Below are 112,599 nucleotides of genomic sequence, written 5' to 3' on the forward strand. Positions count from 1 at the left end.
GGCGGCGGGGCGGGGGGGGGTCCGCGGGCGCCGGGGCGCCGGGGGGGGGGGGCCCCGGCGGGGGGGCGGGGCCCCCGCGGGGGCGGGGCGCCCCGCACCGGCGTACGCCCCTCCCCTCGGCCCGCGGTTCGCCTCTCCCGGCCCGCGGTTGAACTTCCCCGGGCCGCGGCCGAGTTCCCCCGCCCCCGTGGTTCAGCCCGCCTGTCTCCAGGGGCCCTCGTCCGCTTCCCCGGCGCCGTACAGCGCGCGGTTCACCGTCTCGTACGTCGCGCCGTGCGCGGCGAGCACGTCGGCGGTCACGCCGGGGCAGGCGGTCAGGGCCAGCAGGAGGTGCTCGTCGCCGATCGAGCGGTCCTTGCGTCCCGTCGCGATCCGCAGCGACCTCGCCAGGACGCCCTTCGCGCCGCGGGTGAACGGGCGGCGCCCGGTGCCGCGTCTCCTGCCCCGGTCCAGCGCCCCCTCCCCGTGGACCTCCTCGACGCGGGCCACGATCTCGGTCACGTCGATGCCGAGACCGGCGAGCGCTTCCGTGTCGGCCCGGGTCAGCCCGCCGCGACGGCGCGCCTCGGCCAGATCGGCCTCGACGGACGCGCGGCGGTCGGCCAGGCCGAGCGCGGCGAGGGCGAAGCCGGCCCGGCCCTCCTGCCGGTCCAGCAGGGCGAGCAGCAGGTGTTCCTCGGTGATCGATTCGGCGCGGGTCCGTTCGGCATGGGTCACGGCGCCGGTCACGGTCTCCCGGGCGCCCCGGGTGAAGCGTTCGAACATCAATGCCTCCCGTACTTCTTGTGCACGGCCTGTCGACTGACGCCCAGTTCGGCCGCGATCTCCTGCCACGACCAGCCCTGCGCGCGGGCGCTCCTGACCTGTACGGCTTCCAGTTGTTCCAGCAGTCGGCGCAGCGCGGCGACCGCCCGCAGCCCCACCCGGGGGTCGCGGTCGCCTGCGCGCGCGGCGAGATCCGTCGCTTCGGTCATGCTGTCAATTTAGGTTGACGCCTCCCGCTTGTCAACCAAAGTTGACAAGCGGGAGGCGTGCCGGACGGGGTGTGCTCAGCGCTCCGCCCGGCCGTGGGTCGTCCCGGTGGCCGTGATCGTGACCGTGACGCGCTCCCCCGCGCGGGCCCGGACCCGCACCTCGTCGCCGTGCCTGCGGACCTCGGCGCGACCGCGCACGGAGACCCGCCACTGCCCCGCCGTCGGCGGCAGGGAGATCTCGGTGACGCCCCGGCGGCCCGCCGTGTAGTCGAGCCGGTAGACGCGGGCGGTGTCGTCGTACGTGTCGGAGTGGACGGTTCCGGCGACGGCGGGCGCGTACGGGGTGGCGGTCCGCTCCTTGTTGGCCGCGAAGGCGCCGTCCTTGTCCAGGGCGCAGTAGCCCCCGCCGTAGCACCACACGTAGCCCGCCCAGCCCGAGGTGTAGCGGCTCAGGGAGGTCATCGCGTCCCGGTAGAAGCGGCCCATCATCGGCAGTGTGTTGTTCAGCGGGCCCCACTCCCCGACGACGACCGGGACGTGCCGCTGTTCCGGGTACGCGGTGACGGCCGCCTCGTACGACTCGATCCAGCCGGCCGAGGGGTCGTAGTCGGCGCCCGCCTCCATCGCGGCGTTGTAGAAGTGCGGGGCGTAGACGGTCCGGTGGTCCCTGATCGCGCCCAGGCCGGTGGGCACGCCCTCGCCGACGATGGGGGTGGGTTCGACGAACAGCCAGTTGGTGCGGTCGACCGAACGGACCGCGCGGGCGAGCCTGTTGTACATCGGGGTGAGCTGCCGGGCCTCGATGCGGCGGGCGGCCGTCGCCAGGTCCTCGCCCTCGGCGAGCTCCCCCATCGGCTCGTTGATCAGGTCGTAGCCGAGCACGGCGGGGTGGTTCCGGAAGCGCGCGGCGACGACCTGCCACATCCGGGCCTGGGCGCGCTGGAGGTCGGGGTCCTCGTAGAGGTGGGTGAAGGCGCGCTGGACGGCGGGCTCGAAGTACTCCGAGAACCAGTCGTCGGGGTGCGGCGTGAAGGGCAGCCCGTCGGTGCGGGTCGCCCAGGCGGGGATGCCGCGGTGGCCGAACGCCGGACCGAACACATCCTGGTGGGCGTCGAGCAGCACCTGGATGTCGTACTTCCGCGCCCAGTCGAGTATCCGGTCGATCCGGCGCAGGTACTCGCCGCTGTAGTGGCCCCGGCGCGGCTCCAGGTCGTCCCAGAAGATGAGCAGCCGGGCGAAGTTGAAGCCCTTGGCCCGCAGGTCGCGGAAGTGCTTCTCGGTGATGGCGGTGAGCGCCTTGTCACCGCTGTTCGCCTTGTCCTCGACGTTCCAGCCGCGCAGGGTGAGCGTGCGCCCGGCGTCGTCGGTGAGGCGGGGGATGCCGGTCCGTTCCGGTGCCGGTTTCGATGCCGGTGGTGCGGGACGTGCGTCGGCGGCGGGGGCGAGCGCCCCCGCCGCGAGCACGAACGATGTGACGATCGAGGTGAGTACGCTGCCCATTCGTATCCGCGTCCGCATTCGCATGGCGCAGATCAGAGCAGCTCACCCCGGACACCTCAAGGGCAGGTGAGCACAATCTTTCCGAACTGGTCGCCCGATTCCAGCCGTTCGAAGCCCTCGCGGGCCCGGTCCAGCGGCAGCACCTCGTCGATGACGGGCCGCACCCCGGTCGTCGCGCAGAACGCCAGCAGGTCCTCCAGCTCGTCCTTGGAGCCCATGGTCGAGCCGACGACCTTCAGCTCCAGGAAGAAGATCCGGGTCAGCTCGGCGTGCGAGGGCCGGTCGCCGCTGGTCGCGCCGGAGATGACGATCGTGCCGCCGGGGCGCAGCGACTTCACCGAGTGGGACCAGGTGGCGGCCCCGACCGTCTCGATGACCGCGTCCACGCGCTGTGGCAGCCGCGCGCCCGGTTCGAACGCCTCGGTCGCGCCGAGTTCGACGGCGCGCCTGCGCCTGGCCTCGTCGCGGCTGGTGGCGTAGATCCGCAGCCCGGCCGCCCGGCCGAGCACGATCGCCGCCGTGGCGACACCGCCGCCGGCCCCCTGGACGAGGACCGAGTCGCCGGGGCGCACCCCCGCGTTGGTGAAGAGCATCCGGTACGCGGTGAGCCAGGCGGTCGGCAGACAGGCGGCCTGCTCGAAGGTGAGCTCCTTCGGCTTGGGCAGTACGTTCCAGCTGGGTACGGCGACCTGCTCCGCGAAGGTGCCCTGGTAGCGCTCGGTGAGGATGGAGCGGGGCTCCCCCGGCCCGACGCCGTGGCCGCTCTGGCCGATGACGGAGTGCAGGACGACCTCGTTGCCGTTCTCGTCGATCCCGGCCGCGTCGCAGCCGAGGATCATCGGCAGCTTGTCCTCCGCGAGGCCGACGCCGCGCAGGGACCAGAGGTCGTGGTGGTTGAGGGAGGCGGCCCTCACGTTGACGGTGGTCCAGCCGGGTCGCGCCTCGGGGGCGGGGCGTTCCCCCAGCTCAAGGCCGTTGAGGGGCTGGTCGCGGTCGATGCGGGATGCGTAGGCGGCGAACATGGCCCCGACGATAGGCCGGGGCACGGACCTGCGTAACCGGCCACGGGTGTGACGCGCACCGCGTCCCCTCCCGCTCGCACCGCTCCCCTTTCGCCCTCGCACCGCTCCCCTTCCCCACTCGCACCGCGTACCCTTCCCGCTCGCGCCTCCCCCTTGTCCCCCGCCTGGTCCTCCCGCAGACTGGCGGCATTTGTGGAAGAGGCCCCGGGGGGAGAGGCATTCATGTCCAGGGAGGCTGAGCGCGCGCTGGGCGCCTTCATCCGTAACCATCCGACGGACAACACGCGTCGTGGGCGCATCGCGATCGGCGCGCTGCTGGTCGGCCTGGCCTTCCTGGCCGTCGCCGTGCCGGTGACCATCGCCGTCTTCTCCTCGAACGGTGACGGCGCGCAATTCGCCGGCCTGCTGTGGGGCGGCGCGCTCTTAGGGGTCTACGGCGGCATCTCCAACGGCCTGCGGACCTTGCAGCGGCACGGCGAGGTCTTCGTGCTGCGCGAGGAGGGACTGGTCTACCGACGCACCGGGGAGACCCGGGTACTGCCCTGGACGGCGATCCGCAGCCTGACCGAGCGCGGACAGAACCACGCCCTGGGCCGGCTCATGGGCTGGGACGTCCACCTGATCATCCGGCTCCGGGAAGGCGGACGGCTGGTACTGACCGGCTACACCGAGGACGCGCCCCGGCTCTCCGCACAGATCAGGGCCGCCGTGGCAATCACGGCGGCCCACACGCAGTAGGGCGGACAGCGCTCGCCCCTCGACCTTCGGCATACCCCTGGCCACGGGCACGGGCACCGAAAAGGGCGAGGTGCGGAACGGGTCCGCCGCGGGCGGGCTCGTCCGCCCGCGGCCACACTCCTCGACCGGGCACCCACACCCGCGTCCGCACCCCGCCCAGGGGTCTCCGTCCGGGTCCCACCGGGCTCGCACACCCAGCGGCCGGTGGTGGTCCGGACGGAGGACCGGGGTTCAGCGCCGGGCCACGCCCTCCGCGCGTGCCGCCGCGGCCACCGCGGCCGTCACCGCCGGGGCCACCCGCTCGTCGAACGGCGAGGGGATCACGTAGTCCGCCGCCAGCTCGTCGCCCACGACGTCGGCCAGCGCGTTCGCCGCGGCGATCTTCATGCCCTCGGTGATCCGGGAGGCCCGGACCTGGAGGGCGCCCGCGAAGATGCCGGGGAAGGCCAGCACGTTGTTGATCTGGTTGGGGTAGTCGGACCGCCCGGTCGCCACGACGGACGCGTACTTGTGCGCGACGTCGGGGTGGACCTCGGGGTTCGGGTTGGCCATGGCGAAGACGAACGCGCCGGGGGCCATCGAGGCGACGGCCGTCTCGGGGACCGTACCGCCGGAGACGCCGATGAAGACGTCCGCACCGGCCAGCGCGCTCTCCAGCGTGCCGGAGATCCCGGCCCGGTTGGTGATCCCGGCCAGCTCCCGCTTGACCTCCGTCAGGTCCTCGCGGTCCCGGCTGACGATGCCCTTGCGGTCGGCCACGGCCACGTCGCCGAGCCCCGCCTCCAGCAGGAACTTGGCGATGGCCACCCCGGCCGCGCCCGCGCCGGAGATCACCGCGCGCAGGTCGCCGAGGCTGCGGCCGGACAGCTTCGCGGCGTTGCGCAGGGCCGCGAGCGTCACGACCGCGGTGCCGTGCTGGTCGTCGTGGAAGACCGGGATGTCGAGCCGCTCCTGGAGCTTGCGCTCGATCTCGAAGCAGCGCGGCGCCGAGATGTCCTCCAGGTTGACCCCGCCGAAGGACGGCGCGAGCCGGACGACCGTCTCCACGATCTCGTCCGCGTCGGTGGTCGCGAGCGCGATCGGGACCGCGTCCACGCCGCCGAACTGCTTGAAGAGGATCGCCTTGCCCTCCATCACCGGGAGGGATGCCTCGGGCCCGATGTCACCGAGGCCGAGGACCGCGGTGCCGTCCGTCACGACGGCGACGACCTGCGACTTCCAGGTGTAGTCGTGGACCAGCTCGGGACTCTCGGCGATGGCGCTGCACACCTTGGCGACGCCGGGGGTGTACGCGAGGGACAGGTCGTCCTTGTCGCGGATCGGGACGGTGGCCTGCACGGCCATCTTCCCGCCGCGGTGGAGCGCGAAGGCCGGATCGAACGGCTCATCGGTGGTGCTGTCGGTGGTGCTGTCGCTGCGAGGATTGACGATCTCCGCTGCCATGGTGTTGACCCCTTAAGTCTTCATCGTTTGAGGGTGGCCACTCCTGGTTGAGGAGGGGTGGGCGGGCACCGCGTACGTGCCCTGCACCGGCGGTTGGCCCGCCCCGGCAGGGGGAAATACATACGCGCGGGCGCGCCGCACACGCGCCCTGAGCCCCGGATGAGGGGTGTAAAGGTCTTTCTTACCGGACGGACCTCATTACGGACGAGTTCATATCGGTGCGGTGACGTGGCTCATAGTCGAATATCAGGACAACTAGAACAAGCGACGAAAAAGCGTCCACCTGTCGAGCCGCGCCACAGATCCTCCGGCGTGGACAGGAAAACCCCAGAGATAGTCCGGCGCACACGCCCCGGACCTCGATGTTCAGGGTTCACCCGTTATCCGATTTTGACATGACAGGCCCCCTGAACGGGCTAGTCCGAATGGCAAGATGCCCTATCACGCAGGGCGGCGACATCCGACGTCTTGTGTCTGCACTGCCTGGCAACACCACGCACAACTGCCGGAGGAACCTGATCATGGCCGCATGCACCACTCGTCGTACGCCTGCGAGACACCGAATTGCAGCGGTCGGCGCCATCGCGGTCGCCGGCACCATGCTGCTGACCGCCTGTGGCGATCAGACCAACAGCGGGTCGACGAAGACCGGCGGAGAGACCACTTCCAGGAACAGCGCCCCGCTCTTCGACAAGCTGCCCGAGAAGTACCGGAAGTCCGGCGTCATCAAGGTCGGCACGAATGCCGAGTACGCCCCGATGGAGTCGGTGGAGAACGGAAAGATCGTCGGCGTCGACCCCGACATCGCCGAGGCCCTCGGCAAGCAGCTGGGGGTGCGGTTCACGTTCACCTCGGGCTCCTTCGACGGTCTGATCACCGCGCTGAACACCGGCCGCCACGACATCGCCATGTCGTCCATCACGGACAACAAGCAGCGCCAGGAGGGCCTGGACGACAAGGGCAAGAAGCTCGGCAAGGGCGTCGACTTCGTCGACTACTTCCTGGCCGGTACCGCCGTCTACACCAAGAAGGGCAACCCCGACGGCATCAACTCCATCGAGGACCTGTGCGGCCGGACCACGGCGGTCCAGCGGGGCACCACGTACGAGGCGACCCTGCAGAAGCAGTCCAAGGCGTGCGAGGCGAGCGGCAAGAAGGCCATCGACATCGAGTCCTTCGAGAACGACACCGAGGCCCAGACCCGGGTGAAGTCCGGCGGCGCGGTCGCCGGGGTCAACGACTACCCGGTCGCGCTCGACCTGACCCGCAAGTCCGGCGGCGGCAAGGACTTCGAGGTCGTCGGCGAGCAGGTGGACGCCGGCCCGTTCGGCATCGCCGTGAGCAAGGACAACACCGCACTGCGTGACGTGCTCAAGGAAGCCGTGGACGCGATCATCGCGGACGGCTCCTACAAGAAGGTGCTCGACAAGTGGGGCGCGGGCACGGGAGCGATCGACAAGGCCGCCGTCAACGGCGGCAAGTGACCGGCTTCCCAGCGAAGGGCAGTCACCATGACTGACAAGTTCGACAAGGTGTCCGGCGGTTCGTCGCCCGTCGCCTCACCCGTTTCCAAGTTTTCCTCCGTTTCCCCGGTCTCCCCGGGTGCACCGGCGGCCATTCGGGCCATTCCCGTACGGCACTACGGCCGCTGGGTCAGCGGCCTCGTTGTCGTCGCGGTCCTCGCCGCCATCGTGTACGCCTTCTCCCAGGGCAACATCCAGTGGCAGGCCGTCCAGGACAAGGTCTTCGACAAGACCGTCCTGGCCGGGGCGAGCCGCACCCTGCTGATCAGTGTGCTGGCGATGGTCCTCGGCGTGGCGCTGGGCGTGCTCCTCGCGGTGATGCGGCTCTCGAAGAACCCCGTGACGAGCTGGGTCGCCTGGCTCTACATCTGGTTCTTCCGCGGCACACCGGTCTACGTGCAGCTGCTGCTCTGGTTCAACCTGGCCCTGGTCTTCCCGATCATCAACATCCCGTTCATCTACAAGGACGAGATGACCGATGCGATGACGCCGTTCATGTGCGCCCTGCTGGGCCTCGGTCTCAACGAGGCCGCGTACATGGCGGAGATCTGCCGGGCCGGCATCCAGTCGGTGGACGAGGGCCAGACCGAGGCGTCGCACGCGCTGGGCATGACCCAGGCGAAGACCATGCGCCGGGTGGTGCTCCCGCAGGCGCTGCGGGTGATCATCCCGCCGACCGGCAACGAGTTCATCAACATGCTGAAGACCTCGTCGCTGGTGTACGCGGTCACGTACAACGAGCTGCTGCGCTCCACCTCGCAGATCGGCTCGACCAGCTACGCGGTGATGGAGATGCTCTTCGTCGCCTCGATCTGGTACATCGTGATGACCAGTGTGTTCAGTGTGGGCCAGTACTACCTGGAACGTCGTTACGCCCGGGGCAGCCTGCGGACTCTGCCGCCCACCCCGTGGCAGCGGGTCAGGGCCAACCTCGCGTCGTTCAGCAACCGTCGCACGGGAGGTGCCTCCGCATGAACGCCATGGTGAAGGCCGAGGGCGTCCACAAGTCCTTCGGCGCCGCGCACATCCTCAAGGGCATCGACCTGGAGGTCGCCCCGCGGGAGGTCTTCTGTCTGATCGGCCCGTCCGGTTCCGGCAAGTCGACCTTCCTGCGGTGCATCAACCACCTGGAGAAGATCAACGCCGGCCGGCTGTACGTGGACGGCGACCTGGTGGGCTACCGCCAGAAGGGCGACAAGCTGTACGAGCTCAAGGACAGCGAGGTCGCCCTGAAGCGCCGGGACATCGGCATGGTCTTCCAGCGCTTCAACCTCTTCCCGCACATGACGGCGCTGGAGAACGTCATGGAGGCCCCGGTCCAGGTCAAGGGCGAGTCCAAGGCCGTCGCCAGGGCCCGCGCCGAACGGCTGCTGGACCGGGTCGGCCTGGCCGGCAAGGCGAAGAACTTCCCCTCCCAGCTGTCCGGCGGCCAGCAGCAGCGGGTGGCGATCGCCCGTGCCCTGGCCATGGAGCCGAAGCTGATGCTCTTCGACGAGCCGACGTCGGCGCTCGACCCGGAGCTGGTGGGCGACGTCCTGGACGTCATGCGCGGTCTCGCGGAGGACGGCATGACGATGGTCGTCGTCACCCACGAGATGGGCTTCGCCCGTGAGGTCGGCGACGCGCTGGTCTTCATGGACGACGGCGTGGTGGTCGAGGCGGGCCACCCGCGCGACGTGCTGACCAACCCGCAGCACGACCGGACGAAGTCCTTCCTGTCGAAGGTGCTGTAGCGGTACGGGCAGGACGAGAGGGCGGTACGGACTCCGGTCCGTACCGCCCTCTCCCGTTGTCCGCCCCGTACTGCTTCCTATTTCTTGATCCGCAGCTCCGGGCTGAGCATCAGGGTCCGCAGCTGGGCGCGGGTGAGCGGCGTGCTCTTCAGCAGCGGCCCCTGCGACCGGTCGCTGACGAAGCCGGTGCTGTCCCGGACGGCCAGCAGGGAGCCGTCCGGGAGCGTGAGCCGGGCGGTGAGCTCGGGCCCCCAGTCCGGCGTGCCGCCGTCGACGTTGTCGTTCGCATCGCTCCAGATGGTCAGGATGCGGCCGTCCGGCAGCTCCTCGCGCACGCATTCGGTCGGGCGCGGCTCCCCGTTGGTCGGCTTGCAGATGTCCGCGGCCGGCTCGAAGCCGCCGAGCTTCCGCTTCACGCCCTTCGCGTCCATGGTGTTGATGGTGAGGTAGCCGACGCCTCCGTCCCTGCGAACGGCGTACTGCCCGTCCAGCGGCCCCACCGGGTGTTCCTCGGCCTGTTCGGCGGTGGCGTGCTTGATGACGACGGCCAGCGAGACCTGTTCGACGCTCCCCACGTCCTTGGGCAGCAGCTTGACCAGCCGGTCGGCCCTGCCCCTGTTCCCGGCGAGCTCGGCCGGGGCAGCCACCGACGACTCCTGCGGCTTCGCCCCCGAGGCGAGGCCCGGCAGAGCGGCCGCTCCGACGGCGACCACGGCGAGTGCCACGGCCGACACGGTGACCCGGCGGCGCAGGCGCGCCCTGGCTGCCCCGGCATAGACCGCCCGGGTGGAAATGACCGGCTGCCCCGCGTTCTCGGCGGCCCGCGCCAGCAGGTCGTGCACGTCGTTCATACGAATTCCTCCGCCATCTCGGCGCGCAGCGCCGCCAACCCCCGAGCCGCGTGGCTCTTGACCGTGTTCTCCCGCATCCCGAGCAGCTCGGCCGTGGCCTCGACGCTCAGGTCCTCCCAGTAGCGCAGCACCAGTACGGCTCGCTGCTTGGCCGTGAGCCGGGCGAGGGCCGCCCGCACCGCAAGGCCGGTGTCCGTGTCGGGCGCACGGCCCGCCCGGTCGGGCAGTTCGCCGTACGCCTGTTCGCGCCGCCAGAACCGGCGACGGGCCGCGATGAAGGTGTTGACCAGGGTCTTGCGTGCGTACGCCTCGATGTTGTCGAGCCGCCCGTGCCGCCGTCCGCCGAGCACCACTTTGACCAGCGTCGCCTGGACCAGGTCCTCGGCCTCGTGCCGGTCGCCGCACAGCAGGTACGCACTGCGGAACAGGGCGGTGCGTCTGCCCTCGACGAAGGCGTGCAGCGCGGCATCGTCATCGATCCGCATCGTCGGCACCCCTCTCCGGGTCCGCGGGTGCGGACCGTCTCACCCTTCCAGTGCGGCGGGACGCACAGCGGGTTGCGGCAGAGGCAGAAAAACAAGAAGAGGCGGCACGGCCCCCCTGTCCGTACCGCCTCTTCTGCGCGAGCTGCCGCTACTTCACCGCGAGCACCAGGGTGTCCGAGGGCGACGCCCAGACGGCTCGCGCCTCGGCGAACCCCGCCTCGCGCAGGGTGTCGGCATGCCATCGCACGGACGGCATGTCGCCGTCCGCGTGCTCGCCGTAGATCTCGTACCGCTCGGCGGTCGGCGCTGCGAGGACCGGGTCCTTGGCGGCGAGGGCCCACCAGTCCGCCCAGTCGAGCGCGCCGGCGGCCCTGGCGCGGTCCATGGCGGCGTGCCGGTGGGCGCGTTCGGCCGCGTTGATGCGCGGCGTCCCCGTGTCGATCATGTGGTCGGCGTTCATGAACACCCCGCCGTCCCTGACGAGCCCGCCGATCCGCCGGTAGAGCGCGGCGAGCGGCTCGGTGTGCAGCCAGTGCAGGGCGGTGGCGGTGAGGACCGCGTCGTACGAGTCGTACGGCAACCGCCCTGCCCAGTCGGGGTCCTTGAGGTCGGCGGTGACGAAGGTGACGCGCTCGTCGCCGTCGAAGTGGCCGCGCGCGATGGTGAGCAGCGCCGGGTCGAGGTCGACACCGGTACTGGTGGCTTCGGGGAACCGCTTCAGCAGCCGGTCCGTAATACTTCCCGTACCGCACGCGAGGTCGAGCACCCTCGGCCGCGGCCCCACGAGGGCCTCGACCATGTCCAGCATCACCCGGAACCGTTCCTCGCGGTCGGGCATGTACCACTCCTGCTGCCGGTCCCAGCTCTCCTGCCAGGCCCGCCAGTCCGTACTGGTCGTTTTCTCCACCACCAGGAACCTCCATGTAATACCCTGGATCCGTAAAAGCCCATTACACCGTTGGCTGTATCGACCTTAGACCGCCGCCGTAAGGACTACAAGTGGAACTGGCCTATTACTCGGACTATGCCGTGCGCCTGGTCAACACCGAGGAGCCGGCCCGCAACAAGGACTGCCTCACCTCCGTCGAGGCGGTCCGGGAACTGTTCGGCCCCAACCGCCAGGCGGCCCGGCGGGCGACCGACACGGACGTGACCCGCTTCAGGTCCGTACGGGCACGGTTGCGCGCGGTCTTCGAGGCGGCCGACGGCGGCGACGAGACCCTCGCCGTCGACCTGCTCAACTCACTGCTGCTGGAATTCCCGGTCAGCCCGCAGATCTCCGGCCACGAGACCCGGGACGAGGACGGCAAGCCGGACTGGCACATGCACCTGGCGGACCACCCGTCGAACGCCACGGCCGGATACGCCGCCATCGCGGCGATGGGCCTCGCCTTCCACCTCACCTCGTACGGGGTCGACCGGCTCGGCCTGTGCGAGGCGCCGCCGTGCCGCAACGCCTACCTCGACACCTCCACCAACCGTTCCCGCCGCTACTGCTCGGACCGTTGCGCCACCCGCGCCAACGTGGCCGCCTACCGGGCCCGGAAGCGCCTGGAGACGGAACGGGCCGCCGAGACCGGCCGCAGCGCGGAGACGGCCCAGGCCACCACGCCCAGCACCGACCGCTGATCCTTCTTCAGCGGCCGGTAGCGCACCCGGGCGGTGGCCAGTACGAGCTCCTCCGGCACCGTGCCGTAGTCCGTGCTGTCCCCGCCCGCGAAGGTGTTGTCGGCCAGCACCCACCAGCCGCCCCGACGGCGCTCTGCGGCCCGCTTGACGACGAGCAGGTCCTGCTGGAACGGATGCCGCAGGATCACCACGTCCCCGGGCCGCACCCTCGCCCCGTACTGCACCAGCAGCCAGTCCCCGTGATGGAGCGTCGGCACCATCGACGGCCCGGTCACCTCCACCACCTGGAACGCCGCCCGCCCGGCCCGCCTCCGCTCCGACCCGGGCACCTCCGACATCTCCGGCACCTCCCGCATCCCTCCGGCACCTCCCCGGCCCATCAGTAAACGTCCTGATACAGCGTTCCGTACATTCGGCCACCGGTCCCATCCTCGCCCCGGACTTTTGGCCTAAGCCCACGGGGGCACCCACGAAAACCCGTCTCCCACCGAGTAATGTCCCACCTGAGAAGACGATCACGAGGAAGGACAGCTCAATGCTTTCCCGCCTGTTTGCCCCCAAGGTGAAGGTCAGCGCCCACTGCGACCTGCCCTGCGGCGTGTACGACCCGGCCCAGGCCCGCATCGAGGCGGAGTCCGTCAAGGCCGTCCAGGAGAAGTACCAGGCCAACGAGGACCCGCACTTCCGGGCCCGCGCGGTGGTCATCAAGGAGCAGCGCGCCGAGCTCGCCAAGCACCACATCTCGGTGCTGTGGAGCGACTACTTCAAGCCCCCGCACTTCGAGAAGTACCCGGAGCTGCACCAGCTGGTCAACGACGCCCTGAAGGCCCTGTCGGCCGCGAAGGCGTCCACGGACCCGGCGACGGGCCAGAAGGCGCTGGACTACATCGCCCAGATCGACAAGATCTTCTGGGAGACGAAGAAGGCCTGATCTTCTCGTCCCTGCTCCGAAGGGGTACGACCGCCCGGCGGTCGTACCCCTTCGGCCGTTCCGGGAGAGGAAGGGGAGATCAGCTGCGGCGGACGAGAAGGCCGGGAGCGAAGTCCGGAGCGAGCAGGTCCAGGGCTCTGTCGCGAACGCTCGTGCCGGGCGAGCGCCTTCGCGGCGTGCTCGGTGGGCTCGGCGCGTGCTGCGGGGCTTCTGTCGCGTGAAGAAGTAGGCCGTCGCCGGGGCGATGCCGCCTACCGGGTTGGTGCCGCAGCGTGCGTGGCGTCCGGAGTCAGGGGGTTCGGCCCACTCGTCGCTTTGCGTCATGCCTGCGTACGGAAGGGAGCGCCAGTACCACCGAGACCGCGATCAGCTGCCACAGCACACCGAACCCCAGGAGCCGATCCGCGCCCACGACGCCCGACACCGGGCCGGCCAGGGCCAGTCCGAGCGGGCCCAGGGCGAAGGCGCCCAGGCTGTCGAAGGCGCCGATGCGTCCGCGGGCCTCGGCGGGGATCTCGCGCTGGATGACGGTCGCCATGAGGGCGCTGCACACCGCCGCACCGCCTCCCGCGAGAAGTGCGGCGGCTGCCACCTGGGCCAGCGGCGCCCGTGCGGCCAGTGCGGCCACCGGAATGGCCCAGCCGACGGATGCGACCACGGACCAGGCGACTGCCCGGCCGGGGTTCCTGCCGAGCAGCGCCAGGCCGCCGACGATCGAGCCGACGCCGTACAGGGCCAGTACCAGCCCCCAGGCCCTCGCGCCGCCATACCTCTGCTGGGCGAGCATCGGCCCCAGTACCAGGAACGGGGCCCAGAGGAAGAAGTTGAAGAGGCTGATGTGGAGGGTCGTGACCCACAGCCATGTGCGGGAGGTGAACTCCTTCCAGCCGTGTCCCAGGTCGGTGAGCAACCCTCGGCGGGGCGCGGCCGACTGCGACAGGGGCAGCCCGACCAGGGCCAGGACGCTCACGCCGTAGCTGACCGCGTCGACGGCGACCACCGTGCCCGCGTCGGAGACCGCGATGAGCAGACCGGCCAGACCCGGACCCACGACCGAGGCCACGGCTTGGGTGATCTGCAGCAGTGCGTTGGCGTCCGCGAGGTCGTCCGCGGGGACGAGGCCGGGCACCAGAGCCGTCAGCCCCGGGCTGAATCCTCCCTCGCCGATTCCGAGTACCACCGCCAGCACGACCACTTCCCAGATCCTCGCGCTGTGGGTGAACAGCAGCACGGCCAGCACGCCTTGGGAGACGAACCGAAGCAGATCCGCTGTCAGCATGACCGCGCGGGCCCCCAGCCGATCGGCCAGCACCCCACCGAGCAGCAGCACGGCCAGCACCGCCAGAATCCGGGCCGCCATCACCACGCCGACGGCGTCGACCCCGCCACCGGGCAACTGCAGCACGGCGAACGTCGTGGCGATCGTGTTCATCCCGGAGCCGAGCAGCGACGTGCTCTGGCCGACGAGGAAACGGCGGAACCGTGAGTGCCGCAGAACGCGCAGCCGGTGGGCGCCCGGCCGGGAGCCGGACGGGGCGGGAGAGCGAGTACGAAGCGTCATGGGGCCGCACTCTTCCCCTGCCGAGCCATTCCCCGCAAGCGTTTCCGGAAAGAAAATTGAGCCTTTCTCAATCAATTTTACTTCTGCGCGAATTGGCGCAGTAAATAACCTTCATTTACTGCAACATGCCTGGTGGTAGGCTCGATTGAGATAGATGGGGGAAGTCTTCGCGAAGACCATTTACTGCGGGAGGGCGGCATGGGAGAGCATCAGACCGACGGCATCGGCACACTTCGTCCGGCGCCGGTGGAATACAGTGCCGCCGTCGACCGCTACCTCGCTGCGGCCGGTCTCGGCAGCGCCTCCCGTCGCGTCTACCGCATCTCGTTGTTCGGGTGGGCCTGGCCATTGGTCGACCGGCGGCCCCCGACCGGTCGTGAACGCAGGGGCGCCCACCCGCCCGTCGTCCCTCTTGCCCTGCTCGACGATCCGAAGGCACCGGAACGACTGCGACGGGGACTGGCCGACCGCGCCACCACCGCACAACCACGCACGCTGGGCCGCGAACTGGCCTGTCTTCGAGCGGCCACGGCATGGTGGCTGGCAGAAGGCTGGATCGCCGCGGACCCGGCCACCGGACTGGTGGTGCCGACGCCGGGCCCGGGCCCGGCGCCCGCCCTCTCCGGTGCTCCCGCGGCCGCGAGGGCGACTGCCACGGTCCCGGATCGGGCCCGCGCCGCCCTTGCCCTGCGGGCTCCGCTCAGGGAGTTGGCCCTGTGGCATCTCCTCCACGAGTCGCGAGCCCCCGTCGAGCAGGTGCTCGCCCTCGACATCGACCACCTCGACCTGCCCGGCCGACGCACCAAGGAGAGCGCGACAGCACCCCTGAGCTGGGGACCGGGCACGGCACGCCTGCTGCCCATGCTGCTGGCCGGGCGCACCGCGGGGCCGGTGTTCGTCACCGAGCGCCGGGCTCCCGCAGGCACAGCGGCGACCGACCGCTGCCCGGTGACCGGCCGGGGACGGCTTTCCTACCGCCGAGCCGCGGAACTCTTCACCGCCGCGACCGGACCGCTCGACCCGGCCGGCCGCGGCTGGACCCTGCTCGTCCTGCGCGACCGAACGCCCCGGAACAGGCGGGCCTCCGGATGACGCGCCGGAAGCCGGCCGAAGGGCGGCACTCCGTCATCCCGCCGGAACCGCGGCACGCACCGGCGCGAGTCCCGACGGGAGCGCCGGACCACGCCGTGCCAGACCATGTCGCGTCAGATCACGCCGCGTCGAATCACGTCGTGTCGGACCCCACCGTGTCGAATCACGCCGTGTCGAACCGGAACACCCTGCCGGACCAGCCCGTGTCGGGCACTCCGGCGTCGAGCGCCTGGCCGATCGTCCGTTCTTCGTAGCTGAAGTGGGATTCCATGATCGCCGCAAGCCCGTCGAGCTCGCCCCCGATCTCCTCCAGGGCGGGGCCACGCGATCCGGTCGCCCTGTCGGCGAGTTCCCTCACCCGGTTCAGGATCGAGGTGATCATTCCGTGGTCCTCGACGAGCTTCGCGACCGTCGCGGTGAGATCCGGGCGTTCCCGCAGCAGTTGGGAGAACAACCCGTCGTCCTCGCCCTGATGGTGTGACGTCAATGCGTCGCAGAAGGCCAGGCAGTGGGTGCGGAGTGTGTCGTCGCTCAACCGGCGGTGGCCGAGGCCCGCTCTGATCTCGTCGATCTGGCGGCGCAGTTCTTGATGTGCTTGTGCGAGTTGCAGACTCAGTGCGGCTGCACGGCCGCTGTCGTGGGAAGCCATGAATGGCGGTCCCTTCGGTTCCGCACCTCCATGCCTGACGCAGACCGTCACCGGCACGCGATGCTGCCGCCATTCGATCACGAGAAGCGGCGGAACGCCAGGCACACCGCTTGCGGAGCGCGACGTGCGAGGCGTTTGCGACAGTTGCTCAACTCGGTTCCGTGGAGGGCGCTTTCGGAGATCGAGCGCCCTCCTCCGCGGGCGGACGCTCCGTCCCGCACGCCCGTGACCTGCTCCGGGTACGCCCGTGGCTCAGGTCGCGGAGGCGGGGCCGGGCGGCAGGTGGACCGTCATGATCAGGTGGCAGGTCTCGGTGCCCGCGCCGCGGTAGGTGTGGGGGGTGTCGCCGTCGAACGTGGCGGTCTGTCCGGCTTCCACGGTGTGCTCGGCACCATCGACGACCAGGGTCATCCGGCCCGAGGTGACGCTGAGGGTCTCCACGACTCCGGCCTGGTGGGGGTGGCTGGGATATTCCTCGTCCGGTCGCAGTCGCCAGCGCCAGACCTCGACGGGCGCCGGGCCCGAGGTCGTCAGCATGAGCCGGGCCTCACCGCCACGCCCCCCGGTCCACAGCGGGGCCACGGCGTCGGCGGTCACGACCCGGACGCGGCCTTCGGAGGGGCCCTGCATCAGGGCGGAGACGGAGATGCCGAGAGTGTCGGCCAGTCGGACCAGGGTGGCCAGGTTGGGGTTGCCCTGGGCTTTTTCCAGCCCCACCAGGGCTCCCTTGCTGACCTGGGCGCGCCGGCCGAGTTCCTCCAGGGACAGGCCCGCCCGGATGCGGGCCGCCCGGACGTTGCGCGCGACCGTCCGCAGGGCTGCGGCTGTCTCGGTCACCGGATCACCATCTCTCACTGCTGAACTATTTCAATGAACCGTCCAGTCGTTTCATTGACACACCTTGGTCGGTCCGTTGTACGGTGCGGTCATTCCATTGAATGGTAAGGGATGTGCTGTGATCGCTCTGCTGCTGGCTCTGGGCAGCTCGCTCGCTTATGGGTGCGCCGACTTCCTCGGCGGCCTCGGCGCCCGCAAGGCCCATGTGCTGCGTACCGTGATGATCGCGGCCCCGGCCAGCCTCGTGGTCGAACTGCTGCTGTGGCCGGTGCTCGGCGCCTCCTTCAGCGGGGGCGCCCTCGGCTGGGGCGCCGCGTCGGGGGTCGCCTCGGCCGCCGCGTTCGCGCTGCTCTACCGCACCCTGGCGATCGGGCCGATGAACGTGCTGTCGCCCGTGACCGCGCTGGTGTCCGCGGCCCTGCCCGTCGGCGTGGGTCTGTTGCAGGGCGAGCACCTGGCCGCCGCCGGACTGATCGGTCTGCCGCTTGCGCTGGTCGCGGTGGTGCTGGTCAGCGCCGGGCACGGCACCGGCTCGGCCCGCCCCTCCCGTACGGCGCTGCTGCTGGCCCTCGGGGCCGGTGCCGCCATCGCCCTCCAGCTGGTCTTCCTGCACCAGGCACCCGCCGACAGCGGGGTGGCCCCGCTGCTCATCGGCCGGGCGGTCTCCTCCGCCGTCACCCTGACCGCGGCGGGGCTGCTGCACCGCAGGCTGGGCTCCGAGCGGCCCGCGTACGCGATGTCGGCGGCCGCGGGTGCGCTGGACTCCGTGGCGAACCTGCTGTTCCTGCTCGCCGCCCGCAGCGGGGACCTCGCCGTCGTCGCCGTGATCACCGCCCTCTACCCGGTCGGGACGGTCCTGCTCGCCCGCGGTGTGCTCGCCGAACGCATCCACCGCGGCCAGCTCGTCGGCCTGGGCACCGCCGCCGTCGCCGTCGGTCTCCTCGCTCTGACCTGAGCAGGTCCGGTTCCTTGCCCGAGCGGGGCCGGTTCCTCGCCCTGTCACCACCACCGGCCTGCGCGGACACCCCTGTGAGCAAGGACGGGACGGGGTCACGCTTTGCGTCTCCGGGCGTCCACCGGGCCGGTCTCGTAGGCGACGATGACGAGTTGGGCACGGTCACTGGGCCCCGAGTGCGGCGAGCAGACGGCCGATGTGCGTCTTGACCGTGGCCGGGCTCAGGTGGGGGTGTTCCGCGAGTTCCGTGTTGGACAGGCCGCGCGCGATCGGACCGAGCACCTCCAGCTCGCGGTCCGTGACCCCGTCCAGCGAGCGGGCCGGCGGGCGGCCCGGCTCCGGGCGGCGATCAGGAACCCCGGCCGGAACGGCCCGCGCAATGCGGCCGGCCGTCTTTGAAGTCCATCCGGACGAAGCCGACGTAGACGGCGGTCAGAACCAACGCCACAGCATGATCGAGGAGTTGGAGGAGACCGCGCTCGTCCTTGAGGATCGGGCTACGGGCCCCGATTCGGGCGGGCGGGCCGGCGTGGGTACGTCGATGCGGGTACATCGGTGCGGGTGTGTCGGCCATTCGGTGCGGGGTGCATCCGTGTCGCCGAAGCGGTTTGGGGTCGTCCGCAGGGACCATATGAAGTCGGCCGATGCCCACTCTCCTCCACCGGGTCACTCCCGGTACAGCGATGATTTTTTGGGGCGGCATCAGTCGATATGAGGGGACATGCGCAGGCAACGGGGCTGTGCACATTACGGGGTTGCGCACTTGACGGGGTTGCGCACACGACAGGAGACAGCAATGACCACCGAGGGCTTCACCACGTGTCTGTGGTTCGACGGGCAGGCCGAAGAGGCGGCGGAGTACTACCTCTCGATCTTCAAGAACTCACGCATCGGCAGGATCGGCCGCTACACCGAGGCGGGGCCGGGGCCCGCCGGATCGGTGATGACGGTCGAGTTCGAGCTCAACGGCCAGAAGTTCGTCGGGGTGAACGGCGGACCGGAGTTCACGTTCAACGAGGCCGTCTCGTTCCAGATCAACTGCGCGGACCAGGACGAGGTGGACTACTACTGGAGCAGCCTCACCGACGGGGGCGAGGAGGGGCCCTGCGGCTGGCTGAAGGACCGGTACGGCGTCTCCTGGCAGGTCGTGCCCGAGGTACTGATGGAGATGACCCTCGACCCGGACGCGGAGAAGGGCGCCAGAACCACGAGGGCGATGATGACCATGAAGAAGCCGGACATCGCCGCCCTGCGCAAGGCCCACGACGGGGGCTGAGACGCAGAGGCTGAAGCGCGAGGACTGACGCGCGGGGCCGAGGCACGGGGGCCGAGGCGCACCAGCGCGGCGGCATCGAACAACGGACGGATCAGGCCGGTCCGTTGCCCGGCGTCGCCGCGCCACCGACGGGCCGGACGGAGCGACAGGCCAGACGGGTCGGCGGCCCGGACGGAGCAGCAGACAGGACGGAGCGGCGGGCCGGACGGGGCGGTGACGCCCGGTCCGGCCCGCCGCGGCGATCCCCGGGCTCACTCCCGCGTACCGCCCCGGGCCCCGCTCCCCGCACCGCTCCCCACGCCGCGCCGCGGGCCGAGGAAGGCGCCCGCGAGCAGCGCGCCCGCGAGGACCAGCACCGAGTTGACCAGGATCGCGACCGACACCCCCGAGAGGACGCCTCCGGGGCCGGTGTCGCCGAGGGCGGACATCCGGGCGGTGGCCACGGCGCTCATGATCGGGATGCCCATGGTGATGCCGACCTGCTGGGTCATGGTGGCCAGCCCGGTGGCCAGCCCCTGCTCCTCGTCGGGGAGCCCTGAGGTCGCGGTGACCATGAAGCCGACGATCATCAGCATGTTGCCGATGCCGCCGACGAAGGTGGCCGCCAGCAGGAGCAGGATCCACTCCCCCGCCGTTCCGAGCGCCACCAGGGAGAGCGTGGCAACGGCCTGGACGACCCCGCCGACGACGATGGTCGTACGGTTCCCGAAGCGCCCGACCGCACGGCCGCCGAACGCACCGCCGATCACGGTACCGACGCCCAGGACTCCGAAGGCGAGGCCGGTGGCGAGCGGGGAGTGGCCGAGCACCTCCTGCAGGTAGAGGGTCAGCAGGAAGACCAGCGAGGTCTCGGTGACGAAGGCGATCAGACCCGCGGTGTTGCCCCAGATGACGCTGCGCCGCTTCAGGATGCGTACGGGAACCAGCGGCGCCGCCGCCCTCTTCTCGACGGTCCAGAAGCCGACCAGGAGCACGAGGCCCGCGAGGAGCGCGGCCAGGGTGGTGGGCGTGGTCCAGCCGGACTCGCCTGCCTGCGTCAGCCCGTAGACGAGCAGGAGCAGGCCGCCGGTGACGGTCACGGCTCCGGGGACGTCGAGCCGGGGCCGCCCGACGGGGCGCGATTCGGTGATGACGGACGGGGCGAGGGCGACCACCAGGGCGGCCACGGGCACGTTGACGAAGAACGCCCAGCGCCAGGAGAGCAGATCGGTGAGCAGGCCGCCGAGGATGGCTCCGGCGGTGAACCCGGCGGACATCAGCGCGCCGTTGAGGCCGAGAGCGCGTTCCCGCAGGGGGCCTTCCTTGAAGGAGGTGGTCAGCAGCGCGAGCCCGGCCGGGGTGACGGCTGCCGTGGCGAGCCCCTGCAACACCCTTGCCACGAGCAGCATTTCGGGCGAGGTGGCGAGACCGCCCAGGACGGAGGAGAGGCCGAGAACGGTCATGCCGCCGAGGAACAGCCGTTTGCGGCCGACGAGATCGGCCACGCGCCCGAACAGCAGGGTGAAACCGGCGGCGGCGAGCGCGAACGCGGTGGCGATCCACTGCAGGTGCGAGAGGGAGAACCCCAGCCCTTCGCCGACGACCGGCAGCGCGACGTTCAGGATCGAGAAGTCCACGGCGATCATGAACTGGGCGCCGAGGAGAAGAGTGAGGACGAGTTTCTGCCGCCCGGTCATGCGGATCTTCGACGAGGGGGCGGCAGCAGCGGCATGAGTACCGGCGTCGGCGCCGACGCCGATTTCGGTGTCGATGCCGATGTCGGTGTCGGTGGTGCCCGACGGGGCCTGGCAGGGTGCGGACATGAGGGGACTTCCTCGGGCAGGAGTTTTTTTAACGGGGCTACAGTTCCGTTAAGGTGAAGCCACCGTAACAGAGGAAGAGTCGCTAATGGAACTGGAGACCCGTTATGACTTCTGAGGGTGTGGAGCCCGGCAGCGTCCGGCCCGGTGGCCGTACCGCCCGGGTCCGGGAATCGGTCCTGCGGGCCGCGGGCGACGCCCTGGCCGAGCACGGCTTCGACCGCCTGGATCTGGCCGATGTCGCACGCCGGGCGGAGGTCGGCAAGACGACCGTCTACCGGCGCTGGTCCACCCCCACCGGCCTGGTCGCGGACCTGCTCGACGACATGGCCGAGCAGTCCTCGCCCCGTACGGCCACGGGTTCGCTGATCGACGACCTCAGGGCCAACGCCCGGCTGGTGGCCACGACCCTCTCCGACCCCCGGCAGGGCGCTCTCTTCAAGTCCGTGATCGCCGCGGCCACGTGCGACCCGCGCACGGCCGAGGCGCTGCACCGGTTCTACGCGGTCCGCGTCGAGGAGTGGTCGGGCTGCGTCACCGAGGCCGTCGAGCGCGGGGAGCTGCCCGCGGGCACGAACGCGGGCGAGGTGATCCGCGCCGTATCGGCCCCCCTCTACTACCGACTGCTGGCCGGCGGGGGATCGCTCGACGAGGCGACGGCGGACCGCGCCGCCGAGGCGGCTGCCGCGGCGGCACGGGCGGGCGTGTACGTGGACTGAGGACGCCACCCGCCCGCACGGGGCGCGGGGGCCGGCCCTCGTACGACGACGCGGCGATGCGAGGATGCGACGGCACGAGGGCCCGGCAGTGCGGCGGTACGCCGCTGTACGGGCGGGCCGACGGTCAGCGCGGCTTCAGCAAGTGCCGGTAGCTGTCCGGGTGTTCCCTCAGATAGGTGGCCAGGTCCATGGCCCGACGCCCCGTCAGGTTCGGTACCGCGTCCGAGACCGTGGCCATCTCACCGGTGGCGATGGCCTCGTACGACGTCACCCAGCCGGTCACTTCCCAGTCCTCGGCCCCGTACTGCGCCCGGGAGGCGTAGGCCTCCTCACGGGTCTCCGGTACGTAGGTGACGGTCCGGCCGGAGGCCCTGCTCAGTTCCTCGGCCGCCTCGGCGAGGGTGAACGCCTCGGGGCCCGTGAGGTCGTACGTCACCCCGTCGTGGCGGGTGGCGGCGTGCTCGGCGTCGGCCAGCAGCACGGCGGTCGCGGCGTCCGCGATGTCCTCGTGCGCCACCGCCGCCACCCGGCCGTCGCCGCCCGGACCGCGCAGCACCCCGTCGGCGCCGGTCATCGCGGGGAGCCCGGCGAGGTACAGGCTGTCGCGCAGGAAGGTGTGGCGGACGTCGGCGGTCCGGATGTGCGCCTCGGTGTGCCAGTGGTCCCGGGCGAAGGTGAACGTGGCCTCCGGCGCGGCGCCGAGGAAGGAGACGTACACGATGCGCTCGACGCCCACGGCGACCGCCGCGTCCACGGCCGTCGTGTGCTCGCGCACCCGGTCCGGGCTCTCGTGCGCCGAGACGAGGAACAGCGTGTGCGCCCCGGCGAGGGCGCGGCGCATGGCCTCCCCGTCACCGTACGGCGCGGGCGGGGCGGCGACCGCGCCGGGCAGTTCGGGCAGTCGTGCCGGATCGCGGCCGAGGAGCCGCACGGGCACTCCGGCGCGCGCCAGGCGCCGTGCGACCCGGCCGCCCACGGCACCGCTCGCGCCGGTGACGGCGATGATGGGGGTGGGGGCGGGGGCAGGGGCGCCGGAACCCGCCGGCCCCGTGAGATCTCCGGGGCTCGTGGGACCCCCGGAGCTCGTGCGATCTTCGGAGCCCGTGGGGTCTCCGGACTCCGTGGGAGGTGGGGTGTTCATGCGAAGTCGCCTTCCTTGCCCGCCCAGGGACGCACTTCCACAACCGCGTCCACCGGGACGGGCCCGTAGATGTGCGGGAACTTCTCCTCGCCGGGCCGGATGGACTCGTACCGCACGGGCGACGGGAGCCGGGCGGGGTCGATGACCAGGACCACGAGTTCCTGGTCACCTGTCCCGGCCCCGCTCCCGGCGCCGTACAGCCTCTCGGCCGCGCCGGCGAGCTGGTGCGGCAGCGAGCAGTGGATGAAGCCCTCTTCGTGCAGGGTGCGCCCGCGGGTGGACATCTCGTACGTTCCGATCCTGCGGGCCTCCTCCCACAGGGGGCCTTCGGTCAGGTGCAGCAGCAGTTCGGCCATGGGCCAAAGTTAAGGGGTGTCCCGTAATGCCTGGTGGATCAGCGCGCGGCGTCAGATGCGGTGCATCGCAAGGCGGAGGGGCGCCCGCATACTGGATTGTATTCGGGCGCTCCGACAACGCGGCGAGGATGGGGTCTCCCCTGCTCGAGCGCAGCCGAGAGCTCGGGGAAGTAGCTGTCGTCGTGCGCCCGCCAGGTATTGCGGGACACCCCTTAGCCGCGTCGGCGCGCCCTTCCGGCCATCAGCGCGGCCGCCGAGCCGGCCGCGACCAGCGCCGCGGCGATGCCGCCGATGATCCATTCACCGCCGCGGGAGCCCGTGTGGGGAAGCTCTCCCCCGGGGTGGGGCTTGTGCGGCCAGGTGTGGGTCGGGGTGGGATTCGGCTCCGGCGTCGTCTCCGAAGGCCACGGCCCGGGGGTGTGGGTGGGAGTGTCCGTCGGCGCCGGCGTGTTCGTGGGCATCGGCGTGTCGGTGGGGGTCGGCGTGTCCGTGGGGGTCGGCGTCGGGGTATCCGTGGGGGTTGGAGCATCGGTCGGCGTCGGTGTGTCCGTGGGGGTTGGCGTGTCCGTCGGTGTGGGCGTGGGCGTGGGTGTGGGCGTGGGTGTGGGCGTGGGTTCCTCGTCGCAGCTCGGCAGGTCCCCCTCGAAGGGGTAGGCGTGCAGCTCCTGGCCGCCCGAATGCCCCGACGTGTGGATCAGCGAACCGGCGGTGCAGAAGCGGCCGTTGGTGCCGCTCATGTCCAAGGTGGCCGTGCTCGACTGCCGCCCGATCAGCACACTGCCCTGGAACTGGGTCGAGCCGTGCAGCCCGACCCCGGTGGCGTCGGGGAAGTTCCACAACAGGCGTTCGCGCAGCCCGGCCTGGGGCAGCGAACCCATGTACGTGTTGATGTTGCGGCTGTTCCCGTAGACGTTGACGAGCACCGTCGCGCCCTCCGGGACCGCGGCGAACGTGATGCCCTGCTGACCGCCCCCGGCCGCCGCCACATCGGCGTCCACGGCGAACACCTGGAGGGCGGAGGCACCGTCGCCGGTGAAGACCGTCTCGAAACCGGCGTTCACCGTGGTGCCCGTGGTGGGGCGGCGGTGGTCCCGGTTGTCGTCGTACGCGTAGCAGCGGCTCGCCGCGGTCAACCGGTCGCGCAGCGCCGTGTACGGGGCCGTGGCGGCGGGGTCCCCGAGCGGCGCCGGGATCACCGTTCCGCCGGCGGTCCGGGCGTACTTGACCACCCCGTGGCGCGCCCCCTCCTCGGCGAGCAGTCGCTGCCCGTCCGCGACGGTCAGCGGCCCGCCCACCGTCAGGTGGTCGGAGCCGTCGGGGGGCGGCACCCGGGAGCCCACTCCGACCACGCCGACGTTGTAGATCTGCGAGGCCCCTTCGCGCTTGTTCATGTCGAACCGGCCGAGGGTGACGATCTTTCCCTCGGCCTCCGCGGCGGCCTGCCGGACCAGGAAGTCGCCGCCGACGAAGATGTTGATGTTGCTGTCGTGGTGGGTGACGGGCCCGTTGTTCGGGTCGAGCCAGGTGGTCGGGCAGTCGTTCCCCGCACAGGGGCCGAGCCCGCCGGGCAGCGGGTCGGCCAGAGCGGTGGCCGCCGACGTGCCCACCAGTGCCGCAGCCGCCGCAGTGGCCACTACCGCCCGGATGCTTTTGCCACGCCTGCGAATATCTGTTGCCATACAGGGCAATATGCGGCTTTACATACCAAAGGATATGGAATTCCACGCCGGATCGAAGTCGATACACCCGGATATACGGGCTGTGCACCGGTGCGTCGAACCCGATCCGGCAGGCGTGTACGTCGGCGCGTCCGGCCGCTGCGGCGCGAGTCCGCGTCAGGCCGTCTTCGCCAGCAATTCGGCCTCCACCCGCGGGTCCAGGCCGACCGTCGGCCGGTCCGACCGCTGCGGAGCCTGTCCGCCCAGCCCCTCCAGCCACTTCCAGGTGTCGACGACCGTCTCCTCGACCGGTCGGCAACGCAGGCCGGACGCGTACGCCTTGCTCACGTCGCCCTGGTGCATCGTGTCGTACAGCTCGCCCGGCGGCAGCCAGACCGGCAGGTCGCTCCACGGCTCCACGCCCGCCGCGAGAATCGTCTCCGCGGGGGTCCAACGGAGCGTCGCACCGGAGCCGGTGGCGCGTACGCAGGCGTCCAGCAGTTGCCCCATGGTGGCGTGGCCCGGACGGCTGACCAGGTTGTACGGCCCGCTCAGCCCACTGCTGCCCGCGTCCAGCAGCCAGTTCGCGAGGTCACGGGCGTCGATGTACTGGAGCTTCAGGTCCGGGGTTCCCGGGGCGAGTACCGGTCCGCCCCGGGCGATCCGCGTCAACCACCAGGGCAGTCGACCGACGTTCTCCCCGGGCCCCAGGATCAGGCCCGCGCGGGCGAGCAGGGCCCGGTCCCCGAAGGCGTCGAGCGCGGCCAGTTCACCGCCCCGCTTGGCGAGGGCGTACGGAACGTCCCCGTCCTCGTCCAGCGAGGCCCCGGCCACCACCGGGCCGTCCTCCGGCAGCCCGGCCGGAGCCGGACAGTCGTACACGGAACGACTGGAGACGTACACGTACCGGCCGACCCGGTCGGCCAGCAGCCGGGCCGCGTCCCGTACGGCGGAGGGCGCCCCGGTCCAGGTGTCGACCACCAGGTCCCAGTCGTACGCGTCACCGGCCCCGCTGCCGGTGCCGCCCCCGGCACGGCCACCGGGCGCGGCCAGCGCCGCGAGGCCGTCCTCGGCGGTGCGGTCGCCGAGGAGTTCCGTCACCCCCGGCGGGGGCGCGTGCCGGCCCCGGTGGAACACGGTGACCTCCCAGCCGCGCGCAAGGGCCTCCTCCGTGACGGCGCGTCCGACGAATTCCGTACCACCCAGCATCAGAAGTCTCATGGGGCCGACTCTGCCTGCCGGGCATCCGGACCGGAACAGGTCCTCGCTCTCAGCGGAATCGAGCACCCGTTCCCCCTGTCGGCTGCCCTTTCTGCACCGACTGCTCGTTCCGGGCCGGCCACTCGTTCCGCGTCGGCCGCCCGTTCCGTACCGACCGCCCGTGGGGAACGCCGACTGCCCGCGCGGAACCCCGACCGTCCGCGAAGGTCGCCGGTCAGGGGGCGCAGACGAGCGGGCTGTGGTTGCGCAGCAGCCACTGGTGGTAGCCGGCCGCCCGCTGGGCCGCCTCCCGGTAGGCCGCCTCCAGTTCCGCGTACGCAGCCGTCGTGTCGGTGCCCGGCCGGGACACCAGCAGCAGCCGTACCGCGAGGGGGTCGTCGCGCAGCGGGCGGATCGCCATGTCGTCGCGCGGCCCGGAGGTGGGCTGGCAGGGGGCGACCGCCTCGCCGAGCACGATGAGGGAGGCGGCGGTGAGGTAGTCGCCGTGCAGGACGGTCGGCGCGAGGCCGGCCTCGTCGAACACCCGGCGCAACCCGTCCCATTCGCCGTCCACCGTGGGGTCGACCATCCACCGGTCGGCGGCCAGGTCCTCCAGGTCGACCACGGACCGGGCGGCGGCCGGATGGTCCCTGGCCATGGAGATGAACTGCGGTTCGCGCTCCAGGAGAACGCGCTGTTCCAGTCCTTCCGGGACGGCCAGCGGGCAGCCCTCGACCTCGTGCACGAAGACGACGTCCAGCCCGCCCGTCCCGACGTCGCGGAGCAGTGCGCGGGCCGATACGTCGACCCGCAGCGAGATGTCCGTGTCGGGCAGCCGGAGCCGCAGCCTGCGCAGCCAGCCGCCGATGACCCGGCTCGCGGTGCAGCCGATGCGCAGCCGCGGACCGGAGGCACGCACCGCGGCGGCCTCCGCCTTCGCGTCGCTGACCAGAGCGGTCATTCCGTCGACCAGGGGGCGGGCCCGGCTGAGGACGGCGCGGCCGAGCAACGTCGGTCGGCAGCCGGTCCGTTCGCGGGAGAACAGCTCGGCGCCCAGGGTGTTCTCGATCCGTCGCAGCTGGGTGGTCAGGGAGGGCTGACTCACGCCCAGACTGCGGGCGGCTCGGTGCAGACTGCCCGTGTCGGCTATGGCGCACAGCGCCCTGAGGTGTCTCACCTCAAGCTCCATGTCATCGAGCGTAGGGCGGCGGGCAGCGGTCGCACCAGACTCCCCAATCCCACCAAAACCCGTTAATTCACCTGGAGTTGACGCAGTCTTCGGTGAAGGTACCGGGGACGGTGATAGTGCGGCGCTATCGCCGGTTGACATCATCCGCCGCGGCCTTCGCTCCCCGACACTCTCTCCGTACCTCACCCCGTCCCCGTCCGGTCATCGGACAGGTTCACCGGACGGGCTCATCGGACCGGTAATCGGTAGGAGACCCCCCATGAGACACCCCAGGACCGTCATGTCGGCCGTGGTCGGCCTCGGCTTCGGCCTCGCCGCCGCACTGGGCACGGCCCCCGCCATCGCCGCCTCCCCGGCCTCCGACGCGGCACCCGCCGTCGCCGCTTCGGAGGCTCGGGCCGGCTACACCGCCTACTCCGAGTCGCACGAGAACGCCGCCGCGAACAAGGCGTTCTTCGAGGCGGTCGCCAAGTCCGTGGCGAAGAAGCGGGCGGCGAACCCCGGCACCCAGGCGGTCACCGTCGTCTACAGCGCCGCCAACGCGCCGAGCTTCCGCAGCCAGATAGCCAGCAGCGCGCAGATCTGGAACAGCTCCGTCTCCAACGTCCGGCTGCAGGAAGGCTCGAACGCCGACTTCACCTACTACGAGGGCAACGACTCCCGGGGCTCGTACGCGAGCACCGACGGGCACGGCAACGGGTACATCTTCCTGGACTACGCGCAGAACCAGCAGTACAACTCGACCCGGGTCACCGCGCACGAGACCGGGCACGTGCTCGGCCTGCCGGACCACTACTCCGGCCCGTGCAGCGAGCTGATGTCGGGCGGCGGCCCCGGCACGTCCTGCACCAACCCGTACCCCAACGCGAACGAGCGCAGCCAGGTCAACTACCTGTGGCAGTACGGCTTCGCGGCCGCACTGGCGCGCAGCTCCTCCTGATCCGTTCCCCGCACCTCCCCCGCACCTCCCCCGGGCCGTCTCACGGCCCGCCGCGCGGGACCCGGGGCCACCTCGTAGGACGGGGTGGCCCCTCGGGGGTTCCGGGGCCGGGCTTCCGGGGCCGGGAGGACGCCAGGGGCCGCAGGAGCTGCGGGCCGCGAGGGCCGGGGCCCGCCGACCGGGGCGCCGCAGGCTCACGGGGCGTTCAGCGCCGCCCGCACCAGATCCAGCAGTTCGTCCTCCGTCATCCCCAACTCGCGTGCGTCCGCAGCCACTTCGCGCACCCTCTGCAGCAATCTGGCGCGATGAGGCGAGACGCCGCCGGTGACGACCGCGCCGCGCCCCCGGCGCAGTTCGATCAGCCCCTCCTCGCGAAGCCGCTGATAGCCGCGCAGCACGGTGTGGACGTTGACGCCGAGTGACTCCGCGAGCACCCGGGCCGCGGGCAGCCTCTCGCCCGGCACCACCGCCCCCTCGGCAACCGAGCGGCGCACGGACGCCGCGATCTGGTCGCCGAGCGGCACGGTGGACGTGGGATCGACACGGAACAGCATGCTCAGTGCTCCGCCCGACGCTGGTCGATCAGGGTGTTGAGGAGCGCGGCCCCGGTGGCCGAGTCGTCGACGGTCACCGCGAACTTCCGGCCGTCCACCAGCGTCGCCACGATCCCCTCGCCGGAGCGGAGCACCACACCGGTTCCCCCCGGCCGGATGCGGTATCCCCAACCGCCGTATTCCGCGAGGGGGTTGATGTGCCGGCTGCTCGCCGCCTCGATCCGGTCGAGCGGCACCCTGACCCGCGGCCAGCGCAGCGTTCCGGAGACGGTGATGCCACGCCGGTCCACCACCACGTGCGGCCGCACGAACCCGGCCATCAGCACGCCGATGAGCAGCGGCGGAAGCCCGGCGGCCCAGCCCGACACGAACAGCCCCACCACGCCCACGGCGACAAGCAGGAGCACCATCAGCAGCGGCCACCGGCTCCCGGCGCTGCGCGCCCAGCCGGCGACCTCGCCGTCCGCGAGCGCGATCCGCGCGCCGTCGCCGGCCGGTTCGCTCCCGGCCCGGGGTTCCGGTACGGGACGGAGCGCGGCCAGCCCCGCACCGATCCCGCCCGCGAGCACAGCGACGCCCAGGGCGACGGCGAGCTGCCACATCGGGAACGAGACGCCCTGCGCCTCCCCCCGCGCACCCTCGACGGCGTCCACGTTCGCGAACAGCGTGGCGCCCATCGTCCAGCCGAGGAAACCGGCGAGGGCGTAGCCACCGGCAACGAGCAGGCGGTGGGCCCGCCCGTAGAACTTTCCCCGCATCACCATGACGGACCACAAGACGCCGGTCACGACGAACACCAACGCGCAGAACACCGCGTACCAGATCAGCCCCACATGTCCGTCCACCTGGCCGCCGGCCGTGAAATGGCTGGCCGGCCGGTCGGGCAGTCGGTCACGGAACACGAGGAACAGACCCAGGTCGACAGCGAGTGCGAGCAGGAACGGCAGAGCGACAAGAGTGGCCCCGCCCAGGCTCTTACGGTTCATTAAAACCTCCCTTGTTCGCATGTTAGTAGAACAAGTACGGAGTAACAATCCCGATCACCGCCCCCGGGCAACAGAGCTGCCCCGTACCGGAACTGTTCCGGTACGGGGCAGCGTCAGCGAGCGGAAACGCACGGGGGACGAGGGACGGGGGGACGAGAAGCAGAGGAAAACGGAGACGGGGACGGGGACGGGGACGAGGAGCGGAGACGGAGAGGGGTGGAGGACCGGAGGCCGGAACCCGGAGGACGTCAGGCGTGTTCCAGCGGGAACGCGCCCCGATGCCCGGTACCGGCGCCGCCGTCCGGGCGGGGCTCGTACTCGCGGCAGCTCCAGATCTCCTGGACGAACCCGGTCCGCCGGTCCCACAGGTCCAGGACATCGCCCTCACCGGCCGCCCCGCGATAGGCGTCCTTGGCACCCCGGAAACAGGCAAGGCCCCCGGACAGTCCACGCCCCGAGCCCGGGGCCGGCTCCGGGGCCGGGAAGTAGTCCGAGAAGGCGCAGGCTATGCAGGTCTGAAGACGCACCCCGGGTGGCAGGGCGCGCTGGATCGTGGCGAGGGCGGAGGCGAAATCGCTCTCGGCACGATGGGATGCATAGGCCGCACCGCCGAACTGCAATTCGAGGCTGAGATGCGAATCGGGGCGGCGCAGCGACAGCAGGCAGCTGAGCGTGGCCTGATGGACGGCTCCGTCCCAGATCACCGGGAGCGGCAGGTCCCACTCCAGGACGCAGTCGCTCAACGCGCCGTCCACCAGGGCGAACCGGTCGTCGGCCGGTGGTGCTCCGACGACCGGGGCGAGGCCGTCGAAACTCGTGCCCTCGAAGTCGATCCCCCTTGTGCGGAGGTGTAGTTGCTGTCCATCGGTGGTGAGGACGACGGCGTCGGAACCCTGCCGGTCCCGGTACCACCCTGCCCATGACTCATCTGTCATGGGCAGGGACTGTAGTCCGTGCCCATGACAGTCGGCCTGTCGCCCTCCTCTTCGTCTCGCGGCCCCTGTGACCTCGGCTCCTCCTCCGCTCTCTCTCCCTCTTCGGCTCTCTCCCCTCCCTCCTCTCCTCCGTGCTCAGTGCGTCCGACGGGTGACGAACTCCGCCAGGGTCAGCAGATCGCCCGCACGGGCGAGGTCGGGCACCGCCCGGGACAGATGGTGGACGGCGCGTGCCATCCGGTCCGCCGCGTAGATCTGGGCCCAGTCCCGGCCGCCGGCCCGGTCGACGGCGTCGGCGGCGCGGCTCACCTCGTCGGGTGTGTTCATGGAACCCCGGTAGAGCGCGGCGAGTTCGGCCGCCGCGGGGGTGCCGGAGGTCAGGGCCGCGACGACGGGCAGGGACTTCTTGTGGGCGACGAGATCCGCCCCCACCGGCTTCCCGGTCCGTGCCGGGTCCCCCCAGATTCCGATCAGGTCGTCGATGAGCTGGAAGGCGAGTCCCGATTCGCGGCCGAATCCGTCCATCGCGCCGACCGGCCGCTCCCCCGCGTCCGCGTAGAGCGCCCCCAGCGCGCAGGCGCAGCCGAGCAGGGCGCCCGTCTTGGCGGTGGCCATGGTCAGGCACTCGTCCAGCGTGACCTCGTCGGGCCCCCGGTCCTCGAAGGCGCAGTCGGCCTGCTGGCCCGCGCACAGTTCGATGACGCAGGTGGAGAGCCGTGCCGAGGCCCGTGCCGCCGCCGGGTCCGTGTCCTCGGCGAGCAGCCGCTGGGCGAGGGCGAGCATGGCGTCACCGGCGATCACCGCTGCGGGGATGCCGAACACCGCCCAGGCCGTGGGCCGGTGCCGGCGGGTCCGGTCCTCGTCGATGACGTCGTCGTGCAGCAGGGTGAAGTTGTGGACCAACTCCACGGCGACGGCGGCCCGTACCGCGCGTTGCGGGTCGCCGCCCAGGGCTCGTGCGGCGGCGAGGACCAGCGCGGGTCTGATCGCCTTTCCCGCCCGTCCCGAGGACGGGGAGCCGTCCGCCTCCTCCCAGCCGAAGTGGTACGCCGCGACGCGGCGGATCGATCCGGGCAGGGAGTCGACGGCGGCGCGCAGCCGGGGGTCGACGAGGGCCCGGCTCTCCTCCAGGAGCGTCTGCGCCTCCTGGCCCTGCGCCGCGGCGGCGGCCGGGCCGTCGTCGCCCGGGGCGCGGGGTGCGGGTGGTTGGGGTACGTGGTGGGTCTTCACTGGCCGTCCTCCCGGGGCCGCCCCGGGCACGGCTGCCCGGTGGCGGAGGTTGACGGGGGCCCGGACACCGTCCGTCCGGGCCCCCGATGGGTCATCGCCAGCGGCCGACCTCGACGTTTTCCAGTACGCCCAGGGCGTCCGGCACGAGAACGGCCGCGGAGTAGTAGGCCGTCACCAGGTACGAGATGATCGCCTGCTCGTCGATGCCCATGAAGCGGACCGAGAGGCTGGGCTCGATCTCGTCGGGGATGCCGGTCTGCTGGAGCCCGATGACCCCCTGCTCGGCCTCGCCCGTCCTCATGCAGATGATCGACGTGGTCCGGGCGTCGCTGACCGGGATCTTGTTGCACGGGAAGATCGGCACGCCCCGCCAGGCCGGCACGTGGTGCCCGCCGACCTCGACGCTCTCCGGCACCAGACCGCGCTTGTTGCACTCGCGGCCGAAGGCGGCGATGGCCCGCGGGTGGGCGAGGAAGAGCTTCGAGCCGCGGCGGCGCGAGAGCAGTTCGTCCATGTCGTCGGGACTGGGCGCCCCGTCGTGCGGCTGGAGGCGCTGGCCGTAGTCGCAGTTGTTGAGCAGCCCGAACTCGCGGTTGTTGATCAGCTCGTGCTCCTGGCGCTCGCGCAGCGCCTCGACCGTGAGCCGCAACTGCTGCTCGGTCTGGTTCATCGGCTGGTTGTAGAGGTCGGCGACCCGGCTGTGGACCTTCAGCACGGTCTGGGCGACGCTCAGTTCGTACTCGCGCGGCGAGGCCTCGTAGTCGACGTAGGTGTGCGGGACGACGGCTTCGCCGACGTGCCCGGCGGAGAGGTCGATCTCCGCCTCGCCGTACTTGTTGGTGCGCTGCTGCGGGATGGCGAGGAGATTGGCGAGGTGGGTGCGGAGCGAGTCCGCGCGCTCCGCGAGGTTCAGCACGTCCGCCCGGCTCAGCGCCAGCACCGTGCAGGCGGTGACGGCGCGGGCCGTGTACTCCCAGACGGCGTCGCCGTCGACGAGGGCCTGGTCTCCGAAGTAGGCCCCGTCGGCGTGGACCCCGAGCACCGCTTCGTCCCCGTAGGGGCCGGTGCCGACCTTCTCGACCTTGCCGTGCGCCAACAGGTAGACGACGTCCGCCGCGTCCCCGGCCGAGGCCAGCACCTGCCCCGCGGCGATCTCCCGCTGCTCACAACGCCGGGCCAGCTCGCCCAGCACCTCCTCGTCACCGAAGTCCCGCAGGGCGGGCAGCTCCCCGAGCTCGGCGGGGATGACCGCCACCCGGTCACCGGTCTGCACGAAGGTCACCCTGCCGTCCCCGACCGAGTAGCTCAGCCTGCGGTTCACCCGGTAGGTGCCACCCTGCACCTGCACCCACGGCAACATCTTCAGCAGCCACCGCGAGGTGATCTCCTGCATCTGCGGGGCGGACTTGGTGGTCGTCGCGAGGTTCCGCGCCGCCGCCGTCCCCAGACTCTGCTGCGGTGGCGTCGACACGTTCTGAACCTCTTCACCAACGGACATCTGACGTCCTCTCGATTCTTCGGCTGACCTGCGCGAAGAAGCCTTTCAGCACGGAGAGCCACTGCGCCATTACACAAAAGAGTGTGACTAATCTGCCTAAGGGCTGGGCACGACGGCCGGTTACGCCCGCACGACGCCTTAAGTTGCATCTCCGATGCAACTTATCTACCGTGATGGCCATGCGGCTGACGAAATTCACCGACGTGGCGTTGCGCGTGCTGATGCGCCTCGCCGTCGCGGAGAACGAGGAACCGCCGACCACCCGGGAGGTGGCGGCCACCATGCAGGTGCCGTACACCCACGCCGCGAAGGTCGTCGCCCGACTCCAGCACCTCGGCCTCATCGAGGCGCGACGAGGACGCGGCGGCGGGCTCAGCCTCACCTCGGCGGGCCGCTCCGCCTCCATCGGCGGACTCGTCCGCGAGCTGGAGGGCCCCGGAGACGTCGTCGACTGCGAGGGCACCACCCCCTGCCCGCTGCGCTCGGCCTGCCGGCTGCGCGTGGCCCTGCGCGAGGCGGAGGACGCCTTCTACGCCTCGCTCGACCCGCTCACCATCGATGGACTCGTCGCCTCCCCCACCGGACCACTGCTGATCGGCATCAGCAGCAGCCGCCCCTCCGGCTGACCGGCACCCCCCACACGCACCCCGCGCCACGAACCGGGCACCCCCGCCCGGTTTTCCACTGCAAAAAAATACGCATCTCAGATACCAATTCAAGGATCCAGGAGGAACAGATGCTCTCCGAGACGTCGACCGCCACCGTCCGTGCCACCCTTCCCGCCGTGGGCGCGGCCATCGGAGACATCGCCGATCTCTTCTACCGCAAGCTGTTCGAGGCCCACCCCGAGCTGCTGCGCGACCTCTTCAACCGCGGCAACCAGGCGTCCGGCGCCCAGCGCCAGGCCCTGGCGGGCTCCATAGCCGCCTTCGCGACCCAGCTGGTCGAGCACCCGGACACCCGCCCCGACGTGATGCTCCACCGGATCGCCCACAAGCACGCCTCGCTGGGCGTCACCGCCGCGCAGTACGAGATCGTGCACACCCACCTGTTCGCCGCCATCGCCGAGGTGCTCGGCGACGCGGTCACCCCGGAGGTCGCCGCCGCGTGGGACGAGGTCTACTGGCTGATGGCCGGTGCCCTGATCTCGATCGAGGAGCGGCTGTACGCCCAGCAGGGCGTCGTCGCCGGTGACGTGTGGCGCGAGTGGGAGGTGGTCGCCCGGATCGAGGAGACCGCGGACGTCGCCACCTTCCAGCTGCGCCCGGCCGACGGGGCGCCCGCCCCCGCCTTCCGCCCCGGCCAGTACGTCTCCGTACAGGTGGAACTCCCCGACGGGGCCCACCAGATACGCCAGTACAGCCTCTCCTCCGCCCCCGGGTCGCGGCTCCGCTCGATCACCGTCAAGCGGGTGCACGGCGAGGGCGCGCCCGACGGCGAGGTCTCCAACCACCTGCACGCCGAGGTCGGGGCCGGTGACCTGCTGCGCGTCTCCGCCCCGTACGGCGACCTCGCGCTGGACTCCGCCGACGCCCCGCTGCTGCTCGCCTCCGCGGGCATCGGCTGCACCCCGATGCTCTCGATGCTGGAGCACCTCGCGGCGACCGACCACCGCGCCCCCGTCACCGTCGTGCACGGCGACCGCTCCCCCGCCACCCACGCGATGCGCACCGATCACGCGATGCTCACCGACAAGCTCCCCGAGGCCACCGCCCACTTCTGGTACGAGGACCCCGAGCCCGGCCACCCCGCCGACCGCACCGGCCTGGTCGACCTGAGCGGACTCCCCGTCGCCCCCGGCACCCACGCGTACCTCTGCGGCCCGCTGCCCTTCATGCGCGCCGTGCGTACGCAGCTGCTGGCCAAGGGAGTTCCGGCGGCCGACATCCACTACGAGGTGTTCGGCCCGGACATGTGGCTGGCGCAGGGCTGATTCCGGCCCCTGCCCGCGGGTGCGGCCGGCCACGGCGATCACGCCGCGGCCGGCCGCACCCGCACCGGACCGCCCCCGGGCGCACGGCGACAATGGTGGGGTGAGCCAGCCCGTAGACCCCGACCTCGCGCTCCGGCCCCGGCTGCCCTCCCCGTTGCAGGAGGTCCGCGACGAGCGGTTCGAGCGGCGCGGCGTCCGGTTGCTGCTCAAACGGGACGACCTGATCCATCCCGATCTGCCGGGCAACAAGTGGCGCAAGCTCGCCCCCAATCTGCGGGCCGCCGCCGGGCGCACCGTGCTGACCTTCGGCGGGGCGTACTCCAACCACCTGCGGGCCACCGCCGCCGCCGGACGGCTGCTCGGGTTCCCCACCATCGGGGTCGTGCGGGGCGAGGAGCTGGCGGACCGTCCGCTGAACCCCTCGCTCGCCCGCTGCGCGGCCGACGGGATGGCCCTGCACTTCGTGGACCGTACGACGTACCGCGCGAAGGCCGATCCCGAGGCCCTGGCGGGACTGCTGAGCGCCTTCGGGGACTGCTGTGTCGTCCCGGAGGGCGGGAGCAACTCCCTGGCCGCACAGGGCTGTACGAAGCTGGGGCGCGAGCTGCACGGCCTGGCCGACGTGGTCGCGGTGGCCTGTGGGACCGGGGGTACCCTCGCCGGTCTCGCCGCCGGTCTCGCCCCGGGGCAGCGCGCGCTCGGGGTTCCGGTGCTGCGGGGCGGCTTCCTCGGGGACGCGGTGCGCGGGCTCCAGGAGGAGGCGTTCGGCGGTCCGGCCGGATCGTGGTCCCTGGACGAGCGCTTCCACTTCGGCGGCTACGCCCGTACGCCCCCGCCGCTGCACGCCTTCGCGGACGACTTCGAGCAGCGGCACGGGATGCCCGTCGAACGGCTCTACGTCGCCAAGCTGCTGTACGCGCTCACCGAGCTGACCGCGGAAGGCGCGTTCCCCGCGGGAACCACGCTCGCGGCGGTCGTCACGGGCCGGCCGTAGAAGCCCCCGAAAAAAGATCCGCCCTAAGGGGTGTCCGTCTCCCGGTAGGCCGCCGCTTCCTCCAGGTCGAGCCGTCTGAGCAGGGTCCGCAGCATCTCGTCGTCGATCCGCCGCTCGTCCCGCAGTCGTACGAAGACCTCGCGCTCGGCGTCGATCATCTCCCTCGCCAGGCGGCGGTACGTGTCGTCCGCCGACTCGCCGGTGACCGGGTCGGCCGCGCCGAGCCGTTCCCACACCGCGTTGCGGCGGCGCTCCAGGACGGCGCGCAGCCGGTCGGCCAGGGGGCCCGGCAGGCGGTTGTGCCGGTCGGCGAGGAGGCCCTCCAGCCGGGCCTCGGCGGCCGTGGACGCCTCGCTCTGGGCCTGCGCCTCGGCCAGCGTCTCGGCCAGCGCGTCGCGTCCGGGGAGCCTGAGGGAACGGACCAGGAGCGGCAGGGTGAGCCCCTGGACGACCAGTGTGCCGATGACGGTGGTGAACGTCAGGAACAGCACCAGGTCGCGGGCCGGGAAGGGGCTACCGTCGGCGGTGACGTGCGGGATGGAGAAGGCGATGGCCAGGGAGACCACGCCCCGCATCCCGGCCCAGCCGACGATCAGCGGCGTCCTCCAGTCGGTTTCGGGTTCGCGTTCCCTGATCCGCCTCGACAGCCATCGGGGCGTGTACGTCGCCGGGTAGACCCAGAGGAAGCGGACCACGACGACAGCGAGGAGGACGAGCGCCGCGTACCGGGCGGCGTCGCCCGCGTCGTACGTACCGAGCCCCTTCAGTACGAAGGGGAGCTGGAGCCCGATCAGCGCGAAGACCACGGACTCCAGGACGAACGCGACCATCTTCCGGACGGCCTCCTCCTGGAGCCGGGTCGCGAAGTCCACCTGCCAGGTCCGGTGCCCCAGGTGGAGCGCCACGACGACCACGGCGAGCACTCCGGAGGCGTGCACGCGTTCGGCCACCGCGTACGCCACGAACGGGATCAGCAGCGACAGCGTGTTCTGGAGCAGCGCTTCCTTGAGACGCATCCTGAGCCAGTGCAGCGGCACCATCAGGGCCAGGCCGACCACGACTCCGCCGACCGCGGCAAGGAGGAACTCGCCGATGCCCGCGCCCCAGCTCATGCCCTCGCCCACGGCGGCGGCGAGCGCCACCCGGTACGCGGTGATCGCCGTGGCGTCGTTCACCAGGGACTCGCCCTGCAGGACCGTCGTGATCCGGCCGGGCAGTCCGACCCGGCGGGCGATCGCCGCGGCCGTGACCGCGTCCGGCGGGGCGACGACCGCGCCGAGCACCAGGGCGGCGGTGAGCGGCAGACCGGGCACGAGGCGGTACGCCAGCCAGCCGACCGCGACGGTCGCGAACAGGACGTAGCCGACGGACAGCAGCGCGACCGGCCGCAGATTGGCCCGCAGATCGAGGTAGGAGCTGTCGAACGCCGCCGTGTAGAGCAGCGGGGGCAGCAGCAGCGGAAGCACGACGTGCGCGTCCAGGGTGTACACGGGAACCCCGGGCAGGTACGAGGCGATCAGCCCCGCGGCGACGAGCAGCAGCGGGGCCGGTACGGGGGTGCGGCGGGCCGCGCCCGCGACCGCGGCGCTGACCGCGACCAGCCCCACCAGCGGCAATACGTCCATTCCACGGTCCTCGCATCCGCGTCCGCGGCCCGGGTGTCCGTCGTGATTCACGGTCCACGCGAGCGTCGTAACCTGACCATCATGAGTGCCTGCTCCCACGTGTCCGCACTGCCCCACCCCGAACCGACCCCGCTCAGCGGGACCTGCCCCGGGTGCCTCGCGGCGGGCACGCACCCGGTGCAGCTGCGGCTCTGCCTGGTCTGCGGCCATGTCGGCTGCTGCGATTCCTCGCCCCTGCGGCACGCGACGGCACACTTCGAGGAGACCGGTCACCCGGTGATGCGGAGCTTCGAACCGGGCGAGAGCTGGCGCTGGTGCTTCGAGGACGGTTCGATCGTCTGACGTCTGGGTACGTCAAACCGGCGCCGGTCGTTCGTAATTGACCGTCGCAACCCCCTAGCCACTGTGCGTACCCATGGGTTTACCATGAGTGACAGTCGTGGGCTGGGGATCCGGCGACACGGCATCATGGGTCGCGATAGCGTCGCCGGACCACAACCGAAGACGTACCGCATGGCTCCGGGGTGCCCTTCCCGGATCCTCGAAAGAGTTTGTGCCACCTTGGAGGTGAGGGTGTCCCAGATCGCAGGCGAGCCCGGGAATCAGGACTTCGTAGAGGTCCGGCTGCCCGCTGCGGGTGCCTACCTGTCGGTGCTGCGCACGGCCACGGCCGGGCTGGCAGCACGCTTGGATTTCACCCTCGACGAGATCGAGGATCTTCGCATCGCGGTCGACGAGGCCTGCGCGATCCTGCTTCAGCAGGCCGTGCCGGGCTCCGTCCTCAGCTGCGTCTTCCGGCTCGTCGAGGATTCTCTCGAGGTGACGGTGTCGGCCCCGACGACGGACGGCAGGGCGCCGGAGCGCGACACCTTCGCCTGGACGGTGCTGTCCGCACTGGCCGGAAAGGTCGACTCCTCGGTCGCCGACGACCGGACGGTCAGCATCAGCCTCTACAAACAGCGCGGCGCGGGACCCGGGCCGGCGTGAGCAAGAGGAACGGGGAAGGTCCTGTGCGGGACGAGACGATGCGATCAGGGGTGGTACGGGCAACAGGCATCCCGGAGCAGCAGGCCCTGCCCCATCCAGTGGACGGGGCGGACGGGCCTGCGGGCCGTACGGTCGCGATGGAGCAGTCGCAGACGGAGCGGACGGGCCAGATGAGCGAGCACGTGCATCACGATCCACACGACCGCAGCGGGGCGCGGGCGCTGTTCGTCGAACTGCGCTCGCTTCCCGACGGGTCGCCCGAGAAGGCCGAGCTGCGCAACCAGCTGGTGCGGATGCACCTGCCGCTCGTGGAGCACCTGGCCCGCCGGTTCCGCAATCGCGGCGAGCCGCTGGACGACCTCACCCAGGTCGCCACGATCGGCCTGATCAAGTCGGTGGACCGGTTCGATCCGGACCGCGGGGTCGAGTTCTCGACGTACGCGACCCCCACGGTCGTGGGCGAGATCAAGCGCCACTTCCGGGACAAGGGCTGGGCGGTCCGGGTGCCGCGCCGGCTCCAGGAGCTGCGGCTCTCGCTGACCACGGCCACCGCCGAGCTCTCCCAGCAGCACGGGCGCTCGCCCACGGTCCATGAGCTGGCGGAGCGGCTGGGCATCTCCGAGGAAGAGGTCCTGGAGGGCCTGGAATCGGCCAACGCGTACAGCACGCTCTCGCTGGACGTGCCGGACACGGACGACGAGTCCCCGGCGGTCGCGGACACGCTGGGTTCCGAGGACGAGGCGCTGGAGGGCGTCGAGTACCGGGAGTCGCTCAAGCCGCTGCTGGAGGATCTGCCGCCGCGCGAGAAGCGGATTCTGCTGCTTCGGTTCTTCGGCAACATGACCCAGTCGCAGATCGCGCAGGAGGTCGGCATCTCCCAGATGCACGTCTCGCGCCTGCTGGCCCGCACGCTGGCGCAACTGCGCGAGCGGCTGCTCGTGGAGGAGTAGCGGCCGACGGGCAGTGGTGACGCCGACGCCGAGGAGGCGGGTGCGGCGCCGCGTGCCCGTCACGTCACGCGCCCCGCCGCCCGGTCCGCCCTCGTGGGGGGGGCGGGCGGCGGGGCGCGTGACGGCTCCGGCGGGGTCAGGCCTCCGGCGTGGTGCCCGGCCGGCGGATGCCCAGCGCCTCGATCGTCGTCGGCCTGACCAGCTGGTAGAGCGCCGTCAGCGTCACCGCGGCGAGCACGATCCCGGCCGGGATCAGCACGCCCTGCGACCTCAGCAACGTCCAGGCCACCGGAAGCGCGATGATCTGCGTGATGAGCGCGGGGCCCCGGCTCCAGCTGCGCCGCAGCAGCAGACCGCGGGCGGCGAACAACGGGATGAGGGCGAGCGCGACCAGCGTCAGACCGCCCATCTCCGCCTGCTGCGGGCTCTCGGGCCGGCCGAGCAGCCCCATGACCAGCATGTAGATCCCGCCGATGGCGAGCGCCGCCCCTTCCAGGGCGGTGAGTGCGGCCACGAGGGTGATCCTGCTCGGCTTCGCCGGTTCGAGCCGCGGCGCGGGCGACGGGTCGGACGTGTTCTGCTGAGTACTCACCCCTGCAGGTTGGCATCCCGGCGCCGCGAAAGCGAAGCCGGGGTCGGAATCGGTACGGGCCGGGCCGTCCGTCCGGTCCCGCCGCGCCCGACCAGTCACGGAGCGTGAAGGTCATGGGGGAGGACTTCAGGGCAATACCGCGCGGTAGGTAGTCTGACGGGCATGCGCGCACTCCTCGTGGTCAATCCAGCTGCTACCACCACCAGTGCGCGGACCCGTGACGTGCTCATCCACGCGCTCGCCAGCGAGATGAAGCTGGAGGCCGTGACCACCGAGTACCGCGGCCACGCCCGGGATCTGGGACGGCGGGCCGCGGAGGCCGACGACATCGACCTGGTGGTCGCCCTGGGCGGCGACGGCACGGTCAACGAGGTCGTCAACGGCCTGCTCCACAACGGTCCCGACCCGGACGGCCTGCCGAGCCTCGCGGTGGTCCCCGGCGGTTCCACCAATGTGTTCGCACGCGCCCTGGGGCTGCCCAACGACGCGGTGGAGGCGACCGGCGCGATCCTGGACGCGCTCGCCAACCGCACCGAACGCACGGTCGGGCTCGGGCTGGCGGCCGGCACTCCGGGCAGCGAGGACGAATCCGTTCCCGAACGCTGGTTCACTTTCTGCGCCGGACTCGGATTCGACGCGGGCGTGGTCGGTCGAGTCGAACAAAAACGCGAACGCGGTAAGCGTTCGACCCATGCGCTGTACGTGCGCCAGGTGGTCCGGCAATTCCTGGAGGAACCCCACCGCAGGAACGGGGCGATCACCCTGGAGATCGCCGGGGAAGAACCGGTCACCGACCTCGCGCTGTCCATAATCTCCAACACCGCCCCCTGGACCTACCTGGGGAATCGCCCCATGTACGCGTCCCCCAGGGCGAGTTTCGACACTGGTCTCGATCTGCTCGGACTGAAGCGGCTCTCCACTTCGGCGGTCGCTCGTTATGGCACCCAGCTGCTCACTTCGAGCCCCGAGAAGGGCCCTCGCGGCAAGCACGCCGTTTCACTTCACGACCTCACGAACTTCACCTTGCATTCAAAGGTGCCGCTGCCCTTCCAGATGGACGGCGACCACTTGGGAGTGCGCACGAGTGTGACGTTCACAGGCGTACGCCGTGCACTGCGTGTGATTGTGTGAGTGGAAGGGACCAAAGTCCTTTAACTCGAACGTTTGGGCTGGGCTCCACCCCATAGAAGTACGGCTGTGACCTAGTCGACACCGAGGAATCAAAAAAAAGTTTCCAGAAGGGGTTGTATCCGCCGCTGAGGTTTGCGAATCTCTACATGGCGATCGGGACGGCCCGCAGCAACGGCCTCCACTGAAAGCCAGAACCCCTCACTCCACAGGACCACAACCAGTTCGCCTGGGCGTCGGCCCTTCGCCTGCGGGGGGATTCGTGAAAGCGTTCACATTCACAAGCACCAGTATGCAATACCAAGGAGAGGTAGCAGCCATGGACTGGCGTCACAACGCCGTTTGTCGCGAGGAAGACCCCGAGCTGTTCTTCCCCATCGGCAACACCGGTCCTGCGCTGCTGCAGATCGAGGAAGCCAAGGCCGTCTGCCGACGCTGCCCCGTCATGGAGCAGTGCCTGCAGTGGGCGCTCGAGTCCGGCCAGGACTCCGGCGTCTGGGGTGGCCTCAGCGAGGACGAGCGCCGCGCGATGAAGCGCCGGGCCGCTCGCAACCGGGCGCGTAACGCCAGCGCCTGAGCCGACGCCACCGCTACGAGCCTCAGCCAGGCGGCGCGTACAGCGCGTACGCACAACCCCGCCCCCCGAGTCGCAGCGCGCAGTACCCCCGAAGCGCATGCATGAACAGCGAACCCGGGCCGTGTGATCACACAACGGCCCGGGTTCGCTGCTGTGTTGACGCTTCCGGGGCCGCTCCCCGGGCGACCCCGGTCCGGACCGGGGGCTACTTCTCGGCGCGGACCGGGATGTCGAGGACGACCCGGGTGCCGCGCTCGGAGGCCGGGACCATGCCGAAGGTTCCGCCCAACTCCCCCTCCACCAGCGTCCTGACGATCTGCAGCCCCAGATTGCCGGCGCGCTGCGGGTCGAACCCCTCGGGCAGACCGCAGCCGTCGTCCTGGACCGTGATCAGCAGCCGCTTCTCGACCGAGGAGCCGCCGCGCACCGCGGACACCTCCACCGTGCCGGACTCGGCGAGCGTGAAGGCGTGCTCCAGGGCGTTCTGCATGATCTCCGTGAGCACCATCGCCAGAGGTGTGGCCACTTCGGCGTCGAGGATGCCGAACCGGCCCGTGCGGCGGCAGGTGACCTTGCCCGGGGAGATCTCGGCGACCATGGCGATGACCCGGTCGGCGATCTCGTCGAACTCCACCCGCTCGTCCAGATTCTGGGACAGCGTCTCATGGACGATGGCGATCGAACCGACGCGCCGCACCGCCTCGTTGAGCGCCTCCCGGCCCTGCTCGGAGTCCATCCGCCGGGCCTGGAGCCGCAACAGGGCGGCAACGGTCTGGAGGTTGTTCTTCACCCGGTGGTGGATCTCCCGGATGGTGGCGTCCTTGGTGATCAATTCGCGTTCGCGGCGGCGCAGTTCGGTGACGTCCCGGAGCAGGACCAGGGAGCCGATCCGGACGCCCTTGGGCTTGAGCGGGATCGCCCGGAGCTGGATCACCCCGCCCTCGCCCTCGACCTCGAACTCCCGGGGCGCGTAGCCGCTGGCGAGCTTGACGAGGGCCTCGTCCACCGGGCCGCGGGAGGGGGCCAGTTCGGCGGTGATCTTGCCCAGGTGCTGGCCGACCAGATCGGAGGCGAGGCCGAGACGGTGGTACGCGGAGAGGCCGTTGGGGCTGGCGTACTGGACGACCCCGTCGGCGTCGAGCCTGATCAGCCCGTCGCCGACGCGCGGCGACGCGTCCATGTCGACCTGCTGGCCGGGGAACGGGAAGGCCCCGGCGGCGATCATCTGGGCCAGGTCGGAGGCCGACTGGAGGTAGGTGAGCTCCAGCCGGGACGGGGTGCGGACGGTGAGGAGGTTGGTGTTGCGGGCGATGACGCCGAGCACCCGGCCCTCCCGGCGCACCGGGATCGACTCGACCCGTACCGGCACCTCCTCGCGCCACTCGGGGTCCCCCTCGCGCACGATCCGGCCCTCGTCCAGCGCCGCGTCCAGCAGCGGCCGGCGTCCGCGCGGGACCAGGTGGCCGACCATGTCGTCCTGATAGGAGGTGGGGCCGGTGTTGGGCCGCATCTGGGCCACGGAGACGTAACGGGTGCCGTCGCGGGTGGGGACCCACAGCACGAGGTCGGCGAAGGACAGGTCGGAGAGCAGCTGCCACTCCGAGACCAGCAGGTGCAGCCATTCCAGGTCGGTGTCACCGAGGGCCGTGTGCTGGCGGACGAGGTCGTTCATGGAGGGCACGTGTGCGAGCGTACCCGCGGACGGGCAATGGTTCCGAACCGGACAGCCCGGCCGTACGTGCAAGGGTGGGAGGCCCGGAAATTTGCCGTGCTCCCATGGATGGACACGGGCGAATGGTCTAGTCCACAATGCTCAGGACACGACTTCCGCTCTCCCCGCACAGGAGAGCGGATCGAGGTACCGCGCTCTCTGCCCTGACCGCGTCGGTGCCTCTCCCCGGCCGGGGGCACCGCACACCGCCGGCCTTGCTCCGGGCTGCGGTGCCGGACGGGCTGAGGGTCCCGTCCCGGCGCCGTGGCCCGCGGGTGTTTCCGGGCCCGCGGGCGGACCGGCCGGCGGTCAGCGGGTCTCGGTGACCTTGGCCAGCGCCCGGGGCGCGTCCGGGTCCTGCCCCCGGGCGATCGTCACCTCGTACGCCAGCATCTGCAGCGGCAGGATCTCCAGGACCGGCTGGACCTCCTCGGCGACCCCGGCCGTCGGCAGCACGAAGCCCGCGGACGCCGCCGCCACCTGGGCCTGCGGACCGACCACGAACAGGTCCGCCCCCCGGCCGCGCAGCCGGTCCAGGACCGGCTGGAGGGCCTCGCCGCCCCGGCCGTCGGTGACCACGGCGATCACCGGGGAGATGTTGTCGACCATGGCGAGCGGGCCGTGCAGCAGATCGGCGCCGGAGTAGGAGAGGGCCGGGATGTAGCTGGTCTCCATCAGCTTCAGGGCCGCCTCCTTGGCGGTGGGGTAGCCGTAGCCGCGGGAGGTGATGACCATGCGCTCGGCGAAGCGGTAGCGCGCGGCCAGGGTCCGGATCTCGTCCTTGCGGGCCAGGATCTGCTCGGCCCGCTCCGGCAGGACCGCGGCAGCCGCCCCGTCGCCGCCGCCCAGGCCCTCCACGAAGAGGTAGAGGGACAGCAGCGACGCGGTGTACGTCTTGGTGGCCGGAAGGGCCTTCTCCGGGCCCGCCAGGATGTCGATGTGGTACTCGGAGACGGCCGCGAGCGGCGAGTCCCTGTTGTTGGTGACGGCCAGGGTGATCGCGCCCGCCTCGCGGGCCGCTCCGGTCGAGGCCACCAGGTCGGGCGAGCCGCCGGACTGGCTGACGGTGACGACCAGGACGTCCCCGAGGTCGGGCCGGGCGCCGTACGCGGTGGTGGTGGACATCGAGGTGAGGCCGCAGGGCATGCCGCGCCGGATCTCCAGCAGGTACTTGGCGTACAGCGCCGCGTTGTCGGACGTGCCCCGGGCGGTGAGCAGCACGAAGCGCGGCGAGCGCGCCGCGATCCCGGCGGCCACCTCACGGATCCTCGGGGCGCCCTCGTCGAGGATGCGCCGCAGCATCGCGGGCTGCTCGGCCATCTCGCCGGACATGATCCGGCCCGGCCGCTCGCTGCCGTCGGCCGGAGAAGTGGCGGACATGTCGTGTGCCTCCCAGGAGTGCCCCGGGCGTCGGCGACGCCGTTCGGCCCAGTCGACCACGCGGCCCCCCGCACCCGCCAGTGGGCGGCCGGTGAGACAGCCGTACCCGCGGCGGCGGGGTCTGCTAAATTGGGGCGCGATTGGTCTATACCACATATCGATTCGACTCCTCAGATCGGCAGGCCCCGCGTGGAAGTTGTCATCGTCCCGGACGCCAAGGCAGGCGGAGAACTCATCGCGGAGGCCATCGGTGCCCTGCTGAGCCGCAAGCCCGACGCCCTTCTCGGCGTTGCCACCGGCTCGACCCCGCTGCCCATCTACCAGGCACTGGCGGCCAAGGTCCGCTCCGGTGCCGTGGACGCCTCGCGCGCCCGCATCTGCCAGCTCGACGAGTACGTCGGACTGCCGGCCGGCCACCCCGAGTCCTACCGGTCCGTGGTGCTGCGCGAGGTCGTCGAACCGCTCGGTCTGTCCGAGGAGTCCTTCATGGGCCCCGACGGCTCCGCCGAGGACATCCCGGCCGCCTGCCTGGCGTACGACAGGGCGCTCGCCGAGGCCGGCGGGGTGGACCTCCAGCTCCTCGGCATCGGCACCGACGGGCACATAGGCTTCAACGAGCCGTGCTCCTCGCTCGCCTCACGCACCCGGATCAAGACGCTCACCGAGCAGACCCGGATCGACAACGCGCGCTTCTTCGACGACGACATCAGCCAGGTGCCGCACCACGTGATCACCCAGGGCATCGGCACCATCCTGGAGGCCCGCCACCCGATCCTGCTCGCCACCGGCGAGGGCAAGGCGGAGGCAGTGGCGCAGACGGTGGAGGGGCCGGTCGCCTCGATCGTGCCCGCCTCGGCGCTCCAGCTGCACCCGCACGCGACGGTCGTGGTGGACGAGGCCGCGGCGTCGAAGCTGAAGCTGGCGGACTACTTCCGCGCCACGTACGCGGCGAAGCCCGCGTGGCAGGGGTTGTAGACCGGTCCGGAGGCACGTGAGAGGGCCGGGAACACCGTCGCGGGTGTTCCCGGCCCTCTCGCGTGCCGTGCGCACTTCCGGGGCGTACGGGGCCGCGACCGCCCGCGCCGTGCGCGCCCCGGCGCTCTTTGGCGCGGGAGGACGCCCGGCCGGTGAACGGCCTCTCCACGTACGCGCGGGAACGCCCGGCATCCGTCCGCGCGGACGGGCGCCGGGCGCCCCGGCCGGGTGTGACGTGCCCCCCGGTCCGCGTCGCACCCCGGGCTCAGGCCGTCGGGCCCGTACCGCCGACGATGACCTCCGCCGCCGCCAGACCGCAGACGCGGGCGGCGCCGTGAGTGGCGATGTGCAGGGCGCCCGTGGGGGCCGCCTGCGGTACGCCCATCTCGACCACGATCGTGTCGGGGCGCCGCGCGACCAGGGCGTCCAGGGCCTCGGCCATCCAGGCGTGGCGGTGGACGTCGCGGACCACCACGACGAGGCGCCGCTCCCCCGCGGCCCGCAGCACCGCGTCGGCGGGCTCCTCGGTCTCGCTGCTGTACGTGCCGGTCTCCGTGCCCGGCAGCATCCGGCCCAGCTCCGCGGCGACGCCCCAGGGGGTCTCGTCGCCGACGGCGATGTTCGCCGCGGAGGTGAACGCGGCGACGTAGCCGGGCTCGGTCAGCGGTTCGGCGGAGCCGGTCACCCGCACCGCGCGGCGGGCGGCGACCAGGCCGATGTCGGAACCGGTTCCGGTGCCGGGCACGGTCCCCTCCTGCGCTGCCGCGCCCGGCTCCGAACCGGTCCCCCGGGCCCCCTGCGTCCAGGACGCGAGGGTGCGCACCCGTGCGGCGGCGTCCGCGAGCCGCTCCTCGGGAAGTTCGCCGCTGCGCACCGCGCCGACCAACGCGTCGCGCAGCCGCCGTACCGTTTCCTCGTCCTCCAGGCCGCCGCCGACGCACAGGGCGTCGGCCCCCGCGGCGATCGCGAGGACGGAGCCGCGCTCGATGCCGTACGTCGCGGCGATGGCCTGCATCTCCACGGCGTCGGTGACGATCAGGCCGTCGTAGCCCAGTTCCTCGCGCAGCAGCCCGGTGAGGATCTGCGGGCTCACCGTCGCGGGGCGGTCCGGGTCGAGGGCGGGCAGCAGGATGTGCGCGCTCATCACGCACTTGGAACCCGCGGCGACGGCGGCTCTGAAGGGCACCAGTTCCCGGGCGTGCAGGGTCTCCAGGTCCACGTCGATGCGCGGCATCGCGTGGTGCGAGTCGATCGCGGTGTCGCCGTGGCCCGGGAAGTGCTTGGTGCAGGCGGCGACCCCGGCGGCCTGGAGGCCCTCGACGTACGCGGCGGTGTGCCGGGCCACGAGCGCGGTGTCGGCCCCGAAGGACCGTACGCCGATGATCGGGTTGCCCGGGTTGGAGTTGACGTCGGCGGACGGCGCCCAGTTGAGGTTGACGCCGCACTCGGCGAGCCGGCGGCCGAGCTCCTGGGCCACCGCGCGGGTCAGGCCGAGGTCGTCGACGTGACCGAGGGCGAGGTTGCCGGGGAACGAGGAGCCGGTGCGCACCTCCAGGCGGGTGACGTCGCCGCCCTCCTCGTCGATCGCGACGAGGAGGTCGTCGCGCTCGGCCCTGAGCTGGGCGGTGAGCGCGGTCACCTGCTCGGGAGTCCGGATGTTCCGGCCGAACAGTGCGACGGAGCCGAGGCCCTCGCCGATCTTGCGCAGCACCCAGTCCGGGGCGGTGGTGCCGGTGAACCCGGGCTGCAGGACGGTGAGCGCGTCGCGGGTGAGGGTGTCCACGGCGGTTATGAGGGTGGTCATGAGCGGCGTTATCCCTTCACGGCACCGTCGGTGAGGCCGCTGACGGCCTTGCGCTGCAGGAAGACGAACAGGACGAGGATCGGGACGGCGAAGATCGACGCGGCGGCCATGGTGGCGCCCCAGTCGTCGCCGAACTGGCTCTGGAACTGCGAGAGCCACAGCGGGAGCGTCTTGGCCCCGGGTTCCTTGTTGAGGATCAGGACCAGCGGGAACTCGTTCCACGCCGTGATGAAGCCGAAGAGCGAGGTGGCCATCAGGCCGGGGGCGAGCAGCGGCAGGATGACCTTGGCGAACGCCTGCGGGCGGGTGCAGCCGTCGACCATGGCGGACTCCTCCAGTTCCTTGGGCACGGCGGCAACGTAGCCGCGCAGCGTGAGGATCGTGAAGGGGAGCACCATCACCATGTAGAAGAGGGTCAGCGGGACCAGGCTGTTGAGCATGTCCGCGTCGCGGACCAGCATGTAGATCGCGATGACCATGACTTCCCAGGGCGCCATCTGGGCGATCATGAAGACCAGGATCATGCCCTTGCGGCCCTTGAACCGCATCCGGGCCAGCGCGAACGACGCGAAGAGCGCGATGATCAGCGAGAAGGCCACGGCGAGCAGGGTGACGGTCAGTGAGTTCCCGACCAGGGTCAGGAAGTCGGGCGCGTTGTACGCCGTCTTGAAGTGCTCGAACGTGACGTCGGTCGGGAACCAGACGGGCGTCTCGGTGATGATGTCGCCGGTCGGCTTGAACGCCGTGCTGAACATCCAGTAGACGGGGAAGACCAGGCCGGCGAAGAGGACGATCGCCGTCGCGTTGGGCCAGATGCGGCCGAACAGTGAGCGCTTCACAGCTCGTCCTCCTCTTGCTTGAGAACGATGCGGAGGTAGTAGGAGGTCAGCCCCAGCATGATCAGGATGGTCAGCAGCGAGATCGCCGCGCCCATGCCGTAGTGCTGGTTGCCGACGCCTTCGACGAAGGCGTAGATGGGCAGCGTCTCGGTGAGGCGGTTGGGGCCGCCCTCGCTGATGGTGAAGATCTGCGGGAACGCCTTGAAGACCCAGATGACTTCGAGGAAGGTCGTGGCGTAGAGGAAGGGCCGCAGGAAGGGGAACGTCACCGAGGTGAAGCTCTTCCAGACGCCGGCGCCGTCGAGCGAGGCGGCCTCGTACAGTTCCTTGGCGATCGTGGTGGTCGCCGCGTAGAGGTTGATCGCCACGAACGGGATGGACTGCCAGACGATCATCAGGGTCACCACGAAGAAGGTGGAGAACTGCGATCCGGTCCAGTTGAAGTCGGCCATCGAGTGCCAGCCGAGCTTGTCCAGCACGTAGTTGACCACGCCGAAGCGCGAGGCGAACAGCCACTGGTAGACGGTGGACGCGGCCACGATCGGCATGGCCCAGGCGAGCACCAGGCCGATCATCAGGGTGAACCGCATCTTCTTGCCGAGGCGGGCCAGCAGCAGTCCGACCAGGGTGCCGAGGATCATGATCAGTACGACGTTGACGCCGGTGAACACGATCGTGCGGAGGGTGACCCGCCAGAAGTCCTCACCGGTGAGGATCTCCTGGTAGTTCTTGAAGCCGTTCCACTCGGTGACATGCTGGATCAGCTGTCCCATGTTGAGGTTCTGGAACGACAGCAGGGCGTTCTTCACCAGGGGATACCCGAGGAAGAGCGCCGTCACCGCGAGCGCGGGAACCATCAACAGGTAGGGCGCCGCGCCGATGCCCGGCCTTCGCTTGTTTCCTCCGCGCTGCCCGACGGGTGGTTTCCCGTCCTGCCCGCGGACCGCGGCCGACTCGGCCACGTCCGAGGGGTCGGTCTGCACTGCCATGCTCGCCATCTCTTCCAACAGAGCTCTACACGGAACGGTGCGTACGCCGGGGCGGCGGGTCGGACCCGCCGCCCCGGCGCGGACGCGGACTTGCGCCTACTGCTGCTGGCTGAGGCGCTTGTTGAGCTCGCCCTCGACCTGCTTGGCGGCCTCGGCGGGCGACTTGCCCTGCAGAACCAGCGTCATGTAGGTCTTGATCGGGTTCGGCGGGTTCTCGACCGGCGCCCACTCCGGGATCAGCGGCGTGGTGCCACCGGACTTGGCGGCGGCCGGGGCGGCGGCCACGGCGGCGGGCTGGTCGGCTGCGAACTTCTGCGTGGCGTCGGACTTCGGCGTCCAGCCGACCTCCTTGACCAGCGCGCCGTCGTTCGCCTCGGAGAGCGCGATCTTCAGGAACTCCTTGGCGAGGTCCTGCTTCTTGCTGCCCGCGGCCACGGCGAGGTTCGAACCGCCGAGGAAGACGCCCTCGGGCTTGTCGGCGGTCTCGCCGGGGATGGTGAAGAAGCCGATGTCGTCCTTGATCGCCGGGTTGGCCTTGATGGCCGTGCCGGCCTCGTAGCCCATGGCGATGATGGCGCCGGTCTTGCCCTTGGCGAAGACCTCGGCCTGCTGCGGGGTGGCCTCGTCCTTGTCCTTGGGGGCCTTGGAGAAGGCCTGGTACTGCTTGTAGACGTCCATGGCCTCGGCGACCTTGGGGTCGGCCAGGTTGGAGACGTACTTGTCGCCCTCCTTCTTGACCGGCTCGACGCCCTTGCCGACGAGCAGGCCGTCGAAGAAGTACCAGTTCTGGCCGGGCAGGTAGATCGGCTCGGCGTCGCCCTTCTTCTCGATGGCCTCGAAGGCCTCGAAGAGGTCGGCGCGGGTCTTCGGCGTCTCGGTGATGCCGGCGTCCTTGAAGACCTTCTTGTTGTACATGACGACGCGGTTGCCGACGTACCACGGCAGGGCGTACTGCTTGCCGTCGAAGACGGAGGGGGCGTTGACCGAGTCGGCCCAGCCGGAGCCGATCTCCTTCTTCAGGTCGCCCAGCTCGGCGAGACCGCCGGTCTTGGCGTACGCGGGGGTCTGGGTGTTGCCGATCTCCAGGACGTCCGGCGGGTTGGTCTCCGAGAGGGCCGTGGTGATCTTCTGCTGAATGCCGTTCCAGTCCTGGACTTCGATCTTCAGCTTGGCCTTGGTCTTCTTCTCGAACTCATCGGTGACCGCCTTGGTCCACCCGGGCGGGTTGGAGCCGGACATGGTCCAGACGGTGAGGGTCTGGCCCTCGTAACTGCCGGCACCCGTCTTCTTGCCGCCGTCGTCGTCGGACCCGCAGGCCGCGAGGCCGATCATCATGCCCGCGACGCCGATCGCCGCGATGAGCTTGCGCTTCACGCCAAACCCTCCTCAGGGATGCTGCAACCCCGCCCACCGCGAAGACATTCGACGAGTACTGCTGGGGCTGGACCTGGTCTTTAATGGTTTAGACCAGTACCGGGAGCTTGGCCTAGACCTTTAGGGGTGTCAAGGGTGTATAAGAAGTGCACTCGCGTCCGTTATAGGACCGACACCTAAGGGAGGGCGACGAGCCGTGAGCGGGCCGTGCCACCATGTGAGCCGCGACAGACGGAGGAGCCGGTGACGGCAGCAACGCAGCAGTCGGAAAGGCGGACCATGGGTGCCGACGGGGGAAGTGCGGAGAACGAGACGGGCGCGGCCACACGGACGGCGCGCGTCCCGAAGTACTACCGGCTGAAGCGACATCTCCTCGACATGACGGACACCATGCCGCCGGGCACCCCCGTGCCGCCGGAGCGGACCCTGGCCGCCGAGTTCGACACCTCGCGCACCACCGTGCGCCAGGCGCTCCAGGAGCTGGTCGTCGAGGGCCGGCTGGAGCGCATCCAGGGCAAGGGCACCTTCGTGGCCAAGCCGAAGGTCTCGCAGGCCCTGCAACTGACCTCGTACACCGAGGACATGCGCGCCCAGGGACTGGAACCGACCTCCCAGCTGCTGGACATCGGCTACGTCACGGCCGACGACACGCTCGCCGGACTGCTCGACATCACCACCGGGGGCCGGGTGCTGCGGATCGAGCGGCTGCGGCTCGCCAGCGGGGAGCCGATGGCGATCGAGACCACACACCTTTCGGCCAAACGCTTTCCCGCGCTGCGCCGTTCACTGGTGAAGTACACCTCGCTCTACACCGCGCTGGCGGAGGTGTACGACGTGCGGCTGGCGGAGGCCGAGGAGACCATCGAGACCTCGCTGGCCACCCCGCGCGAGGCCGGTCTGCTCGGTACGGACGTGGGCCTGCCGATGCTGATGCTGTCCCGGCACTCGCTCGACGGGCGGGGCGAGCCGGTGGAGTGGGTGCGCTCGGTCTACCGGGGCGACCGGTACAAGTTCGTGGCGCGTCTGAAGCGGCCCACCGACTGAACACGGACGGGGCGGCGGCCAATTCCGGCCATCACCCCGCCGCCCCCACCTTCCAAGACCCCCGCGGAGCACCGCTCCACGGGGGTCTTCGCATGCCGCTCCCCCGCCCCCTGGTACGGACCAGCACTGCGCCCATGACCGTTCATCGTGCGTATACGCCCACTCGACGCACCGTTGCCGGACCGCAATGCGGACAGGGGTGACGCTGACCGGAGGCTCGCTTACATTTCCTGCCCATCACGAGGTAACCAGCGAGGGGACGAAACCGCCTCATGCCAGCAGAACCCGAAGAGAAACCACCCATCGTCACACCCGTGCGCGTGGTCATCGCCCTCTGTCTCATTGCCCCGTTCGTGGCGATGCTCTGGGTGAGTTCCTACGCGAAGGTGGACCCCGCCTTCATCGGCATTCCGTTCTTCTACTGGTACCAGATGCTCTGGGTGCTGATCTCCACCGCGCTCACGATGGTCGCGTACAAGCTGTGGCAGCGTGACCAGCGCTCCCGCAAGGGAGGTGCCTCCTCATGAAGGACGGCGTGAACGGCGTCGCGCTCGGCGTCTTCATCTTCTTCTTCGTCGCGGTCACGGTCATGGGGTTCATGGCGGCCCGCTGGCGCAAGGCGGAGAACGAGGCCAGTCTCGACGAATGGGGCCTGGGCGGACGGTCGTTCGGCACCTGGGTCACCTGGTTCCTGCTCGGCGGCGACCTGTACACCGCGTACACCTTCGTCGCCGTTCCCGCGGCGATCTACGCGGCGGGCGCGGCCGGCTTCTTCGCCGTGCCGTACACGATCCTCGTGTACCCGCTGATCTTCACCTTCCTGCCCCGGCTGTGGTCGGTCTCGCACAAGCACGGGTACGTCACCACCTCGGACTTCGTGCGCGGCCGGTTCGGCTCGAAGGGCCTTTCGCTGGCGGTCGCCCTCACCGGCATCCTCGCCACGATGCCGTACATCGCGCTCCAACTCGTCGGCATCCAGGCGGTGCTGGACGTGATGGGCGTCGGCGGCGGCGAGAACACCCACTGGTTCGTCAAGGACCTGCCGCTGCTGATCGCGTTCGCGGTGCTCGCCGCGTACACCTACTCCTCCGGGCTGCGGGCGCCCGCGCTGATCGCGTTCGTCAAGGACGGGCTGATCTACCTGGTCATCGCGGTGGCGATCATCTACATCCCGATCAAGCTGGGCGGCTTCGACGACATCTTCGCCAAGGCGGGCGAGGCGTTCTCGCAGACCAACCCGGCCACCGGCAAACCGCGCGGCGCGCTCGCACCGGGCGAGGCGGGCCACTGGGGATACGCCACCCTGGCACTGGGCTCGGCCCTGGCGCTCTTCATGTATCCGCACTCGATCACGGCGACGCTCTCCAGCCGCAGCCGTGACGTGATCCGGCGCAACACCACGATCCTGCCGCTGTACTCGCTGATGCTGGGCCTGCTGGCGCTGCTCGGCTTCATGGCGATCGCCGCCGGGATCAAGGTGGACAACGGGCAGCTGGCCATTCCGCAGCTGTTCGAGAACATGTTCCCGGCCTGGTTCGCGGGCGTCGCGTTCGCCGCGATCGGCATCGGTGCGCTGGTGCCCGCCGCGATCATGTCGATCGCCGCGGCCAACCTCTTCACCCGCAACATCTACAAGGACTTCCTGAAGCCGGACGCGAGCCCGGAGCAGGAGACCAAGGTCTCCAAGCTGGTCTCGCTGCTCGTCAAGGTCGGCGCGCTCGTCTTCGTCCTCACGATGGACAAGACGGTCGCGATCAACTTCCAGCTGCTCGGCGGGATCTGGATCCTCCAGACGATGCCGGCCCTGGTCGGCGGCCTGTTCACCCGCTGGTTCCACCGCTGGGCGCTGCTCGCGGGCTGGGCGGTCGGCATGGTGTACGGGACGGTGGCCGCGTACGGGGTCGCCTCGCCGACGCAGAAGCACTTCGGCGGCTCGTCCAAGGAGATCCCCGGCCTCGGCGAGATCGGCTACATCGGTCTCACCGCGTTCGTGCTGAACGTGGTGGTCGTGGTGGTGCTCACCTTCGTCCTGAACGCGCTGAAGGCACCCGCCGGGGTCGACGAGACCTCGCCGTCCGACTACACGGCCGACGCGGGCGACCCGGGCGTCCAGGTGGAGCTTCCGCCGGCCACGGTGGGGGCGCCCGGCGGCCACTGACGGTCGCTCCGGCCCCCCGGGACGGCCCGTCCCCGCCCCTGCCGCAAGGGAGCGGGGCGGGCCGTCCGCCGTTCCCGGAAGGCCCACGGGCACTTCCTGCTTGGCCAGACATGAGTCGGCCGACACAACATCTGGGGGCTGCCTCATCGGGTGGCCCCCACATGTATGCTCATCCTCGCTGTCGCCGCAGGGGAATCCGGTGCGAATCCGGAACTGTCCCGCAACGGTGTGATCGGTGCGCATTCGCGTACCCCGAACAAGTCCGAGGACCTGCCGACAGCGCATCCGGCTCGACCGAACCGGATGCCAGACGTCCGGGCCTCGCGGTTGGGCCGGCGGACGCCGTACGGAGTGCCGCCCCGTCCCGGGTGCGCGCCCGTCCGGCTGCCCCGTTCCCCCGCCGGCCCCGAGCCGAGCGAGGGAGAGCACCACGTGACCATCGCGCCAGCCGATCCGGCTTCAGTCGCCGCGTCCACGGCCGCCGATTCCGGGGCAGCCGCACACGACGGACCGGGGGCCGCGCTGCTGCGGACCCTGACCGACCTCACCGCCGATCTGCCCGACACCGACCCCGGGCGCGTCGCCGCCGCCGCGCTGCGCGGCCGCAGCGCACGGGCGGACGAGGCCGAGCTGCGCTCGCTGGCCACGGAGGCCGCCGCCGGGCTGATCTCCGAGGACCCCGCCTACTCCCGGCTCGCCGCCCGGCTGCTGACCCGCGCCATCGCGGACGAGGCCGCCGGACAGGGCGCCGTCTCCTTCTCCGCCTCGGTCGCCGTCGGACACCGCGAGGGCCTGATCGCGGACCGCACGGCGGGCTTCGTCGCCCGCAACGCGGCCGCCCTCGACGCGCTGGTGGAGCGTGCGCTCGCCGACGGCGCCGACGACCGCTTCGGCTACTTCGGGCTGCGGACCCTGCACAGCCGCTATCTGCTGCGCCACCCGCACACCCGCCAGGTCGTCGAGACCCCGCAGCACTTCATGCTCCGGGTCGCGTCCGGGCTCGCCGAGGACGACTCCCCGCGCGCCGTGGACGAGGTCGCGGCGCTGTACGGGCTGATGAGCCGGCTCGACTACCTGCCCTCCTCGCCCACCCTCTTCAACTCCGGCACCCGGCACCCGCAGATGTCCTCCTGCTACCTGCTGGACTCCCCGCTCGACGAGCTGGACTCGATCTACGACCGCTACCACCAGGTGGCCCGGCTCTCGAAGCACGCCGGCGGCATCGGCCTGCCGTACTCCCGCATCCGTTCCCGGGGTTCGCTGATCCGCGGCACCAACGGGCACTCCAACGGCATCGTGCCGTTCCTGAAGACGCTCGACGCCTCCGTCGCCGCGGTCAACCAGGGCGGTCGCCGCAAGGGCGCCGCCGCCGTCTACCTGGAGACCTGGCACGCGGACGTCGAGGAGTTCCTGGAGCTGCGGGACAACACGGGCGAGGACCAGCGGCGCACGCACAACCTCAACCTGGCGCACTGGATCCCGGACGAGTTCATGCGCCGGGTCGAGGCGGACAGCCACTGGTCGCTGTTCTCGCCCGCCGACGTGCCCGAGCTGGTGGACCTGTGGGGCGAGGAGTTCGACGCCGCGTACCGGGCCGCCGAGGCGAAGGGGCTGGCCCGCAAGTCGATGCCCGCCCGTGAGCTGTACGGCCGGATGATGCGCACCCTCGCCCAGACCGGCCAGGGCTGGATGACGTTCAAGGACGCCGCCAACCGGACCGCGAACCAGACCGCCGAGCCGGGCCGTGTCGTCCACTCGTCGAACCTGTGCACGGAGATCCTGGAGGTCACCGACGACGGCGAGACGGCCGTCTGCAACCTGGGCTCGGTCAACCTCGGCGCGTTCGTCGTCGACGGCGACCTCGACTGGGAGCGGCTGGACGCCACCGTCCGCACCGCGGTGACCTTCCTGGACCGGGTCGTCGACATCAACTTCTACCCGACCGAGCAGGCGGGCCGCTCCAACGCCAAGTGGCGTCCGGTGGGCCTGGGCGCCATGGGGCTCCAGGACGTCTTCTTCCAGCTGCGGCTGCCGTTCGACTCCCCCGCGGCCCGCGCGCTCTCCACGAAGATCTCCGAGCGGATCATGCTCGCCGCGTACGAGGCGTCCTGCGACCTCGCAGAGCGATCGGGTCCGCTGCCCGCCTGGTCCGGGACGCGGGCGGCGCGCGGGGTGCTGCACCCCGACCACTACGACACCGAGCTGAACTGGCCGGAGCGCTGGGAGGCGCTGCGCGCCCGGGTCGCGCGGACCGGGATGCGCAACTCGCTGCTGCTGGCCATCGCGCCGACGGCGACGATCGCCTCGATCGCGGGCGTGTACGAGTGCATCGAGCCGCAGGTCTCCAACCTCTTCAAGCGCGAGACGCTCAGCGGGGAGTTCCTCCAGGTCAACGCGTACCTGGTGGAGGAGCTGAAGCGGCTCGGGGTGTGGGACGAGCGCACCCGGGAAGCGCTGCGCGAGGCGAGCGGCTCGGTGCAGGGCTTCGCCTGGATCCCCGAGGACGTGCGGGCGCTGTACCGCACGGCGTGGGAGATCCCGCAGCGCGGTCTGATCGACATGGCGGCGGCCCGTACCCCGTTCCTCGACCAGAGCCAGTCGCTGAACCTCTTCATGGAGACGCCGACGATCGGCAAGCTCTCCTCGATGTACGCGTACGCCTGGAAGCAGGGGCTGAAGACGACGTACTACCTGCGCTCGCGCCCGGCGACCCGGATCGCCCGCGCGGCGTCCGCAGCCGCGCCCATTCCCGTACAGCAGGCTCCGGCGCCCGACGCGGACGCCGTCGCCTGTTCCCTCGAAAACCCCGAGTCCTGCGAGGCCTGCCAGTGACGATCTCCACCGGTTCCGGGAAGAACCTGCTCGACCCGGGCTTCGAACTGACCCTGCGCCCCATGCGCTACCCGGACTTCTACGAGCGCTACCGGGACGCGATCAAGAACACCTGGACGGTGGAGGAGGTCGATCTGCACTCCGACGTGGCCGACCTCGCCAAGCTGTCGCCGGGTGAGCAGCATCTGATCGGCCGGCTCGTCGCGTTCTTCGCCACGGGCGACTCGATCGTCGCCAACAACCTCGTGCTGACGCTGTACAAGCACATCAACTCCCCCGAGGCGCGGCTGTACTTGTCGCGGCAGCTCTTCGAGGAGGCCGTGCACGTCCAGTTCTATCTGACGCTGCTGGACACCTATCTGCCCGATCCGGAGGACCGGGCGGCGGCGTTCGACGCGGTCGAGGAGATCCCCTCGATCCGGGAGAAGGCGCAGTTCTGCTTCAAGTGGATGGATTCGGTCGAGAAGATCGAGCGCCTGGAGACGAAGGCCGACCGCCGCCGCTTCCTGCTGAACCTGATCTGCTTCGCGGCGTGCATCGAGGGGCTGTTCTTCTACGGTGCGTTCGCGTACGTCTACTGGTTCCGTTCGCGGGGGCTGCTGCACGGTCTCGCCACGGGCACCAACTGGGTGTTCCGGGACGAGACGATGCACATGAACTTCGCGTTCGAGGTGGTGGACACCGTCCGCAAGGAGGAGCCGGACCTCTTCGACGACGAGCTGCGGCAGCAGGTCACCGACATGCTGAAGGAGGCCGTGGCCGCAGAGCTGCAGTTCGGCCGCGATCTGTGCGGTGACGGGCTGCCCGGCATGAACACCGAGTCGATGCGGCAGTACCTGGAGTGCGTCGCCGACCAGCGGCTCACCCGGCTGGGCTTCCCGGCGGTCTACGGCTCCGAGAACCCGTTCTCGTTCATGGAACTGCAGGGCGTTCAGGAGCTGACGAACTTCTTCGAGCGCCGCCCGTCCGCGTACCAGGTGGCGGTGGAGGGCTCGGTCGCCTTCGACGACGACTTCTAGGGCAATGAGGGTGCGGGGCCGGTCCTGTCGCGTGTGCGGCGGGTCCGGCCCCTTGCCGTGGGGCGGCCCCTCTCAGGGGCGGGTGTCCAGGGCGTGGAGGACGGTCGGGACGTCCTCCACGTCGTCCTTCCCGGACACGAGAAGAACGCCGTCCACGAGGACCGGGGCGGAGAACGCCTCGGTGTCCTCGATGGTGTGGTGCCACTTCTCCTTGCCGCTGCGCGCGTCGAAGGCGCTGATGCGGTCGGTCCCGGCGTCGGCGGTGTACACGATGCCGTCGGCGACGGCCGGTGACTCGCCGACCTCCCCGTATCCCGATACTTCGTGGTGCCATACGACGTCGCCGGACCGCGCGTCCAGGGCGGCGAGCGTTCCGTTCTGGGTGGTGAGGTAGAGCAGCCCGTCGGCGAAGGCGGGTGTGGTCCCGATGGCGTCTCCCGCCTCGTAGGTCCATTCCGGTGTGCCGGTGCGGGCGTCCAGGGCGTACATCCGGTCGTCCCAGGAGCCGACGTAGACGGTGTCGCCGTGCGCCAGGGGGGCGCCGACGATCGGTTCGGAGGTGGAGTGGGTCCACCTGGTCCTCCCGGTGGCGGCGTCGAGGGCGAACACCTTGGCGTCCTCCTTGGCGTCCTCCTTCCCGTACTCCTCGTCGTGGTCGTCGGTCGTGGCGCTCACGTAGACGGTGTCCGCGGTGGCCGCGAGGGTGCCGGGGACACCGGGCAGGGCGTGCCACAGCGTCTTCCCGCTCCTGGCGTCGAGGGCGCGGGTGTCCGCTCCGGTGACGACGTACACCCGGCCTGCCGACGCGGTCAGCTCGCCGTGGTCCCGGGCTCCCTCCGGGCCGGGCACGGCCCAGCGGCGCCTGCCGGTACGGGTGTCCACGGCGTGGACCGCGCCACCGGCGGCGGCGACGTAGAGGGTGCCGTCGGCGGACGCCCGGGGGTCCGCCACGTCACCGCCGGTGCGGTACGTCCACCGGAGATCGCCGGTCCTGACGTCCCGGGCCTCGACCGTGCCGTCCTCGGCCCCGGTGAGGAAGACCGTTCCCCCGGCGGCCACGCCCCGGGTGGAGACGGATTCGGCGGACCACAAGGTGCGGCCGTCCCCGGATCTCAGGAGGAGCAGCGCCGCGGCGACCGCGCAGGCGATGAGCGCGGCGGTCGCGATCAGGGCCCGGCGACGACGGGGCGGGCGGCGCGTGGGCCCGGCTCCCGGACCGGCGGGCCGGGTAGGGGTCGCGGGCGGGGCCGGGACCGTGGGCGCGAGCACGGGCTCGGGCGCACGGGGGCCGGTGACCGTGGTGGCGTCGTGGCGCGGGCGGGTGGTCGGCGGTGCCTGTCCGTCCGGGTGCGGTGCCGGTACGGGCGGTGCTCCGGCCGCCAGCAGGCGCAGGCGGTCGCGGACCTCCTCCGCCCGCGCGGGGCGCTCCCCCGGGTCCTTGGCGAGGAGTTCGGCGACCAGTTCGCCGAGTCCGGCGGGCAGGTCGGCCCGCAGTGTTCCGAGGGGTTCCGGCACGGTCTCCTTGTGGGCGGTGAGCAGGGCGTAGCCGCTCAGGTCGCCGAACGGCGGGCTGCCGGTGAGGAGTTCGTGGATCACACAGCCCAGGGCGTACAGGTCGGTGCGCCCGTCACCGCTCCCGCCGTCGATCCGCTCGGGCGCCATGTAGGGCCATGAGCCGACGGGTTCGCTGAGGGTGTGGGCGGAGTCGAGGAATCCGGCGATGCCGAAGTCCAGGATCTTGACCGTTCCGGCGGCGGTGAGCATCAGGTTCGAGGGCTTCAGGTCCCGGTGGACGACGCCCGCGGCGTGGGCGGCCCCGAGGGCGTCGGCCACCTGTGCGGCCCGGTCCAGCGCGGTGTCCACGGAGAACGGCCCGTCCGTTTCGAGCACTTTCCCGAGGTCGCGCCCGTCGATCAGTTCCATGACGAGGAAACGACGGCCGTCGCTGTCCAGGGCGATGTCGTGGACGGTCACGATGCCCGGATGGCTGAGGCGTCCCGCGGTGCGCGCCTCGCGGAACAGGACGCGTGCGTCCGACGTCCCGCCCCGGCTGTGCATCGTCTTCACCGCGACACGCCGCTGCATCTCGGCGTCCCAGGCGGCCCACGCCTCCCCCATCCCGCCGGCCCCCAACCGCTCTTCCAGCCGGTAGCGCCCTGCCAGCAGTCCTGCCACCCCTGCCCCCTCCAACTCACCCGGGAAAAAAACCCTGTTGAGCATGATGGAACAGACTAAGGGCTGTCCCGTGAGGCCTGAGCGTGGCAAGCGATACGCGGCGCACAGCACACGACACCCGGCACCCGGCATGCGAAAGGCCCCGTGCACCGGTCCGGAAAGGAACCGGCGTACGGGGCCCCGCGGTGCGTCAGATGCCGCAGCTGGGCGCCGACCAGTAGTGCGAGGGGCCCTGGTTCACGTGGATGTGGTCGTTGTGGCCGGGGTAACCCGGGCCGAGGATCCCGTTGAAGCCGTGGTTGCGGGCCTGCTTGGCGATGGTGCACAGCGAGTGCGGTCCGGCGCCGAGGTCGACGGCGTCCCCGTACATGTGACGGCTGTTGGACGCCCCGCCGACCGCCGCGTTGCAGGAGACCGAGCGGAATCCGCTGGTGACCCGGAGCGGCTGGTCACCGAGCGCGTGCCGCAGCGCCTCCAGCTTCCACATGGAGCTCAGCGCGTTGGCCTTCGCCGTTCCGGCCGCCACCTTGCCGCCGGCCCAGGTGCTGTTGCACTTGTTGAGCTCGGGGTAGGTGAAGTGGATCGGAGTGCAGTCGTTGTCCTGCAGCGAGTAGATCTTGGCCTGGGTGGCCGGGCCCGCGATGCCGTCGGCGGCGAGGCCGTGGGCGGCCTGGAAACGCTTGACGGCGGCGGTGGTGGCCGGGCCGTAGGAGCCGTCGATGGCGAGTACGGAGTTGTAGCCGGGGTATCCGGCCACCCGGATCTGGAGCTGGACGACGTCGTTGCCCGTGGCGCCGGGGCGCAGCGTGCGAGTCCAGGTGTAGCAGCCGTCGGCCTGCGCGGTGCCGGCGGTCACCACGGCCCCGCCCAAGGCGAATGCCATGGTCATGACAAGGCCGAGCAGGAGTCGTGCGGTACGTCTGGGCATGAGGGGGGCTCCCTACACGAAAAGGCTGTGGGGAGGAAAGCCTGTCGGACGAGTTGACGCGCGTCAACTTCTCGCAAAGAAATGACAGTTGACTGCCAGGAGAGGCCCGGAAGCCGGAAGGGCCCGGTCCGCCTCGCGGGGCGGACCGGGCCCGTCGGCCATGCCCCGACGTCTGCTCAGTCGTTCGGCACGACCTCGTAGCGCGGCGTGTTCTCCGCCATCTGCCGCAGCGCGTCCTTGCGGTCCCGCTTCGAGAGCCGGTCGATGTACAGGTAGCCGTACAGATGGTCCGTCTCGTGCTGGAGGCAGCGGGCGAAGTAGCCGTTGCCGCGGACCTTGATCGGGTTGCCCTTGGCGTCCTGGCCGCGGACCACCGCGTAGTCCGGGCGGGCCAGCGAGGCGTACGCCGTCGGGACGGAGAGGCAGCCCTCGTTGGAGTCGTCCAGGACCCGGTCCTCGGGCGCCAGCTCTTCGAGCACCGGGTTGCAGACGGCACCCACGTGCCGCACGCCGTCGTCGTCCGGGCAGTCGTACACGAAGACCTTGAGGTCTACACCGATCTGGTTGGCGGCCAGGCCCACGCCCTCCGCCGTCCGCTGGCTGGCGAACATGTCGTCGATCAGCCCGGCCAGCTCGTCGCCGAACTCGGTGACGTCCTTGCACTCCTTGTGGAGCACCGGGTTGCCCACGACCGTGATCGGGCGGGAGGTGCCGCGCTCGCGGTATGCGGCCTCGCGCGCCTCACAGTCCTCGGTGTCCACGACGAATCCCTCGTCGTCGACGTTGATCTGCTCGTCCGTGTCCTGTTGCGCCATGTCCGCCGTACGCCTTCCTCAAAACCTGGAACCCGGGCAGCCCGGGGAACCCTCCGAGCACCGCGACCGGTGCGCGTACAGCCTAAGCGCTGTGCCGTGATCGCCGGGGGCGCAAGGGCTTTCCGGCCACCGCACCGGTCAGCAGACCTCTTCGAGATCCCGCCACTCGCGGCTGTCCGGACTGTCCGCCACCCAGCCGTCCAGCAGGCCGCGCACCAGCCCGGCCGGCGCGGCTATCCCGCACTCCCGCTCCGGCGCCCACAGCTCACCGGAGGTGCGGTGGCCCAGCGGGCCGGGGTGTCCGGGCTCGCTGTGGTCGTGCGGGTCGAGGTGGTCGCCGTCGCCCTCGTAGCTCTCCATCCGGCTCTCCGAGCAGGCCCGGCAGAGCAGCCGCACGGAGGACGACCAGTCCTCGGCGGCGAACCCGGCGTCGGACGCCAGCCGCTCCAGCGCGTCCCGGTCCGCCTCGGTGGCCGCTTCGAGCAGCACCACCCAGGTGGGCACGGGGGACGGCGCCCACAGCTCGATCTCGTCGAAGACGGGGTACGAGGGTCCGGCCGCGGTGACCCGCTCGCCGTTCGGCACCCCGTCGTGCAGGACGACCTCGCCCCAGCGGCGCCCGGACGACGGCAGTGGGATGGAGAGCACCTCCATCCGGGCCGGATCGAGCCTGCGGCCCCACACGACCTCGGCCTCGCCCTCCGGCGACAGCCGCACCGCGGCGCTGCCCAGCTCCATGCCGACCGGCTCGCTGTTGGCCGCCGGGGTGTGCTGGCCGGTGCCCGGCACCTTCAGGCCGTACGCCTGCCAGGCGCGGCGTGCCAGCGGCCAGTCCTGCAGCGCGGTGGCGGCGATCCCGACGTTCCACCAGTCGGGGGCGCCGGACTCCTTGTCGAGCAGCGCCACCGCCCGCAGGCCCGCCGCCCTCGCCTGTTCCCAGTCGTGCCGGAACTTGTGCAGCAGCGCCAGGTTGAACCACGACTCGGAGAGCCAGGGTTCCAGGTCCGCCGCACGTGTCAGCAGCGCGCCCGCGTCCTCGTACCGGCCGTCGCCGATCAGCGTGAACGCGCGGTCCGTGGCCTGCCGCCAAGAGGCGGAGGGCCGATGCCGTACCTTCCCGAAGATCCTCACGATTCCCGCCCGTCCCGACTGGACACCCTCGTTTTCCGCTCTTCTTCGCATCCAACCATGCCGGGCCGGACGCTCGCTCATTACCCATGGGTTACCCGGGGAGAACCGGGGCCGGACCGCTCCGGGACAGGACCCGGGCCAGTGATTCCACGACTTCGGGCTGATAGTCGTGGGCGGTCCCGAGCCTGAGCTGTTCCAGTGCGCCCAGTGGCCCGATGAGACTTTCCCCGCAGAGGTCGTCGTATGCGTTGACCGCCCTGACGATCCTGGCGGACAACGGCTGCTCGCGATAGGGGTCGGCCTGCCTCTCCACCACGACGGCGACCTCGGTGTCCACCCCGGTCTGCCGGACCACGGCCCCGCCGAGCAGGGCGATGCGGCGCTGCTCGGCGGCGGGCAGCATGGCCGTCGCCCCGTCCGGCACCGGGTCGACCAGGGAGAGCTGGCCGATGTCGTGCATCAGGGCCGCGTACTCAAGGACGGTCAGCTGGCTCCCGGAGAGTCCCAGCTCACGGCCGACGGCCCGGCAGAGCGCCGCGACCCGGCGGGCATGCCCGTGCGGGGTGTACCCGGCGATCTCGGTGGACCGGGCGAGCGAGGCGATGGTCTGCCGGTAGGTGGTGCGCACGGCGACGAACCGGCGGAAGGAGACCTGGGTCAGCAGCAGCGGCACGCACAGCACGGGCAGCGCCCACAGCCCGGCGACGGCCACCCCGAGCGCCATCACGACGCCGGTCGCACAGACCGCCGAACCGATGCCGACGAGACCGCGCAGCTGGTCCCGCAGCAGCGGCGGGTAGGGGTGGCGGGTGCGCGAGTGCAGCAGCAGGGCCGCGAGGACGGCGTCGCACAGGGCGGTGAGCACGAGGAGCAGCAGCAGGACGAGCACGTAGTACGGGCCTTCGCCGAACCAGCTCGCGGTGCGGCCGGAGTTGTACAGCGGCTGGAAGCACACGGCGGCGAAGGTGACGGACAGGACCCGGCGGGCCACCCGGTCGGGGCCCGGCCCGGTGCCGCGCGCCACCTGGGGCACGCAGGCGACGAGCTGTGCCGCGACGAGCACGGCGATCACCTGGGGGACGCCGTGCTCGGTGGGTCCGCCGCCGCTGCGGCCGAGGAGGGCGTACGCGAGTGCCCCGGCGGCACCGAGCGGCGCGGGCTCGCGCTCGGCGGGCAGGGCGCCCCAGCGGGCCAGTTCGCCGACGGTGATGAGGACGCCGAAGGCCAGGGCGTGGCCGGGGTCGTGGACGCCGTACCAGAGGGTGTGGGCCAGTCCCGCGACGGCGAGCAGGGCGGCGGCGCCCCGGACGGCGAGGGCGACGGGGGACGGCCGCGCCCCGGCCCGGTCCCGGCTCACCGGCGATGGTCCGCGGGCGGCTGCGGACCGGGCGCCTGCGGGTGGGGCAGCCGGCCGGCCCCGTCCCGCGACGGCTGCGCGGGAGGCGTCCGGCCGGTCCCGTCCCGCGGTGGGTGGGCGCGGGGCGCGCCGCCGCGTCCGGAGGTCGTCGGCTGGGCGGGCGGTACGCGGTCGAGCCCGGAGGGCGGCCGGGGGCGGACCGGCCGCCGGACGGCCCCGGCGTCCCCGCTCCCACCGCTGCTCCCGTTCCCGATCCCGCTTCCGTTTCCGGGCCGGGCGGCCGGGGGCTCGTCCGACGTCACCCCCGCCGTCACCGCCGACCAGCCGTGCCGCTCCAGCCCGCGCACCAGCGCCCGCACCATCTGCGGATCGAACTGCGTGCCCGCGCACCGCTTCAGCTCCTCCAGCGCGGCGGGCACCGGCCTGCCCCGCCGGTACGAGCGGGTAGAGGTCATCGCGTCGAACGCGTCCGCCACCGCGACGACCCGCGCGAACTCCGGGATCTCGCGCCCCCGGAGCCCGTACGGATAGCCACTGCCGTCGAGCCGTTCGTGATGGTGCAGGATCGCGGCCCGTGCCTCGCCGAGGAAGCCGATGCCGCGGACGATCTCGTGCCCGTACTCCGGATGCAGCTCGATCACCTGTCGCTCCTCCGGGGTGAGCGGCCCGTCCTTGCGGAGCACCCGGGTGGGGACGCCGAGCTTGCCGACGTCGTGCAGGATGCCGGCGAACCGGAGGACCTCCAGCCGGCCCTTCTCCATGCCCAGTTCGCGGGCGATGATGACGGAGGCCCGGCCGACCCGTTCGCTGTGCCCCCGGGTGTAGGTGTCCTTGATGTCGACGGCCTGCACCAGCGCCCTGATGGTGGCCCGGTGGGCGGCGTGCTCGCGGTGGTACTGGGCGAAGATCCAGCAGGAGATGTACATCGGCAGCAGGACGATGAGCGCGGACAGCGGTCCGTACGGGCCGCGCCACAGCACCGCCATCATCAGCCCGGCGAGCCCGTGCACCAGGTGCGGCCCCAGCGAGCGGGGCAGCAGCCCGCCCCAGGCGCGCCCCGGCGGCAGCCGTTCGGCCACGACCAGGATCGAGCCGTCCAGCGCGGTCAGGACGAGGCTGAAGACCAGGGCCGCGGCGCAGGCGGGCAGGATCGCGTACGGGAGGTCGGGGCCGGTGCCGGTGCCGCCGAGCGCCGCGGCGCCGCCGAGCAGTCCGTGGACGGTCGAGGCCGCCCAGACCGTGACGGCGAGCTGCGCGGCCCGCCAGACGCGCCGTGCGGCGGCGGGCGGCTGCTCCACCCGGCCGACGAGCGATCCGGGTACGGCGACGAGGGCGGCCACGGCGGGCGGCAGCAGGAACGCGGCGGCGAGCAGCAGCGGAAAGAACGATCCGGCACTGATCGGCACGGAGCCGCCGAAGAACGGGCAGCGCCCGGGGAGTTCGCAGACCAGATAGAGCCCGGTGAGCAGTGCGACGGTGAACCACGGGATCTCCTCCCCGGTCCACAGGACGGGGAGCACGCAGCACAGTGCGCCGACCGCGACCACCAGGATGTACGCGCGCGCCGCCCCGCGTGTGGCTCTCACCCGCTCGGCCCGCCCCTCAACATGGTCAATGGAGGCGCCACGCTAGCGATTTGTGCGCAGGATCGAGCGGCAATGGACCGGATTAGCACATTCGGGTGACATACGGGACGACAGCCCGGATCGGGCCCGGACACGCGCATGGGGGTGCGCCGCGTCGTGCGCGGCGCACCCCCACCCGTATGGAACGCGGGGCGGACCGGTCAGGGCCGGTGGCCGGCCGTCACTCCTTGGCGGCGGTCGGCTGTTCGCTCTCCGCGGCCGTCACGTCCTGCTCGGGCACCGCTTGGCCCGAGCGGATCAGATCGATCCGGCCCATCACCTTGGACCGCAGATCGCTCGGTACGTCGTCCTGGCCGCAGCAGCGCTTCACCAGCTTCTTCACGGCCTGCTCCAGGCCGTACTTCTCCAGGCACGGGGAGCACTCCTCGAAGTGCACCTCGAACTTGTTGCAGTCACTGTCGGGCATCTCGTGGTCGAGGAACTCGTAGAGGTGGTCGAGCACCTCCGAGCAGTCCGTCTCGTGCGGCTCTCCGCAGCTCATGAGCCCGAGCCTTTCCGATCGTCCGACTCTCCGGCACCGGCCGGGACGAGCCCGCGCTCCCGGGCGTAGTCCTCCAGCATGCCGCGCAACTGGCGGCGGCCCCGGTGCAGTCGGGACATCACCGTACCGATGGGAGTCCCCATGATGTCCGCGATCTCCTTGTAGGCAAAGCCCTCTACATCGGCGAGATACACGGCGATGCGGAACTCCTCGGGGATCGCCTGCAGGGCGGACTTCACGTCCGAGTCGGGCAGGTGGTCGAGCGCCTGCGACTCCGCGGAGCGCAGACCGGTCGACATGTGCGACTCGGCGCGCGCCAGCTGCCAGTCCTCGATCTCCTCGGCGGCGCTGCGCTGGGGTTCCCGCTGCTTCTTGCGGTACGAGTTGATGAAGGTATTGGTGAGGATGCGGTACATCCACGCCTTGAGGTTGGTGCCCTCACGGAACTGATGGAAGGAGCCGTACGCCTTGGCGTACGTCTCCTGGACCAGGTCCTCGGCGTCCGCGGGATTGCGCGTCATGCGCAGCGCGGCCGAGTACATCTGGTCGAGGTAACCGAGAGCGTCCCGCTCGAAGCGTGCGTTGCGCTCGGCAGCCGTCTCCGGTGCGCGGCCGTCGTCGGTCCCTGTGTCGGTCCCAGTGACCGGACCCACCTCCTCCAACGCTGTGGCGGAGTCGAAACCCGACCCGCTCGAATCGGAGAATAGTCGACCCTGCTTCGAGACGGGCTGTCGATTCGGTCCGCCCGGCGCCCGCTCGGGAGTGGTCCTGGCCGCATGCAGGACCGTCCACTCCAGGTCAGCGGCGTTCGAGCGACGCGGGCAGATGGTCGAACCCATGCGACGGACTCCCTCTCCACACATACGACGTTGATGTACCGATGACACGCACAACAGCCGCCCCTCGCCCAACATTCCCGGGGCATACGTCACACGGAAATCCGGGCCGGGACGCGGCGGTCCGGACCCGGGACGCGGAATTCCGGGGACGCGAGATTCCGGGAAGGCGGGATTCCGGGCCCGGGGCCGTGCGTCACGGGGTTTGCGGGGGCTCGGGCCGGACGACGGTGGAGAGCCATCCGGTCACGGCGGCGGTCAGGGTCTCCAGCGCCCGCTCCTGCGTCGTGCCGGCCTTCTTCGGCACGGCGAACCCGTGGTCGCCGTACGGCACCTCGGCGATCCCGTACGCCCCCGGGGAGAATTCGGCGGGCCGCCCGAACGGGTCGTTGCCGCCCTGCACGACGAGCGTGGGCACGCCGGTCCCGACGAGCTCGTCCTCGCGGGACCTCTCCGGCCTGCCCGGGGGGTGCAGCGGGAAGGCGAGCGCGAGAACGGCGTGGGCGCCCAGCTCCGCGGCCGTCCGACAGGCCACCCGGGCCCCGGCGCTGCGCCCGCCCGCGACGACGGGCACTCCGGCGGCTGCGAGGGCCGGCCACACCCCGCGCCACCCGGCGTCCAGCGTCTTCGGGGCGGGCGCGAGCTTCTTCCCGGCGACCCGCCACGGCTGCTCCACCAGGGCGACGGTCACCCCGTGGGCGGGCAGCGCGGCGGCCAGCGCCCGGAGGTCCCGGGCCTCGATGCCGCCGCCCGCGCCGTGGCCGAGGGCGAGCACGAGCCGGGCACCCGCCGCACCTCCCGCACCTGTCGCGTACACGGCGGGGAACCAGGTGATCCTGGCCGGTCCGGCCTCGGTCTCGACCGTCTCGACCGTACGGTCTGTCTCTGTGGTACTCACGCGTCCCATCCTCCCCGGTGGGACGCCTAAAAGGCGTCAGAAGAGGGTGCCCTCCTCCGGCGCGGCCAACTCCTCCACCAGCTCGGGCCCGTTGTTGCGGACGTTGCTGACGGCCGTGGTCACCGGGTAGGCCCGCATCAGTCCGGGCGGTGGCGGCGCGAGCAGCGCCCGTACCTCCTCGACCTCGGTGGCCGCCGGGTCGAGCCAGGCGCCCCACCGGTCCGGGGTGAGCATCAGGGGCATCCGGGGGTGGATGTCGGCGAGCGTCGCCGGGCCCTCGGCGGGGGCGACGCCGAGCGGGGTGGTCTCCGCCTCCGTGGTGATCACCGAGCAGGTCACCCACCAGGCCATCGGGTGGTCGTCCGGCAGCGTCCGGTCGCGCCAGAAGTCGTACAGGCCGGCCATCGCGAAGACCGATCCGTCGGCGGGCGTCACGAAGTACGGCTGCTTGCGCGGACGCTTCTTCCTCCCCTTCTCCTCCAGCTGCCGCTCGTCCGCACCGGTGACCCACTCGTAGTAGCCGTCGGCGGGCAGGATGCAGCGCCGGGAGGCGAAGGAGCGCCGGAAGGACGGCTTCTCGTGGACGGTCTCCGCACGGGCGTTGATCATCCGCGCGGCACCGTCGGGCGACTTCGCCCAGGACGGCACGAGTCCCCACTTCAGGGTGCGCATCTGGCGAACCGGGCGCGGGTCCGCCGCGTCTTTCACCGGACGTTCCAGTACCGCGTAGACCTCCTTGGTCGGCGCCACGTTCCAATCGGGCGCCAGAGCCTCCGCGGGCTCCCACTTCTCGACCTGGAAGATTCCGGTCAGGTCCTCGGGCCGCCGACTCGCTGCATACCGTCCGCACATGAGTGCCAGACTGCCACGACCGTCACGACGACAAGACGCCGACCGACACCGCAAGGAGCCGCCCGCTTCATGGACAGCACCGACCTGGGCAATCTGTGGGACCGCGTCACCGGTACCCAGCCCGCCCCCGAACAGTGGCTCGTGGTGGTGACCGGGACGCTCGCCCTCATCGCCGTCGTACCGAACCCGATATGGCGGCTGAGCCGCAACGCGATCACCATCGCGCACGAGGGCGGCCACGGGCTGATCGCACTGCTCACCGGCCGGCAGCTCACCGGCATCAGGCTGCACTCGGACACCAGCGGCCTGACCGTCAGCCGCGGCAGACCGACCGGCATCGGCATGATCCTCACCGCGGCGGCCGGCTACACCGCCCCGCCGCTGCTGGGGCTGGGCGGGGCGTGGCTGCTGGTCGACGGCAGGATCACGCTGCTGCTGTGGCTGGCCACCGCGCTGCTCGCGGTGATGCTGGTGATGATCCGCAATGTGTACGGGGCGCTGACGGTGGTCCTCACCGGATCGGCCTTCCTGCTGGTGTCCTGGCTGACCTCGGCCGCCGTGCAGTCGCTGTTCGCGTACACCGTGGTCTGGTTCCTGCTGCTGGGCGGCGTACGGCCGGCCTTCGAGCTCCAGTCGAAGCGGCGGCACGGGGGCGCGCCGGACTCGGACGCGGACCAGTTGTCGCGGCTGACCGACGTACCGGCGGCGCTCTGGCTCTTCCTCTTCCACGCGGTGTCGCTCTGCTCCCTGATCGGCGGCGGGCGCTGGCTGCTCGGCATGTGAGGCGGGCGGCCGACGGCGGTGGCCGGGCCCGTCGGACGCTCTAAAGTGAGGTCCATGACCGAAAGCTCCGCGCACCCCGCCCTCTGGCCCGCCCCGCATGCAACCGGGGCCGTCGATGCGACCGTCACCGTGCCCGGGTCGAAGTCGGTCACCAATCGCGCGCTCGTCCTGGCCGCGCTCGCCGCCGAGCCCGGCTGGCTGCGCCGTCCGTTGCGCTCCCGTGACACCCTGCTGATGGCCGAGGCGCTGCGCGCGATGGGCGTCGGCATCGAGGAGACGGTCTCGTCCAGCTCGGCCGTCGAGGGCGGCCCGGGGGCCTCCGGCGAGGCGTGGCGGGTCATCCCGGCCGGTCTGCACGGCCCCACCACGGTCGACGTCGGCAACGCCGGCACGGTGATGCGCTTCCTGCCGCCGGTCGCGGCCCTCGCCGACGGCCCGATCCGGTTCGACGGCGACCCGCGTTCGTACGAGCGTCCGCTGGACGGCGTGATCGACGCGCTGCGGGTGCTCGGCGCCCGGATCGACGACGAGGGGCGCGGCTCGCTGCCGATGACGGTGCACGGCAGCGGCGCGCTGGACGGCGGGCCGGTGGCGATCGACGCCTCCTCGTCCTCCCAGTTCGTCTCGGCGCTGCTGCTCTCGGCGCCCCGCTTCAACCAGGGGGTGGAGGTGCGCCACACCGGCGCCCGGCTCCCCTCCATGCCGCACATCCGGATGACCGTGGACATGCTGCGGGCGGTCGGCGCGCAGGTGGACGAGCCGGAGACGGGCGGCGAGCCGAACGTCTGGCGGGTCTCCCCCTCCGCCCTGCTCGGCCGCGACCTGACCATCGAGCCCGACCTCTCCAACGCCCAGCCGTTCCTCGCGGCCGCGCTGGTCACCGGCGGCCGGGTCACCATCCCCGACTGGCCCGAGCACACCACCCAGCCGGGCGACACGCTGCGCGAGATCTTCACCGCGATGGGCGGCAGCTGCGAGCTGACCGAGCACGGCCTCACCTTCACCGGGTCGGGCCGCATCCACGGCATCGACGTCGACCTCGGCGAGGTCGGCGAGCTGACGCCCGGTATCGCGGCGGTCGCGGCCCTCGCCGATTCGCCGTCCACCCTGAGCGGTGTCGCCCATCTGCGGCTGCACGAGACGGACCGGCTGGCCGCGCTCACCAAGGAGATCAACGAGCTCGGCGGCGACGTCACCGAGACCGCCGACGGGCTCCGCATCCGGCCCCGGCCGCTGCGCGGCGGTACCTTCCATACGTACGACGACCACCGGATGGCAACCGCGGGGTCGATCATCGGCCTTGCCGTCCCCGGAGTGGAGATCGAGAACGTGGCGACAACCGCCAAGACCCTGCCGGACTTCCCGCAGATGTGGACCGGAATGCTCGGGGCCTGAGAGATGCGCCGTTACGGCAAGAACCCCGACGAGGACGACGTCCGGGTCCGCCCCAACCGCAAGGGCAACCGGCCCCGTACCCATATCCGTCCCAAGCACGAGGACGCCGAGGACGGCATGGTCCTCACCGTCGACCGCGGCCGTCTCACCTGTCTCGTCGACGGCCGTACGGTCGTGGCGATGAAGGCCCGTGAGCTGGGGCGGAAGGCCGCCGTGGTGGGTGACACCGTCTCGATCGTCGGGGACCTCTCCGGCGACAAGGACACCCTCGCCCGCATCGTCCGCATCGGCGAGCGCCGCTCGGTGCTGCGCCGGACCGCGGACGACGACGACCCGTACGAGCGGGTGGTCGTCGCCAACGCCGACCAGCTGGCGATCGTCACGGCACTGGCCGATCCGGAACCCCGGCCGCGGATGATCGACCGCTGTCTGGTCGCCGCGTACGACGGCGGGCTCTCCCCGCTCCTGGTGCTCACCAAGTCGGACCTGGCCTCCCCGGACAAGCTGCTGGAGGCGTACACCCCGCTGGGCGTGCCGTTCCTCGTCACCAGCCGCGAGGAACTGGAGAACGGCGACGCGGCGGACCGGGTCCGCGAGCAGCTGCGCGACCGGGTCACCGCCTTCGTCGGGCACTCCGGCGTCGGCAAGACCACGCTGGTCAACGCCCTCGTGCCGGAGGACCGGCGGCGTACGACCGGGGTGGTCAACGCGGTCACGGGCCGCGGCCGGCACACCACCACGTCGGCGCTGGCACTGCCGCTGTCCGGCTGTCGCGGCTGGGTGATCGACACCCCCGGGGTGCGCTCCTTCGGGCTCAACCACATCGAACCCTCCCGGGTGATCCACGCGTTCCCGGACCTGGAGCCCGGGGCCGAGGAGTGCCCGCGCGGCTGCACCCACGACAGCCGGCAACCGGAATGCGCCCTGGACGCCTGGGTGGCGGACGGCCACGCGGACCCGGCACGGCTCGACTCGCTGCGTCGGCTGCTGTCCACCCGCGAGCGGCGCGAGGGCGACTGACCCGGCGGGACCGGTGGCGGCCGGGGGGCGGCGTCGGTGCCGGTGCCGGTCCAGGGGGGCGACGCGTCGACGGCCGTCCGGGCACGTTTGCGATTCGCCGCCACCGGTAAGTGCATAATCACACCGAGTGCGGCAAGACGGGCACCGACGCGGGAGGGCACTGAACGATGGCGTGGTTGCTGGTCGTGGTCGCAGGACTTCTGGAGACCGGCTTCGCCGTCTGTCTGAAACTCTCGCACGGCTTCACCCGGCTCTGGCCGACCATCGCGTTCGCCGCCTTCGCCCTCGGCAGCTTCGGGCTGCTGACGCTGTCGCTGAAGAAGCTCGACGTGGGCCCCGCCTACGCCGTGTGGACCGGCATCGGCGCGGCGGGCACCGCGATCTACGGCATGGTCTTCCTCGACGACGTGGTCTCCACCCTCAAGCTGGTCTCGATCTCCCTGGTGATCATCGGGGTGATCGGGCTCCAGCTCTCGGGCTCGGCCCACTGAGCCGCCCCGCTCCGGGCGGCTGCGGGACAGCGGTTCGGGCGACCGCGCGGAGCAGGGTCCTGTGGCTCCGTTCACCTGCGGTCGATACTGTGACGACATGCCCGATTACCACGATGATCTGCGCCTTGCCCATGTACTGGCGGACGCCGCCGACGCGGTGACGATGGACCGGTTCAAGGCCCTGGACCTCAAGGTCGAGACCAAGCCGGACATGACGCCGGTGAGCGAGGCCGACAAGGCCGCCGAGGAGCTGATCCGGGGCCACCTCCAGCGGGCGCGCCCGCGTGACGCGATCCTGGGCGAGGAGTTCGGCATCGAGGGCACCGGTCCGCGGCGCTGGGTGGTCGACCCGATCGACGGCACCAAGAACTATGTGCGCGGTGTGCCGGTCTGGGCGACGCTGATCTCGCTGATGGAGGCCGTGGAAGGGGGCACCTCCCAGTCGAGCGGGGCCGAGAGCGGGGGAGGCTTCCAGCCGGTCGTCGGCGTGGTGTCGGCCCCGGCGCTGAACCGGCGCTGGTGGGCTGCGAAGGGGGCCGGGGCGTTCACCGGCCGCAGCCTGACCTCCGCGACCCGGCTCCAGGTGTCGAAGGTCGAGCGGATCGCGGACGCCTCGTTCGCGTACGCGTCGCTGAGCGGCTGGGAGGAGCAGGGCCGGCTCGGCGGGTTCCTGGATCTGACCAGGGCCTGCTGGCGCACGCGCGGGTACGGCGACTTCTGGCCGTACATGATGGTCGCCGAGGGTTCGGTGGACATCTGCGCGGAGCCGGAGCTCTCGCTCTGGGACATGGCCGCCAACGCGATCATCGTGCAGGAGGCGGGCGGGAAGTTCACCAGCCTGGACGGGGTCTCCGGCCCCGGCGGTGGCAACGCCGCGGCCTCCAACGGCCTGCTCCACCACGAGCTGCTGGGCTATCTGAACCAGCGCTACTGACCCGGCCCCGCACTTCGCGCCCCGCACCGCCGCTTCGCACCCCGCACCACCCGTACCGCTGCTTCACGCCCCGCACCGCCCGGGGCGCGTGCGGGGAGCACCGGCCGCCCGGATCGCGCCGGGAGCCCCGCCGGGCCGACCGGGGGCGGTCCGGGGCGGCGCCGCGCGCCCCCGTGTGCGCGTTCCCGGGCGGCTTCGCCCCTTGTCGGTCCCCCGTATCGATGCGACCCTGGGAATCCCCCACTTGTGAATTTGTGAACCGACTCATGCGGTCGTTCCGACAAGGAGGTGGCTCCCTTCATGCTCGTCCGTGACGCCATGAGCACCCTGGTCCTCACCATCGGCCCCACCCACACGCTCCGCCAGGCCGCCTGGCTGATGTCGGTCCGTCGCGTCGGAGCCGCGGTCGTCCTCGACCAGGACACCAGCGGACTCGGCATCCTCACCGAACGCGACATACTCGACGCGATCGGCCGCGGCCAGGATCCCGACGTCGAGACCGCGGCCCCCCACACCACCACCGACGTGGTCTTCGCCGCCCCCACCTGGACCCTGCAGGAGGCCGCGGAGGCCATGACGCACGGCGGGTTCCGCCATCTGATCGTGCTGGACGACCACGGGCCCGTGGGCATCGTCTCGGTCCGCGACATCCTGCGCTGCTGGACGCCCACCAGGCGCCGCCGCCACGCGGAACTCATCGGCTGAGCGCCCCGGACGACCGATGGGCCGGTCTCCCCGCGAAGGGAGACCGGCCCACCGCCGACGACAGACGCCCGGATCAGCCGCGCAGGGCCTGGACCGCGGCCTCCAGACGCTTGCCGAAGTCGCCGTCCGCCCGGCGGAAGTTGCTGATCGCGCGCTCGGCGATGTCGTCGCGCGACACCTTGGCGATGAATCCGGCGAGGTTGTCGATCAGCCGCGCCTTCTCGTCCTCGGAGAAGAGCCGGTAGAGGTTTCCGGCCTGCACGAAGTCGTCGTCCTCGGCGTGGCTCGGAGCCGCGTGCGTACCGACCTCGCCGTTGACGGTGGTGGGCCCCCACAGCGGCCGGTCGGTCTGCGCCGGGCCGCCGAAGCTGTTCGGCTCGTAGTTCTTCGCGCCCTTGTGGCGGCCGTCGTACAGGTAGCCGTCCCGGCTGTTGGTGCGCGCCTCGGTGGCGTGCGGACGGTTCACCGGCAGGTGGTCGGCGTTGATGCCGACGCGGTAGCGGTGGGCGTCGCCGTACGCGAAGAGACGGCCCTGGAGCATCTTGTCGGGGGACGGACCGATGCCCGGCACGAAGTGCGCGGGGCTGAAGATCGACTGCTCGACCTCGGCGAAGATGTTCTCCGGGTTGCGGTTGAGCTCCAGCTTCCCGATCTCGATCGGCGGGTAGTCCTCGTGCGGCCACACCTTGGTGAGGTCGAACGGGTTGAAGCGGTACGTGGCCGCCTCGGCCGCCGGCATGATCTGGACCTGCACGGTCCAGGTCGGGAAGTCGCCGCGCTCGATGGCCTCGCGCAGGTCGCGCTGGTGGCTGTCCGGGTCGGAACCGGCGAGGAGGGCGGCCTCCTCCGAGGTGAGGTTCTTGATGCCCTGGTCGGTCTTGAAGTGGTACTTGACCCAGAAGACCTCGCCGGCCTCGTTGTTCCACTGGAAGGTGTGCGAGCCGTAGCCGTTCATGTGGCGGTAGCTGGCGGGGATGCCGCGGTCGCCGAAGAGCCAGGTCACCTGGTGGGTGGACTCGGGGGACAGACCCCAGAAGTCCCAGACGTTGTCCGCCTCCTGCGAGCCGGTGTACGGGTCGCGCTTCTGGGTGTGGATGAAGTCGGGGAACTTGATGGCGTCCTTGATGAAGAACACCGGGGTGTTGTTGCCGACGAGGTCGTAGTTGCCCTCTTCGGTGTAGAACTTCAGCGCCCAGCCGCGGGGGTCGCGCACCGCGTCGGCCGCGCCGAGATTGCCCGCGACGGTGGAGAAGCGCAGGAACGTTTCGGTCTGCTTGCCGACCTCGGAGAGAAACTTCGCCCGCGTCCACTGCGAGACGTCACGGGTCAGCGTGAACGTGCCGTACGCACCGGCGCCGCGGGCGTGCACGACACGCTCCGGGATGCGCTCACGGTTGAAGTGCGCCAGCTTCTCCAGCAGTGACTGGTCCTGTACCAGGACAGGCCCGCCGACGCCCGCGGTCTGGCTGTTCTGGTTGTCGGCGACCGGTGCGCCGGCCTCCGTGGTGAGCGGTCCCTGCGTCATGTGCGCCTCCTGCGTCGTTCCTGCGCATTCGTCATGTCCTGCACAGCCTGTCCCTTGGCTTATGCCGATGCTGATCCTACAATGGACATTGTCCAAGTCAAGTGGACATCCAAACTCACACCTGTTCGGGACACGCTCCCTCCACTGTTAGGCTTGTCGTCATGAGTGACCTGTTGGAACGCCTTCGCGGACGCGGCTGGCGCATGACTGCGCAGCGGCGTGTCGTGGCCGAGGTCCTCGACGGGGACCATGTGCACCTGACGGCCGACGAGGTCCACGCGCGGGCCGTCGCCAAGCTGCCCGAGATCTCCCGCGCCACCGTCTACAACACCCTGGGCGAGATGGTGACGCTCGGTGAGGTCATAGAGGTCTCCACGGATCGCCGCGCCAAGCGCTACGACCCGAACGCGCACCGCCCCCACCACCACCTCGTCTGCGCGGGCTGCGGCACGATCCGCGACGTGCACCCGGCCGGCGACCCGATGGCGGACCTGCCGAGCGAGGAGCGCTTCGGTTTCACGGTCTCCGATGTCGAGGTGACCTACCGGGGCATGTGCCCGAACTGCGCCGCGACGGCCTGAGCCGGGCCGGTCGGCAGACCGGTCATCGCGGCCCGCGGCTCGCCGCCCGCACGGGCCGGCCCGCATCCTCCGCTCCGGTCCGCATCCCCCGCTCCGGCGCGGGAAGCGGGCCGCACGAACCCGGACATCACCGGACTCAGGCACCATCGGGGCCAGGCATCACCGAACCCGGGGCATCACCGGAATCGTCGAACGGCCGGCTCCCGAGCGTGCATGGCTTGAGCATGCCGTGCGCGGCTCAAACATGCACAGAGGGCCGGATCCCTGAAGGATCCGGCCCTCTGTTTTCAGTAGCGGGGACAGGATTTGAACCTGCGACCTCTGGGTTATGAGCCCAGCGAGCTACCGAGCTGCTCCACCCCGCGTCGTTGTGTTCACAACAGTACGTCACCGCTCCGGACCAGCGCAAATCGACAACGCCCTCGCGCGGGCGGCGCGGATCCGGGGTCACCGCTTCCCCCTGGCCGTACACCGTGCGGAACGGTCCGGGGGCGACGCAGCCCGCGCCACCCCCGGACCGTCCTACGCGGTCAGCTCCTGGTGCAGCGCCTCGCGCAGTCGGGCGGCCCGCTCGGCGACCTCCGCCGGACCCAGCTCGACGGCCCGCGCGCACCAGCGCTGCCCCTCGGTCAGCTCGCCGCGGCGGGCGGCCAGCAGGGCCAGGCGCAGGGCGGCCCGGCCGTGCCCGTCGTTCGCGGCGCGGCTCCACCACAGGGCGGCCTCGCGCTCGCTGCCCTCACGGGCGAGCAGCAGGCCCAGGTTGAAAGCGCCGTTGCGGCTGCCCGCCTCGGCGGCCTCGCGGTACCAGCGGGCGGCGCTGTCCACGTCACCGCGGGCGGCCGCGAGCATCCCGACCCGCACCTGGGCCCGCCGGTGCCCCTGCTCGGCGGCCCGCTCGTACCACTCCTCGCACTCGGTCTTCTCCGGCATCGGCTCGCCCAGCGCGGGCGGGCCGGGCGGCGGGCGACGCGAGTCCAGCACCCCGGCCAGCCGGAAGGCGGCCTCGGCGCTGCCGCCGCCGGCCGCGCAGCGCAGATGGCGCTCGGCCTCCTGCTCCTCGCCCCGGTGCAGCAGGGCCATGCCGACCTGGAGCGCGGCCTCGGTGTGCCCGGCCGCCGCCGCCCGTTCGTACCAGACCAGGGCGGCACGGTCCTCGTCGCGCCCGGCGTACAGGATGCCGAGGTTGAACGCCGCGTCCACGCTGCCCGCCTCGGCGGCCTTGGAGAACCAGGGCTCGGCGCCGGTCGCGTCGCCCGCCTGGAGCAGGAGCACGGCCAGCGCGTTGGCGGCCTCGCGGTGGCCCGCGTAGGCGGCGCGCCGGTACCACTGCTCGGCCTGCGGTGTGCGGTCCTGCGCCGCGCAGAGCAGCCCGAGGTTGTAGGCGCCATTGACGTCGCCCGCGTCCATCGCGGCGCGGTACCAGCGCTCGGCGGTCTGCTGCTCGCCGCGGGCGGCGTGCAGGGCGCCCAGGGCGTTGGCGGCGTTCCCGTCGCCGTCCTGCGCCGCGCGCAGCCACCACACGGCGGCGCTCTCCTCGTCGCCCGCGTCACGCAGCAGGAAGCCGAGCGCGCAGGCGGCCCGCGCCTCGCCCGCCTTCGCGGAGATGAGGTACCAGCGGCCGGCCTCCTTGGGCTCGCCGCGCTGTTCGAGGATGGCGCCGAGGTGCAGGGCGGCGCGCTGGTGTCCCCGCGCGGCGGCCTGCCGGTACCACTGCTCGGCCTCGCCCACGCGCCCGGTCGCCGGACCCGCCACCGGGCCGTCGTCCCGGCGCATCGCGGCGTGGCCGACGACGTCCGGCCGGTCGGCGCCCCTCCCGCCGGGGCCGGAGCCCGGCCGCCCGAAGGCGTCGTGCGGGTCGTCCGCGGCGTTGCGGTCCAGCATGCGCGCGAGACGGTACGCGGCCTCCCGGTGGCCCTGTTCCGCGGCGGCGCGCAGCCAGCGCTCCGCGCCGACGTCGCTGCGGTGTTCCAGCAGGTCGGCGAGGGCGTACGCGCCCAGCGCGTGGCCCTGCTCGGCGGACTGCCGCAGCCAGTACTCGGCGCCGGGTTCGTCGCCGCGCTCGCGGTAGTGGCGGCCGAGGGCGTGCGCGGCGGCTGCGGAGCCCGCGACGGCGGCGACGCGCCACCAGCCGGCCGCGTCGTCGGGGTATCCGCGCTGGTGGAGCAGGACACCCAGGTTGTTGGCCGCGGCCCGGTCGCCGTCCGCGGTGGCGCCGCGCAGGTAGGGCTCGGCGCCGTCCAGGTCGCCGCGGCGCAGCAGCAGCGCGCCGAGGACGCTCATCGACGCGGTGTCCCCGGCGTCGGCGGCGCGACGGTGACGTGCCTCGCTCTCGGCGCTCTCCGGGCTCTCGGCGCCGGCGGACGTCCCTGCGGCCTCGTCGGCCTCGGCGCTTTCGCCGGTCCGGGCACTTCCCGTGCTCTCTGTGAACTCCGTGCTCTCGGCGGTCGCGGCACACCCCGCAGTCTCGGCGGTCTCGGTCGTCCCGATGATCTCAGGTGTATCAAACGTCTTGGGTGTCTCAGATGTGTCGGTGGTCTCACTCTTTACCGCGGTGTCAACACCAAAAGCCGCGTTCACCTTGCTATCCGGCCGATGAACGCGGCGCTGCACAAACCGCCCTGTCTCCAACAGAGTTGCCCTGTCCCCCATAAATACCATCGTCGCACCACCTGTAACCCGCGTACACCTGGTATAGCGCGGCCAGTGAGGTCACTTCAGCGTTTTGTCGACATGCCCACAGAGAGACAAGTCAAACACGTCCGAGCCCAACTCGTGCCCCACGAACCGCACTTCACGCGCTTCACACAAGAAATTCAGCAAGGCACGACGAAGGCCCGGATCCTCGAAAGGATCCGGGCCTTCGTCTTCAGTAGCGGGGACAGGATTTGAACCTGCGACCTCTGGGTTATGAGCCCAGCGAGCTACCGAGCTGCTCCACCCCGCGTCGTTGTGCTGAAACCGTACCACGACGCGGGATGGAGCCTTCACCGGGTTTCTCAGCCTCCGCTGCGGGCCGCGGGGACCTTGTTCTTCTCGTCCGTCCCGCCCTTGTCGGAGCCGTTCTTGTCGGCGTTGTCCGCACTGCCCGACTTGGGCTGGGCGGCCGCCGCGCGCTGGAGCGCGTCCTGCAGCTCCTTCTGGGCCTTGCCGTAGGCGTTCCAGTCCTGTTCCTTCAGGGCCGCCTCACCCGCCGCGTAGGCCTTCTGCGCGTCCGCGATCGCCTTCTTCAGCGCCGCGTCGCCGGTGGCCGGCGGCTGGGTGGTGTCGCCCGGTGGCCGGGTGGTGTCCGTGGGCGGCTGGCCGGTGTCGGAGCCCGCCACCCCGAAGACCGCGTTGAGCGCCTCGCCGAGGCTGTTCTCGAAGACGGTCTTCGACCCGTACGAGGCGGCGACCTTCCGCAGCAGCGGGTAGTTCTGCGTGCCACCGCGCGTGTAGACCGGCTCGATGTAGAGGAAGCCCCCTTCGAGCGGCACGGTCAACAGGTTGCCGTACTCGATGTCGGAGTCGGTTCCCTTCAGGTTCCGCACGAACTCGGCGACGTCGTCGTTGCCGTTGAGCTCGCTCTGCACCTGGCCGGGGCCCTTCACCGTGGTGGTGACCCTCAGCAGCCTTATCGTGCCGTAGTCCTTGCTGGCCGCGTCCGCGTCCACCGCCATGAACGCCCCGAGGTCGGGCCGTCCCTTCGGTGTGAACGTCGTCGTCAGCGAGAACTTCTGAGCCGTCTGGTCCGGCATCTTTATGCTCAGGTAGTACGGCGGGACGGCGCCGGACTCCTTGTTGGTCGGGTCGTCCGGGACCTGCCACGCGTCACTGCCGCTGTAGAACTGGGCGGGGTTCGTGACGTGGTAGCGGGTGAGCAGTTCGCGCTGCACCTTGAACAGGTCCTGCGGGTACCGCAGGTGGTCCATGAGGTCCTGCGGAATGTCCGCCCTGGGCTCGACGGTCCCCGGGAACGCCTTGCGCCAGGTCTTGAGGACGGGGTCCTCGGTGTCCCACTCGTAGAGCTTGACCTTGCCGTCGTACGCGTCGACGGTGGCCTTCACCGAGTTGCGGATGTAGTTGACCTGGTTCTGCTGGGCGACGACCGCGCGCTGGTTGGTGGTCAGCGAGTCGGCCGTGGTGTCACCGAGCGTCGTGCGGGAGGCGTACGGGTAGCCGTTGGTGGTGGTGTACGCGTCGACGACCCACTGGATGCGTCCGTTCACCACGGCCGGGTAGGCGTCGCCGTCGATGGTCAGCCACGGGGCGACCGCCTCGACGCGCTCCTTGGGCGTGCGGTTGTAGAGGATCCGCGAGCCCTCGCCGATGGCCCCCGAGTAGAGGATCTGCGGCTCGCTGAACGCGACGGCGTACGCGGCGCGGTTGAAGGCGTTGGAGAGGCTGACCCCGCTGTTGCCCTGGTAGCTGGTGGTCTTCTCGCCGTCCTCCTCGTAGTCGAGCTCCTTCTGGGGCCCGCCGACGATGGAGTACTGCTCGGTCTTCTCGCCGTAGTAGATCCGCTGCTCGTACTTGCCGAGCTCACCGGTCGTCGGCAGGCCGGACTCGGTGAAGTCCGGGGAACCCTTCGGGTTCTTGCCGGTCGTCGTGCCCCGGGCCGCGATGGCGCCGTAGCCGTGGGTGTAGGTGAAGTGGTCGTTGATCCAGTTGCGCTTGGGGATGCCGTCGAGGTTGAGCTCGCGCAGACCGACGACCGTGTCCTGGTCCTTGCCGGCGGCGTCCTTGTAACGGTCGACGTCCAGCGTCTTGGGGAACTGGTAGTAGTTCCTCTTCTGCTGGAGCTGCTGGAAGGCCGGGGAGACGACGTTGGGGTCCATCACCCGGTAGCTGGCGGCGTCGTCCGCGCTCGCGCGCAGCTTGGCGTCGTCGTCCGTCGTGCTCTTGCCCGAGTAGTCGTCGACCTGCGCGTCGTCGATGTCGTACGCGTTGCGCGTCGCTTCGATGTTCTTCCGGATGAACGGGGCTTCCTTGGCCTGCTCGTTCGGCTGGACCTGGAACTTCTGCACGATCGCCGGATACAGCCCGCCGATCAGGATCGCCGAGAGCACCATGAGACCGAAGCCGATCACCGGGAGCTGCCAGGTGCGGCGCCAGAGCGTCGCGAAGAACAGCACGGCGCAGATCGCGGCGATGCAGAACAGGATGGTCTTCGCCGGGAGGTAGGCGTTGGCGTCGACGTACCGCAGGCCCGTCCAGTTGTCCGTGGCCTTGAAGTCACTGGACTTCACGGCCAGGCCGTACCGGTCGAGCCAGTACGCCACGGCCTTCAGCGAGACGAAGACGCCGAGCAGCACCGACAGGTGGCCGGTGGCCGCGCCGGTCGCGCGGGCGCCGGGGCTGGTGATGCGGAGCCCGCCGTACAGGTAGTGGGTCAGCCCGGCGGCGATCAGCGAGAGCACCGTGGCCGCGAAGCCGAAGCCCAGCAGGAAGCGGTACCACGGCAGGTCGAAGGCGTAGAAGGACACGTCCAGGTGGAACTGGGGGTCCTTCTGTCCGAACGCCACGCCGTTCACGTACATCAGCCAGGTACGCCACTGGCCGGAGGCGGAGGCCCCGGCGATCAGTCCGACGAGCGCGGTGATCGCGAGCAGCACCCACTTCTTGTGCGGTGCGAGGCTCATCCGGTAGCGGTCCAGGCTCTGCTGTTCCAGGGACATCGCGCTCAGCGGCGGCCGGAGCCGGTGCGCGAGCCAGATGTTCAGCCCGACGGCGAAGGCCATCAGGAGTCCGAAGACGAGGAACAGCCCGATCTTGGTCCACAGGGTGGTGGTGAAGACGGACGAATACGAGACCGACCGGTACCAGAGCCAGTCCGTCCAGAACCCGGCGAACATGACGAACGCCATGGCGAGAATCGCCAGGACGCCCAATGTCATGAGCAGGGTACGGGCGCGCCGGGACGGGCGGCCGACTCTGATCCGTGGCCCTGTCGGGCCTCCGCCGCGGTCCGGCATCTGGAAAGCCAACGTGCGCACCTCGAAGTTCGCGGGTCGTGTGGAGCGGGCCCACGGATCGTAGGGCCCACCTATGCAACTTACTGAGGCTTTACCTAGTTCCCGTTACCGGGGCGGAAGGAGGCAGGATATTGACCATGCCCAATGTTTCCCCCTCAGGCCCCCCGATGGCCGCGAGCCCGCTCACCGTCGCCGTGCTCGAAATCGACGAATACATCTCCGATCTCGGCTGGGACCAGCCGGCCCGGCTCTTCGCCCTGGTCGACACCGCCAAGCTGCGGGACCAGGAGCCCGGTCTCGCAGCCCAGCTCGGTCTCGACGACTCCGAGGCCCCGGCCTCCTCGCTCACCCCCATCGAGCAGGACGAGCTGCCGCCCGGCACCGCCCTGGACGAGTTCCTGGCCACGATCGCCTGGCCCGACGCGGTGATCGGATGCGCGATGTCGGTGGAGCGGCTGATGCTGCCGCCGTCCGCCGAGGCGTCCGTGCCGGAGGGGCTCAGCGATGCACAGCTGACCAAGTGGGTCGCCAAGCATCCGGAGCGCCAGGAGGTGCGGATGACCGTGGCCGTCCTCCGGGACGGTACGCGCGAGTCGGCCGTGCGGCTGTGGGCGAAGGACACCCCGAGCGAGGTGCGGACCGGTGCCGGTCTGGTGCCCGGACTGGCCGACGCGCTGGCCGCGACCTTCGAGGCCTGACCCGCCGAGGCCCCGTCGGGGGCGCGGTCAGCCTGCCGAGCAGCTCGGCAGCCCGGCCGTGTCCCCCGTCCTGATCTTCTCCAGGGACTTCCTCGCGTCGGCGAGCGTCTTCACCTTCACCAGCGTGAGCCCGCTCGGCGTGTCGGAGGCGGCGGCCCTGCAGTTCTCGTACGGAGTCAGGAAGTACCTGGCGCCCGCGCTGCGCGCGCCGACCAGCTTCATGTTGATGCCGCCGATCGGTCCGACCTTGCCCTTGTCGTCGATCGTGCCGGTGCCCGCGATGAACTTCCCGCCCGTGAGCTTGCCGGGCGTCAGCTTGTCGACGATGCCCAGCGAGAACATCAGACCGGCGCTCGGGCCGCCGACGTCGGCGAGCTCGATGTCGATCCGGAACGGGAAGGTGTGGTCCGTCCCGGCCTGGATGCCGACGATCGCCCGGTCCTCCTTGGGGGCCTTGGCGGTCGTGATGACGATCTTCCGGCTGCCCTCGGGCTCCTTGCCGGCCTTCTCCGCCGCCTGCGCCGTCTTCGCGGGGACGATCGTGAACGTGACCCTCTCGCCGGGCTCGTGGCGGGTGACGAGCTTCGCCACGTCCTCGGGCTGCTCGATCGACGTGCCGTCGACCTGCTTGATCACGTCGCCGGCGTGCAGCTTGCCCTGGGCGGGGCTGCCCTTGACGACCGTGGAGACCACGACACGCGAGGAGACCGGGATCCCCAGCTCGGTCAGCGCGGCGACCTTGGCGCTCTCCTGGGACTGGCTGAACTCCTCGGCGTTCTCCTGCGTCGACTCCTGCTCGGTCTTTCCGTCGGGGTACAGCGTGTCGTGCGGTACGACCACGCTGTCGTGGGCCAGCCAGCCGTAGACGGCCTCGACGAGGTTCATCCGGTAGTCGGCACCGGTGACCCTGACCGTCGTCATGTTGAGATTTCCGGACGTCGGGTACGTCTTGTGCCCGGAAATCTGCAGGACGGGTTCGCTGCCGACCTTGCCGAGGGTGTTCACCGTCGGCCCGGGGGACATTTCCGAGTACGGCACCTTGATCAGCACGCCTGCGCAGAGCAGCGCGATGAGGATCAGGGTGGAGGCGAGCATCGTCGCGGTGCGGCGTGGCATGGAACGACAGTACGGGAAGGGTCTGTCAGTGCACTGTCGGGGCCGGTCCGTACGGGGCGGGCGACAGGGCGGAGCGCGGCGCCGGAGGGCGTCGGCGGCCGGGGTCGCGGTGCGGATTGGCGACTGCGTATGTGCGACGGAGTTCAGACGACATCGGAACCGGAGTGCGATTTCTCCATCGCCTCACGGAACCGGGCATACCCGGCGAGTTCGGAAACATCGCCGGTCGTGCGATTACGGGCGGCCCAGCTTCCCCATATCGCAGCGCCGAGCGCAGCGAAAAGCGGAATCAACAACCAGGCGAGTGCTGCCATTACGACCTCCCTACCCCATGAGCGACCGCAACTGACCGATCAGCAGATTAACCGTCTGCAGAACCAACGCTCACGGCAGGGGTGCGGTTACGCAAATCAGGCCCGGACGGCCGTCCGGCCGAATTGCGCTCAGCAGGCTCCGACCCACTCCTCGGTGCCGTCCGAGAAGCGCTGGTGCTTCCAGATCGGGACCTCGTGCTTGAGGTCGTCGATGAGCTTGCGGCACGCCTCGAACGCCTCGGCGCGGTGCGGGCAGGAGACGGCGACGACCACCGCGAGATCGCCCACTTGGAGGTCGCCCACCCGGTGGACGGCGGCCAGCGCGCGGACCGGGAAGTTCGCGGCGACCTTCTCGGCCACCCGGCGCAGCTCGTCCTGCGCAGACGGGTGACAGGAATACCCGAGCGCGCCGACGTCCTGACCGTTGTCGTGGTTGCGCACCGTGCCGACGAAGAGTGCCGTGCCACCGGCGGCGTCGTCCCCGACGGCCCGGAAGATCTCGTCGACCGACAGCGGCGTGTCACGGACCTCCAGTAGTCGGATGGAGTCCGTCGATGCCTGCTCACCGGGGTGGTCGTGGGTGGGAGCCATGCCATCCATGGTGCCGTACGGCACGGACAGGGCGGAATAGCGTTTTCCACCGGCGGGCCGCCCCCGGCCTTGGAGCCTTCTACAGGCACCCCGGAGGGGTGCGTGCGGGCACCGGCCGGAAGGAGCGCGTACGAAGCGCCCCTGAAAGGGGCACGTACGGACGGTCGCGGAGGACGCCCGGCAGTACGCGCGCGGGCCGCGCCCGGAAAGGCCGCGCCCGGGAGGGTGCGCAAGTCCGGGAGGGTCCCCACGTCCGGGAGGGCGCCGCCCGCCCCGCTCAGATGCGGCGGCGGGCCTTGCGGGCGCGGCGGACCAGGGCGGCGGTGCCCAGGAGCGCCACGGTCGCACCGGCGGCGCCCGCCGCGGTGGCGTCCTTGCGGCCGAGGCGGCGTCCGGCGACGGTGTGCCGGCCCTCGACCTCTTCGAGGAGCGCGGCGAGCACTTCCTCGTTGGTCCAGGCCGGACGCCATCCCACGTCGTGCAGCCGGCTCACGCTGACCACCCAGGGGTGCATCGTGTACGCCAGGTCACCCGCCGGGGAGGGGGTGAGGCCGATCCGGTGCAGCCGGGCGGCGGCGCCCAGGGCCACGGCGGAGGGCAGTTCCATCCGGCGGACACCGCTGAGCTCCTCGACCTCCTCCTGCTCCAGCCAGCCGTCGCAGCCGACCGCGAACTCACCGTCGATCTTCTCCAGCGCGGCGTACTCCAGGGCCGTGACCAGGTCGTCGACGTGGCAGAACTGCCAGGTCGGACGCGATCCGGCGACGACCAGGAGGCGCGGCGACTCGAAGTAGCGGGTCAGCGCGGTGTCCGTGCCGCCGACCAGGACGGTGGGCCTGACCACGGTCACGTTGAGTCCGGGGTGGGCACGGGGCGCGCGGCGGCCGAGCCGTTCGATCTCCAGGAGGTCGCCGACACCGGTGGCCTCGGCCGTGGCACGCAGTTCGGCGTCCTCGGCGAGCGGGATGTCGTTGTCGGGCAGCGCCCCGTAGACCATCGCCGACGTGCACAGCACGACCCGGTGCACGCCGACGGCCGCCGCGGCCGTCAGCACGGTCTGGGTGCCGCGCACGTTGTAGGCGGTGCGGGCCGCGGGGTCGGTCTCCAGGTCGAGGTCGAGCGCCAGGTGCACCACGACGTCCGCGCCGCGCAGCTTCTCCGCGATGGCGGGGTCTCGGACGTCGAGGAGGTGCCAGGTCGCCTCGGACACCTCGCCGCGGCGTTCGTCGATGGCGACGACCTGCTTGATCTCCTCGGACGCCGCGAGGCGTGCGGTGAGCAGCTCACCCACGCCACCGGCGGCTCCGGTGATCGCGACGACGGGGCCACGGCTTCTGGAGCGGCTCTTGACGGGTTTGCTCTCGGTCGAGGGGTCGGACGGGTTTCGCGCTGCGCGAACCTGAGGGTCTGGGGAACTCACCGGGCGTCTCCAGCGGTTGTCTTCAGTACGTACCCGAGTGACGCGTGCGTACCAGGTGGCGTCCATCCTGCCGCAGGGCGGGCCCCGACGGAGCACCGAGGCCCTGAGCGGACTTTTGGTGTCTACGCTGGATGGTGATGTCGGGCAGTCGCCGTCGGTTCGAGCCGACGGCCCTACGAGCCGAGGAAACCCGTGAGTGACACCCCATTCGGATTCGGCCTTCCGCCGGAGGAGCCGGAGAACGGCGACGAGGGCAAGAAGAAGGACCCCACCGGAGGTGGGCAGGGTTCGGGCGGGCCTGCGAACCCGTTCGGCTTCGGGCCCGGCGCGGGCGGTGAGAATCCGTTCGCGGCGATGTTCGGCACGATGAACCCCAACGACCTGGGCGCCGCCTTCCAGCAGCTCGGCCAGATGCTGAGCTACGAGGGCGGTCCCGTGAACTGGGACATGGCCAAGCAGATCGCCCGCCAGACGGTCTCGCAGGGCACGCCGGACGGCACCAAGGACGCCAGCGTCGGCCCGGCCGAGCGGTCCGCGGTCGACGAGGCGCTGCGCCTGGCCGACCTGTGGCTGGACGGCGTGACGTCGCTGCCCTCCGGTTCGGTCTCGTCCGTGGCGTGGAGCCGGGCGGAGTGGGTCGAAGCGTCCCTGCCCGCCTGGCAGAAGCTGGTCGACCCGGTGGCCGAGCGCGTCGGCCTCGCCATGGGCGACGTGCTGCCCGAGGAGATGCAGGCGATGGCCGGCCCGCTGATCGGCATGATGCGGTCGATGGGCGGCGCGATGTTCGGCCAGCAGATCGGGCAGGCCGTCGGTGTGCTGGCCGGTGAGGTCGTCGGTTCGACCGACATCGGGCTGCCGCTGGGCCCGGCGGGCAAGGCCGCGCTCCTTCCGTTGAACGTCGAGCGGTTCGGCAAGGACCTCAGCGTCCCGCAGGACGAGGTGCGGCTGTACCTGGCCCTGCGCGAGGCCGCCCACCAGCGTCTCTTCGCCCATGTCCCGTGGCTGCGCTCGCATCTCTTCGGAGCCGTCGAGGGGTACGCGCGCGGCATCAAGGTCGACACCAGCAAGCTGGAGGACGTGGTCGGCCAGTTCGACCCGTCGCAGCCCGAGCAGCTGCAGGACGCCCTTCAGCAGGGCATGTTCCAGCCGGAGGACACGCCGGAGCAGAAGGCTGCCCTGGCCCGGCTGGAGACGGCGCTCGCCCTGGTCGAGGGCTGGGTCGACGCCGTGGTCCACGAGGCCGCGAAGTCCCGTCTGACCTCGGCGGACGCATTGCGCGAGACGATGCGCAGGCGACGCGCCTCCGGTGGCCCGGCCGAGCAGACGTTCGCCACGCTCATCGGTCTGCAGCTGCGCCCGCGGCGGCTGCGCGACGCCTCGCGGCTGTGGGCGTCCCTCACCGACGCGCGCGGGCTCGACGGGCGCGACGCCCTGTGGGAGCACCCCGACATGCTGCCGACGGCCCAGGACCTGGACGACCCGGACGGCTTCGTGCACCACGAGCAGCTGGACTTCTCCGAGCTGGACAAGATGCTCGGCGAGGCCGCGAAGGGTCCGCAGAAGCCCGCGGCGGACGGTGGGGACGACACCGGCACCGGCGAGACCGAGGGCCGTGACGAGAACAAGGGCGACACCGACCGGTGAGCCTGCACGACGACGCCGTGCTCGTGCTGAAGGAGTACGAGCAGCGAGCCGACCCGGCCCAGGACGAGCTGCGCCGGGTCTACCTCGACCATCTGGCGAAGTACCCCGACGGCATGTGGAAGGCCTGCGAAGCCGGTCATCTGACGGCCAGCGCCCTGGTCGTGGACCCGGAGCGCGGCCAGGTGCTGCTCACCCTCCACCGCAAGCTGCGGATGTGGTTGCAGATGGGCGGCCACTGCGAGCCGCAGGACACGTCGCTGGCCGCAGCGGCCCTTCGGGAGGCGTCCGAGGAGTCCGGTGTCAGCGGCCTGACGCTGCTCGCGGGCGGACCGGTGACGCTGGACCGCCATTCGATCCCCCCGCCCTGCCACTGGCACCTGGACGTGCAGTACGTGGCGCTGGCGCCCTCGGGCTCGACGGAGCAGATCAGTGACGAGTCGCTGGACCTGCGCTGGTTCGCGTACGACGAGGTCGCCTCGGTGGCCGACGCGTCGGTCGTGCGGCTGACGGAGCTGGCCCGTGCGGCGCTGGAGCGACGCGGGTAGGACGACGGCACACGAAAGCGGGTGGGGGCGGACTCCGAGGAGTCCGCCCCCACCCGCTTCGGTCCGGGTGTCGCGCCGCGGATCAGTTCCAGGCGTTGTTCTGGTTCTGGCCGTGGGCGCCCTGCTGGCCCATGCCGTACTGGGCCCGGACGCCCTGGCCGATCTGGTGGTTCTGCGGGGGCAGCACCTCGCTGGGCTGAACCAGGGCGAAACCCTGGCCGAGGAAGCTGAGCTCCCAGCCCTCACCGGTGTTTCCGCGCCTGCGCCAGACACCGGAGGAGTGCGTCTGGGCCTGCATCTGCACCCGCAGCGAGCTGGACCAGGCGACGATGGCGTCGGCGTCGGCGTTGACGTACTTGTCCGGGGTGACCTGCATCATCAGCGGCTGGCCCGAGGTCATCAGGGCGACCTTGCCGGTGCCGGAGATGTTGAGCTGGTACTTGCCGGTCCCCGAGATGCCGTACTGGCTGTCCACCGCGATGACCTCGGCGTGCAGCGCGGAGTCCAGCGCCAGGACGTAGGCGCTGTCCACCGTGAGGCCGTCGTGGTCGACATCCACGATGTGGATGTACTGCGCGAGGTTGGCGAGGAAGACGGTGCCCTGCCCGGAGCAGCGCATCAGGTCGAGGCCCTCACCGGTGTTCGCGCGGGCGCGGCGCTGGCTGTTCGCCTGGTACTCGCCGTCGAACTCCATCAGCCCCTGGTAGGCGACCATGGCGCCCTTGCGGGCGAGCACGTCGTCGTGCCCGGTCAGCGAGACCCGCAGGAGCTGCGGGTTCTGGATGGCGTACCGGTCCTGGGACTGCTGTTCCGTGTAGTTGAAAAGCGGACTCTGCATGGTGTTTCCCTCCCCCTCAGTTCCGGATCCGCAGGCGGTCGGTACTGTCCTCACTCGGCTGTACGACGACGATGCCCTGGCCGGAGAAGGCCATCTGGTAGGCCTCACCGCTGCCCCGCCCGATGAGCGAGGCCGCCTTGAAGCTGCGCTTGCCCTTCACCTTGAGGTTCGGGGACCACGCCACGAGGGCGTCCGGGTCGACGTAGGTCTCGTCCTCGCCGCGTCCGCAGTCGACGACGATCGGCGTGCCGCGCGAGGTGATGGCGACCCAGCCGGTGCCGGAGATGCAGACGTTCCACAGGCCCTGGCCCGCGAACTTGGCGAGGCCCTTGACCCGCTCCACGCCCCAGGTGAGGTGGCCGTCGAAGGCCAGGACGTTGGTGCCGTTGACCGAGAGGGAGTCGTTGTTGAGGTTGATGACGACCACGTCGGCGCCGTAGTCGGCGAGGTAGAGCAGGCCGTCGCCGGAGCACTTCATGATCGGCGCGCCCTCGCCGGTGATCCACTGGGAGGCGATCTGGCGGACGGCGGGCGGGTTGGGTTCGTACTGGATGAAGCCCTCGTACGCGACCATCGAGCCGGTACGTGCGTAGAGGTCCTGGCCGGTGGCCATGGCGACCTTGAGCATCGTGCGGCCGTGGTTCTCCATCCGGGCCGTGACGGGGGTCGGGGCGTAGCCCGCGAGTTGCTGGTTCATGACGGGCTCCCTCAGACCTCGTAGGGCTGGACGACGATGAAGTTGCCGGGGGCTCCCCGGAACTGGAGGTTCACGGTCTCCCCGCTGTGTCCCGGGTACGCGTTGCGGCGCAGCCGGACCTGGCTGGAGATGATCACCTGGGACGCGGACGACCAGGCCACGACGGCGTTGCAGTCGGCGAAGGTGGTCGGCGTGACGGGCAGGACGACGGGGACGCCGTGGGTCTTGACGACGATCGTGCCGGTGCCCTGGAACTGCATGGTGAACAGGGCCCCGCCCGGGATTCCGTGGCCCTCGATCCTGCGGACCTCGTACTGCAGGGATTCGTCGAAGGCGAGGACGTTCTCCGCCGAGACACAGATGCCGTCGCCCTGAAGTTCGATGGCGTGCAGGTGGGAGCCGTCCTCCGCGAGGAAGAGCTGCCCGCGGCCGGTGCAGCGCATCAGCTGCATCTCCTGGCCGGTGGCGTTGCCGACGATGCGGCCCGCGAAGCCGGCGCCCTTGTAGCTGAAGTCGACCTTGCCCTGGTACATCACCATGCTGCCCTGGCGGGCGAGCACGGGCGTGCCGCCCATGGCGAGGTCGACCCGCATGAGCTGCTGATTCTGCGGGGTCCAGCGCTGGCCGTTGGCCGTCTCTTTGTAGGGCTGGAGGGCCGCCTGGAGGCCGGCACCGGCCTGCGGCACGCCCTGGGGCATGCCGGGCGGCTGCATTCCCGGCATCCCCGGAGGCTGCATCCCCGGCGGCTGCTGTCCGTACGGGGCGGGAGGCTGCTGCCCGTAGGGCGCGGGGGCCTGCTGGCCGTACGGGGCGGCGGGAGCGGGATGGCCGGGAGCCTGGCCGAACTGCGGCTGCTGCGGCTGTCCGTACGGAGCGGGGGCCGGGGCGGGCGCGGGCGGCACCGTGCTGCCGTGCGGTGCCAGCGGCGCGGCCATCGTCGGCGCGGCGTGCATCTGCTGCTGCGGGGTGGGGGGCGGGGCCTGGCCGACCGGGGCCCCGAAGGACGGAGCCGGCTGCGGGGGCTGGGGCGCCTGCGGGGCCGCCGGGGCACCGAAGGCGGGGGCGGGGGCCGCTGCCTGGGCGGGCGGGGCGAACGACGGGGCGGCGGCCTGCGGCTGGGGAGCGGCGGGCTCCTCCTCGGCGACCTCGCCGCCGAAGTTCTTCAGCAGCGCTTCGAGACCGCCGTCGAAACCCTGGCCGACGGCGGCGAAGCGCCAGACGTCCTTCAGGTAGAAGTCGCCCAGCATCACCGCGCGCTCGGTGCTGAACTCCGAGCCGGTGAAGGCGTACCTGACGACCTCCTCGCCGCCCGCGACGACCCGGATGTACCCGGGGCCGACCTGGGACATCTGCCCGGCCCCGTCGATCGTCGCGGTGAACGACAGCTTGTGGATGTGCGCCGGAATGCGGTCCAGGGTGACGCGGAACGACTCGGTGTCGCCGGCCTGGGCGCCGAGGAGCTGAATGGACTCCTCGGGCGATTTAGGCTGATTGAAGAAGATGAAATACCGGTCGTCGGAGAGTCGCTCATCGGCGTCGAGGCCGAAGCAACTGATGTCAAAGGTCAGTCCCGACCCGGCGATCTGCACACCTACGTACAGATCTGTCCCCGGCGTGAGATCGCTGATCTTGGCCTTGTGGCCGCGCTGGAATTCCCTGGCCATGCGTAACGACCGTCCCCCATCCCGAATGTGAATGCGTCGCGCCAGGCTAACCGCAAACTCTGACATTGAGCTAAGCCGGTACACACCTGGTACGGAATCGCCGTATGTCACTCACCGCGCGCGGCGGGCAGGTGCGGAAGCCGGTCGGCCGCCACCACGCCCTCCAGGTAACCGCGCGCCCGTTCGGTACGGGGGTACGCCTCCAGCAGCCGCCAGAAGCGAGGGCCGTGGCCGGGTACGAGCAGGTGGGCCAGCTCATGGACCAGCACGTAGTCGACGACGTACTCGGGCATGCCCTGCAGCCGGTGCGACAGGCGGATGCTGCCCTCCGCCGGGGTGCAGGACCCCCATCGGGTGTTCTGGTTGGTCACCCACCGCACCGACGCCGGCCTGGCCCGGCCCTCGAAGTACTGGGCGGACAACCGCTCGGCGCGCTCGGCCAGTTCGCCGTCGCCGAGGACGCGTCTGCTCTCCTGCGCCGCGAGCCGGTCGAGCATCACCCCCACCCAGCGCTGCTCCTCGGCCTCCGACATCCGGGCCGGGATGAGCACGATGGTGCGGTCGCCCTCGCGGTACGCGGAGACCGTTCTGCTGCGGCGGCTGCTTCTGCGGACCTCGACCGCGCTCGTCGCCGAGGCGCGGGGCGGACGGTCCGGAGCGCCGCGCCGCTGGATTCCGGCGCCGCTCGCGGGGGTCTCCCCGGCGAATCCGGGTGACGGGTCGGCGGGCACGCCACGACGTTACCCGGTATCGGTGGGGGAAGTCGCGCCTCCGGAACGGTTCGCGTCCGATCCGCGCCACAGCACGCACCATTTGAACGACTAATACCCCCTACCTGTGGATAACTTTCCGCACACTTTGGCGCCGGACCGCATTCTGACAACGGATCTCGCGAAGATCCGGGCCACGGCCCACGCAGGAGATCGAGGAACACAGACCGGGGGTAGTCGTGCATCCGATGTTGAAACCCGCACTGCGCCGCGCATGGCGCGGCCGGGGCACCGTGCAATTCGGGGTGACCCACGCCCATGCGGTGAAGTTCGGCCCAATGGATATTGCCACGGGCAGTTTTCTGGAACTGCTCGACGGAACGCGCGGTCTGCCGCTGCTGCGCGAGGAGGCCCGCAGGCTGGACCTGTCCGAGCATCAGGTGGACGTGCTGGTGAACCGCTTGACGAGCGCGGGACTGATCGACGACGTACGGGCCGCCGCCCCGGAGACCGACGCGTTGCGGAACCGGCCCGGCGCGTTGGAGCGGCATCGCCCCGATCTGGCATCGCTCTCCGTCGTCCATCCCGAACCGGGCGGCGGGATGCGGCGGCTGGCGGCCCGTCGGGCGATGCGGGTCCAGGTGCGGGGCGCGGGGCGGGTCGGGGCCGCGATCGCGGCGGTGCTGTCAGGGGCCGGGGTGGGCCGGGTGGAGGTTCTGGACGGCGGGCACACGGAGCCGTGGGACGTCTCGCCCAGTGGGCTTCCGCCAACATCCGTCGGTGAGCGCAGGGACACCGCGGCCCGGCAGTTGGTGCGCAGATCCGCCATCGGCGCGACGTCCCGGGCGGCAGGGTCGGCGGGTTCCCCGTCGGGTGGTGAGCCGGGGCTTTCACTGGTCGTGGTAGCCCCTCGCGACGGCCTCGCGGTGTACGCCCCCGACCCGCGTCCGGCCGAGCCGTGGATCGCGTCGGGAACTCCCCATCTCTATGCCGGGGTGATGGAGGCGACGGGGGTGGTCGGGCCCCTGGTCCTGCCCGGGGGCACGGCCTGCGCGGGGTGCCTGGAACTGAACCGGGCGGACGGGGACGAGCAGTGGCCCAGGATGCTGTCCCAGTGGCGGTCCGGGCGACGCGCCGCCGTGCAGGCCTGCGACCTGGGTCTGGCAACGGCGGTGGCCGGGATGGCGGCCGCCCACGCGTTGTCCTTCCTGGACGGGGAGTTGCCCGCGAGCATCGGGACACGTTGGGAGGCGGCACTGCCGTTGCTGGACTGGCGGTCCGAGCAGATCGGAGCGCACCCCGACTGCCCCTGCGGAGCGGCCGGGCATCTGGGGAGGGAGTGCTCCTCCGGGGCCGACACCACGCACGACACAATGGCCGGGTAACCGTCGCACGCGGCACGGCAGTCTGGGATTTGGAGGGGTTCATGTCTGATCTTCCCCGGAAAGCGGTCACTCGTACCGCCAAGTTGGCCACCCTGCCCTTGGGGTTCGCCGGCCGCGCCACTTGGGGTCTGGGCAAGCGGATCGGCGGGAAGTCCGCGGAGCTGGTCGCCCGGGAGGTGCAGCAGCGCACCGCGGACCAGTTGTTCAAGGTCCTGGGCGAGCTGAAGGGCGGGGCGATGAAGCTCGGGCAGGCCCTGTCGGTCTTCGAGTCGGCGCTGCCCGAGGAGGTCGCCGGGCCGTACCGGGCGGCGCTCACCAAACTCCAGGAGGCCGCGCCCCCCATGCCCAGCGGCACCGTCCACGCGGTGCTGGAGGAGCGGCTCGGCGAGAACTGGCGGGAGTTGTTCCTCGAATTCGCGGACACGCCGTCGGCGGCCGCCTCGATCGGCCAGGTGCACCGGGCGGTGTGGCACGACGGACGGGACGTCGCGGTGAAGGTGCAGTACCCGGGCGCCGGGGAGGCCCTGCTCTCGGATCTGACCCAGCTCAGCAGATTCGCCCGGGTGCTCGGCCCATTGATCCCGGGCATGGACATCAAGCCGCTCATCGCGGAGCTGCACGACCGGGTCTCGGAGGAGCTGGACTACGAGCAGGAGGCTCGGTCGCAGCAGGATCACGCCGAGGAGTTCGCCGACGATCCCGACGTCGTGATCCCCGGTGTGGTGCACCGGTCCGACCAGGTGTTGGTGACGGAGTGGATGGACGGTGTTCCGCTGGCCGACGTGATCGCGGAGGGCACGCCGGAGCAGCGGGACCGGGCCGGTCAGTTGCTGGCGCGGTTCCTCTTCTCGGGGCCGGCCCGCACCGGTCTGCTGCACGCAGATCCGCATCCGGGAAATTTCCGGCTGCTGCCCCCGGACGAGGAGTCCGGCGAAAAGACCGGCGAGGAGTCCGGCGACGGGGGCCGGTGGCGGCTCGGGGTGCTGGACTTCGGAACGGTGGACCGGCTGCCGGGTGGTCTGCCGCAGCCGATCGGCGACTCCTTGCGGCTGGCGCTGGCGGGTGAGGCGGCGGCGGTCTACGAGCGGTTGCGCGAGGAGGGGTTCGTCAGGGAGTCGGTGGATCTCGACCCGGACGCGGTGCTCGAATACCTCCTTCCCATCATCGAACCGGCGCAGGTGGAGGAGTTCACCTTCACCCGGAGCTGGTTGCGCAACCAGGCGGCGCGGATCGCGGACCTCCGCTCCCCCGCGCATCAGCTCGGCAAGCAGCTGAATCTGCCGCCCGCCTATCTACTGATACACCGGGTGACGTTGAGCACGATCGGGGTGCTGTGCCAACTGGGTGCCACGGTACGGCTGCGCGACGAGCTCGAAGCCTGGCTGCCGGGCTTCCTGCCGGAGTACGAGGAGGAGACGGCGGCGCAGGAGCTGTTGGAGGACGAGGAGGAGGCCGTGGTGCAGGAGCTGGTGGAGGACGCGCCTGCGGGGGCATAGGTAAGGACGACGCCGACGTGTTCCCGCCGGATGCGTTCCCGACAGGCGCGTTCCGGCCGGGCGGGTCCCCGGGTGGGTCACCACCAGGTGGAGTCGAGGCGGCTTTCGATCGCCCGGATGTGGGTGCGGGCGCACTGTTCGCAGAAGTACTGGCGTTGGCCGTTCTCCACGGAACAGATCCAGGTCGGTGGTGTGGTCTCGCTGTCGGCGGATGTGCCGCACAGGGCGCAGACGGCCACTGCCGCGTCGCTCTGCGCGGACTGCTGAATCGGGTGTTGAGTCTCCTCGTCCACGCCGTGACGATAACCCCGGCGCCATCGTGCCGCCCTGCACCGGCACACGACGACACCGGAACGACGGAACGACGGACCCAGGACGCCCCCACGGCAGCGGCGGTGTGCGGCGGCCCGGTCGCACGCAGTACGACCGCGGGGCCGGTCCGTCCGGACCGGCCCCGCGGAAGGGGTACTGACTTGGGTGCTGTTCGCCGCCGGGCCGAGCGGTTGCCCGGCAGCGGGTATTGCTGTCGACCTGGCTGGTGCCGTGACCGGCAATGTTTGCGACGGGGCAAAGCCTGCCGGGAGGGGTGCTAGTTCATGACCGCCATGGCCAGCGCGCGGCGGGCGCGCATCGAGGCGCGCTCGGCCTTGCGCTGCATCCGACGCGCGGCGATCAGGCGCACGGCCTGGCGTTGCGTGTCGGCTTCCCTCATGCGGTCGTGCATATGAGCACGCGCCAGGGCTTCTGGGATGAGTTGCATCTCGCGGGTCCTGTTCTGACGCGAGTCGTTCGCGCCGATGATCGTGACGTTCGGTGTTGCGGAGCCGACGGGCTCGTTCGTGGGGACGGACATGAGGGCCTGATTTCGGGGATCGTGGGTGTGGGGACGGTCGATGGTTCCGATGCGGTTCGTGGGCTTGGGGGCCGTGACCCCCAGGTCGGCGATCACGCCGCGACCGGGTTCTTGCGCGGACGACCACGCGGCCGCTTGCGAGCAACGACAACGCCCTGGATGAAGAGCTCTCCGCCCCAGACGCCCCACGGCTCGCGGCGCTCCTTGGCGCCCGCGAGGCAGGCCTCGACGAGCGGGCAGGTGCGGCAGAGGGACTTGGCGTACTCGACGTCGGCGGGCGACTCGGCGAAGAAGACCTCCGGGTCGTAGGAGCGGCACGGAACGGGTACGCCGAGGTTCTCGATGGCGTCGTCGAGCGCGGTGAGCGCGGTGAGGGGGAGCAAGGTGGAGTCCTCCGTGAGGCCGGGCGGCGAGATCGTGTCGGAAGGCGGTACGGACGGGGCGTGCGCTTCGAGTTGCACGGTGGGTGGTGTCCTCGTCTGTTCGTTCCGGCCTGTTGACCGGGTGGCGGCTGGTACCGGGTGCTTCTTGTCCCGAGGCCCCTTCGTGCTGTCTCGTCCGTTCGGACAAAACAAAAGGGCCGCGGATCCCGAGTGGGGTTCCGCGGCCCTGAAGGCGCCGGCCTGATGGTGGATCAGGCTGGATCACTCCAGGGTTCAGGCCCACGGAAGGCCCACATCGTGTGGTGCTTCGTCTGCTTCTTGGTGCCGAATTCCGCTCCCGCACCGACGGCGGCAAAGGCGTAGGCCTGGGCCTGCCCCTTCGCTACTGCTGCTGCCGGTGCCTGAGCCGGTCGCTCATTGCGCTCCCGCACGGGGAGGCTCGCCGGGGCGGACAGGCCGACGGCAGGAATGCCGGACAGACCGGTGCCACGGAGCGAGGACTCGGAAGAGCAGGCGAGGCCGAGCGAGCAGGCGGAGACGACGGAAAGATCGGTCAGTTTGTTGGTCTTGATGATGCTGATCACTTCAATCGCCTCCTCTCGGCGTCCAGGGGACCGGTGAACCGGTCCTGCGTATTCGGATAAGTACAGCACAGGACCAGGACTTCAGAGAAGCCGCTGTTCCCGTGGTTAAGAACCTATGGTGATGACTGGGGCGCGCGCAAACTATTTTTTCGACGATTTTTTCTCACGTCTCATCATCGGCTTCCCCAAGCACTTCATCCACTGTCCCACCTGCGCAAATGGCCAGGACCGCCGTCCCGAACCGGCCCAGCTTCCGTGCTCCGACGCCGGAGATACCGGCCAGCTCGCCCTCACTTCCGGGCACGGCCTCGGCGATCGCCATCAGTGTCCTGTCGGTGAACACGCAGTACGCGGGCTGGCCGATCTCCTTCGCCCTGACCGCCCGCCAGTCGCGCAGCCGCTCGTACAGTGCCTCGTCCATGTCGGAGGGGCAGTCGTCGCAGCGCATCAGCTTCATCTCGCCCGCGTCGGTGAGGGTCCTGCCGCAGACCCGGCACCGCGCCGGGCCGCGTCGGCCGCGCCTGGCGACCGGGCCCTGGCCCTGGCCCTGGCCCTGGCTCCAGCCTCTTTCGATCCCGCCGGTACCGGTCGCCGCGCCGCGCCGCGCACCGAGGGGCGCCGAACCGAGGCGCAGCCCGTTCAGGAAGCGGCTCGGGCGTCGGCCGGCACGGCCGCCGGGCGAGCGGGAGAGCGACCAGGACAGGGTGAGGTGCAGGCGGGCCCGGGTGACACCGACGTACAGCAGTCGGCGCTCCTCCTCGATCTGTTCGTCGGTCCTGGCGTAGGCGATCGGCATCATGCCCTCGGTCAGCCCGACCAGGAACACGGCGTCCCATTCCAGGCCCTTCGCGGAGTGCAGCGAGGCGAGGGTGACGCCCTGGACCGTGGGGGCGTGCTGGGCGGCGGCCCGCTCGTCGAGCTCCGCCACCAGGTCGGAGAGCGTGGCGCCCGGCTTGGCCCGTTCGAAATCCTCCGCGAGCCGGACCAGGGCGGCCAGGGACTCCCAGCGGTCCCGCACCGCGCCGGAGCCCGCGGGCGGTTCCGGGGTCCAGCCCTTGGTGGAGAGCACCGCGCGCACTTCCGCGGGCAGCCCCTCCGCGTCGTCGAGCAGGGAGTCGTTGCTCCCCGCGCGGGCCGCGCCGCGCAGGGCGACGCCCGCCTCCCGCACCTCCGCCCGTTCGAAGAAGCGCTCCGCGCCCCGCAGCTGGTACGGCACGCCTGCATCGGCCAGGGCCTGCTCGTAGACCTCGGACTGGGAGTTGACCCGGTAGAGCACGGCGATCTCACCGGCCGGTACGCCCGCCGCGATCAGGTCGCGGATGCGGCGGGCGGTGCCCTCGGCCTCCGCGGGCTCGTCGGCGTACTCCGTGCAGGCGGGCTCGGGGCCGGGGTCGCGCTGCGAGATCAGTTCGAGCCGGTGTTCCGCGGCGCGGCCCCGGGCCTGGCCGAGCACTCCGTTGGCCAGGTGGACGACCTGGGGGGTGGAGCGGTAGTCCCGGACGAGCTTGACGACCGTCGCGCCGGGGTGGCGGGTGCGGAAGTTCAGCAGGTGATCGGGGGTGGCTCCGGTGAAGGAGTAGATCGTCTGGCCGGCATCACCGACGACGCAGAGGTTGTCCCGGTCGCCGAGCCAGAGGTCGAGCAGGCGTTGCTGGAGCGGGCTGACGTCCTGGTACTCGTCGACGACGAAGTGCTGGTACTGGCGGCGGACGTGGTCGGCGATGTCGTGCCGGTCCTGGAGGATGGCGACGGTGAGCAGCAGCACGTCCTCGAAGTCGATCACCGAGCGGTCGCGCTTCAGCTGCTCGTACGTCGCGTAGATCTGGGAGATCTCGGCCGGGTCCCGAGGGGCGTCACGCTGGGCCTTGGCGACCGCGGCCGGGTAGTCGGCGGGCACGGTCTGGGTGACCTTGGACCACTCGATCTCGCTGGTGACGTCCCGCAGCTCGTTGCGGTCGAGACGGATGCGGCAGCGGGCCGCGGCCTCGGCGACGAGCTGGACCTTGCGCTCCAGCAGCCGGGGCAGCTCGCCCCCGACGGCTTTCGGCCAGAAGTACTGGAGCTGACGCAGGGCGGCGGAGTGGAACGTCCGCGCCTGCACACCGCTCGCGCCGAGCTGGCGCAGCCGTCCCCGCATCTCGCCTGCGGCCCGGTTGGTGAACGTGACGGCGAGCACGCTCGCCGGCTGGAGTATCCCCGCGCGCACCCCGTACGCGATGCGATGGGTGATCGCGCGCGTCTTGCCCGTACCGGCTCCGGCCAGCACACACACCGGGCCGTGCAGGGCCGTGGCGACCTCGCGCTGCTCGGGGTCCAGGCCGTCGAGCACGGCGTCGGCCGACTCGGGGACCTGCGGGAAGAGGAGGGAATGCGTTGCTGCTGTCACCCCGCCATGCTGCCAGGTCGGAAGAGACGGGCGCGGAGGTTGTCCACAGGGGAGCCGCATCCGTCGTACTAATACGGGGCGGCCTCGTATGGGGCGGCCCCGGGCGGGGCGGGACGGTGCGGGGGCGACATCGGGAGGGCGGTGGCGGGAATGGTGCTCGGCTCTCGTACGTTCCCCTTCCGTGCGGTGCCGCGTTTCACGGTGGCGCACTTTCCAGCTTCTCCGCGCGACGGATGAGACTGCGAAGAGAACGAACGAGACCGGGTCCGGTACCGAGTCGGACCGGGACCGAGTCCGAGAAGACAGACGAGCCAGAGGAGCGCGAAGACATGCCGGGCACTGTGACGATGTACAGCACCACGTGGTGCGGTTACTGCCGTCGGCTCAAGAGCCAGATGGACCGCGAGGGCATCGCGTACAACGAGATCAACATCGAGCAGGACCCGGAGTCCGCGGCCTTCGTCGAGAAGGCCAACGGGGGCAACCAGACCGTTCCCACCGTCCTGGTGATCGGTTCCACGGGTGCCGAGGCCGTCATGACGAACCCGTCCCTGGCGCAGGTGAAGCAGGCGCTCGCCGCCTGATCCCCGCAACTCCCGCCGTTGCCGCGGCTGAAGACGCCCCCTCCGGTCGCGGAGGGGGCGTTCCCGTACGTGCCCGGGAGCGCTCGTCCGGGTGCGCCCCGGCCCGGGGCTGCGGGTGCGCCCCGGCCCTGAACGGCAGGTGCGTCCGGGTCCGGAACGTCAGGTGCGTCCCGGCCCGGTTCCGTCGTGCGTCAGCCGATGCTGCCCGGCTTCGGGAGCGGCTTGCCGTACCAGAGCTCGATCAGGCGCGCCGCGATCGAGATGCCGTACGGGGGCAGGATCTCGCCCGATTCGAAGGCGGCCGTCAGGTCCTCGCGGGAGAACCAGCGGGCCTCCTCGATCTCCTCGCCGTCCACGTTGATCTCGGAGGAGGTGGCACGGGCCATGAAGCCGAGCATCAGGCTGGACGGGAACGGCCAGGGCTGGCTGGCGATGTACTCGACCTCGCCGACCGTGACCCCCGCCTCCTCGAACACCTCGCGCGCCACGGACTGCTCGATCGACTCCCCCGGTTCGACGAAGCCCGCGAGCGTCGAGAAGCGGCCCTCGGGCCAGTGCACCTGACGGCCCAGCAGGGCGCGGTCCTTCTCGTCCGTCACCAGCATGATGACCGCCGGGTCGGTGCGCGGGTAGTGCTCGGCGCCGCAGGCCGGGCAGCGGCGGATGTGACCGGCCGCCGCGATGACCGTGCGCTCGCCGCAGCGCGAGCAGAAGCGGTGCAGGCGCTGCCAGTTCTCCAGTGCCACCGCGTGTGCCATCAGCCCCGCATCGCGCGGGCCGAGCAGCAGGCCGGCCTCGCGCAGACCGGCCGGGCGGGCCGGCTGGTCCATGCGGCCGGGCAGGGAGTCCTTCTGGAGCGCGAAGTAGCTGACGCCGTCCTCGTCGGTGCCGAGGAAGTAGCGGTGGTTCTCGGTGAGCGGGGCCTCGAAGGCCGGGGTCATGACGATCTCCGTGCCGCCCTCGGCCGTGTCGTCGATCAGCACCTGGCCCCCGGAGACGACGAACACGCGGGTGGTCGGGTGGCTCCACGCGGCGGACAGCCATGCTTCGTCGAGGCGGTGGTGCGCGGCGCGGTCGATGCCACTGGGCGCGGTGAGACCGATGGGACGGTCCACGGTGGCGTTGTCGAAGGTGCTCACAGGTGCTTCCTACTCCCCCGGGATGGATCGGGTGTTCAGAGGATTCAGCGGAGTGCGGCGGCCAGTTCGCCCCAGAGGTGCGCGGTCGTCTCCACGCCCTTGAACAGGAGGTCGAGCTCGACCTTCTCGTCGGGGGCGTGCCAGCCGTCGGACGGTACGGAGATGCCCAGGAAGAGGACGGGGGCGCCGAGCACGTCCTGGAGGTCGGCGGCGGGTCCCGAGCCCCCTTCCCGGGTGAAGAGGATCTTCTGGCCGAAGGCCCGTCCCATGGCGCGGGCCACGGCCTGCAGGGCGGGGTGGTCCAGCGGGGTCAGACAGGGGCGGGTGGCCGGGGCGAAGGCGATCCGGTGCCGGACCCCGGCGGGGACCTGCGTCTCGGCCCAGGCCCGGACCACCTGCTGGACGTGGTCGGGGTCCTGGCCCGCGACCAGCCGGAAGCTGATCTTCACCATGGCGGAGGACGGGATGATCGTCTTGCTGCCCGCACCCTGGTAGCCGCCTCCGATGCCGTTGACCTCGGCGGTGGGGCGGGCCCAGACGCGTTCCAGCGTGGAGTAGCCGGTCTCGCCCGACGCGGCGCGGGACTTGGCGGTGCGCAGCCAGGTGTCCTCGTCGAAGGGCAGCTCGGCGAAGAGCGCGCGCTCGGTGTCGGTGAGTTCCGTGACGCCGTCGTAGAACCCGGGGATCGCGACCCGGCCGTCCGCGTCGTGCAGCGCGGCGACGAGCCGGGCGACGGCGGTCGCCGGGTTGGGGACCGCGCCGCCGAACGAGCCGGAGTGGATGTCCTGCTCGGGGCCGTACAGCTCGATCTCGCACTCGGCGAGGCCGCGCATGCCGGTGCAGACCGTGGGGGTCGTCTCGTTCCACATGCCGGTGTCGGAGACGATCACGGCGTCGGCGGCGAGCCGGGCGGCCCGTTCCTCGACCAGGGCGCGGAAGTTCGGGGAGCCGGACTCCTCCTCGCCCTCGATCAGGAGCTTCAGGTTGACGGCGGGGGCGGTGCGGCCGGTGGCGGCGAGGTGGGCCCGGACACCGAGTGTGTGGAAGAACACCTGCCCCTTGTCGTCGGCGGCGCCCCGCCCGTACATGCGGCCGTCCCGGATCACCGGCTCGAACGGGTCGGTGGCCCAGCCGTCCTCGCGGGCGGCGGGCTGGACGTCGTGGTGCCCGTAGACGAGGACGGTCGGGGCGTCCGGGTCGTCGGACGGCCACTCGGCGAAGACCGCGGGGGCGCCGGGCGTCTCCCAGATCTCGGCGACCGGGAAGCCGGTCTCCTCCAGCTTGGCGGAGAGCCACTCGGCGCTGCGCCGTACGTCCCCGTCGTGCTCCGGCTGGGCGGACACGGACGGGATGCGCAGCCAGGCGGCGAGGTCGTCGAGGAAGGCTGTGCGGTGCTGCTCGGTGTACGTACGGACGGCGTTGTCCGGGGTGTCGCTCATGGCCTTGAGCCTAGTGCCTCGCCCGATGGGGTCCTTCCGCCCTCGGTACGGGGTCGGTACGGCTGGCCGGGGCTAGTCCGGTTGTTCATCGAGCAGGATCCGTTCCAGTTCCGCCCGGCCGGGGAGGCGGCTGGGGCGGACGGTCTCGCCGCTGCGTACGTACAGGAACGTGGCGGTGACGTCGGTGAGCGGCAGGTCGTGCAGCTCGGCCCAGGCCAGGCGGTAGACCGCGAGCTGGAGGGGGTCGGCGGTGTTGGTGCGGGTGGTCTTCCAGTCGACGATCTCGTACGTGTTCCCGGTGCGGTACACCGCGTCGATGCGGCCCCGGACCACCCGGCCGGCCAGGGTGATCTGGAACGGCGTCTCGACGCGGTACGGGGTGCGGCGGGCGTACGGGGTGCGCTCGAACGCCTCCTTGAGTTCGGCGAGGTCGCGCTCGTCGGCGATCTCGGCCTCGTTCCCGTCGCCGCCGGGCAGCTCGTCGGGGCCGAGCATGGGCAGCGGCAGCTCCTCGAAGCGGGACTCCACCCAGGCGTGGAAGCGGGTGCCCCGGCGGGCCGCGGGCTGCGGGGGCCTCGGCATCGGGCGGGCCAGCTCCTGGGCGAAGCCCTCGGGGTCGTCGGCGAGGCGCAGCAGCTGGGTGGCGGAGAGCGAGGCGGGGACGAGGACGTCGCGCACGGTGGCGCGGGCACGGCGCAGTTCGCCGGTGAGCGCGTCGAGGTCGCGGTCCCAGGAGGCGAGGGTGCGGGCCTCCTCGGGGGTGAGGCGGTGCGTCCCGGCGGGCGCGGGGCGCTCCTCCTCGGGGGCGCGGGCGGCGGGGATGTGGGGCTGACGGGGCCGCGCGGTGCTGTCGGCCCAGTCGGTGCTGTCGGTGCTGTCGGTGTCGGCAGCGGTGGCGGTGGCGGTGGCGGTGTACGTCTCGTCGTCGGAGAGCGGGCCGTCTTCGTACAGGCCGTCGGGGAACGGGTCGTCAGGGAACGGGCCGTCGTACAGGTCGTCCTCGTACGGCTCGTCGGGAAACGGAGCCTCGTCGTACGGGCCGTTGTGCGGGGAGGGGGGCTCGTACTGCTCGTACGGCTCGTCCTGCGCGCCTCCTGTCCCGGCCAGGGCCTCCAGGTGGGCCATCACCGCGTCGGCGGCGGCGCGGCGGCGGGCCAGCGCGGTGTCGTCGAGGGGGAGCGGCCATGCCTGGTCGGCGGTCTTCTCCGCGAGCGCCGGGTTCTCCTCGTCCTCGGCCGGTTCGTCGGCCCAGACCTCGATCTCGCCGTTTCCGGCCGCGCAGTGCTCGTACAGCGCGTGCAGGAAGCCGGACGGGCCGCGCGGCTTCTTCTGGGACGGGCCCCACCAGTGGCCGGAGCCGAGCAGCAGGGTGCGGGGCCGGGTGAAGGTGACGTACCCCAGGCGGAGCTCCTCGGTGTACTGGTGCTCCTTCATCTCCTCCTTGAAGCCCTTGAGGCCCTTGGCGTCCCAGGAGTGGATGACGGGGAGGGTGGCCCGGTCCCCGCGCAGGGCGTGCGGCAGGACCTTGGCCTGGGAGGTCCAGGCGTCGCGGGACTGGCCGCTGGGGAACTGGCCGGTGACCAGGCCGGGCACGGCGACGACGTCCCACTCCAGGCCCTTGGACTTGTGGGCGGTGAGGACCTTGACGGTGTTCTCGCCGCCGGGCAGGGCGTTGTCCAGGCCCTTCTCGTACTGGACGGCGGTGCGCAGGAAGCCGAGGAAGGCGAGGAGGGTGGCCTCGCTCTCGACGGCGGCGAAACGGGCCGCGACGTCCAGGAAGTTGCCGAGGGTCTCGCGGCGGCGGGCGGCCAGGGCCTGTGGCGACGCGGAGAGTTCGACCTCCAGGCCGGTGGTGGCGAGGACCCGGTGCAGTACGTCCATCAGGGGGTCGGCCAGCGAGCGGCGCAGGTCGCGCAGTTCGGCGGCGAGGCGAGCGAAGCGGACCCGGGCGTCGGCGGAGAACGGAAGCCCGTCGTCCGCCTCCCCGCCGGATTCGAGGAAGGTGTCCAGCGCGTCGGCGAGCGAGATCACCTCGGCCGGGTCGATGCCCTCGACGGCCTCGGCGAGACGGCGGTCGGGGTCGAAGTCCTCGTCGTCGCCGTGGGCCGCGCGGTGGACGAGGAGCCGGGCCCGGCGGCCGAGCAGGGCCAGGTCGCGGGGGCCGATGCGCCAGCGGGGGCCGGTGAGCAGCCGGACCAGGGAGGCATTGGCCCCGGGGTCCTGGAGGACCTCGCAGACCGCGACGAGGTCGGCGACCTCGGGAAGGTGCAGCAGCCCGGACAGGCCGACGACCTCGACCGGGACCTCGCGGGCCACGAGCGCGGCCTGGATCTCCGGGAAGTCGCCCGCCGTCCGGCACAGGACGGCGATCTCGCCGGGCTCCTTGCCGGTCCTCACCAGGTGGGCGATCGAGTCGGCGAGCCAGTCGATCTCCTCGGTGTGGGTACGGAGCAGGGCGCAGCGGACGACGCCGTCGCGTTCGGCGCCCGGGGCGGGGCGCAGCGCCTCGACGCCCTCGTGCATGGCGCGCAGCGGGGTGGCGAGACCGTTGGCGAGGTGGAGGAGCCGGCCGCCGCTGCGGCGGTTCTCGCTGAGGGAGTAACGGGTGGCGGGGGTGCCGTCGGCGTGCGGGAAGTGGCGCGGGAAGTCGTCGAGGTTGGCGACGGAGGCGCCGCGCCAGCCGTAGATCGCCTGGCAGGGGTCGCCGACGGCGGTGACGGCGTGCCCGGTCGCGACCGCCCTCTCGGCCGTGCCGGTGTCGGTGTCGGCGGGGGTGCCGGTGCCGGCAGGGGTTTCGGGGCCGGGCTCGGGGCCGCGGCCGAAGAGGGCGGAGAGCAGCAGGCGCTGGGCGACGGAGGTGTCCTGGTACTCGTCGAGCAGGACGACCCGGAACTCGTCGCGCAGGATCGCGCCGACCTCGGGGCGGGTGAGCGCCAGTTCGGCGGAGAGCGCGATCTGGTCGCCGAAGTCGAGGAGGTCGCGGCTCCGCTTGGCCTCGCGGTAGCGGCGGGTCAGCTGGAGCAGTTCGCGTCGGGCCTCGGTGGTCTCGGGGACCTTGCGCAGTTCGGCGTTGGTGAGCCGGGCCGATTCGAGTGTGCGCAGGAGGTCGGTGTCGTGCTCCGCGAGCTGTTCGGGGCGTACGAGGTGCTCGGCGAGCTCGGCGTCGAGGGCCAGCAGATCGCTGACCAGAGTGGGGAACGACCTGGTCAGGGCCGGGTAGGGGCCGGGGGCCTCGCGCAGTACGCGGGCGGCGAGCTGGTAGCGGGTGGCGTCGGCGAGGAGGCGGGTGGTGGGTTCGAGCCCGATGCGCAGCCCGTGCTCGGTGAGGAGCCGGCCTGCGAACGCGTGGTACGTGGAGATGCTGGGCTCGCCCGGCGGGTTGTCCGGGTCGATCGCGTCCGGATCGGTGACCCCGGCCGCGATCAGGGCCTTGCGGACGCGCTCGGCGAGCTCGCCGGCCGCCTTGTTGGTGAAGGTGAGCCCGAGGACCTGTTCGGGGGCCACCTGGCCGGTCCCCACCAGCCACACCACGCGGGCCGCCATCACCGTGGTCTTCCCGGACCCGGCCCCGGCGACGATCACCTGCGGTGCGGGAGGTGCGGTGATGCAGGCCGTCTGCTCGGGGGTGAACGGAATCCCGAGGAGCTCCTTGAGCTGCTCGGGATCGGTGATGCGTGAGGACACCCCAGGGAGGTTAGCCGTACGCACTGACACCGCGCGGCCCCCACCGGTCCACCGGTCCGTGCGCACGCCCCGTGCGCACCATCGTTCCCATGGTTCGCCCCCCGTGGCCTGTTCCACCCCCGGGCCGTCCCGCTCCTCCCCTCTCTCCGGAGGGGCTCATTCCAGGATGTGGCGGCCCTCCGGCTGGGCGCTGCACGAGGCCCGGAAGGCGCAGTGCCCGCAGTGCTGGCCGGTCGAGGGCGTGAAGCGTTCGTCCAGCACCCGGCCCGCGGCCGTGGCCAGCAGGTCGGAGACCCACTCGCCCCCGCCGTCCCCGCCGCCTCCTCCGTCGAGCGGTTCCTGCGCCTGCACCTTGGGCAGGGCGTCGCCGCCCTCCTTCTTCGCGGCGCCCTGGCGCAGCTGCACCAGTTCGGCGCCGCCGGGCTCGGGGCGCCGGCCGTCGAAGACCTCGTCGACCGCCCCTTCCCGGACGGCCAGCTGGTACACCGCGAGCTGGGGGTGACGGGCGACCTCGTCCTTGGTCGGGGCCTGCTTGCCGGTCTTGAAGTCGACGACGTAGGCCCGGCCCTCGGCGTCCTGCTCGACGCGGTCCATGGAGCCCCGGATGCGCACCTCGTACTCCCCCGCCTCCAGCGTCACGTCGAAGTCGTGCTCGCTCGCGGCGGAGGTGCGGCCGGTGCGGTCCATGACGTGCCAGCGCAGGAAGCGTTCGAGGGCGATCCGGGCCTGTTCCTTCTCCTGCCGGGACTTCCAGGGGGCGTCGAAGACGAGGCCGTCCCAGACCGATTCCAGCCGTTCCATCAGGACGTCCAGATCGGCGGGGGTGCGCCCGGAGGCCACCTCGTCGGCGAGTACGTGGACGACGTTGCCGAAGCCCTGGGCCGCCGTGGCCGGTGCGTCCGCCTTCACCTCGCGGCCCAGGAACCACTGGAGCGCGCAGGTGTTGGCGAGCTGGTCGAGCGCGCTGCCGGAGAGCGCCACGGGGCGGTCCCGGTCGCGGAGCGGCACGGCGGACCGGGTCGGTTCGTACAGGCCCCACCAGCGGTGGGGGTGCGCCGCCGGGACGAGCGGGGCGCCCTCGTCGTCGGTGAGCGCGGCGAGGCGGGCGAGGCGGCGGGCGGCCTCCTCGCGCAGGGCGTCGGACGCCTCGGGATCGACGGTGGTGGCGCGCAGCTCGGCGACGAGCGCGGCGACGGCGAGGGGGCGGCGCGGGCGGCCGGTGACGTCGCGCGGTTCGACGCCGAGTTCGGCGAGGAAGCGGGACGGCTGGTCGCCGTCGTCGGCGGGGGCCTTCACGGCGGTGACGACGAGGCGTTCGCGGGCTCGGGTCGCCGCGACGTAGAAGAGCCGGCGCTCCTCGGCGAGGAGGGCGCCGGGGGCGAGTGGTTCGGCCAGCCCGTCGCGGCCGATCCGGTCCGCCTCCAGCAGCGAACCCCGGCGGCGCAGGTCCGGCCAGAGCCCCTCCTGCACCCCCGCGACGACGACGAGGCGCCACTCCAGGCCCTTGGAGCGGTGCGCGGTCATCAGCCGTACGGCGTCGGGGCGCACCACGCGCCGGGAGAGGGTGTCGGCGGCGATGTCCTGGGCGTCGACCTCCTCCAGGAAGTTGAGCGCGCCGCGCCCGCCGGTGCGCTCCTCGGCGCGGGCCGCGGTGTCGAAGAGCGCGCAGACCGCGTCGAGGTCGCGGTCGGCGTTGCGTCCGGCCGCGCCGCCGCGCAGGGCGGCGCGTTCCAGCCGCCCCGGCCACGGGGTGCCGGACCACAGCGTCCACAGCGCCTCCTCCGCGGTGCCGCCCCCTTCGAGCAGCTCGCGCGCCTTGCGCAGGAGCGCGCCGAGGCGCTGGGCCCCGCGGGCGTACGCCGGATCGTGTGCGACGAGCCGTTCGGGCTCGGCGAGCGCACGGGCCAGCAGGTCGCCGGAGGGCGCCGGTACGCGGTTCCCGGCGGCCCGCTCCTCGTCGCGCAGGGCCCGGCCGAGGCGGCGCAGATCGGCCGCGTCCATGGAGCCGAGAGGGGAGGCGAGGAGGGTCAGGGCGGTCTCGGTGTCCAGCCAGGGGGCCTCGTCGTCGGAGGCGGGGGCTGGGTCTGGGGCCGGTGCGAATGCCGGGCCGCCCTCCTGAGGGGGGGCCGCAGTCTCCTCGGCCGCCTCCGGAGCATCTGCCCCTGAAGCATCCGCCTCCGGAGCACCTGTCCCCGGAACATCCGCCTCCGGGACCTCGGCGCTCCCGGCCGACGCCACGCCTCCCCCGTCCCCGTTCCCGTTCCCGCTCTCGTCCCCCTCCCCGTCCGGCGTGCCCCGGTGCAGGGCTGCCGTGGCGACCGCGCGCAGGGCGGTCAGGAGCGGGGCCACCGCCGGTTCATGGCGCAGGGGAAGGTCGTCACCGTCGACCTCCAGGGGCACACCGGCCGACGTCAGGGCCCGGCGCAGCGAGGGGATCGTGCGGCCTCCGGCCCGTACGAGCACCGCCATCTCGTTCCACGGGACGCCGTCCTCCAGGTGGGCCCGGCGCAGCAGGTCCGCGATGTTGTCCAGCTCGGTGGAGGCGGTCGGGTAGGTGTACGCCTCCGCTCTCCCGCCCTCGTGGACCGCGGTCAGCTCCCGGTGGGCGCGGACCTTCTCCGAGGGGAGCCGGGTCAGCGGCATCCGGCGGGTCAGCAGCCGGGTGGCGGCCAGCAGCTGTGCCCCGGACCGGCGCGAGGTGGTGAGCACGCCGACCGGGGCCGGGGCGCCGTCCGCCCGCCGGAACGTCTCCGGGAAGTCGAGGATGCCGTTCACGTCGGCGCCCCGGAACGCGTAGATCGACTGGTCCGGGTCACCGAAGGCGATCAGGTCCCGGCCGCCCCCGGCGCCCCGGGCGCTCCCCCGGTTGCCCGCCAGCGCGTGCAGCAGCCGCACCTGGGCCGGGTCCGTGTCCTGGTACTCGTCGACGAACACGGCGTCGTACTGCCCCGCGAGCAGCGCCGCCACCTCGGGGCGCTCCGCGAGGAGCACGGCGCGGTGCACCAGCTCCGCGTAGTCCAGCACTCCCTGCGCGTCCAGCACGTCCAGGTACTCGGCGAGGAACTCGGCGGCGGCGCCCCAGTCGGGCCGGCCGGTGCGGCGGGCGAAGTCGGCCAGCGCGTCCGGTCCCAGGCCCAGCTCCCGGCTGCGGGCCAGCACCGCGCGCACCTCGTCGGCGAAGCCGCGCGTGGTCAGGCAGGCCCGCAGTTCGTCGGGCCAGCGGATGTGGGGGAAGCCCTCCCGTTCCAGTTCGAGCTGGCCGGCGAGCAGTTCGCGGACGGTGACGTCCTGCTCCGGCCCGGAGAGCAGCCGCAGCGGTTCGGCGAAGAGATCGGCGTTCTGGTGGGCACGGACCAGCGCGTAACAGAAGGAGTGGAACGTGGTGGCCTGCGGGCCGCGGGCGGCACCGAGCCGGGCGGCCATCCGGTCGCGCAGCTCCACGGCCGCCTTGCGGCTGAAGGTGAGCACCAGGAGGCGGGCGGGGTCGGCGCCCCGCGCGACCCGGGCGGCGACCGCCTCGACGAGCGTGGTCGTCTTGCCGGTGCCGGGGCCGGCGAGCACCAGGAGCGGGCCGCCGGGATGATCAACCACCGCGCGCTGTGCCGCGTCCAGAAGGGGGGGGTCCACGGAGCCCGGCGGAGTACGCACCAGGCGGTACGCGCCCGCGGTCCGCCGTCGTGCCTGACGGTGCGGACTGTGCCGGGTGAAGGAGGAGGAACTCACGTGGATCGCCGGTCCTGGTGGGTGTGCTGGTGGTGAAGGTGCGGTGCGGGGCGCGAACTGACGACGCTACGCCAGCGGTGACGCGATGCGGGGCGCGGGCGCTGCGTGCCTCGTCACGTTCCGGGGCGCGGACGCCGTCGGAGGTCGCACCGTACGCCCGACCGTGTCCGACATCACGCACGTTGCAGATATCACGTGCTTCACGCGCATCACGTACGTCACATGCATCGTGCGCATCACGCACATCACGGGTGCCCCGCGCCCTGAGTGCTCCGGGTGTCCTGAGTGCTCCGACCCGCACATCTCGACAGGAACCGATGCGTCCGATGCGTCCGATCCTGCGGAAAACGGCGCGTCCCGCTGCGCAGGAACCTGCACATCCGGTCCGGCGGGAGCCGGTGCGTTCCGCGGCGCGGGCCCCGTCGACGGCCCCCTCGGGGCCTTCGTCGCAGGTCCTGCCCCGGCTCGCGGCGCACGTCCCGCCGGGCGTCCACTCCCGCACGCCCCTCGTGTCGTACGGGCCCGGCGTCGCCCGTCGCGCCGCCGAATGGCCGAAGCTGTCAGATATGAGCACCTCCGCCCCTGTCCCGGTCCGCGCCCCCGCCCGTGGTGACGCCGTCCCACCGCGCCCGCTTCATGTCCAGGCGCGGCAGATGGCCCTCAGCGCCGCGCGACGCCTCGCGCAGCGGGGTGCCCTCCTCGCGGTAGTGGTCCAGCGCCCGCAGCTCGTGGCCGGGCAGCAGCGCCCCGTCGGCCCGCACCACGCGCCACCACGGCACCGCGGACCCGTACAGCGCCATGACCCGGCCGACCTGGCGCGGGCCCCCGTCGCCCAGCCACTCGGCGACGTCGCCGTACGTCATGACGCGGCCGGGCGGGATCAGCTCGGCGACGTCGAGCACCCGCTCCGCGTACTCCGGCAGCTCGTGGACCGTCGGCCCGGCGCCCGGCCGGTCGTCTCCTGCCCGGTCGGCGCCCGCCCCGCCGTTCGTCCCGCCGTTCGTCCGGTGTTGGCTCATCCGGCCCATCCTGCCGTACACCACCGACAGCCCGGCCCGGTCCGGGTGCTTTCGTCCACGGTCCGCGTGCCGCCGTCCACAGGGCGTGCGTGCGGAGGGAAAGGGGCGTATTTTGCGCTTCGCGCGTCCGGGCGGTGCACCCTGATGCCCCCCTCCGGCGCCGGGCCGTGCCACCATCGTGCAGGCGGTGACCGGTGATACGAGACCACGAAGAACCATCAGAGGCGACGAAGGAGCAGGGCGTGCAGCCACCGAAGGCGGCGGACGCCCCTGATGCCGAGCCCCATCCGGACGCGCCCCGCGCATCCGCCGGGAAGGGCCGCGCCGACGCGTCCCGCACGCCCTTCGAGGGGTCCGGTCCGGACGCGGCCGGGGCCGGTGCGGAGCGAGAGGCCGCCCCCGGGCATCCGGCCGGATCGACGCTCTCGACCGTCGCGCGGGAACAGGCCGAACGCGTCTCGGGGGACGAACCGCTGCTTCCCGCCCGGGTCCACCGCCCCTCCGACCTCATGCGGCTCCTCATCGGGATCCTGGCGATCGCCGTCCTGTTCTCGATCGCCGCGTTCGCCCACGGCACCACCGCCGGTCTCGAACAGGACATCAACAAGGGCACCGGCCAGGCGCCCGACGTCCTGATCAAGCTCGCCGGTCTGGTCTCCAGCATCGCCGTGCTGCTCGTCCCGGTCGCGTTCGCGATCGAGCGGCTGATCAAACGCGACGGGCTGCGGATCGCCGACGGTGTGCTCGCCGCCGTACTGGCGCACGGCGTCACCCTCGCCACCGACCTCTGGGTTTCCAGATACGCCCCCGGCACCATCAAGGACGCCCTGACCCAGCCACAGCCGGGGGACGCGCTCACCGACCCCGT

Annotated in this window: 102 protein-coding genes, 2 tRNA genes and 1 riboswitch (1 of these 105 only partly in view); of the genes, 39 read left to right on the forward strand and 65 right to left on the reverse strand. The window is 71.3% G+C overall.

The window, feature by feature from the left end; genetic code table 11:
* Positions 1-192: 192 nt before the first annotated feature.
* The 4 genes from ACWCXX_RS14930 to ACWCXX_RS14945 all read right to left on the reverse strand — a co-directional run bounded on the left by ACWCXX_RS14930 (position 193) and on the right by ACWCXX_RS14945 (position 3,496).
* The gene (locus tag ACWCXX_RS14930; RefSeq protein ID WP_451127114.1) at positions 193-765 is read right to left on the reverse strand and encodes a Clp protease N-terminal domain-containing protein; all 573 of its coding nucleotides are present in this window, start codon (positions 763-765) and stop codon (positions 193-195) included.
* Positions 765-974 carry a helix-turn-helix domain-containing protein gene (locus ACWCXX_RS14935; RefSeq protein WP_056794174.1) on the reverse strand — a complete coding sequence of 70 codons (210 nt, stop codon included), beginning with the start codon at positions 972-974 and terminating at the stop codon, positions 765-767. The genes ACWCXX_RS14930 and ACWCXX_RS14935 overlap by 1 nt, the downstream gene beginning before the upstream one ends.
* A 75-nt stretch (positions 975-1,049) precedes the next feature.
* Positions 1,050-2,474: a cellulase family glycosylhydrolase gene (locus tag ACWCXX_RS14940; RefSeq protein ID WP_451127116.1), complete on the reverse strand. Its 1,425-nt coding sequence runs from the start codon at positions 2,472-2,474 to the stop codon at positions 1,050-1,052.
* Between the two features lie 56 nt (positions 2,475-2,530).
* Complete coding sequence (locus ACWCXX_RS14945) at positions 2,531-3,496, reverse strand: zinc-binding dehydrogenase (protein WP_451127118.1); 966 nt, start codon at positions 3,494-3,496, stop codon at positions 2,531-2,533.
* Positions 3,497-3,718: 222 nt separating this feature from the next.
* On the opposite strand from ACWCXX_RS14945, the gene ACWCXX_RS14950 reads away from it, so the two are divergent.
* Complete coding sequence (locus ACWCXX_RS14950; protein WP_451127120.1) at positions 3,719-4,234, forward strand: hypothetical protein; 516 nt, start codon at positions 3,719-3,721, stop codon at positions 4,232-4,234.
* Between the two features lie 231 nt (positions 4,235-4,465).
* On the opposite strand, the gene ACWCXX_RS14955 is transcribed toward ACWCXX_RS14950, so the two are convergent.
* Positions 4,466-5,677: an NAD(P)-dependent malic enzyme gene (locus ACWCXX_RS14955; RefSeq protein ID WP_451127122.1), complete on the reverse strand. Its 1,212-nt coding sequence runs from the start codon at positions 5,675-5,677 to the stop codon at positions 4,466-4,468.
* A gap of 521 nt (positions 5,678-6,198) precedes the next feature.
* Between ACWCXX_RS14955 and ACWCXX_RS14960 the strand changes: the two genes are divergently transcribed.
* The 3 genes from ACWCXX_RS14960 to ACWCXX_RS14970 are packed head-to-tail and all read left to right on the forward strand — an operon-like array spanning position 6,199 to position 8,933.
* Positions 6,199-7,161, forward strand: coding sequence for an ABC transporter substrate-binding protein (locus tag ACWCXX_RS14960; protein ID WP_451127124.1), 963 nt, complete (start codon positions 6,199-6,201; stop codon positions 7,159-7,161).
* Positions 7,162-7,188: 27 nt separating this feature from the next.
* On the forward strand, positions 7,189-8,175 hold the full coding sequence (locus ACWCXX_RS14965; protein WP_451127126.1) for an amino acid ABC transporter permease: 987 nt from the start codon (positions 7,189-7,191) through the stop codon (positions 8,173-8,175).
* Positions 8,172-8,933 (forward strand): amino acid ABC transporter ATP-binding protein, encoded by a 762-nt coding sequence (locus ACWCXX_RS14970; RefSeq protein WP_356930843.1) that lies wholly within the window; start codon positions 8,172-8,174, stop codon positions 8,931-8,933. The genes ACWCXX_RS14965 and ACWCXX_RS14970 overlap by 4 nt, the downstream gene beginning before the upstream one ends.
* Positions 8,934-9,010: 77 nt before the next feature.
* Here the strand turns inward: ACWCXX_RS14970 and ACWCXX_RS14975 are convergent, their stop codons facing one another.
* From ACWCXX_RS14975 to ACWCXX_RS14985, 3 genes are all read right to left on the reverse strand, one after another.
* A complete protein-coding gene (locus ACWCXX_RS14975; protein WP_451127129.1) occupies positions 9,011-9,784 on the reverse strand; it encodes a hypothetical protein in 774 nt (257 codons plus the stop codon).
* On the reverse strand, positions 9,781-10,269 hold the full coding sequence (locus ACWCXX_RS14980) for a SigE family RNA polymerase sigma factor (RefSeq protein ID WP_451127131.1): 489 nt from the start codon (positions 10,267-10,269) through the stop codon (positions 9,781-9,783). Before ACWCXX_RS14980 ends, ACWCXX_RS14975 begins: the two co-directional genes overlap by 4 nt.
* 148 nt (positions 10,270-10,417) lie before the next feature.
* Positions 10,418-11,179: a class I SAM-dependent methyltransferase gene (locus ACWCXX_RS14985; protein WP_451127133.1), complete on the reverse strand. Its 762-nt coding sequence runs from the start codon at positions 11,177-11,179 to the stop codon at positions 10,418-10,420.
* A gap of 89 nt (positions 11,180-11,268) precedes the next feature.
* On the opposite strand from ACWCXX_RS14985, the gene ACWCXX_RS14990 reads away from it, so the two are divergent.
* Entirely contained in the window at positions 11,269-11,898 is a 630-nt protein-coding gene (locus ACWCXX_RS14990) for a CGNR zinc finger domain-containing protein (protein ID WP_392260602.1), read from the forward strand.
* Here the strand turns inward: ACWCXX_RS14990 and sodX are convergent.
* Positions 11,802-12,254 carry a nickel-type superoxide dismutase maturation protease gene (sodX, locus tag ACWCXX_RS14995; RefSeq protein ID WP_451127135.1) on the reverse strand — a complete coding sequence of 151 codons (453 nt, stop codon included), beginning with the start codon at positions 12,252-12,254 and terminating at the stop codon, positions 11,802-11,804. The two genes, ACWCXX_RS14990 and sodX, sit on opposite strands and share 97 nt — an antisense overlap.
* Before the next feature lie 179 nt (positions 12,255-12,433).
* Between sodX and sodN the strand changes: the two genes are divergently transcribed.
* Positions 12,434-12,829, forward strand: coding sequence for a superoxide dismutase, Ni (gene sodN / locus ACWCXX_RS15000; protein WP_072483792.1), 396 nt, complete (start codon positions 12,434-12,436; stop codon positions 12,827-12,829).
* Positions 12,830-13,118: 289 nt separating this feature from the next.
* Here sodN and ACWCXX_RS15005 read toward each other — a convergent pair whose 3' ends face one another.
* Positions 13,119-14,390, reverse strand: a complete 1,272-nt coding sequence (locus ACWCXX_RS15005; protein WP_451127137.1) for an MFS transporter — start codon at positions 14,388-14,390, stop codon at positions 13,119-13,121.
* Between the two features lie 198 nt (positions 14,391-14,588).
* On the opposite strand from ACWCXX_RS15005, the gene ACWCXX_RS15010 reads away from it, so the two are divergent.
* Positions 14,589-15,482, forward strand: a complete 894-nt coding sequence (locus tag ACWCXX_RS15010; protein WP_451127139.1) for a hypothetical protein — start codon at positions 14,589-14,591, stop codon at positions 15,480-15,482.
* 163 nt (positions 15,483-15,645) lie between these two features.
* Here the strand turns inward: ACWCXX_RS15010 and ACWCXX_RS15015 are convergent, their stop codons facing one another.
* Together ACWCXX_RS15015 and ACWCXX_RS15020 are read right to left on the reverse strand one after the other, a co-directional pair.
* Positions 15,646-16,131: a hemerythrin domain-containing protein gene (locus ACWCXX_RS15015; protein ID WP_451127141.1), complete on the reverse strand. Its 486-nt coding sequence runs from the start codon at positions 16,129-16,131 to the stop codon at positions 15,646-15,648.
* 252 nt (positions 16,132-16,383) lie between these two features.
* Entirely contained in the window at positions 16,384-16,968 is a 585-nt protein-coding gene (locus tag ACWCXX_RS15020; protein WP_451127143.1) for a helix-turn-helix domain-containing protein, read from the reverse strand.
* Positions 16,969-17,086: 118 nt separating this feature from the next.
* Here ACWCXX_RS15020 and ACWCXX_RS15025 point away from each other — a divergent pair, with 118 nt between their 5' ends.
* Positions 17,087-17,923 (forward strand): EamA family transporter, encoded by an 837-nt coding sequence (locus ACWCXX_RS15025; protein WP_451127145.1) that lies wholly within the window; start codon positions 17,087-17,089, stop codon positions 17,921-17,923.
* A gap of 162 nt (positions 17,924-18,085) precedes the next feature.
* Here the strand turns inward: ACWCXX_RS15025 and ACWCXX_RS15030 are convergent, their stop codons facing one another.
* Positions 18,086-18,205: a LuxR C-terminal-related transcriptional regulator gene (locus ACWCXX_RS15030; protein ID WP_451127147.1), complete on the reverse strand. Its 120-nt coding sequence runs from the start codon at positions 18,203-18,205 to the stop codon at positions 18,086-18,088.
* 514 nt (positions 18,206-18,719) lie between these two features.
* On the opposite strand from ACWCXX_RS15030, the gene ACWCXX_RS15035 reads away from it, so the two are divergent.
* A complete protein-coding gene (locus ACWCXX_RS15035; protein WP_451127149.1) occupies positions 18,720-19,199 on the forward strand; it encodes a VOC family protein in 480 nt (159 codons plus the stop codon).
* Between the two features lie 251 nt (positions 19,200-19,450).
* Here ACWCXX_RS15035 and ACWCXX_RS15040 read toward each other — a convergent pair whose 3' ends face one another.
* Positions 19,451-21,001: an MFS transporter gene (locus ACWCXX_RS15040; RefSeq protein ID WP_451127151.1), complete on the reverse strand. Its 1,551-nt coding sequence runs from the start codon at positions 20,999-21,001 to the stop codon at positions 19,451-19,453.
* A gap of 104 nt (positions 21,002-21,105) precedes the next feature.
* Here ACWCXX_RS15040 and ACWCXX_RS15045 point away from each other — a divergent pair, with 104 nt between their 5' ends.
* On the forward strand, positions 21,106-21,717 hold the full coding sequence (locus ACWCXX_RS15045) for a TetR/AcrR family transcriptional regulator (protein WP_451127153.1): 612 nt from the start codon (positions 21,106-21,108) through the stop codon (positions 21,715-21,717).
* 124 nt (positions 21,718-21,841) lie between these two features.
* On the opposite strand, the gene ACWCXX_RS15050 is transcribed toward ACWCXX_RS15045, so the two are convergent.
* The 5 genes from ACWCXX_RS15050 to ACWCXX_RS15070 all read right to left on the reverse strand — a co-directional run bounded on the left by ACWCXX_RS15050 (position 21,842) and on the right by ACWCXX_RS15070 (position 27,261).
* A complete protein-coding gene (locus tag ACWCXX_RS15050) occupies positions 21,842-22,858 on the reverse strand; it encodes an NAD(P)H-binding protein (RefSeq protein ID WP_451127155.1) in 1,017 nt (338 codons plus the stop codon).
* Positions 22,855-23,214: a DUF952 domain-containing protein gene (locus ACWCXX_RS15055; RefSeq protein ID WP_451127157.1), complete on the reverse strand. Its 360-nt coding sequence runs from the start codon at positions 23,212-23,214 to the stop codon at positions 22,855-22,857. Before ACWCXX_RS15055 ends, ACWCXX_RS15050 begins: the two co-directional genes overlap by 4 nt.
* A 212-nt stretch (positions 23,215-23,426) precedes the next feature.
* Positions 23,427-24,848, reverse strand: a complete 1,422-nt coding sequence (locus tag ACWCXX_RS15060; protein WP_451127159.1) for a choice-of-anchor A family protein — start codon at positions 24,846-24,848, stop codon at positions 23,427-23,429.
* Between the two features lie 201 nt (positions 24,849-25,049).
* Positions 25,050-26,081 (reverse strand): NAD-dependent epimerase/dehydratase family protein, encoded by a 1,032-nt coding sequence (locus ACWCXX_RS15065; RefSeq protein ID WP_451127393.1) that lies wholly within the window; start codon positions 26,079-26,081, stop codon positions 25,050-25,052.
* 226 nt (positions 26,082-26,307) lie between these two features.
* A complete protein-coding gene (locus ACWCXX_RS15070) occupies positions 26,308-27,261 on the reverse strand; it encodes a LysR family transcriptional regulator (protein ID WP_451127161.1) in 954 nt (317 codons plus the stop codon).
* Positions 27,262-27,520: 259 nt separating this feature from the next.
* Between ACWCXX_RS15070 and snpA the strand changes: the two genes are divergently transcribed.
* Positions 27,521-28,201 carry a snapalysin gene (snpA, locus tag ACWCXX_RS15075; protein ID WP_451127163.1) on the forward strand — a complete coding sequence of 227 codons (681 nt, stop codon included), beginning with the start codon at positions 27,521-27,523 and terminating at the stop codon, positions 28,199-28,201.
* Positions 28,202-28,395: 194 nt separating this feature from the next.
* Here the strand turns inward: snpA and ACWCXX_RS15080 are convergent, their stop codons facing one another.
* From ACWCXX_RS15080 to ACWCXX_RS15100, 5 genes are all read right to left on the reverse strand, one after another.
* Positions 28,396-28,755 carry a GntR family transcriptional regulator gene (locus ACWCXX_RS15080; protein ID WP_451127165.1) on the reverse strand — a complete coding sequence of 120 codons (360 nt, stop codon included), beginning with the start codon at positions 28,753-28,755 and terminating at the stop codon, positions 28,396-28,398.
* 2 nt (positions 28,756-28,757) lie between these two features.
* On the reverse strand, positions 28,758-29,741 hold the full coding sequence (locus ACWCXX_RS15085; RefSeq protein ID WP_451127167.1) for a DUF1648 domain-containing protein: 984 nt from the start codon (positions 29,739-29,741) through the stop codon (positions 28,758-28,760).
* Between the two features lie 248 nt (positions 29,742-29,989).
* The gene (locus ACWCXX_RS15090) at positions 29,990-30,676 is read right to left on the reverse strand and encodes a DUF6304 family protein (protein WP_451127169.1); all 687 of its coding nucleotides are present in this window, start codon (positions 30,674-30,676) and stop codon (positions 29,990-29,992) included.
* 135 nt (positions 30,677-30,811) lie between these two features.
* Entirely contained in the window at positions 30,812-31,807 is a 996-nt protein-coding gene (locus tag ACWCXX_RS15095) for a family 2 encapsulin nanocompartment cargo protein polyprenyl transferase (protein WP_451127395.1), read from the reverse strand.
* Positions 31,808-31,997: 190 nt separating this feature from the next.
* On the reverse strand, positions 31,998-33,404 hold the full coding sequence (locus ACWCXX_RS15100; RefSeq protein WP_451127171.1) for a family 2B encapsulin nanocompartment shell protein: 1,407 nt from the start codon (positions 33,402-33,404) through the stop codon (positions 31,998-32,000).
* A 179-nt stretch (positions 33,405-33,583) separates the two neighbouring features.
* Here ACWCXX_RS15100 and ACWCXX_RS15105 point away from each other — a divergent pair, with 179 nt between their 5' ends.
* The 3 genes from ACWCXX_RS15105 to ACWCXX_RS15115 all read left to right on the forward strand — a co-directional run bounded on the left by ACWCXX_RS15105 (position 33,584) and on the right by ACWCXX_RS15115 (position 36,331).
* Positions 33,584-34,030, forward strand: coding sequence for an RrF2 family transcriptional regulator (locus tag ACWCXX_RS15105; protein WP_451127173.1), 447 nt, complete (start codon positions 33,584-33,586; stop codon positions 34,028-34,030).
* Positions 34,031-34,140: 110 nt separating this feature from the next.
* Positions 34,141-35,337 carry a globin domain-containing protein gene (locus tag ACWCXX_RS15110; protein WP_451127175.1) on the forward strand — a complete coding sequence of 399 codons (1,197 nt, stop codon included), beginning with the start codon at positions 34,141-34,143 and terminating at the stop codon, positions 35,335-35,337.
* Positions 35,338-35,437: 100 nt separating this feature from the next.
* Positions 35,438-36,331 (forward strand): 1-aminocyclopropane-1-carboxylate deaminase/D-cysteine desulfhydrase, encoded by an 894-nt coding sequence (locus tag ACWCXX_RS15115; protein WP_451127177.1) that lies wholly within the window; start codon positions 35,438-35,440, stop codon positions 36,329-36,331.
* Between the two features lie 23 nt (positions 36,332-36,354).
* On the opposite strand, the gene ACWCXX_RS15120 is transcribed toward ACWCXX_RS15115, so the two are convergent.
* Complete coding sequence (locus tag ACWCXX_RS15120; RefSeq protein ID WP_451127179.1) at positions 36,355-37,956, reverse strand: Na+/H+ antiporter; 1,602 nt, start codon at positions 37,954-37,956, stop codon at positions 36,355-36,357.
* 81 nt (positions 37,957-38,037) lie between these two features.
* Between ACWCXX_RS15120 and ACWCXX_RS15125 the strand changes: the two genes are divergently transcribed.
* The 3 genes from ACWCXX_RS15125 (at position 38,038) to ACWCXX_RS15135 (ending at position 39,893) form a co-directional block, all read left to right on the forward strand.
* The gene (locus ACWCXX_RS15125; RefSeq protein WP_451127181.1) at positions 38,038-38,298 is read left to right on the forward strand and encodes a UBP-type zinc finger domain-containing protein; all 261 of its coding nucleotides are present in this window, start codon (positions 38,038-38,040) and stop codon (positions 38,296-38,298) included.
* Positions 38,299-38,529: 231 nt separating this feature from the next.
* Positions 38,530-38,943, forward strand: a complete 414-nt coding sequence (locus tag ACWCXX_RS15130; protein ID WP_148839137.1) for an ATP-binding protein — start codon at positions 38,530-38,532, stop codon at positions 38,941-38,943.
* Between the two features lie 23 nt (positions 38,944-38,966).
* A complete protein-coding gene (locus ACWCXX_RS15135; protein ID WP_451127397.1) occupies positions 38,967-39,893 on the forward strand; it encodes an RNA polymerase sigma factor SigF in 927 nt (308 codons plus the stop codon).
* Positions 39,894-40,029: 136 nt separating this feature from the next.
* On the opposite strand, the gene ACWCXX_RS15140 is transcribed toward ACWCXX_RS15135, so the two are convergent.
* Positions 40,030-40,407 carry a hypothetical protein gene (locus ACWCXX_RS15140; RefSeq protein WP_451127399.1) on the reverse strand — a complete coding sequence of 126 codons (378 nt, stop codon included), beginning with the start codon at positions 40,405-40,407 and terminating at the stop codon, positions 40,030-40,032.
* Between the two features lie 240 nt (positions 40,408-40,647).
* Here ACWCXX_RS15140 and ACWCXX_RS15145 point away from each other — a divergent pair, with 240 nt between their 5' ends.
* Positions 40,648-41,616 (forward strand): diacylglycerol/lipid kinase family protein, encoded by a 969-nt coding sequence (locus ACWCXX_RS15145; RefSeq protein WP_451127183.1) that lies wholly within the window; start codon positions 40,648-40,650, stop codon positions 41,614-41,616.
* Positions 41,617-41,932: 316 nt separating this feature from the next.
* On the forward strand, positions 41,933-42,190 hold the full coding sequence (locus tag ACWCXX_RS15150) for a WhiB family transcriptional regulator (RefSeq protein WP_003953983.1): 258 nt from the start codon (positions 41,933-41,935) through the stop codon (positions 42,188-42,190).
* Between the two features lie 205 nt (positions 42,191-42,395).
* Here the strand turns inward: ACWCXX_RS15150 and ACWCXX_RS15155 are convergent, their stop codons facing one another.
* Entirely contained in the window at positions 42,396-43,862 is a 1,467-nt protein-coding gene (locus ACWCXX_RS15155) for a sensor histidine kinase (protein ID WP_451127401.1), read from the reverse strand.
* Between the two features lie 348 nt (positions 43,863-44,210).
* Positions 44,211-45,281, reverse strand: coding sequence for an SIS domain-containing protein (locus tag ACWCXX_RS15160; protein WP_451127185.1), 1,071 nt, complete (start codon positions 45,279-45,281; stop codon positions 44,211-44,213).
* A gap of 189 nt (positions 45,282-45,470) precedes the next feature.
* Here ACWCXX_RS15160 and nagB point away from each other — a divergent pair, with 189 nt between their 5' ends.
* Positions 45,471-46,256: a glucosamine-6-phosphate deaminase gene (gene nagB / locus ACWCXX_RS15165; RefSeq protein ID WP_451127187.1), complete on the forward strand. Its 786-nt coding sequence runs from the start codon at positions 45,471-45,473 to the stop codon at positions 46,254-46,256.
* 265 nt (positions 46,257-46,521) lie between these two features.
* On the opposite strand, the gene ACWCXX_RS15170 is transcribed toward nagB, so the two are convergent.
* The 4 genes from ACWCXX_RS15170 to ACWCXX_RS15185 form a co-directional block, all read right to left on the reverse strand.
* Positions 46,522-48,060: a glycoside hydrolase family 3 protein gene (locus tag ACWCXX_RS15170; RefSeq protein ID WP_451127189.1), complete on the reverse strand. Its 1,539-nt coding sequence runs from the start codon at positions 48,058-48,060 to the stop codon at positions 46,522-46,524.
* An 8-nt stretch (positions 48,061-48,068) separates the two neighbouring features.
* A complete protein-coding gene (locus tag ACWCXX_RS15175; protein WP_451127191.1) occupies positions 48,069-48,899 on the reverse strand; it encodes a carbohydrate ABC transporter permease in 831 nt (276 codons plus the stop codon).
* Positions 48,896-49,888, reverse strand: a complete 993-nt coding sequence (locus ACWCXX_RS15180) for a carbohydrate ABC transporter permease (protein ID WP_451127193.1) — start codon at positions 49,886-49,888, stop codon at positions 48,896-48,898. Before ACWCXX_RS15180 ends, ACWCXX_RS15175 begins: the two co-directional genes overlap by 4 nt.
* Before the next feature lie 96 nt (positions 49,889-49,984).
* Positions 49,985-51,262 carry an extracellular solute-binding protein gene (locus tag ACWCXX_RS15185; protein WP_451127195.1) on the reverse strand — a complete coding sequence of 426 codons (1,278 nt, stop codon included), beginning with the start codon at positions 51,260-51,262 and terminating at the stop codon, positions 49,985-49,987.
* A 279-nt stretch (positions 51,263-51,541) separates the two neighbouring features.
* Between ACWCXX_RS15185 and ACWCXX_RS15190 the strand changes: the two genes are divergently transcribed.
* The 5 genes from ACWCXX_RS15190 to ACWCXX_RS15210 all read left to right on the forward strand — a co-directional run bounded on the left by ACWCXX_RS15190 (position 51,542) and on the right by ACWCXX_RS15210 (position 58,315).
* Positions 51,542-52,306 carry a GntR family transcriptional regulator gene (locus tag ACWCXX_RS15190; protein ID WP_148840392.1) on the forward strand — a complete coding sequence of 255 codons (765 nt, stop codon included), beginning with the start codon at positions 51,542-51,544 and terminating at the stop codon, positions 52,304-52,306.
* A 272-nt stretch (positions 52,307-52,578) separates the two neighbouring features.
* Positions 52,579-52,833 (forward strand): DUF3311 domain-containing protein, encoded by a 255-nt coding sequence (locus tag ACWCXX_RS15195; RefSeq protein WP_451127197.1) that lies wholly within the window; start codon positions 52,579-52,581, stop codon positions 52,831-52,833.
* Positions 52,830-54,464, forward strand: a complete 1,635-nt coding sequence (gene mctP / locus ACWCXX_RS15200) for a monocarboxylate uptake permease MctP (RefSeq protein ID WP_451127199.1) — start codon at positions 52,830-52,832, stop codon at positions 54,462-54,464. The genes ACWCXX_RS15195 and mctP overlap by 4 nt, the downstream gene beginning before the upstream one ends.
* 165 nt (positions 54,465-54,629) lie before the next feature.
* A riboswitch (cobalamin riboswitch) is annotated at positions 54,630-54,756 on the forward strand.
* A gap of 140 nt (positions 54,757-54,896) precedes the next feature.
* Positions 54,897-57,296, forward strand: coding sequence for a ribonucleoside-diphosphate reductase subunit alpha (locus ACWCXX_RS15205; protein ID WP_451127201.1), 2,400 nt, complete (start codon positions 54,897-54,899; stop codon positions 57,294-57,296).
* 62 nt (positions 57,297-57,358) lie between these two features.
* Entirely contained in the window at positions 57,359-58,315 is a 957-nt protein-coding gene (locus ACWCXX_RS15210) for a ribonucleotide-diphosphate reductase subunit beta (RefSeq protein WP_451127403.1), read from the forward strand.
* Positions 58,316-58,387: 72 nt separating this feature from the next.
* On the opposite strand, the gene ACWCXX_RS15215 is transcribed toward ACWCXX_RS15210, so the two are convergent.
* The 10 genes from ACWCXX_RS15215 to ACWCXX_RS15260 all read right to left on the reverse strand — a co-directional run bounded on the left by ACWCXX_RS15215 (position 58,388) and on the right by ACWCXX_RS15260 (position 69,434).
* The gene (locus tag ACWCXX_RS15215; RefSeq protein ID WP_451127202.1) at positions 58,388-60,490 is read right to left on the reverse strand and encodes a protein kinase domain-containing protein; all 2,103 of its coding nucleotides are present in this window, start codon (positions 60,488-60,490) and stop codon (positions 58,388-58,390) included.
* Between the two features lie 190 nt (positions 60,491-60,680).
* Positions 60,681-61,418 (reverse strand): D-Ala-D-Ala carboxypeptidase family metallohydrolase, encoded by a 738-nt coding sequence (locus ACWCXX_RS15220; RefSeq protein WP_451127204.1) that lies wholly within the window; start codon positions 61,416-61,418, stop codon positions 60,681-60,683.
* Between the two features lie 176 nt (positions 61,419-61,594).
* A complete protein-coding gene (gene def / locus ACWCXX_RS15225) occupies positions 61,595-62,233 on the reverse strand; it encodes a peptide deformylase (protein ID WP_451127206.1) in 639 nt (212 codons plus the stop codon).
* A 138-nt stretch (positions 62,234-62,371) separates the two neighbouring features.
* Positions 62,372-63,364 (reverse strand): tetratricopeptide repeat protein, encoded by a 993-nt coding sequence (locus tag ACWCXX_RS15230; RefSeq protein ID WP_451127208.1) that lies wholly within the window; start codon positions 63,362-63,364, stop codon positions 62,372-62,374.
* A 91-nt stretch (positions 63,365-63,455) separates the two neighbouring features.
* A complete protein-coding gene (locus tag ACWCXX_RS15235; protein ID WP_451127210.1) occupies positions 63,456-64,721 on the reverse strand; it encodes an HD-GYP domain-containing protein in 1,266 nt (421 codons plus the stop codon).
* A complete protein-coding gene (locus tag ACWCXX_RS15240; RefSeq protein ID WP_451127212.1) occupies positions 64,718-66,307 on the reverse strand; it encodes an HD-GYP domain-containing protein in 1,590 nt (529 codons plus the stop codon). Before ACWCXX_RS15240 ends, ACWCXX_RS15235 begins: the two co-directional genes overlap by 4 nt.
* Positions 66,308-66,527: 220 nt before the next feature.
* Entirely contained in the window at positions 66,528-66,848 is a 321-nt protein-coding gene (rsrA, locus tag ACWCXX_RS15245; RefSeq protein ID WP_451127214.1) for a mycothiol system anti-sigma-R factor, read from the reverse strand.
* The gene (locus ACWCXX_RS15250; protein ID WP_451127216.1) at positions 66,845-67,501 is read right to left on the reverse strand and encodes a sigma-70 family RNA polymerase sigma factor; all 657 of its coding nucleotides are present in this window, start codon (positions 67,499-67,501) and stop codon (positions 66,845-66,847) included. Before ACWCXX_RS15250 ends, rsrA begins: the two co-directional genes overlap by 4 nt.
* 379 nt (positions 67,502-67,880) lie before the next feature.
* Positions 67,881-68,582 (reverse strand): alpha/beta hydrolase family protein, encoded by a 702-nt coding sequence (locus tag ACWCXX_RS15255; RefSeq protein WP_451127218.1) that lies wholly within the window; start codon positions 68,580-68,582, stop codon positions 67,881-67,883.
* A gap of 36 nt (positions 68,583-68,618) precedes the next feature.
* A complete protein-coding gene (locus ACWCXX_RS15260; protein ID WP_451127220.1) occupies positions 68,619-69,434 on the reverse strand; it encodes an SOS response-associated peptidase in 816 nt (271 codons plus the stop codon).
* A gap of 69 nt (positions 69,435-69,503) precedes the next feature.
* On the opposite strand from ACWCXX_RS15260, the gene ACWCXX_RS15265 reads away from it, so the two are divergent.
* From ACWCXX_RS15265 to ACWCXX_RS15290, 6 genes are all read left to right on the forward strand, one after another.
* Positions 69,504-70,217 (forward strand): M50 family metallopeptidase, encoded by a 714-nt coding sequence (locus ACWCXX_RS15265; protein ID WP_451127222.1) that lies wholly within the window; start codon positions 69,504-69,506, stop codon positions 70,215-70,217.
* 54 nt (positions 70,218-70,271) lie between these two features.
* Entirely contained in the window at positions 70,272-71,612 is a 1,341-nt protein-coding gene (gene aroA / locus ACWCXX_RS15270) for a 3-phosphoshikimate 1-carboxyvinyltransferase (protein ID WP_451127224.1), read from the forward strand.
* 3 nt (positions 71,613-71,615) lie between these two features.
* The gene (gene rsgA, locus ACWCXX_RS15275; RefSeq protein WP_451127226.1) at positions 71,616-72,632 is read left to right on the forward strand and encodes a ribosome small subunit-dependent GTPase A; all 1,017 of its coding nucleotides are present in this window, start codon (positions 71,616-71,618) and stop codon (positions 72,630-72,632) included.
* 167 nt (positions 72,633-72,799) lie between these two features.
* A complete protein-coding gene (locus ACWCXX_RS15280; RefSeq protein ID WP_451127228.1) occupies positions 72,800-73,123 on the forward strand; it encodes a DMT family transporter in 324 nt (107 codons plus the stop codon).
* A gap of 97 nt (positions 73,124-73,220) precedes the next feature.
* Positions 73,221-74,057: a histidinol-phosphatase gene (hisN, locus tag ACWCXX_RS15285; RefSeq protein ID WP_451127230.1), complete on the forward strand. Its 837-nt coding sequence runs from the start codon at positions 73,221-73,223 to the stop codon at positions 74,055-74,057.
* A 300-nt stretch (positions 74,058-74,357) separates the two neighbouring features.
* A complete protein-coding gene (locus tag ACWCXX_RS15290) occupies positions 74,358-74,762 on the forward strand; it encodes a CBS domain-containing protein (RefSeq protein ID WP_451127232.1) in 405 nt (134 codons plus the stop codon).
* A gap of 73 nt (positions 74,763-74,835) precedes the next feature.
* Here the strand turns inward: ACWCXX_RS15290 and ACWCXX_RS15295 are convergent, their stop codons facing one another.
* Entirely contained in the window at positions 74,836-76,287 is a 1,452-nt protein-coding gene (locus ACWCXX_RS15295; RefSeq protein WP_451127234.1) for a catalase, read from the reverse strand.
* A 161-nt stretch (positions 76,288-76,448) separates the two neighbouring features.
* Here ACWCXX_RS15295 and ACWCXX_RS15300 point away from each other — a divergent pair, with 161 nt between their 5' ends.
* Positions 76,449-76,868, forward strand: coding sequence for a Fur family transcriptional regulator (locus tag ACWCXX_RS15300; protein ID WP_451127236.1), 420 nt, complete (start codon positions 76,449-76,451; stop codon positions 76,866-76,868).
* 291 nt (positions 76,869-77,159) lie between these two features.
* Here the strand turns inward: ACWCXX_RS15300 and ACWCXX_RS15305 are convergent.
* From ACWCXX_RS15305 to ACWCXX_RS15320, 4 genes are all read right to left on the reverse strand, one after another.
* Positions 77,160-77,233: transfer RNA gene (locus ACWCXX_RS15305), tRNA-Met, on the reverse strand.
* Between the two features lie 157 nt (positions 77,234-77,390).
* Positions 77,391-79,526 (reverse strand): sel1 repeat family protein, encoded by a 2,136-nt coding sequence (locus ACWCXX_RS15310; protein ID WP_451127238.1) that lies wholly within the window; start codon positions 79,524-79,526, stop codon positions 77,391-77,393.
* A 212-nt stretch (positions 79,527-79,738) separates the two neighbouring features.
* A tRNA-Met gene (locus tag ACWCXX_RS15315) sits at positions 79,739-79,812 on the reverse strand.
* 52 nt (positions 79,813-79,864) lie between these two features.
* The gene (locus tag ACWCXX_RS15320; protein ID WP_451127405.1) at positions 79,865-82,819 is read right to left on the reverse strand and encodes a UPF0182 family membrane protein; all 2,955 of its coding nucleotides are present in this window, start codon (positions 82,817-82,819) and stop codon (positions 79,865-79,867) included.
* 137 nt (positions 82,820-82,956) lie between these two features.
* Between ACWCXX_RS15320 and ACWCXX_RS15325 the strand changes: the two genes are divergently transcribed.
* Positions 82,957-83,517 (forward strand): PPA1309 family protein, encoded by a 561-nt coding sequence (locus tag ACWCXX_RS15325; RefSeq protein ID WP_451127240.1) that lies wholly within the window; start codon positions 82,957-82,959, stop codon positions 83,515-83,517.
* Positions 83,518-83,544: 27 nt separating this feature from the next.
* On the opposite strand, the gene ACWCXX_RS15330 is transcribed toward ACWCXX_RS15325, so the two are convergent.
* The 4 genes from ACWCXX_RS15330 to ACWCXX_RS15345 all read right to left on the reverse strand — a co-directional run bounded on the left by ACWCXX_RS15330 (position 83,545) and on the right by ACWCXX_RS15345 (position 86,958).
* Positions 83,545-84,633 carry a YlbL family protein gene (locus ACWCXX_RS15330; protein ID WP_451127242.1) on the reverse strand — a complete coding sequence of 363 codons (1,089 nt, stop codon included), beginning with the start codon at positions 84,631-84,633 and terminating at the stop codon, positions 83,545-83,547.
* Positions 84,634-84,776: 143 nt separating this feature from the next.
* Entirely contained in the window at positions 84,777-84,947 is a 171-nt protein-coding gene (locus ACWCXX_RS15335; RefSeq protein WP_187438840.1) for a hypothetical protein, read from the reverse strand.
* A 129-nt stretch (positions 84,948-85,076) separates the two neighbouring features.
* Entirely contained in the window at positions 85,077-85,538 is a 462-nt protein-coding gene (locus ACWCXX_RS15340; protein WP_451127244.1) for a molybdenum cofactor biosynthesis protein MoaE, read from the reverse strand.
* Positions 85,539-85,815: 277 nt separating this feature from the next.
* Positions 85,816-86,958 carry an SDR family oxidoreductase gene (locus tag ACWCXX_RS15345; protein ID WP_451127246.1) on the reverse strand — a complete coding sequence of 381 codons (1,143 nt, stop codon included), beginning with the start codon at positions 86,956-86,958 and terminating at the stop codon, positions 85,816-85,818.
* Positions 86,959-87,150: 192 nt separating this feature from the next.
* On the opposite strand from ACWCXX_RS15345, the gene ACWCXX_RS15350 reads away from it, so the two are divergent.
* The gene (locus ACWCXX_RS15350) at positions 87,151-88,602 is read left to right on the forward strand and encodes a zinc-dependent metalloprotease (RefSeq protein ID WP_451127248.1); all 1,452 of its coding nucleotides are present in this window, start codon (positions 87,151-87,153) and stop codon (positions 88,600-88,602) included.
* Positions 88,599-89,147 (forward strand): NUDIX hydrolase, encoded by a 549-nt coding sequence (locus tag ACWCXX_RS15355; protein WP_451127250.1) that lies wholly within the window; start codon positions 88,599-88,601, stop codon positions 89,145-89,147. Before ACWCXX_RS15350 ends, ACWCXX_RS15355 begins: the two co-directional genes overlap by 4 nt.
* A gap of 82 nt (positions 89,148-89,229) precedes the next feature.
* Here ACWCXX_RS15355 and ACWCXX_RS15360 read toward each other — a convergent pair whose 3' ends face one another.
* The 4 genes from ACWCXX_RS15360 to ACWCXX_RS15375 all read right to left on the reverse strand — a co-directional run bounded on the left by ACWCXX_RS15360 (position 89,230) and on the right by ACWCXX_RS15375 (position 93,077).
* Positions 89,230-89,985 (reverse strand): AIM24 family protein, encoded by a 756-nt coding sequence (locus tag ACWCXX_RS15360; protein WP_451127252.1) that lies wholly within the window; start codon positions 89,983-89,985, stop codon positions 89,230-89,232.
* A 16-nt stretch (positions 89,986-90,001) separates the two neighbouring features.
* Entirely contained in the window at positions 90,002-90,682 is a 681-nt protein-coding gene (locus ACWCXX_RS15365; RefSeq protein WP_451127254.1) for an AIM24 family protein, read from the reverse strand.
* Between the two features lie 11 nt (positions 90,683-90,693).
* Positions 90,694-92,346, reverse strand: a complete 1,653-nt coding sequence (locus tag ACWCXX_RS15370) for a TerD family protein (protein WP_451127256.1) — start codon at positions 92,344-92,346, stop codon at positions 90,694-90,696.
* Positions 92,347-92,453: 107 nt separating this feature from the next.
* Complete coding sequence (locus ACWCXX_RS15375) at positions 92,454-93,077, reverse strand: M48 metallopeptidase family protein (RefSeq protein ID WP_451127258.1); 624 nt, start codon at positions 93,075-93,077, stop codon at positions 92,454-92,456.
* Positions 93,078-93,295: 218 nt separating this feature from the next.
* Here ACWCXX_RS15375 and ACWCXX_RS15380 point away from each other — a divergent pair, with 218 nt between their 5' ends.
* Together ACWCXX_RS15380 and ACWCXX_RS15385 are read left to right on the forward strand one after the other, a co-directional pair.
* Complete coding sequence (locus tag ACWCXX_RS15380) at positions 93,296-94,441, forward strand: ThiF family adenylyltransferase (RefSeq protein ID WP_451127260.1); 1,146 nt, start codon at positions 93,296-93,298, stop codon at positions 94,439-94,441.
* Between the two features lie 41 nt (positions 94,442-94,482).
* Positions 94,483-95,937 carry an ABC1 kinase family protein gene (locus ACWCXX_RS15385; RefSeq protein WP_451127262.1) on the forward strand — a complete coding sequence of 485 codons (1,455 nt, stop codon included), beginning with the start codon at positions 94,483-94,485 and terminating at the stop codon, positions 95,935-95,937.
* Between the two features lie 77 nt (positions 95,938-96,014).
* Here ACWCXX_RS15385 and ACWCXX_RS15390 read toward each other — a convergent pair whose 3' ends face one another.
* The 5 genes from ACWCXX_RS15390 to ACWCXX_RS15410 all read right to left on the reverse strand — a co-directional run bounded on the left by ACWCXX_RS15390 (position 96,015) and on the right by ACWCXX_RS15410 (position 100,203).
* Positions 96,015-96,230, reverse strand: a complete 216-nt coding sequence (locus ACWCXX_RS15390) for a hypothetical protein (RefSeq protein ID WP_451127264.1) — start codon at positions 96,228-96,230, stop codon at positions 96,015-96,017.
* Positions 96,231-96,526: 296 nt separating this feature from the next.
* Positions 96,527-96,886 carry a hypothetical protein gene (locus ACWCXX_RS15395; RefSeq protein WP_451127266.1) on the reverse strand — a complete coding sequence of 120 codons (360 nt, stop codon included), beginning with the start codon at positions 96,884-96,886 and terminating at the stop codon, positions 96,527-96,529.
* A complete protein-coding gene (locus ACWCXX_RS15400) occupies positions 96,883-97,251 on the reverse strand; it encodes a WhiB family transcriptional regulator (protein WP_148839094.1) in 369 nt (122 codons plus the stop codon). The genes ACWCXX_RS15395 and ACWCXX_RS15400 overlap by 4 nt, the downstream gene beginning before the upstream one ends.
* A gap of 173 nt (positions 97,252-97,424) precedes the next feature.
* A complete protein-coding gene (locus ACWCXX_RS15405; protein ID WP_451127268.1) occupies positions 97,425-97,757 on the reverse strand; it encodes a hypothetical protein in 333 nt (110 codons plus the stop codon).
* A 163-nt stretch (positions 97,758-97,920) separates the two neighbouring features.
* Positions 97,921-100,203, reverse strand: a complete 2,283-nt coding sequence (locus tag ACWCXX_RS15410) for an ATP-dependent DNA helicase UvrD2 (protein ID WP_451127270.1) — start codon at positions 100,201-100,203, stop codon at positions 97,921-97,923.
* A gap of 269 nt (positions 100,204-100,472) precedes the next feature.
* On the opposite strand from ACWCXX_RS15410, the gene ACWCXX_RS15415 reads away from it, so the two are divergent.
* Entirely contained in the window at positions 100,473-100,727 is a 255-nt protein-coding gene (locus ACWCXX_RS15415; RefSeq protein WP_451127272.1) for a mycoredoxin, read from the forward strand.
* Positions 100,728-100,918: 191 nt separating this feature from the next.
* Here the strand turns inward: ACWCXX_RS15415 and nudC are convergent, their stop codons facing one another.
* The 5 genes from nudC to ACWCXX_RS15440 all read right to left on the reverse strand — a co-directional run bounded on the left by nudC (position 100,919) and on the right by ACWCXX_RS15440 (position 111,731).
* Positions 100,919-101,866 (reverse strand): NAD(+) diphosphatase, encoded by a 948-nt coding sequence (nudC, locus tag ACWCXX_RS15420; RefSeq protein ID WP_451127274.1) that lies wholly within the window; start codon positions 101,864-101,866, stop codon positions 100,919-100,921.
* Between the two features lie 44 nt (positions 101,867-101,910).
* Positions 101,911-103,305, reverse strand: coding sequence for a dipeptidase (locus tag ACWCXX_RS15425; RefSeq protein ID WP_451127276.1), 1,395 nt, complete (start codon positions 103,303-103,305; stop codon positions 101,911-101,913).
* Between the two features lie 72 nt (positions 103,306-103,377).
* Complete coding sequence (locus ACWCXX_RS15430) at positions 103,378-106,989, reverse strand: UvrD-helicase domain-containing protein (protein ID WP_451127278.1); 3,612 nt, start codon at positions 106,987-106,989, stop codon at positions 103,378-103,380.
* A 156-nt stretch (positions 106,990-107,145) separates the two neighbouring features.
* Complete coding sequence (locus tag ACWCXX_RS15435) at positions 107,146-110,712, reverse strand: ATP-dependent helicase (RefSeq protein ID WP_451127280.1); 3,567 nt, start codon at positions 110,710-110,712, stop codon at positions 107,146-107,148.
* 560 nt (positions 110,713-111,272) lie between these two features.
* Positions 111,273-111,731, reverse strand: a complete 459-nt coding sequence (locus ACWCXX_RS15440; RefSeq protein ID WP_451127282.1) for an MGMT family protein — start codon at positions 111,729-111,731, stop codon at positions 111,273-111,275.
* Between the two features lie 242 nt (positions 111,732-111,973).
* Here ACWCXX_RS15440 and ACWCXX_RS15445 point away from each other — a divergent pair, with 242 nt between their 5' ends.
* On the forward strand, positions 111,974-112,599 hold the 5' end (the start) of the coding sequence (locus tag ACWCXX_RS15445; RefSeq protein WP_451127284.1) for a lysylphosphatidylglycerol synthase transmembrane domain-containing protein. 2,221 nt of this gene lie beyond the right edge of the window; 626 of the gene's 2,847 nt are visible here — the first part of the coding sequence; it begins with the start codon at positions 111,974-111,976; its stop codon lies off the right edge, out of view.

It is taken from the genome of Streptomyces sp. NPDC001732 (genome assembly GCF_053596315.1).

Excerpts from the sequence above, each read along its gene's own strand:
- ACWCXX_RS14930 (WP_451127114.1), bottom strand. The coding sequence starts at position 765 with ATGTTCGAACGCTTCACCCGGGGCGCCCGGGAGACCGTGACCGGCGCC.
- ACWCXX_RS14935 (WP_056794174.1), bottom strand. The coding sequence starts at position 974 with ATGACCGAAGCGACGGATCTCGCCGCGCGCGCAGGCGACCGCGACCCC.
- ACWCXX_RS14940 (WP_451127116.1), bottom strand. The coding sequence starts at position 2,474 with ATGGGCAGCGTACTCACCTCGATCGTCACATCGTTCGTGCTCGCGGCG.
- ACWCXX_RS14945 (WP_451127118.1), bottom strand. The coding sequence starts at position 3,496 with ATGTTCGCCGCCTACGCATCCCGCATCGACCGCGACCAGCCCCTCAAC.
- ACWCXX_RS14950 (WP_451127120.1), top strand. The coding sequence starts at position 3,719 with ATGTCCAGGGAGGCTGAGCGCGCGCTGGGCGCCTTCATCCGTAACCAT.
- ACWCXX_RS14955 (WP_451127122.1), bottom strand. The coding sequence starts at position 5,677 with ATGGCAGCGGAGATCGTCAATCCTCGCAGCGACAGCACCACCGACAGC.
- ACWCXX_RS14960 (WP_451127124.1), top strand. The coding sequence starts at position 6,199 with ATGGCCGCATGCACCACTCGTCGTACGCCTGCGAGACACCGAATTGCA.
- ACWCXX_RS14965 (WP_451127126.1), top strand. The coding sequence starts at position 7,189 with ATGACTGACAAGTTCGACAAGGTGTCCGGCGGTTCGTCGCCCGTCGCC.
- ACWCXX_RS14970 (WP_356930843.1), top strand. The coding sequence starts at position 8,172 with ATGAACGCCATGGTGAAGGCCGAGGGCGTCCACAAGTCCTTCGGCGCC.
- ACWCXX_RS14975 (WP_451127129.1), bottom strand. The coding sequence starts at position 9,784 with ATGAACGACGTGCACGACCTGCTGGCGCGGGCCGCCGAGAACGCGGGG.
- ACWCXX_RS14980 (WP_451127131.1), bottom strand. The coding sequence starts at position 10,269 with ATGCGGATCGATGACGATGCCGCGCTGCACGCCTTCGTCGAGGGCAGA.
- sodX (WP_451127135.1), bottom strand. The coding sequence starts at position 12,254 with ATGCGGGAGGTGCCGGAGATGTCGGAGGTGCCCGGGTCGGAGCGGAGG.
- sodN (WP_072483792.1), top strand. The coding sequence starts at position 12,434 with ATGCTTTCCCGCCTGTTTGCCCCCAAGGTGAAGGTCAGCGCCCACTGC.
- ACWCXX_RS15005 (WP_451127137.1), bottom strand. The coding sequence starts at position 14,390 with ATGACGCTTCGTACTCGCTCTCCCGCCCCGTCCGGCTCCCGGCCGGGC.
- ACWCXX_RS15010 (WP_451127139.1), top strand. The coding sequence starts at position 14,589 with ATGGGAGAGCATCAGACCGACGGCATCGGCACACTTCGTCCGGCGCCG.
- ACWCXX_RS15015 (WP_451127141.1), bottom strand. The coding sequence starts at position 16,131 with ATGGCTTCCCACGACAGCGGCCGTGCAGCCGCACTGAGTCTGCAACTC.
- ACWCXX_RS15035 (WP_451127149.1), top strand. The coding sequence starts at position 18,720 with ATGACCACCGAGGGCTTCACCACGTGTCTGTGGTTCGACGGGCAGGCC.
- ACWCXX_RS15040 (WP_451127151.1), bottom strand. The coding sequence starts at position 21,001 with ATGTCCGCACCCTGCCAGGCCCCGTCGGGCACCACCGACACCGACATC.
- ACWCXX_RS15045 (WP_451127153.1), top strand. The coding sequence starts at position 21,106 with ATGACTTCTGAGGGTGTGGAGCCCGGCAGCGTCCGGCCCGGTGGCCGT.
- ACWCXX_RS15050 (WP_451127155.1), bottom strand. The coding sequence starts at position 22,858 with ATGAACACCCCACCTCCCACGGAGTCCGGAGACCCCACGGGCTCCGAA.
- ACWCXX_RS15055 (WP_451127157.1), bottom strand. The coding sequence starts at position 23,214 with ATGGCCGAACTGCTGCTGCACCTGACCGAAGGCCCCCTGTGGGAGGAG.
- ACWCXX_RS15065 (WP_451127393.1), bottom strand. The coding sequence starts at position 26,081 with ATGCTGGGTGGTACGGAATTCGTCGGACGCGCCGTCACGGAGGAGGCC.
- ACWCXX_RS15070 (WP_451127161.1), bottom strand. The coding sequence starts at position 27,261 with ATGGAGCTTGAGGTGAGACACCTCAGGGCGCTGTGCGCCATAGCCGAC.
- snpA (WP_451127163.1), top strand. The coding sequence starts at position 27,521 with ATGAGACACCCCAGGACCGTCATGTCGGCCGTGGTCGGCCTCGGCTTC.
- ACWCXX_RS15080 (WP_451127165.1), bottom strand. The coding sequence starts at position 28,755 with ATGCTGTTCCGTGTCGATCCCACGTCCACCGTGCCGCTCGGCGACCAG.
- ACWCXX_RS15085 (WP_451127167.1), bottom strand. The coding sequence starts at position 29,741 with ATGAACCGTAAGAGCCTGGGCGGGGCCACTCTTGTCGCTCTGCCGTTC.
- ACWCXX_RS15090 (WP_451127169.1), bottom strand. The coding sequence starts at position 30,676 with ATGACAGATGAGTCATGGGCAGGGTGGTACCGGGACCGGCAGGGTTCC.
- ACWCXX_RS15100 (WP_451127171.1), bottom strand. The coding sequence starts at position 33,404 with ATGTCCGTTGGTGAAGAGGTTCAGAACGTGTCGACGCCACCGCAGCAG.
- ACWCXX_RS15105 (WP_451127173.1), top strand. The coding sequence starts at position 33,584 with ATGCGGCTGACGAAATTCACCGACGTGGCGTTGCGCGTGCTGATGCGC.
- ACWCXX_RS15110 (WP_451127175.1), top strand. The coding sequence starts at position 34,141 with ATGCTCTCCGAGACGTCGACCGCCACCGTCCGTGCCACCCTTCCCGCC.
- ACWCXX_RS15120 (WP_451127179.1), bottom strand. The coding sequence starts at position 37,956 with ATGGACGTATTGCCGCTGGTGGGGCTGGTCGCGGTCAGCGCCGCGGTC.
- ACWCXX_RS15125 (WP_451127181.1), top strand. The coding sequence starts at position 38,038 with ATGAGTGCCTGCTCCCACGTGTCCGCACTGCCCCACCCCGAACCGACC.
- ACWCXX_RS15145 (WP_451127183.1), top strand. The coding sequence starts at position 40,648 with ATGCGCGCACTCCTCGTGGTCAATCCAGCTGCTACCACCACCAGTGCG.
- ACWCXX_RS15150 (WP_003953983.1), top strand. The coding sequence starts at position 41,933 with ATGGACTGGCGTCACAACGCCGTTTGTCGCGAGGAAGACCCCGAGCTG.
- ACWCXX_RS15155 (WP_451127401.1), bottom strand. The coding sequence starts at position 43,862 with ATGAACGACCTCGTCCGCCAGCACACGGCCCTCGGTGACACCGACCTG.
- ACWCXX_RS15160 (WP_451127185.1), bottom strand. The coding sequence starts at position 45,281 with ATGTCCGCCACTTCTCCGGCCGACGGCAGCGAGCGGCCGGGCCGGATC.
- ACWCXX_RS15170 (WP_451127189.1), bottom strand. The coding sequence starts at position 48,060 with ATGACCACCCTCATAACCGCCGTGGACACCCTCACCCGCGACGCGCTC.
- ACWCXX_RS15180 (WP_451127193.1), bottom strand. The coding sequence starts at position 49,888 with ATGGCAGTGCAGACCGACCCCTCGGACGTGGCCGAGTCGGCCGCGGTC.
- ACWCXX_RS15190 (WP_148840392.1), top strand. The coding sequence starts at position 51,542 with ATGGGTGCCGACGGGGGAAGTGCGGAGAACGAGACGGGCGCGGCCACA.
- ACWCXX_RS15195 (WP_451127197.1), top strand. The coding sequence starts at position 52,579 with ATGCCAGCAGAACCCGAAGAGAAACCACCCATCGTCACACCCGTGCGC.
- mctP (WP_451127199.1), top strand. The coding sequence starts at position 52,830 with ATGAAGGACGGCGTGAACGGCGTCGCGCTCGGCGTCTTCATCTTCTTC.
- ACWCXX_RS15210 (WP_451127403.1), top strand. The coding sequence starts at position 57,359 with ATGCGCTACCCGGACTTCTACGAGCGCTACCGGGACGCGATCAAGAAC.
- ACWCXX_RS15220 (WP_451127204.1), bottom strand. The coding sequence starts at position 61,418 with ATGCCCAGACGTACCGCACGACTCCTGCTCGGCCTTGTCATGACCATG.
- def (WP_451127206.1), bottom strand. The coding sequence starts at position 62,233 with ATGGCGCAACAGGACACGGACGAGCAGATCAACGTCGACGACGAGGGA.
- rsrA (WP_451127214.1), bottom strand. The coding sequence starts at position 66,848 with ATGAGCTGCGGAGAGCCGCACGAGACGGACTGCTCGGAGGTGCTCGAC.
- ACWCXX_RS15260 (WP_451127220.1), bottom strand. The coding sequence starts at position 69,434 with ATGTGCGGACGGTATGCAGCGAGTCGGCGGCCCGAGGACCTGACCGGA.
- ACWCXX_RS15265 (WP_451127222.1), top strand. The coding sequence starts at position 69,504 with ATGGACAGCACCGACCTGGGCAATCTGTGGGACCGCGTCACCGGTACC.
- aroA (WP_451127224.1), top strand. The coding sequence starts at position 70,272 with ATGACCGAAAGCTCCGCGCACCCCGCCCTCTGGCCCGCCCCGCATGCA.
- rsgA (WP_451127226.1), top strand. The coding sequence starts at position 71,616 with ATGCGCCGTTACGGCAAGAACCCCGACGAGGACGACGTCCGGGTCCGC.
- ACWCXX_RS15280 (WP_451127228.1), top strand. The coding sequence starts at position 72,800 with ATGGCGTGGTTGCTGGTCGTGGTCGCAGGACTTCTGGAGACCGGCTTC.
- hisN (WP_451127230.1), top strand. The coding sequence starts at position 73,221 with ATGCCCGATTACCACGATGATCTGCGCCTTGCCCATGTACTGGCGGAC.
- ACWCXX_RS15290 (WP_451127232.1), top strand. The coding sequence starts at position 74,358 with ATGCTCGTCCGTGACGCCATGAGCACCCTGGTCCTCACCATCGGCCCC.
- ACWCXX_RS15295 (WP_451127234.1), bottom strand. The coding sequence starts at position 76,287 with ATGACGCAGGGACCGCTCACCACGGAGGCCGGCGCACCGGTCGCCGAC.
- ACWCXX_RS15300 (WP_451127236.1), top strand. The coding sequence starts at position 76,449 with ATGAGTGACCTGTTGGAACGCCTTCGCGGACGCGGCTGGCGCATGACT.
- ACWCXX_RS15310 (WP_451127238.1), bottom strand. The coding sequence starts at position 79,526 with ATGGTATTTATGGGGGACAGGGCAACTCTGTTGGAGACAGGGCGGTTT.
- ACWCXX_RS15320 (WP_451127405.1), bottom strand. The coding sequence starts at position 82,819 with ATGCCGGACCGCGGCGGAGGCCCGACAGGGCCACGGATCAGAGTCGGC.
- ACWCXX_RS15325 (WP_451127240.1), top strand. The coding sequence starts at position 82,957 with ATGCCCAATGTTTCCCCCTCAGGCCCCCCGATGGCCGCGAGCCCGCTC.
- ACWCXX_RS15330 (WP_451127242.1), bottom strand. The coding sequence starts at position 84,633 with ATGCCACGCCGCACCGCGACGATGCTCGCCTCCACCCTGATCCTCATC.
- ACWCXX_RS15335 (WP_187438840.1), bottom strand. The coding sequence starts at position 84,947 with ATGGCAGCACTCGCCTGGTTGTTGATTCCGCTTTTCGCTGCGCTCGGC.
- ACWCXX_RS15340 (WP_451127244.1), bottom strand. The coding sequence starts at position 85,538 with ATGGCTCCCACCCACGACCACCCCGGTGAGCAGGCATCGACGGACTCC.
- ACWCXX_RS15360 (WP_451127252.1), bottom strand. The coding sequence starts at position 89,985 with ATGCAGAGTCCGCTTTTCAACTACACGGAACAGCAGTCCCAGGACCGG.
- ACWCXX_RS15365 (WP_451127254.1), bottom strand. The coding sequence starts at position 90,682 with ATGAACCAGCAACTCGCGGGCTACGCCCCGACCCCCGTCACGGCCCGG.
- ACWCXX_RS15370 (WP_451127256.1), bottom strand. The coding sequence starts at position 92,346 with ATGGCCAGGGAATTCCAGCGCGGCCACAAGGCCAAGATCAGCGATCTC.
- ACWCXX_RS15385 (WP_451127262.1), top strand. The coding sequence starts at position 94,483 with ATGTCTGATCTTCCCCGGAAAGCGGTCACTCGTACCGCCAAGTTGGCC.
- ACWCXX_RS15410 (WP_451127270.1), bottom strand. The coding sequence starts at position 100,203 with ATGCGGCTCCCCTGTGGACAACCTCCGCGCCCGTCTCTTCCGACCTGG.
- ACWCXX_RS15415 (WP_451127272.1), top strand. The coding sequence starts at position 100,473 with ATGCCGGGCACTGTGACGATGTACAGCACCACGTGGTGCGGTTACTGC.
- ACWCXX_RS15425 (WP_451127276.1), bottom strand. The coding sequence starts at position 103,305 with ATGAGCGACACCCCGGACAACGCCGTCCGTACGTACACCGAGCAGCAC.
- ACWCXX_RS15440 (WP_451127282.1), bottom strand. The coding sequence starts at position 111,731 with ATGAGCCAACACCGGACGAACGGCGGGACGAACGGCGGGGCGGGCGCC.